This window comes from Leptothoe spongobia TAU-MAC 1115 (assembly GCF_018739885.1).
Taxonomy (GTDB): Bacteria; Cyanobacteriota; Cyanobacteriia; order Phormidesmidales; family Phormidesmidaceae; genus Leptothoe; species Leptothoe spongobia.
In genome coordinates, this window is record NZ_JADOES010000018.1 from 1 (window position 1) to 96,616 (window position 96,616).

Here is a 96,616-nt window from a genome sequence, read left to right on the forward strand (position 1 = left end):
GAAATTAATGACAACGATATTATTGGGTGGTTTACTCACTGCTGTTACTATAGTCAAGACAACTGAGAAACGCTATATTCAACATAAGAATTTTGCCTCCTAACGGCTTAAATCAGTGGCGACAGATAACCTTGAACTTAATCATAGTGGTTTTCAATTGGCTTTATGTGGACAAACTACTAATCGCCCAGCTTCTGGAAATAGAGCGAATTCACCAGCCCCGGATGCACAATTTCCAGAATCAGTTGTTGGAACGGCTTCTCTTTCTTTAGATGCTGGTGAATCCGCGTGTGAGCTTTACGCACCATGTGCCAGAACGGTAAATCCGACAGCAGTGACGGGACCATGTTGGTCTTAAAAGCACTGCCAGCTAGCAGCCTCAGTTTCTCGAAGAAGGTTTTTATACCGGCACGTCTGATATAGTCGCCATGAAGATCCGGAAGGCGAGGATTGTAATAATGCCAAATCACGTCTTCCGCTAAAGCGTCAACAGTTTCGGCTATGTTGGCAGGGTTAAATCACTTTAATACAGAGATGTTCGGGTGCTCTTCCGTCATCATCTTCGCTTCATTTTCCGTTCTCTAGGGACATAACTACGCGTTATCCAGACTTTGTCTGGATAAATACCCTCTAGTCGGAGTTATCCAGAAACTTTCTGGATAAACACCCTATAAGCAATTAACCCAGAAACTTTCTGGATAATACCCCTAGCCTCGGAGTTATCCAGAAAGCTTAAACGTCTCTTTACCAGTTCAAATAAACTATTGAGCCACATCTACCAACACCTATCATGGGTGCGATGTTTATTGGATCACTCAGAATGTCATGGCTCGATGGGTTCAATATCTGTCGTTTTTGACAGTTAAACCCGTGAAATAAGCATTTTCCAAGTTAGACATATCCCCTAAGTGCCTTGATAACAGAGTAATACAGCCCATTGCGCTGGCTTGACGAAAGCCTAACCCCCGGTCTACAGTGACTCAATGCTGCAAGTGCAGCTGTTCTACTAGAACCTAATAACTTGGCACCATCGGCAGGTGCTGACACACCTAACCGATGGCTAACCTGCGGATTCCGAAGCAATCCTTGGGCTGGGCTTATTATGCCTCAACCCCTGCGATCTGCCATGCATCATTGTGGGGGCTGAGTCATTGGGTTCTGGCTTTCCTTGTCGTATCTCTGGAGAACCAGAACCATGTTTCAAGACCCAAGCCAGGGCGCATCAGCGCTCATCTGTCAGCCTGCTCCATTGCCAGACTCCTCCTACGAAACCGGACGGCATCTGCTGCTGGGCAGTTTGACCTTTGTGCAGACCACCATCAAACTCCTGCATAAACTCAACTACACCGAGCCCAACGACTGGAGCCGCCCGCTGCCCACCGGGCGCCCCAATGAGGTAATGGCGATTTTGACCAAAAAAGTGAAGATTAGCTAGAGCTAAGCGATCGCATCTAAGCAGGTGCGATCGCTTAGACACCGCTCACCATCACCTATACTATCTTTCAACCATACAACTGCTTCAGTAGACTCTAACTGTTTCAGCAGTGATTCCCCTTGAGATAATGAGACGTTATTTCTCTTGATAAGAGATCGATTTCTCGACCATTGAAGCCGTCATAGCTCTTGGCGTTCAGCCCATTGGTACCCCAGGAGACATGATCGATATGACACTGTTTGCTACTTGTAGATTGTTGGTTGCCCTGGGTGGATATCGCATACTTGGATCTTATAAAATCCTTATCCCTAAGCGACCTTTCAGAACATATACAGCCAGCCACACTTACCCTAGTCTCTACTTGATTGCTTTCTACTGACTTTGGAATTTTATGCAATCCGTTTGAAAACAAACATTTCTAGAACTCTCTACAACAAGCGAGCTATATGGTCTAATATGAGCTGTCTTACAACGAATTGAGTTGCTTTAAGCTTGCCTACTATGAACAAAGGTGAATTGATTGATGCGATCGCAGCTTCTACTGAGCTACCTAAGAATGTGATCGATAACGTGGTATCAGCCACGATTGATACGGTGATGGAAACCGTTTCGGACGGGGAGAAGGTCACGCTGATCGGCTTTGGTAGTTTTGAACCACGGGACCGTAAAGCCCGAGATGGGCGTAATCCTAAAACGGGTGAGGTGATCAAGATTCCAGCGACGACTGTTCCTGCATTTTCTGCTGGGAAGGCGTTCAAAGAACGAGTTAAAGAGGCATAACGCTCTAGATATAGCCAACGTCCTGATGCATTAGGACGTTGGCGTGTCACATTAGCTTTGTACCTTAACGCCCCAATGGATAAGGTTTGTCCTAACCAATGGGACCAACGATATCGGTAACGATTCATGACTGGAGGTGCTCACCATGGGCACCTATCTTTCAAACTTAGTTCTAGCTAAGGGATCGTTAAGAAACAACTTTATGATTTGAGTATTATGCGCTAAATTCTCCGCAGAAATCGATCCAGAATACCTATAATCGACCCCGCCGTAACCCCAATTTAATGCCATTCGGAATGCCCCAGTACGCTGGGTTTTAGGGCGGCGTTCCGGCCCTAACCAGGGGGTTTGGGGAACTCGGAGGGACCCCAAGCAATATCTTGAAGCACTCCACCAATAGTCTACGCTACGTTTCCTAAACAGCTTCTCTTAAATATTTTGAATATAATTCCCTAGCTAAAATCATAAAACCATGAGCTTAATTTTTAACAAGCTCTAAATAGTTTTATTAGACAGCTAGGCGTTCAACTTAAAGCGGGAAATCTAGGCTGGGTAAGAATCCAGGAGTCAGAAGTCAGGAGCCAGAAAGGGACTGGATTCTGGCTCCTGGCTCCTGACTTCTACCCTTGAGAAATTTCCCGCTTTAAGTTTGTGCCCGCATTTCCTAACACTCTGTCAACCACAGGGCTACTGAGTTAGTCCAGAAACACCATGATACTCTTGTACCAGTATTGCAGCACCCCATGGCTAACTCTGATCCACAACCCACATTTATTGAGTTCCAAGATGGCAAGCCCCAGCTCAAAGGGCCTGTAGTGCCTCAGGCAACTAGTGAGCCTGATTGGATGGATCGGTTTCTTGAGGATCGGGAGTTAAGACCCAGTACAAAGAAAACTTACACTCGGCAGCTGCGTCAATTTCAGCGGTGGTTAGCCGGAAAGGGATGGCCCGATGTTACAGATCAGGATTTAACGAGATATAAGACTCATTTAAAAACAACACCTAAAGCCAACTCATTAGAGAAAACATTATCTCCCGCCAGTATCAACCAGGCACTGGCATCTATTCAGAGTTTCTTTAAGTGGCTGACGGCCAAACGACTCATTCAGTACAATCCGGCCTTAAGTCTTGAGAAAGTGACAGATGCGCCGAGCCAGGTAAAGGATTTGGAGGTATCCATCATCCAAAGATTAGAAGAGGTACTGCCGTTTCGGGGTGAACGGTACAACCGCGATCGGGCCATAGTTGAGCTGCTAAAGCATGGGCTGCGGGCGAACGAAGTGGCGGCTCGTAATGTGGATGACTACAGTGATCAATCCATCAAAATTCAAGGGGCTAAGTGGGGTAGTGATGGGGTTGTGCCGTTATCGGCGCAGGCCTGCGGGGCATTGGATAGCTACTTGGGATGGTGTCTAAGCGAGGGGTTTGATACGAGTGCTGATGCGCCTTTGTTTATTAGCCTGTCTAACCGAAACCGGGGGCAGCGGATGGGCTACAAGGGCATATACAACTGCATCAAGGATCTGGCTGAGTTAGCAGAACTGGATGAAAAGATTCACCCTCACCAGCTGCGTCATACCTTTGGAACTCAGCTGATTCTAGAAGGCATGAATCCTGAATTTGTGCGCAGGCTAATGCGCATCAAGTCCATGAATGTGTTTGGGCGATACACCAAACGTGCCCTGGAACTAAAGGCAAAAGAAAGTTTCTATGACACGTTACAAGCGTCAGAATCGGGGCTGTTTGGTTCAGTTTCGGAATAGCGATCTCAGCCGACAACAACCATTGACCGCCTAACAACCAAGATAACCGAGTGCTGACCAGTAACAAAACCTAACAACATTAACGTTTATGTCAGAGAAGAGGCATTGATCCACTCAAGGAATATGCTGAATACATGAGCTGCAAAGCTCGTAACCACAACAAAGGAGATCAACAATCGATATCTCAACAGAATCGTTTGACGGCTCAATACCAGCACCCAACCAGGTCACTGATATTTCTTCTTGCTTGCACTAGAGAGCATTGTTTTTAGTCAAGATTACTCTTCTAACAACAACTCTTGAGCGTCTTGTCTAATGTAGAAGAGTTCCTCAGGTAGATCGTTTTGGGTGCTGTTGTGCTTTAAAGCCTCACTAGACCAATCGCCCAACGCTACAACTCACTGGGCCAAGGCATCAGGCAGCCCCAGAATCCTTCAGTTAATATCAAAACAACTCATTACGCTGTGATCCCACACCTAACCTAAGAAGACATGATGGTTATGTAAGCAAACGATGGGATTATGCTGCCAAGGGGGTGGTCTACCACCTATCGGCATATAGTGGATTCACGGACAAAGCAACCTATGGCATAACTTCCTATCTCGAACCCTATATCGCCTAAGCGTTAGGTCAATAGACAGAGCACTGTATTACTTACCTAACGCTTAGACACCCCCTATATCTAAACCGAAGCCCTCTGTGAACCTTAGTGTTCATGGGGGCTTCTTATTTGAAGCAGGGCCGTAGTCTTGGGTGAGCAGAAAAAGGATGTCTGGAAAGTGAGCGATCGCACATCCCCCCTGTAACAACGATCACAAAAAGTCCATCGGAATTGATAGGTCAACCGCTGTTTCCCTATTCAGAACAAACAAAGCAACGGTCTACTCCTCGGAGTTCCAACGAACACCGAAATACTCACACACTTATCAGGACTTTATCTATGAAACTCACTCATCTTGGTGCATCCTACACTCCCGCTGCTCAGACTATCGCAACCATCGAAACCGATACGGAGCTGTCCTTTATGGGGCGCACCTTCAAAATGAGAGCCCCCAAGGCCATGCCTGCACAGCCCGCTAGCCGCAGCCTCACCTATCGTGGCGTTCGCTACAGCGCTTAAGCCTAACTTTCAACGTTAAATCGTGTTATCTCACAGCCTCTGACAGTCTTGTCAGGGGCTGTTTTATTGGCTTTTGATAGCTCTATTGTTTGTCCAACCTTAGATACTGAACTGTTGGCTAACTATTTTGCCCACCTAGTTCAAAGCGAACTTTTAACGGCACCACAGGTAGTTTGTTAACGGCGAACATAGGAGTAGCCGTTTGATACAGACGTGATCGACAAGCAAGGGGCTTCTGCCCGAATTGATTATGATATCGAGAGCAGATAGCCCTTAACAAATCCAGAGATGCTCAGTCTCATAAAATCCTCCACGCTGCTCTAACGAAAAGCCACCCAACAGCACCGCAATCCAAACCTCCACCAGCGGCATTTTCACTTGCCGCTGTAGATCAATTAATCGTTGAGGGACATCAGCTCTGTTGATCGACAACGTCTCAATCCAATCTGATACATTTTCTGAATGAGATACCGCCAATGCCTTTTCCTTAGCTTCCTCCATAGTCAGCTCATCCACTAACGCTAGGACAGCCTCTTTATTCACCTCTCCCACAACAGAGTCATCCTCTGCCACAGCCTCTTGCTCCTTAGCAGAATTATTTCCCGAACGCTGCACCAACTCCGAAAAATCAATCTCCTGGGTCTGCCGCGTCAATCCTCGCAACCAGTCCCCATCCACCACCGGGCCAGCACTATTATTCGCATCCTGCCAGTCCTCCCACAGTACCTCGGACTTCGCCTCACAAATCTCCGCCAGCTGCGCCAATACCTCCCCACCCATCCGCAGCTGATCCCGCCAGGTTAACTCCGTCATTACCACTTCAAACTGCTGCCATAACTCCAGAATATTCGCCTCTTCCGGCACATCTGCCGCATCTTCAAAGGCATCGCCTAAATCCAACTCTAGCTGACGGACATTAATCATCTGTCGCCCCACCAAACTCAAAACTCTCTTTCAAGGGGCAATCTTTAAGAGGACACTCAATAGGCTCTAATCGAATCTCATTGGAAAAGTGGGTAATGCCAAAACGCTCTTTCAAATAGGGCATTACTTTCTGCTCCATATAACGTTCTAGCTGACGCTTGCGGTATCCGGCGCAGTGAATCGGCTCTACTTCTAACACTTTTTGACCATCTTGAATGACCGTGGCTGAGATCGCATGCACCGGCGCATCCTTTCGTTTCTCTCGCCAAATATACAAATTCGCATAGGGCAACGTACTCTCGGCCACCTCTAACGAAACCCGTTCTACCCCATCATCCGGTTTAGCCACCTCCACCTGCTGACGATACTCCACCCGTCGCTTTTCATTCAACCCTTGCCGATTCCGATAGTGCGATCGCCGCCGATGACACCGTTTCTCCACCCAGCAACCATCGCCAGACTCCCCATGGAGTTGTCTTGCCTTGGCCACACTCAACTGAGCACAGGCCACACATTTTTGGTTAATCCGTCGTGCCACCTTTCGAATCCTCTCCCTAATCCGATTTAGAAGCAGGATTCTGCGGTATGAGAGACTCACTCATTTCTGGATAAAGTCCAACATCTGACGTTGATAAGCCTCAGGTAGAAGACTAACACTTTGAGATATTTGCTCAGATAGGGGCGACATTATTAATCCTCACAACCTCATCAGTACATTATAACTACCTTTAATCACACAAGCTTTAGAACATACCGAAATCATTTTGTTGTGTTCTACATAAGCAGTTAGTCCCACCCATGAGCGAATTCTAAAACGCCCTGGTTTCAATGCCTATGATAGCGCATATACAGCAGAACACCACTATAATTCTTACACTAAAAATACACTAAATATAACACTAAATATGGGCTATGATAGCCCTCGGAATCAGAGTATTTTGGCAATTACTCGATTTTTGCTAACGAATGGCGCGACGGATTAACCCAAAATGTCTGAGGGTAGCCTAAGCCTTAGCTTTTAGCTGTTGCCAGTGGTGGTGCGAGGTTTTTAAAATTGCGATCGCATCTTCATACCTATTTACACAATGAGGGATAGTAATATCTGCCGGATCAATCATCGGTGTTTTGCCATCCAGCATATGAGTTTCTGCCCAATCCATTAATCCTTGCCACATGGTCCCCACCAGAATAAACGGTGTTTGATCTAGTTTGCGAACCTGGAGTAGTTGCCAAATCATAAGAGCTTCTAGCGTTGTTCCAATGCCACCAGGCATAACGATAAAAGCATCTGACATGAGGACGAAATGATGCAGTCGAGAAAAAAACGTACGATGGCAGTAGGCTTCTTCCACAAATGGATTTGGTTCCTGTTCTTGTTTTAAATCAACACGAATTCCAATCGATTTTACTTGGTCATCAGGATCAGCTAATACACTCCCCTCATTGGCTGCCTGCATAAGACCCGGTCCACCTCCTGTGACAATATCGCAGCCCATCAAAGTTAGTTCGCCTGCTAACTGTTTGACAACTTCATACAGGTCACTGTCTGGTTCCATTCGAGCTGAGCCAAAAATAGTGACGCGATATCTGGCTCGTTTTGGCGGACGCAAAGCAGTTAAATTGTTAACGACTTCCCAAAGGCCTAAGATCGATTTTTCTACTACTTCGAAAACAGCATTGTTGTCTGTTTCTATGGCTGTTGGTAAACTCCTAAAATTTTTCGAGTCAGCCATCATATATCTCCATCGGTAATTCTGTTATTATGCCCAAACATCGTCCATTTCTGGTATCTCTTCTAATGAACTAAGCTTTTTACTATCAGATGTTCCATTGCTAAGTACGGTCTGTTTTAATGGCGGATGTTTGGCAAGGGATTCAACAGAATTTGTAGAAGTTGCTAGAGTATGAGCATCGGTTGAATGATGATTGCTCTTCTCATCAGCATCGCTATTCAGCACTGGATTACTTAACCTGGTTTTGGTGACTTTCCATGCAGTTTGTGCGCCTAGTTTTCCCACCTTCATGAAAGTCCATGTGCCACGTTGGTAGGTTTTGTCTTTGCTGTAGCATTTTGGTTTAACGCCAATCAACTGCTCGATTTCGTCCGTGGTCAGTAACCATTGGGCAGTTGCTGCTCGTTCTAGCACATCCATATACCAAAGCGGATTGGAGGATGTGGTATGAGTGTTCTGGTTACTAAGTGTTTGATTGAGTTGGTATAGCGCCTGGGACATCTCATGAATAGCATCAGCAAGTTGCTGGGGCAATGCGGTTGGGAGGCTAGAGGTATGCTGACCAGAGCTGCTTGTAGCGAGTTCAGCTTCAAAATCGTTGGTTGGAGGTGCCTCAACCTTAGGGGCAGCAGTACTGATATTTTCCTTTAAAGGTTTATTGGGAGCTTCCTTATTCAACTTAGGCTGGAAATCGTGAGCTTCGATCCATGCTTGATTTAGTTCGGTTGCCAGGTTCTCGAGGTAGGTTGCTGAATCATTGGAACCGTTCTGTCTAAGCTGCTGAGCCACTTGTTTCATCGTATGGACCAACCCTGGCCCGATCAAGTGACGATGCTCGGCTAATAGTTTTTCTTTGGTGTCCTCTGAACATTCTAGAAGAGACTGAATTAAAGACAGATATGCCTGGGATACATCATCATTCGACTGAGTTGGTTGCTTCTCTTTAACCAAAATATGATGCAGCTTTGCAGCCCAATTGTGTAAGAAAATGGCAGCCTGACGATTGCCCTCTTGCAAAAGTTGTGATGCAATCTGTTCCATGACCTGGATTAATTCGGCATCGACTAAATCTTCATGCTGCTTTAGACGGATCCATTCTTCACCGTTGGGACAAGCTAATAATTCTTGAATAAGTTTTAGATAGGAGTTGAGACGGCGTTGTTTCATATGGGATACCCTCCTGAGCTTGATTAGACAGCGATCCGCTTTCTGGTTCAGCCTTAGCTCTAGCGTAGACCGGAAAATTGAGGAAATTGTGGGGGAGTTGAGAAGCAACCTGCCATAGTTCAGGTGGTCAAGGTCAGAGAATAATCAACGCTCAGCATGAGATTACTGCCTGGTTTTTTCAGATTCTGGCAGGCGATTATTTTTGTGATTAGCCAACGTTGCCTCCAAGTCTTTTAAAAGCGTTAAATCATTGATACCATGGTTGACTTGTTGAAAAATACTAAAGGGAGGTGATAACTGTTAACGACTAGGACTTTAAGATCAAAGTTTGAGTTTCTTGTGAGGGAAATAAAAAACAGCTATCCCTAACTTAAAATTGAGATATTAGTTGATTGTATATTGCATTCATTTATGCGCCTATTGCTGGTTGATGATGACGAGGCCTTAATGGAGATGCTAGCAGAGCGTCTGATCAAGCAGCGCTATGCCGTTGACATTGCTAACAATGGTGAGATTGCTCAGGAGTTTCTAGATCTCTTTACCTATGATCTGATTGTTTTAGATATGTTACTGCCTGATATCGATGGGATTACCTTTTGCAAGACCTGTCGGCAAAAACATATCAGCTGCCCCATTCTGATGTTGACGGCTAAGGATGACAGCAAAGATAAGGTGAGGGCTTTGGATGCCGGGGCCGATGATTATGTCGTCAAACCGTTTGACTTTGAGGAGCTTTGCGCACGCATTCGGGCACTGCTGCGGCGAGATGGGCAGGACGCAACATCGACGCTCAAGTGGGGAGAGCTATCGATTGCACCAGATACCTTTGAGGTGCTTTATGGTAACCATCAGCTCCATATGACGCCAAAGGAATATGCGCTACTAGAGCTTTTTGTCCGTCATCCCAACCGCGTCTTTAGTTTGGATGCCATTATTGACAACCTGTGGGCATTTGAGGATCCACCGAGTGGGGATGCGGTTAGAACCCACATCAAGGGCGTCAGGCAAAAGTTAAAGGCTGGTGGAGCGCCCAAGAATTTTATTGAAACGGTATATGGTTTGGGATACCGCCTAAAGGCATTGGAGCCTACGGCACTGACTGAGGCAAAAACACCGGTGCCAGCCTCTGAATTACCGACCCAGGCAGATATGGAGGCAGCGATCGCAAAAGCCTGGGAAGTCCACCAAGACACGATGCAAGAGCGTTTGACTGTATTGGAGGCAGCTGTGGCAGCGCTGGATATTGGTCAGTTGAGCCCAGAGCTACAACATGCAGGACGTTCCCAAGCCCATAAACTAGCGGGTTCCTTAGGATGCTTTGGGTTTGCAGAAGGCTCGCGCTTGGCCCGTAAGCTAGAGCAGTTGCTACAGCTGGATGTTCCGCTTGATAACGAACAGGTATTTCAGATGACTAGTTTGGTAGAGGGGCTGAGGCAAAACCTGGCAAATGGTGGCAGTCAGCAAGCCGTTTCTACTGCCATGGCCAGTACGCCGCAGATTATACTTCTTGGGGCTGGAGCAGAGTTTAGTCAGGCTTTGATGAGCTTCGGTACAGCATCTGGACTGCGCATTGTGGCTGTTTGCGATCTGACTCAGGCAGAATCAAAAATTCGAGAACATCCTTCAGATGGCATCGTAATCTGGCTGCCCCCTCCTCGGGCAGCCAGAGCTATGGACCTTTTGGAGCGCTTGGGCAAAAAGATAGGAGAGAAGCCGCTGTTAGTGATTTCTGATGTGGTGGATTTTCGACAGCGGTTGATCTGGGTGCAGCAGGGAGTCGATCGTATTTTGCCCAGGTCTACATCGCCGCAACAGGTAATCCAGGACTTAAAGCAGTTACTTCAAGATGATCCTACAGCGTCCAAGGTGATGATTGTGGATGATGATATTCAGGTGCTGGACTTTTTGAAAACGATATTATCTCCTTGGGGATTTCAGCTAACCACCCTCAGTGATCCAACCCAGCTACTACAGACTCTAGAGACAGTGCAGCCACATTTGCTTGTTTTAGATGTGGAGATGCCAGAGGTAAATGGGTTAGACCTCTGCCAGGTATTACGGGCAGATGATCGGTGGCAACAGCTGCCCATTTTATTTTTAACTGTGCATGAGGATATCCCGACTAAACAGGATGCCTTTAAGGTGGGTGCTGATGATTTTATTAGTAAATCGGTGATGGTGACTGATCTGCCAATGAAAATTAAAAGTCGCCTACAACATATGCAGGCAAGAGAGTAATCTTACGATGCGATGCGATCAGGGTGGCTAAGGAATGAGGCTGAAATAAAATCCCAAATAACGTACGAGAATGGGATAACTTATCCCCTCCTGGGAGCGGCCACGGGGTGGGTTGACCGTTAGCACAAGTGATCGAAACCCACCCCGCCTTTCAGGCACCCCTCCCGAGAGGGGAGAGAAGAGAAATGAAGTATGAACCGCTATTAAGTCAATCTAGGTGTCATACTTCATTTTGATTTTTCTACATCAGTTATTAAGCTGATCTGAATAAAACAAACCGCGTATTTATATATAGTTCCTTTGGGCTAGAATTCTGATTATTAATAACAAGAATTTTCCGTGGCTAATAAATGCATTCTCGTCATTGATGACGAAGCCGATATTCATACTGTCGCCCAAATAGGCCTGACATTAGAGACTGGTTGGGAAGTGCTAACGGCATCATCAGGTGCTGAAGGAGTTGAGATTGCACTCCAGCAACAGCCAGATGCTATTTTGCTGGATGCCATGATGCCTCAACAAGGGGGGATAGAAACTCTAGAAATTTTACGAGCGTCTCCCAAGACAACAGATATTCCTGTGATTTTTTTCACCGCTAAAGTACAAGCAACTCACCGCCGCGAATTTTATCGGTTGGGAGCTCAAGGGATAATTAGTAAACCCTTTGATCCCACTACCTTAGCAAGTCAGATATCAGGTTTTTTAGGTTGGAAGTAATGATCGTTTAGCTTTATTTATTTGCCTTCCTCACAAGTTCATCATAATTACTTACTAAGCGACCAGACGGTCGTGTTTGTTAACGTGATTATCTCAATCAGGATCGACGATCGCTCACACAATCAGGATATATAAGCAGGTTGAGCTAATCATTTATAAGATATATGCCCCCCAACCCTCGAATTTGCCTACTTTAGAAGACTTAGGCATGAGGATTCAATTAGATTCTATCTTTTGATGTACAGGCACTCCATGGCAACCTCTTCAGACATTTTCCTCATAGTATCCCCAAACTTTCTCCGTACATTAAAAGTGTTCGACATGAGACTGATCGGAAGGAGCTTTACCATGAGTGCAGTACAAAAAAGACTTAATGCCATTGGCCAGTCTATCAAACAATCAATAATTTGGGTGCTAGATGCGGCTAAGCGAATCTTTTCTCCCAGTGATGATGACTATCCTAAGACAGGGGTACAACCCTTTGAAGGGGATATCCCAGAAACTAATCAGCAATGAGCTCTAGAGTGACTGGAGTAGTGTCGGGAAGAGTGATTGCTGTGCGAGGTAGTGTAGTCGATATAACTTCCTGAAACTATTGGTTTATACCAAAATTGGAAACGATAAAAATCGTTTCTAACTACTGTTTCTTGGATTGGATTTTTATGGTGCAAACAACACGTGTGAATGTGGCTCCTGTCAACACTCAAACTGAGTTTATCCTCGAATTTGAGCAGATTAACATCCATGATATTCCACGGGTAGGGGGTAAAAATGCATCCCTAGGAGAGATGATCCAACAGCTCACTCCCCAAGGTGTACTGGTACCTACGGGGTTTGCCACCACCTCCTATGCCTATCGCTACTTTATTCAGCAGGCTGGTTTAGAGAAGCAGTTGCGATCGCACTTCGCCTCCCTAGACATCGAAGACGTCACGGCACTGCGGCACTGTGGTCGCAACGTGCGAGCCTTAATCCTTGATACCCCGTTTCCCCCCGAGCTAGAAACCGCCATTGCCCAGGCCTACCTCAAGCTATGTACTGATCGTGGCAATGCCACCCTTGACGTGGCCGTGCGCTCTAGCGCCACCGCTGAAGACCTACCCGATGCTAGTTTTGCCGGACAACAAGAAACCTATCTTAATGTCCATGGCGTCAAAGGTGTCCTAGAGGCCTGCCATAAATGCTTTGCATCTCTGTTTACCGATCGGGCTATTTCATACCGTACTCTTAAGGGCTTTGACCACTTTACAGTCGCGCTCTCGGTAGGTGTGCAGTGGATGGTACGCTCAGATCTCGCCACCTCCGGTGTGATGTTCTCCATCGACACCGAAACCGGATTTAAAAATGCGGCCCTCGTCACGGCGGCCTATGGCCTTGGTGAGAATGTTGTTCAGGGAGCCGTAAACCCCGATGAGTATTTGGTATTTAAGCCCACGCTGCAGCAGGGTTACCGACCTATTCTGAAAAAACGCTTAGGCAGTAAAGAAATCAAAATGGTTTACGATGTGGGCGGTAGTAAGCTGACCAAGAATGTTCCAGTGTCTGAAGTTGACCGTCAGCACTATGCCATCACCGACGATGAGATTTTGACCCTAGCGCGTTGGGCCTGCATCATTGAAGACCACTACTCTCAGGTACGGGGAACTTATACCCCCATGGATATTGAATGGGCCAAAGATGGTCTCAGTGGCGAACTTTTTATCGTTCAAGCTCGACCAGAAACGGTTCAATCTCAAAAATCAGAGTCTGTGCTGCGTAGCTACGTACTGCAAGTTGATGCGACAACACTCACGTCTCTTGTCACCGGTCAATCCGTGGGAGAAATGATTGGCCAGGGACCGGCTCGGGTCATTCAGTCTGTACAAAATATTGCTGATTTTCAACCCGGAGATGTGTTGATTACCCAGCGCACCGACCCAGATTGGGAACCCATTATGAAACGGGCTAGCGCCATTGTTACCGATCAGGGTGGGCGCACCTGTCATGCGGCGATTATTGCCAGAGAGTTAGGCATTCCGGCCATTGTGGGCTGTGGTAATGCTACCCAGCGCTTAGCAACAGACCAGATGGTGACCGTCACCTGTGCCGCTGGAGAAGTAGGTAAAGTCTATGACGGGAAGATTCCTTTTGTCATTGAAGAAACTACCATTGACCAGATGCCCCGTACCCGCACCCAAATTTTGATGAATGTGGGTAATCCGGAAGAAGCATTTCGCCTAGCCAAAATTCCCTGTGATGGTGTGGGCCTGGCACGGATGGAGTTTATTATTGCTAACCACATCAAGGTGCATCCTTTGGCACTGCTGAACTTTGATCAGCTTGAGGTAGACCAAACCAAACATGAAATTGCCCAGCTTACAGCCCTCTATCCCCATAAACCTGACTACTTTATCGACAATCTAGCCCATGGTCTGGGCATGATTGCAGCGGCCTTTTATCCTAACCCTGTGGTGATTCGTTTGTCTGATTTCAAGAGTAACGAATACGCCAACTTATTGGGAGGGGCAACATTTGAGCCCCAGGAAGAGAATCCCATGATCGGCTGGCGTGGCGCATCGCGCTATACTGACCCGCGCTATCGAGAGGCATTTGCGCTTGAGTGCCAGGCTCTGCAGCGGGTCCGTCAGGAGATGGGATTAACCAATGTAATTCCCATGGTGCCCTTCTGTCGTACGCCTGAGGAGGGACAAAAGGTGCTCGATGAGATGGCCCGTCATGGATTACAGCGGGGTCAGGATGGGTTGCAGGTATATGTGATGTGTGAGATTCCCAATAATGTGATTTTGGCTGATGAGTTTAGCCAGATCTTTGATGGATTCTCCATTGGCTCTAACGATCTCACCCAGCTTACCCTGGGGTTAGACCGCGATTCTGCTCTAGTTTCTCACCTCTTTGACGAACGGAGTGCTGGAGTCAAGGCCATGGTGCGTCAGGTGATCACTAAAGCTAAAAAGAACCAGTGCAAAATCGGTATCTGTGGCCAGGCCCCCAGCGATTATCCCGAGTTTGCCCAGTTCTTAGTCCAACAAGGGATTGACTCCATTAGTCTTAATCCAGACTCTGTGGTGAAAACCACATTAGCTATTGCTGTGATGGAGGAAGGGAATGTGACCTAGGGTATGTTTGACAACTGTAGAACAAACATGACGCCTAATAACACAGTTGTTCAGGCTCCCCCCGCTAATGACAAGCGACTACGCCTGTTAGAAGCCACCATGAAACGACATCAGTATCGTCCGGATGCTCTGATTGAGGTGTTACATCGTGCTCAGGAGCTATTTGGTTATTTAGATATTAAGTTGCTATTGCACATTGCCCAGCGCCTGAAACTGCCCCCCAGTCAAGTGTATGGCGTGGCTACCTTTTATCACTTTTTCTCGTTAGCTCCCAAAGGTGTTCACAGCTGTGTGGTCTGTATGGGAACGGCTTGTTATGTCAAACAGGCCGCACAGCTGCTCAGTTTTTTGGAAAAAGAGACTGGTATCCAGGTGGGAGAAACAACATCGGATGGTCAGCTGTCGTTGATGACCGCTCGCTGTTTGGGTGCCTGCGGCATTGCCCCCACCGTGGTTTTTGATGATCAGCTTGAAGGACATCAAACTGTAGAGAGCGTAGGGGAACGTCTGAATACTTGTTTAGGAGTGGAAGCTTAATGCAGTGTTCAAAATGCGGCGTCGATATTGTTATTCCCTCCCAATCCCTACCGTGTACACACATCTTGGAAAAGAGCTCGAAATCCTGCATTACCCCCCTCAATCCCCCCTTCGTAAGGGGGGAAGATCCAGTTCTCCCCCTTACGAAGGGGAGTTAGAGGGGGTTAGGCAACCGCGAAAGCTAGTTTTCAGTACTTGTGTGTACACCGTAGCCCAAGAGGGGATTGAATCTCACAACTTCATCAAGTATTGGCCTCAGTTATGGATTTAACTCAATTAAAACAGTCTACATCAGCTGCTCAAAAAAAATATCACATTCGTTGTTGCACTGTTGGAGGCTGTCTTTCTGCCAATAGTGCTGCTGTGAAAGAACAGCTAAAAACAGCGATAGCTGCCAGTAATTTAACAGACCAGGTGCAAGTGTCAGGGGTGGGCTGTATGGGATTATGCAGTCAGGGACCTCTGGTACGCGTGGAAACTGAAAACGCCACTGAGGTGCTCTATCGACAGGTGCAGCCAGAACAGTCTGCTGCTATTGTGTCGTCGCTCACGCAATCGCCTCATCCTGAACCTGTCGACCTCAAAACTCAGCCTACTGACAGTCCATTTTTCACCCGGCAGCATCGGATTGTGTTAGAAAATAGCGGACGCATTGATCCAGAAAAGATTGAAGAGTATATTGCGGCATCGGGGTATGAAGCGCTGCATCATTGTTTACGAGAGATGTCATCCGCAGAAGTGGTGGATGAGATTACCCGCAGTGGCCTACGGGGGCGGGGCGGAGCAGGTTATCCAACCGGCCTGAAATGGGCCACAGTCGCAAAAATGCCGCCGGGACAAAAGTATGTGGTGTGCAATGCGGATGAAGGCGATCCAGGGGCCTATATGGATCGCAGTGTGTTGGAAAGTGATCCTCATCGGGTGTTGGAAGGGCTTGAGATCGCAGCCTACGCCGTCGGTGCTAACCAGGGCTATATCTACGTGCGAGGAGAGTATCCCCTGGCGATTAATCATTTGCAAACGGCTATCCGTCAAGCCAAACGCCATGGCCTGCTCGGTAGCCAAATTTTTGATTCTCCCTTTGACTTTCGAGTGGACCTACGCATTGGGGCCGGAGCCTTTGTCTGTGGAGAAGAAACCGCCTTAATGGCCTCTATTGAAGGTAAGCGAGGCATTCCTCGACCACGTCCCCCTTACCCCGCTGAGTCAGGATTGTGGGGCCGCCCGACATTAATCAACAATGTGGAAACCTATGCCAATATCGCCCCCATTATCCGTAAGGGAGCTGACTGGTTTGCCTCCATAGGGACCGAGCAGAGCAAGGGGACAAAAGTATTTTCTCTCACGGGCAAGGTGAAAAATGCAGGGCTGATTGAAGTGCCCATGGGAATTTCTCTCAAAGAGATTGTAGAGGGGATGGGGCAGGGTGCCCCTGATGGTGCTCAGGTCAAAGCTGTACAGACTGGCGGGCCTTCTGGTGGCTGTATTCCGGCAGACGCCTTTGACACATCTGTGGATTATGAATCGCTGAAAGCACTGGGGTCGATTATGGGCTCAGGCGGCATGATTGTGATGGATGAGCATACCCACATGGTGGATGTGGCTCAGTTTTTTATGCAGTTTTGCATGGATGAGTCCTGTGGGAAGTGCATTCCCTGTCGAGCTGGGACGGTGCAGCTCTATCAGTTGCTAACGAAGTTTAAGGAGCATCGGGCAACACCCGCAGATTTAGAGCAACTGGAGATGCTGTGTGATGTGGTGCAACATACGAGTTTGTGTGGTCTAGGTCAGTCGGCCCCGAATCCAGTGTTGAGTACATTGCGATATTTCCGAGATGAGTATTTGGTGGCCATGGTGGAGAAAACATAGGTTAACATTCAGCCGACTTCTCTATTCATCGTTGTCCGTAATCAAACAGTTACGCACAACATTTAGTTAAAGCCCAGTCGAATCCCATCAGATCGCCACTAAAATAGAGATACAAAAGAGGCGTTGCTGAGCCCCGGTATGATTTTATCTATCAAGTATCGGCACATTGCAAATCTTACAGCTCGATTCATACCCTAAATCAACAACGGCAAAAAAGACTATAGCAGATGAGTAGAGGAAAGGATTATGACAAACTCTACAAATATGTTTTCCTCAGAGATCAGCCCTACCTTTGTCGTAGTTGGCTATGGCAATCCTCATAAGGGCGATGATGCCATTGGTCAGAAAGTAGTTGCTCAACTTCAGGCATTACAAACACCTGGTCTTGAAGCTTACTCAGTCAATCAACTTACTCCAGAACTCTCCAGTAAACTTGCCAGGGCAAGTGTTGCCATCTTTGTTGATGCCTGTAAATTGAACAACACTGATAGGGTACAGGTTAAATCTTTAGATGCTTGTGGGACAGAAACCACTGGGTCTGCGGTGCCTGGATTTGGCCATTCCTGCAGCCCCTGTTCACTGTTAGCACTGACTCAGTCTGTCTATGGTCATTTTCCAAAAGCCTGGTGGGTTGAAGTCCCTGCCCATGATTTTACCATGGGTCATCCTCTATCAGACTTAGCAGAACGTGGGGTGGAGCAAGCATTACAAACAATTGCCTCATTGATTGGGTCAGCCACTTAGCTCCTACAGGAGCATATCCACAGTGCTCAGTCCCGATCAACAGTCGGGGAAGTGAACATAATGTCGCCTTCTGTATTCTTCACAAGTTTCTCAACTTTTGAAATTAACCTGAAACTAGAATTAAGGCGATTGCACATAAACAAAATCCCAGTCAAGCAATATGTCTACGAGAGTTTTTCCCTTAAGTAGGTTGGCCTAATCATTTATAAGATGGAGAATCAGGAGTTTGACTTCCTCGAATATGCCCCCAAACCCCCAATCTTGGGGGCTTTGAGTCTAGTCTCCCCCAGGATTGGGGGACGGAAGGGGGCCTCGGTGTCTGAAGCCTAATTTGGATAACCTACTTAGCACGGGGAGGGAACGTAGGCGAAGGGGTCCCGACAATAATGTCCGTTAAAACGCTGACCATTGATAATCAACTCATTAGTGCCCGTGAGGGAGAAACTGTCCTGGAGACGGCTAGGAATGCCAACATCGGAATTCCTACACTTTGTCATTTGGAAGGCTTATCTACTGTAGGTGCCTGCCGTCTTTGCCTGGTGGAGGTGGAAGGGGTATCTAAGCTTTTACCTGCCTGCGTGACAGTCGTTCAAGAAGGTATGATGATACAGACGCACACTGAGCGGCTCCAGCATTATCGGCGCATGATTGTCGAACTGTTGCTAGCTGAGGGAAATCACGTCTGTGCTGTCTGTGTGTCCAATGGTAATTGTGAACTACAGGATCTAGCAGTGGAAATGGGGATCGATCATGTCGATTTAACCTATCAGTTTCCAGATCGCAAAGTGGATATCTCCCATGCTCGTTTTGGTATTGATCATAATCGCTGTGTGCTTTGCACGCGCTGTATTCGAGTTTGCGATGAGGTCGAGGGCGCTCACACATGGGATATGGCTGGACGAGGGCATACGGCCCATGTGATTAGCGATCTCAATCAACCTTGGGGCGAAGCGAGTAGTTGTACGTCTTGTGGCAAGTGTGTGAATGCTTGTCCCACTGGAGCACTGTTTCATCGAGGTTCTACTGTCGGAGAAATGCAGCATGAGCGCGAGCAACTGAGCTTTATTATGACGGCTCGCCAACAACAACAGTGGGTCAGATGACACAGTGGCATTTTGATTAGGTTGGATGAAAAAAAATACTATGGTGAAAATAAAGCTGGCAACAGTATGGTTAGGGGGTTGTTCTGGCTGCCATATGTCGTTCCTCGACTTGGATGAATGGCTGTTTGAGTTGGCCAGTCAGGTGGATCTCGTATATAGTCCACTGGCGGATATTAAGACCTATCCAGCAGGGGTAGATGTAGCGTTGGTGGAGGGCGCGATCGCAAATCAAGAACACCTAGACATGATTCATCAGGTACGCGATCGCACCCAATTTCTGATCTCCTTTGGAGACTGTGCGGTCACCGGCAATGTCACCGCCATACGCAACGTGTTTGGGCCATCAAAGTCGGCTGAATCTGTTCTCAACCGTGCCTATTTAGAAGCAGACGTTCAGCCAAAACTCCCTCAAGGAGACCTGGTCCCCACATTGTTAGACCAGGTAATACCTGTGCACCAGGTGATACCGGTAGATTGTTATCTACCTGGCTGTCCGCCCAATGCAGAAAGAATTCGAGCCGTTTTAGAGCCTTTACTCCAGGGGAAGCAGCCCGAGTTGACAGGTCCCGAACTTATTAGATTTGGCTAGGTGGGGTAAAGCTGTGGCCCCAGCAGGTGGGTCAAACTTTACCAGGTGATAGGGGCTGTTAAAAAATGACTTCACGTTTTGAAACTGAAAGCCTCACTAAATAAATGCTTTAGCAGGTGGAACCATGAGCTTATTTTTTAACGAGCCCATAGTGATTCCTATTTCTCTAAAAAATCCCATTAATGGGGCAACTCCTCACAGGTTCCTCAAGCTTTCAACATACAACTAAAGTAGGTAGAACATCTGGTTACATGGGACTCAATGCTCAAGGAGGTCGGTTATGCTATTTGTCAAAGACATCATGACCAAGCCGGTTATTGTTATTCGTAGCTCGGCTACAGTAGAAAATGCTATTTGGTTGATGCGCACTAAGCGGGTGCGATCGCTAATCGTAGAAGAGTTTTACGATCAAGGCCCCTATGGCATTTTGACGGAACGAGATATTGTTTATAACGTAATTGCGAAAAGCAGGTCTCCTCATTTTGTTCGTGTCGATCAAATCATGCGACGCCCCTGCATCTGCATGCCACTGGAGGCGACTTTGCAAGAAGCTGCCAAAATCTTCTCTGAGACTGGAATTCATCGAGCTCCTGTGATTGAAAATGGACAGCTCTTAGGGATTGTTTCAATGACGGATATTTTGATGAAAGGGCATCCGGGAGCATCGTCTCGAGATGAACTATCTCAGCGAGTCAATGCTGCTCTACAGCACGCTCGTATTATTGATGATGAAGATGCTCAGATTGAACAAGATTGTGATATCGCCTGGCAGATGATTGAGGAAATGCGACGAGAGTCTGTACCCCAAGGTTAGGAGGAAGATTTTAGCAGGTTTAGCAATATCCTTGCAGAGGTGTTTCATGCAACGCCTGTACATCAGTCCTTAGGGAGATAGGATTGCTCTATCTCAGTTAGCAGTGAGTAAACGAATTGTGATTAATCCGGTTACCCGGATTGAGGGCCATGCCAAAATCTCTATCTACCTTGATGATCGTGGGGAAGTGTCAGATGCACGATTCCATGTAACTGAGTTTCGTGGATTTGAGAAATTTTGTGAGGGCCGTCCCTTTTGGGAAATGCCGGGGCTTACGGCTCGTATTTGTGGTATTTGCCCTATCAGTCATCTACTAGCATCGGCTAAAACAGGTGATCGCTTACTGGCGGTGCAAATTCCCCCTGCGGCAGAGAAGCTACGACGATTAATGAATTTGGGACAGATTATTCAGTCCCATGCTCTGAGCTTTTTTCACCTTAGCAGTCCCGATCTCTTGTTGGGGTGGGAGAGTAATCCGATTCAACGCAATGTATTTGGAGTGATGGCCGCTGAGCCTGAGTTGGCCCGAGGGGGGATTCAACTACGTCAGTTTGGCCAAGAAGTGATTAAACAACTGGGGGGATGCAAGATTCATCCAGCTTGGGCTGTGCCAGGAGGTGTCAGGGGTAGTCTGTCATTAGCCGGACGAGAGCAGATTCGTCAGCATTTACCTAAGGCTAAGAAAACGATCTTAGAAACGCTTACCTTATTTAAGCAACTGCTAGAAGACTTTCAAGAAGAGGCTCATATCTTTGGTAACTTTTCAAGTTTATTTATGGGTTTAGTCAGTACTGATGGTACCTGGGAGCATTATGATGGCTGTTTGCGCATGGTCGATAGCGGTGGCAATGTTATTGCAGATCGGCTGGACTCAAGTGATTACAGAGACTTTATTGGGGAAGCAGTACAGCCAGATTCCTATTTAAAGTCACCTTACTATAAGCCCTTGGGATATCCTGATCAGACACAACACTGTCGTTTAGAGAATGGTCTGTATCGGGTAGGGCCGTTGGCAAGGTTGAATGTTTGCGATCGCATCGGCACACCTCTAGCTGAAACTGAACTGCAACGTTTCCGTCAGTACGGTATGAGTAACAGTTCTTTTTTCTATCATTATGCGAGACTGATTGAGATTCTCACCTGTATTGAGCGCATTGAGATTGCCCTGGATGATCCAGACCTCCAGAGCGAACGTCTCAGAGCCAGCGCTGATGTCAATCAACTTGAAGCTGTAGGGGTGGGGGAAGCTCCACGGGGTACTCTCTTTCATCATTACAAAATTGATGAAACTGGCTTACTCACCTATGTCAACCTGATTATTGCCACTGGCCAGAACAATCTGGCCATGAATCGTACTGTTGCCCAGATTGCCCGTCACTATATCCACGGTTCTGAGATTCCAGAACCGATGTTGAACCGTGTGGAAGCAGGGATTCGTGCATTTGATCCCTGCCTGAGCTGTTCCACCCATGCAGCTGGAAAAATGCCACTACAGATACAGTTGCTTGATGCTGATGGGCAACTGCTTGATGAGTGCTATCGGTGAGACCTCATAAAATCCTCATATCGTTTGAATAACATTATTGAACAATTCCTAGTCACCTATCGGCACCCAGTTCTATGCATGAAATCGGCCTGATGCAGGCTGCTCTATCCGTAGCCTTAGACCATGCTCAAACAAAGGGCGCTCGGCAAATTCATCGTCTCCAGCTTCAAGTAGGAGAGTTGTCGGGAGTGGATCCCGATGCACTGGCATTTGCGTTTGATGTGGTAAGCAACGGCACTTTGGCAGAAAAGGCCAAGCTAGAACTTATACCGGTGCCAGTGAGCTGTTATTGCTCATCATGTCAACAAATGTTTCAACCCCTCGATTGGGTGTATGAATGTCCATGCTGTCATCAATTGAGTGCGGACATTCGCCAGGGGAAGGCCCTGGAGCTGTCATCCTTAGAGATTTCATAGGGAGGTATTTAGCTATGTGTGGGCATTGTGGGTGTAAAAATACTCGGCAGACGTTATCTCTGCATCAGAATGTATTAGACAAAAACGATCACTATGCAGAACATAATCGTGTGTTGTTTCAACATCTGCTAGTTTTGAACGTTTTGTCATCACCAGGCACTGGCAAAACAACCCTGATTCAGCGTATCCTGCGTGACTGTGATTTAATTGCTGGAGCAGATCCCCTAAATCGGTACCAGGGGGTCGTACGGCCTGGAGTGATTGTGGGCGATCTGGCCACCAATCGGGATGCTGAAAGATTGCGCCAAACAGAGCAACCGGTGATCCAGATTAATACAGGCAATCTCTGTCATCTAGAGGCTGAAAGTGTCGGCAAGGCTGCACAACAATTGACGTTGGACAGTCTCAATTTACTAATTATCGAAAATGTAGGCAATTTGGTATGTCCGGCAGTTTATGACTTGGGGGAAGATTTACGAATTGTGCTGATGTCCGTGACTGAAGGAGAGGACAAACCGCTAAAGTATCCCACCATGTTTAAGTCTGCCCATGCTGTTGTGATTACCAAAACTGATATTGCTGATGTGGTTGGGTTTAATCGCAAAGAAACTCTAGAATACTTGCGTTTAATTGCACCTCAGGCGCTTATTTTTGAACTATCAGCAACAACTGGTGAAGGGTTGACCAACTTTTATGCCTATCTAAACCAAGCGTTATCCCAGCGGATAGCACCAGCATTTGTGTGACGTTTAAAGTTTCACCAGGAGAACAACGATGTGTTTGGCTGTACCCGGAAAAATCATCAGCATCGAAGGGGAGGGACTGACTCGCATGGGCCGGGTTAGCTTTGAGGGAGTGGTGAGAGAGGTCAGCTTAGCCTGCGTACCTGAAGCCCAGCTAAGTGACTATGTCGTTGTCCATGTGGGCTTTGCCATTAGCAAACTTGATGTTCAAGCAGCAGAACAAACCCTTAACTATCTTCAACAACTTGAAGCCATTGCCAAATCTGATTAATCAAGAGAGAGTATGAGGCCTGGTGTAGTGGTTAGGTTTGAGTGGGGATATGGCTTGCTATATCGACAAAGATATTTCAAAATTATGTGTTAATCAAAATCCTGGTAAAAAGCAATACTCTGGGGTCTGGCCTTGATAGCCACAGTGCTCATCAGCCTGAATACCTTGAAGTTAAACGGTTTATAGAAAAAAAGAAGGCTCAATAGCTGTTTCAGGGAGGTGGACTAATGCAATGGCCTGTAAGCCTTACCCAAAGCATTTTCCAGAGGCTCTGCGCATCCTAGGCTAAAACCCTTGAATGACAAGGGCTAAAAGCGTTTTTCGATTCAGACCTCCCAGAAACCCATATAGAGCCAAAAAGAAATGTCAAATCCCTTTATACTAATGCTGCTTGTGCTGATGTCCGTGACCTTAAACACCACAGGTCAAAGTTTACTCAAGCTGGGGGCCGGTCAAAACCCCTTAAATCTTTATCTATTTAGTGGTCTCGTGGCCTATGGCATCAGCACAATTTTTTATGTGGCCATATTAGGCAAACTCAACGTATCGATAGTATATCCAGTGGTGATTGGCTTAACCATTATTTCGACGACATTTGCTGGCGTATTTCTCTTGAAAGAACAGGTATCGACTCTCCAATGGTTGGGAATCGGACTGATGTTGAGTGGCATCTCGGCGATTGCGTTGGGTAAGGTTGCTGCCCTTTAGCCCGCGAAAGATTGACATGATAGGAAATCACTAGCGGGCTTTTACCTGACGTCCAGCCTGGAGTTGCTCACTAGGGTGCAAGACAACGCGTTCTTCAGACTGTAGACCGTCTGTCACCTCAGCCGCCATAGTACTGCGATGATCAATAGCAATCTCACGAGGCTGGACGCGATCATCGTCCACCACAAATACACACCAACTCTCTCCACAGCGATACAGAGCACTAACGGGCACCTGCAGCACATCATCACCAGACCAGGTGACAATGCGAGCTTCAATTCGATAACGGTCTCCTAACGCATGAGCCCTTGATCCTGACAACGTGCCAATCACGTTTACCCGCTGCTCCTCCACGCCTAGGGCAGAAACTTCTGTAAATGCAGCTGGTTCGATATAGCTGACAGTCGCTGTTAATGGTTCTGGACCACCCCACTGGTCCACAATTATCGAATCCCCAGGCTCAATCTGTACCGCATCGGTAGACAGCACATCAATCATTAGTTCTAGCTCACCTGGATTGCCCAACTCTATCAACGGGTCTCCAGCCTGAACAAATCGCGCACTCTTATCCGGTACCCGCAGTACGGTTCCACTAATCGGTGCAGCAATCGTTGTTCGATCAGCTTCATCCACCAGGTTAGCTAATTCTGCCTCCACACCCCTGATTTGAGCCCGATAGGCATCCTCCAAGTAATCGGGATCGCGTTGTTCTTCCCTTAACAGGGCAAGTGCTTCCTGGGCAGCAGAAACGTTTGCGATCGCACTCCCCAATCGTTTCTCATCCGCCGCCAACTCCTGCACCAGACGGTCTTCCTCTAGTTCAGCGGCTTCTCTCGCCTGGCGCGAGATCGCCCCCCTGGGCTCTAGATTCTGAGCGCGGGTGCGATCGCGACGTGCCTGTTCCAGAGCGACACGAGTCTCTTCCACCTCAGCTGCCGTCGCTTGTTGTGTGGCCTGGGTTGACTGTAATCGGGCTGCGGCCTGGGCCAACGCTTCCGTTTTAGGCCGTTGGGTATCGACTCCAATCAGCTCAGCTCGCAACTCCTGCAACCGCGCTTGAGCCATACGCACCTTACTATCCAGTGGCAATGGATCCAACTGGGCCACAACCGCATTAGCCTCCACCTGATCCCCCGCTTCCAGATCAATCCGCTGCAGCCGACCATCTACGGTCGCTGACACCACATAGCGGTCTTTCACCCGAGTTTGTCCCTCAGCATCAATGGTCACCTGTAGTGGGCCTGTAGTCACCGTGCCAACATCCACTGGAATCGGTGTAGGGCGAAATGCTAAGACGACTAAGACAGCGATCCCTAGGCCAACAAGACCGTAGGGCAACCAGCGCGGTAAGCGAATACGTTGTCGAGTAACAGTAGCTGACGTCTCTTTTGGCCGTCGTCGAAAAAAGTTTCTTACGGTCTGTTTTTGTAACTGAGCCATGATGAAATCTCCTTCTCCTCACTCTCTTGTTTTCAACACAGCGATTAAATCCAAGCGATTCAACTGATGACGAATCATCAGGCCAGAAGCCAGTGCCGCCGCCATAATCACCACAAAGGCAAAGGCATAGGTCGACCGGGTAATGACCAGTGGGAAACGAAACAGCTCCCAGTCATAGATCTCGGTCATCAGTGCAGCCAGACCAAACCCCAGAGCAAATCCGATGGGAATTGCCAGGGTGAGTAGCACCGCCTGTTCTCCTAGGAGGATGAAGGCAATTTCACCTTTGGTAAAGCCAATAATGCGCAGGGTGGCCAACTCCCGCTCTCGTTCTGATAGGGCAATACGAGCCGCGTTGTACACCACTCCAAAGGCAATCACTGAAGCAAACCCCACCAGTACTATCGTAAAGCCCGCCATACTTTTGGTGAGAATTTCGTTAAATTGATCAATAGTTGTTTGTCGCATAGCAACGCTGGCAACAGCAGGCGTTTTCTTCAGCTGAGCATAGAGCGTCTGTTGCTCATGGGCATCCACCTGCAAATAGGCCCCGGAGAGCGTAAATCCTTCTCGCATCAGGCGATTGAGCGCGTGGATATCCATATAGGCGGAAATGCCCACCAGTTCGTCAAAGATACCGGTGACAGGTACAGCACGGGTGGGTCGCGCCCCTTCCAGGATTTCTACCGTGATTTGGTCTCCCAGATGGGCCTGCAAAATATCTGCCAACTTAGTGGATAAGACAATTCCTTCCGGCGGCAAGGTGACAGGACGCTGCGCACGATCCAATAGGCGACGTAGTTCGCCACCGGGCTCTACACCATTGATGCCACTCAATTTGTGGTAGTGGTCGAAGCGCAGCCGAGCGGGCACCACCCGAAACGGCTCAGCTCGCAATACCCCCGGTAAGTTATACAGGTCAAACTGGGCTCGATTGGACAAGGGATTGTTAAACACCAGGGTAATGTCCTCTCGCTGGATGGTGCGAAATTGGATATCCACCAGGGCACCCATGGCATCGGTAAAAAAGCGCCCCAAAACTAGGATAGCGATCGCAACCGCAATCCCCACTACCGACAACAGTGCCTGCACCGGACGCCGTTCCAAATTACGCAGAATAATGCGGCTGGGAGCTGCAAACCACCGCTGCAGACCTAATTTTTCCACCAGGGTGGGACGATAAGTGGTCGGCGGTTCAGGCCGCATCGCCTCAGCCGGTGGTAGAGATACTGCCCGCCGCACTGCCAGAAAAGCCCCCAGGGTCGCTGCCCCTGTACTCACCAACAGGGCCGTTAGTAATACCTGGGGACGCACCTCATATTGCAGTAGCGGAAAGTGATAGAAATCAGAGTAAAGACGGGTCATCCCCCGGCCCATCCACCAGCCCAGCCCTGCACCCAAAACTGCACCCAATAGCACCACGACCATCACCAGCTTCAGATAGTGTAGCCCCACCGTGAGATTGTCATAACCAAAGGCTTTCATCACTGCGATCTGATCTCGCTGGGTACTCACTAAGCGACTCAGTAACAGATTTAGCAAGAAGGCCGCGATACCCAGAAATATACTCGGCACAAAGACAGCGTGGGCCGACAGCTGACGAATCTCATCGGAAATAAACGTGTGGGAAATTTGGTCCTTTCGGCCAAATGCGCCCAGACCACCATAGGTTTCCAGCTGCTGGTCTAGTTGAAAGATCACCTCTGCTTCGCTGGCCCCCGGCATCAACTTCAGACTGACATCGTTAAATGCCCCCTCCATGTCAAAGGCCGTAGCCAGTGCCTTCTGCTGCATCCAGAGAATGCCAAACCGTTTGTTGTCGGGGACAATCTCGGTGCCTCGAATCTCATAGATATATTCTGGTGATAGTGCTATTCCAACAATCCGTAGGGTCTGCCAACGACCATTGAGAATTGCACCAACGGTATCGTTTAACTCTAGCTGGTTAGCCTTAACGAAGACTTCACTAGCCAGCACCTCGTCCCCTTGTTCGGGGTAACGTCCAGCCCGAATAAATAGGTCATTGAGCATGGGCGTAGGCTGCTCTGGAATAGCAATCAAACGCCCAGTGGCCGGTTCTGCTAAGCCTTCCACCGACAGGGTGACATCCTGTACCACCCGCGTTTGCACCGCTCCCACCCCCGGAATCTCTTCAAACCGAGACACCAAACTCTTGGGAGCCCGCTTCAACTGTACAAATACATCGGCAAATCGATACTGATCGTAGTAAGTCGCCTGGGTGAGCTGTAGCGATCCATGGGTACTCATCATAGTGACCAGATTAGCCATGCCACAGGTGACAATCAGCACAATGGCCAGTACCTGGCCCCGCATGCGGAGTAGATCGCGTAATAACTTACGATCCAGGGCTTTCATTCCCATACCCCTTACCACTCCAACTCCGCCGGAGATACTTTATGTTCATTCCGCTTAATATCGGCAATATTGCCACTACGCATATGTACTACACGATCGGCCATGGCAGCAATCCCGGCATTGTGGGTGATGACAGCCGTTGTCGTGCCGAACTCTTGGTTGACATGCTCCAGGGTCTCTAACACCCGTTTACCAGTCTCAAAGTCCAGGGCTCCAGTAGGTTCATCGCAGAGGAGAACTTCGGGACGTTTGGCAATAGCACGTGCGATCGCAACTCGCTGTTGTTCTCCCCCCGACAGCTGTGCCGGAAAGTGATCTAATCGCGCTCCCAACCCCACCAGTTCCAAAGCATCCTCCGGCGGCATGGGATAGTTCGCAATATCCGTAACCAGAGCCACATTCTCCCGTGCAGTCAAACTGGGAATCAGGTTATAAAACTGAAACACAAACCCCACCGACTGACGACGAAATCGGGTCAACGACTGCTCATCCGCTTTATTCATCGCCTGGTTACGAAAATAGACCTGCCCACCAGACGGCACATCTAATCCGCCCAAGATGTTTAATAAGGTAGATTTGCCACTGCCTGAGGGTCCCAGCAACACTACTAATTCCCCCTCATAAAGGTCCAAGTTCACAGCCCCCAGGGCATGCACCTTGACTTCCCCCATCACATACACTTTACTCACCTGCTCCATGTGAAATACAGCAGGTCCATTAGAAGATGAACTAACAAAGGGTTCAAGCATAGGCAAGGCATCGGGACAATGTAGCTAACGGTAAACTCTCACATGGCAAACACTAGCTTAAAAAAGTGAGGAAGTTATGAGCAAATGCCCCCTACTCCCCTACTCCCCTACTCCCCCTCCTCTCCTACTCCCCTGCCTTCCCCTCATGAATTCCTCAAACTATTCTTTTATGGTGTAAATGAGGGCTTAGCTCCAGCTTCTAAGTTCTCTTCATCCCCTAGCACCCCATAGGAGGAAATCATTATGTGGACCACATTCTTTACCGCTGCTGCCATCTTGCTCATAGCTTTAAGAATCTTTTTGACTGCTGATAAACGATTCGAAGTCATCTCTGCCGGGCTCACTGCTACAGCCTGTGTGATGATTATGATTGGAGTCTCTCCTCCGGCGCTTCAAATTGCTTTGTTAATAGCTATTTTCCTGATCGAAAACTGGATCTTGGATCACCAACCCAAACCCAGTTAGGGGTTCCAATAGCCCACCACCAACCAAACTTTTAGCTGCTGTAGCAGCTGTGTAAATACTATTACTCAATGCTATGCCAGAACGCTCCTCATCTTCTCGCTCAAATCCATCACAAAAGAATTCACCTGGATTCAAATCCAGCCTCATCAATCTAGGCTGGCTGGCGGTATGGTTGTTGATCATGACTTTCACAGTTTCCCGCATGCCACAACAGCCCGAGGAAATACCCTACAGTGAATTTCTCACCCAGGTTGAAAGTGGCCAGGTCGCTAAGGTAAACATTAGTGAGTATCAGATTCAATACACGCTCAAAACACCTGCTGCTCAAGAAACAGTAGACACTGAGACTGCACCGAAAACATCAGTGACCACCCCCCTACCCGATGACCCAGATCTATCCCGAATTCTACGCAAGCATGGTGTTGAAATCACCGCCACCGCTGCCAATGAACGGAACTGGTTAGTTGGGCTTTGGAGCTTTATCTTGCCCCTGTTGTTGTTATGGATGCTCTGGGGAGCCTTTGCCAATAAGATGCAAGGAGGGCCAGCTGCCCTCAATGTTGGCAAGAGTAAAGCTCGTATTTATGCCCAGGGTAGTACCCAAGTCACATTTGATGATGTAGCTGGTGTAGATGAAGCGAAGGAAGAATTACAAGAAATTGTTGAATTTCTCAAAGATGCCCAAAAATACACTCGATTGGGAGCAAAAATCCCTAAGGGAGTTTTGCTAGTTGGCCCACCGGGGACCGGCAAAACCTTATTAGCTCGAGCCATTGCTGGCGAAGCAGAGGTGCCCTTTTTTAGCATTTCAGCCTCAGAATTTATTGAAATGTTTGTAGGGGTGGGGGCCTCCCGAGTAAGAGATCTATTTGAACAAGCTAAAAAACAGGCCCCTTGCATTGTTTTCATCGACGAACTAGATGCATTAGGCAAATCACGCACCGCGAATAATCCTTTTGCTAGTAATGATGAACGGGAACAAACTCTGAACCAGCTTTTAGCAGAAATGGATGGGTTCGAGCCAAACACGGGGGTGATTTTATTAGCGGCAACTAACCGTCCAGAAGTATTAGATCCGGCACTGCTCAGGGCTGGTCGATTTGACCGACGGGTGGTGGTCGATCGGCCTGATCGTCGGGGTCGAGAAGCTATTTTGCAGGTCCATGCCAGAACAGTACACTTAGGGGATGACGTAAAACTATCCAAACTGGCAGCCCGCACTCCTGGCTTTGCTGGAGCCGACCTGGCCAACTTAATCAATGAAGCCGCACTGCTGGCTGCCAGGAAAAATCGAGAAGCAGTGATGATGGCTGACTTCAACGAAGCCATTGAACGAATGTTAACGGGGCTAGAAAAGAAATCACGCATCCTCAACGATTTAGAAAAACGCACCGTCGCCTACCATGAAGCAGGTCATGCCATTATTGGGGCATTGATGCCAGGCTCTGGTCATGTAGAGAAAATTTCCATCGTACCCAGAGGAGTCGCCGCATTAGGGTACACTCTCCAGTTACCAGAAGATGATCGATTCTTGATGATGGAAGATGAGATTCGGGGTCGGCTGATGACGTTGTTAGGGGGACGAGCTGCTGAAGAATTGATTTTTGACAGAGTATCCACTGGGGCCAGTGATGATATTCAAAAAGCAACCGATCTGGCAGAACGCTGTATTACCCTTTATGGCATGAGTAAAACTCTGGGACCGGTGGCGATAGAACGGAACCAGGCTCAGTTTTTAGACGGCCTTGCCCAACCTCGTCGTCCCATTAGTCCCCATCTATCAGAAACCATTGACCGAGAAATCAAAGAAATCATTGACCAAGCCTACCAAATGGCCCTTGAAATTTTAGTGAGAAATCAAGGTATTTTAGAACGCATTGCCCAAAAACTGTTGAAAACAGAAACTCTAGAGGGTGACACATTAAAAACACTGTTATCAGAGCTGCGGCCATCAACAGGGCTACAATCCTGGCTAACCCCAGGACATCAAAAACTACAGGCATTAGCCAATAACTCACGAGGAGATCGGCAGTATGAAACGCCCTATCAGCTCAGATCACCATCCTAGCTTTGCCCAAACTGTCACAAAGCTATTAGTTATCCTGGGACTCACCCTCTTGCTCATGCTCCTATGGTCTGCCCCTGTAGCCTTAGCAAGAGTACAGTTTTTGCAAGCAGCCGATCAATGGAGTTACCAATCACAGCAGACGCTCACTGATACGATAGGCAACCGTTGGGAAGTAACGGCGCTAAAACCCATGGCACAGGATGTAGAGACTTTATAATAGGAGTATAAATAACAAACGCGCATTAGGGGAGGGTTTCCAATGCAACGCTACATTACCCACATTACCCTCGCTGCTTTGGCTGGTGCTGGTTTAACCTATTTTGCCTTGACCATGACACCGCTGAAGGCACAAGTGATTAATCGGCCTATGTTCCGAGCCTAAACTACTGATTCTGACTGGGTCATGCCCAGATACGAACGACATGGTCGGGGAGGTCCAGGTAGACACTCTTGGTATGGTCCAGACGTCTGTCCAATGTATGACGGACTATATGACCCAAGTGCGTTAGAAACGGTTAGTGGTCAGGTGGCAGCCATTGAACAAGTTGGTCCAGCTGGTCAAGGCACATGGCTAGAAGTGCAGACCGAACAGGAAACAGTCTCAGTTCACCTTGGTCCAGCCTGGTATTTAGAAGATCAAGAGGTTGCCATTTCACCCAATGACACCATCGAAATAACAGGGATTCGTAACACGTGGAATGATACAACAACCGTAATCGCCTCCGAAATAAAGCTTACTGATCGCACTGTTGAACTGCGAGATGCTGATGGGTATCCCCTATGGATGAAATGGCAACGACGCATTCAATCTAACAATTAACAAACACTCATAACGTTATATTGACTCGGTCTCTTTAGTGTCTACCCAAAACTACAAGCCTACCTGTGGCCTCCGTTATATCGATCCAGTACTTATGTTAGAGTCAATTTTTACCCAGCACCCAGAAGCTGAAAAACCCGCCCCCTTAAGGCCTCGTAAAGGCGTGATTATTGGCGCAGGACAAGTCGGGCTTGCTTGCGCCTACTCAATTTTGATTCAAGACTGTTTCGATGAGTTAATCCTGCAAGACATTAATCAGGACAAGGTTGAAGGGGAAGTAATGGATTTAATCCATGGTATGCCCTTTATTACGCCGACAGCCCTCAAAGTAGGCACTGTGGCAGATGTCGGGCAAGGGGCCGATTTGGTGATTATTACCGCTGGAGCAGCTCAAAAGCCAGGAGAAAGCCGATTGAATCTGGTCGAGCGGAATATTGCTATTTTCAAAAGTATCTTGAGTGATGTGGTCAAGCACTGTCCCAATGCAATTTTGCTAATTGTTAGCAATCCTGTGGACATAATGACTTACGCCACCTTGAAAATCACCGGGTTCCCAAGTTCACGGGTGATTGGTTCCGGAACTGTGTTAGATACGGCCCGGTTTCGATATCAGCTGGCCCAGCGGATGCAGGTTGATCCCCGCAGTGTTCATGCCTACATTATCGGTGAACATGGCGATAGCGAAGTTGCCCTATGGAGCACTGCCAATGTTGGCGGCAGAAAGCTGATTGACCATAGCTGGGAATCCTTAAGCACCTCTGAACAGGACGAACTTGCAAGCATTTTTAATCAGGTAAAAAATGCGGCCTATGAGATTATTCAGCGGAAAGGTTACACTGCCTATGCCATTGGCTTAGTTGTTACTGACATTATTAAGGCCATCATGCGCAGCCAGGAGCGTATTCTAACGGTTAGTAGCCTGGTGAATGGGCCCTACGGCATCCATGATGTCTGTCTGGGATGGCCTACAGTTCTAAATGAGAAAGGAATTCTTAAAACAGTTAACCTGAAACTCAGTAAAGCGGAAGAAGAACAACTATGTCATTCTGCCCAGGTTCTGCAACAGGTTTTCCAACAGCTAAACTTCTAAAGCTAGCTTGGTGGTACAAAATCTCATCTTCTCAGTAAGAATAAATATGGATACAAAAGATATTGCTGACTTATGTATTATGGCAATAGAAAAACAGTAACTTCTGAGTTTCTAGACAAGCCGTATGGAATTTATTGAGTATCTAGAGGCAAAGTTAGGTCTGTTTGTTGCAGGTCTAACTTTAGTACTTGAATCTATCGCTGCTTTTTGTGTCCTGATTGGTTTAGTTAAGACTGGACAATTAGCGATCGCACTAAATCGCCATCATTTTCCACTCAATCGCCGCCATGCACGGAAGTTTTCTCTCGTGTTGCTCCGGTTACGTTTTGGTATCTGGTTAGCCGTAGCATTAGAATTCCAGCTAGGGGCTGACATTGTGGCAACCACGGTTGCCCCCTCCTTTGAGGCCTTGGGTAAGCTGGGGGCAATTGCCGCCATTCGGACCTTCCTCAACCATTTTCTCAACCAAGAATTGGCCGAAGAGCTTGAAGTACAACGTAAGGTCGAGCATGAGATCTCTGTCAGAGAGTTAGCAGAAGACTAGAAAGGAATAGAGTAGGTTTTCACATTAACGGTAAGTAGGTACTCCCAATTAGCTATCAGATATCGAGGCCCCTCCATGGAAATAATTCCATTCTTTCAATTAGGCATAATGGGGTTTCCCAAATTCTGGGGGGGGGGGAGACCAGACTCAAAGCCCCTAAATTTCGGTTTTGGGGACTTTGACGAGGAAGTCAAATACCTGATCTTCTATTTTATACCAAATCCGAATTCCTCAACCCCTATTCAAAATGGACAATTCTATAGGGACATCTCCTTGTGGGTGCCCTTCGATATCGGGGGCTATTAGTCAGGATTTCGTATTACAAAGATTAGGCTACCCCAATTAGTAGTGTTTGTCAGTTCTCTTCGCAAGGCTCATAGGAGGCCAGTACTCAATAGCAACGAGGCTCCTCCCCCCAACAACCCGGCAAAACAAACATAATAAAGGGTGGGTAAAAACCCTTTTCGAATCAAAATTCCTTCTTGGCCCACCAGCCCCACAGTGGCTTCAGCAGCAACAATGTTGGAAATGCAGATAATATTCCCAGCTGAGGCACCGACACATTGTAAGGCTAAAACCAGGGCCGTGGAAACATCAGTTTGAGCAGCTACACCAAACTGAAACATTGAAAACATCAGATTGCTCACCGTCACACTACCTGCAACAAAAGAGCCAATAGTACCGACCAAAGGGGCAAAAAATGGCCAGACCGCTCCTGCAAGCAAGGCCATACTATCAGCCAGGGTTAGCGGCATGCTCTCCAGCCCAGCCATATTGGCACCAGAATTGATGAAGACTCGGGCGACGAGGACTGCTGCCCCCAGAGCAAGTGCCGTTTTTCGCAATAAGGGCATCGTCTTTCTGAGCACAACTCCAAGGGATTGAAATGATAAGCCCTGGAGAAAAAAGGTAATCATCACCACCAGGATAAAGATTGTCGAAGGCAGATAGAGTGGCTGAATTGTTGCAGTAACATTCGTTCCCAGAATATTAGTCCATCGAATGGTCACAGATTGGAGCCAAGCTCGGAATGGTAGAAATTCTAGGCGCGACACCATCAGAAAAAAGCCCAGTAGCACATAGGGCAGCCAGGCTTTTTGGGGAGACAGGGGTTGGACTTGGGGAAGAATAGATCGAGAATTGATAGATAACTCGTTAGCCGGAACAATGGTCGGAACAACGGGGCTAAAATCCCCCCTTGAGCCAAGTTCCCCTTCAGGAAAATCCCAGGGATGTTCTGGCATCAAAAAACCAGAATGAGTAGCCGTAACCACCAGGCTCAAACCCACTAAACCACCAATAAGCGATGGGAACTCGGGGCCAATTAAAAGTGCAGTCAGCGTATAAGGGATGGTGAAGGCCAGTCCAGCAAAGAGGGCAAACTTCCAGATAGAAAGACCCTGTCGAAGACGCCGAACAACAGACTGACGGCGATCCCCAAATCCTAATGACAACACTCCCACGAGTACTAGGGGTAAGAAAGTTCCAATAATACCGTGAAAGACTCCAGCCCAGCGCCCAACCAAGGCCAAATAATCAGGTTGTGTCAGTCCCAGAGTCACCAGTTGCGCCTGAACGGACGGAACCCCATCCAGACCAGCATCAATGCCGATCATAATCGGTGTGCCAACTGCACCAAAGGTGGACGGGGTACTTTGGATAATCAGCGCTGAAATGACCGCTGCCATCGCCGGAAAACCAATTGCCACCAGCAATGGTACCGTAATCACAGCTGGAGTCCCAAAGCCCGACGCACCCTCGATAAAGCTACCAAACAACCAAGCGATGATAATGACCTGGACTCGACGATCCCGCGATATTCCGAGTAGACTTTGGCGGATGGTGGCCAGTGCTCCAGAGACTTGCAATGTATTCAGCAATAGCACTGCCCCAAAAATGATGTAAAGAATTTCAGTCGCTGCAAACAATCCTTGAATACTGGAAGCCGCAACTTCTACAAAGGGAACGCGCCAAATCAAGAGGGCACTGGCAATTGTAACAAAATAGGCCAATGGCATGACCTGGCTGGCAGGGCGACGAGTAATGACCAGTAAGACAAAGATCGTTGCGATCGGTAACAAGGCCACTAGGGAATACAAGGGGCTAACCATTAATTATAAATCCGTTGCGATAACCACATATAAGGCATCATAAACATGAAATCAGTAAGACTGCGACGAAGGTTCAGCAATAGCTTTGGACCATTGGGCCACTGCCACATTGTCCAAGGCACCCCGTTGTCTCCACACTGCTATCAGTTGTTCTTCCATTGTCAGCCAATCATCATGGCTTGCACTAAATAGTTCCAGCAAACACTACCTATTTCGGTATTCATCAACATACTTCATCAGCTATTACCAGTACGAGACAACACAAACAGCTTTGGCATAGCTACAGTCTCACCCAGATAAATGCCTAAATTCTGAGCAATATAGCGGTTCTCATTCGCACTGAATACACTCGGTTTTGAGGTTTCAGGGGTTGGCACTATCAAGGTGTGTTCAAAACAAGCCGGAACCGCTATATGTACCCAGGGACTATCTGGTGACACAGGTCTAGGACAACAATGAGCCTGATGACGCTGTTTAATTAAGGGAATGACCTGATCTAAAGGTTTACTGTCTGCCCTTCCCTGGGACCAGATTACTAGCTGCTGATACTGTTCGGCTGCAATTAACTCCACCGCCTTGCACCCAAAGGCTGTTGCAATCAGACAATCCATCGAAGACGGCGTACTACTGCGTTGAATATGTCCCAGTGTGGTCGCTCGGGTTTCAATGGTCCGTAAATAACCAAAGTCTGGTTCGTTTGTTTCACAGAGTCGTTTCCCATGGATTTGGATCTGTTGGGCTAAGGTGTCGCCAATATATTTCTCCTTGACACCATTTTGATTATGAACACCTTCCGCCATCACCACCAGGGCAAACTGCCGCTTGGTCTGGCGTAACTGTACAATTTTTTGGCAAATGCCATTGAGGATATTGTCATTAATCTGCGGTGTCTGCTCTGGAACCAGAATGACATCCGCCCCTCCTGCAATCCCCGCCCGCAATGCCAGATGTCCGGCATCTCGCCCCATCACCTGAACAACCATAATGCGATCATGGCTAGCTGCTGTAAAGGTGAGATCGTACAGAGCACGGGTCACCGTATCAACAGCGGTATCAAACCCTAGAGATTGTTCAGTAAAGGGCACATCGTTATCAATGGTTTTGGGAATCGCAATCCAATTCCAATTACCCTGCTTTGCCAGATCAGAAATAATATCCAGACTCCCGTCCCCTCCTAGGGCGATTAAGGCATCTAGCTCAAGCAAACGATACCCGTCTAAAATCTCACGGGCAATATGGGGATCGCTGGGATTGCCTTTATTTAAAGCACCGAGAATACTGCCGCTAAGAAATTGGAGAATATCGACACCGTGAAGCAGCCCTGGAATATCAAATCCGTGGTCTCGCAGCTGAAAATCTTCAACGTTACAGTTTCCTTGCTTTAGATTGATCAGACCCTGGGTACCGTAAGGAATACCATAAACTCGCCAGCCTCGTCCAGTTGCACATCTAACGACTGCTCGAATGACAGCATTGAGCCCAGGACAGTCACCACCACTTGTGAGAATACCAATCTTTTTAGTCACGGTTCAAACGAATATCAAAGAACAACATGAATCAGGGGGCCAGATGAATGGAGGGTGACTGAGGCCGATAGGTCTGGAGCGATTTAATATACTGCGCCCGCTCAAAGGCACTGGGGTCGGGGCAATTTATCTGGCTCATGCTACCCTTCAGCTGACTAAGAGAAACATACTCATGGTCCTGTAACCATCTATGTAGATCTTGCTCAACAGTACGCAGATGGTCAATGCCATGACGCAACAGGGCACTCACCATCATCGTGACATCAGCTTACTGAGAACTGTTTTTACAAAAGGAGGGGCTGCCTCTGCCACAGGAGATTTTAAGGAAGGAATCTTGCTCACCGGCACTTTGTCTGGCAGAGGAATCTTAAACAGATTTTGCAGCGTTTGATCCACAGCCTCCAGGTTCATCAATACGACTTTGTCACCTTTTTTGGCATAGGTTTTAGAAATAGAGGCCCGAATGGCGGCAATCACCTCTGATGGCGGCAAGATCTTGGATAGGGCAAAGAAACAAGTTTGCATCACCGTATTGATTCGCCCTCCCAGACCAACGGACCGAGCTACTTCATAGGCGTTAATGACATATACCTCAAGGTGTTTCTGCAGAATCTGAGACTGAATTCGTTCGGGTAGCTTATCCCACACTTGCCCTAGGGTGTAAGGAGAATTTAACAACAACGTAGCGCCTGGCATAGCAGGCCCTAAAATATCGAGCTGGTCTAAGAGCATCCATTGGTGGCAGGCGATAAAATTAGCCTGGGCAATCAAATAAGGGGCATGGATCGCATCTGGACCAAAGCGTAGGTGGGAAATGGTAACTGAACCCGATTTTTTCGAATCGTAGACAAAGTAGCCTTGGGCATGATTATCGGTAGTCTTACCAATTATCTTGATAGTATTTTTATTAGCGCCTACGGTACCATCTGAACCTAGACCGTAGAACACTGCACGGATAGTCTGCTCCGGCTCGATAGAGAATATCGCATCATAGGCCAAACTGGTATGGGTAACATCATCGTCAATGCCAATGGTAAAGTGATTTTTCGGCTCTTTTTGATTATGCTGAAATCCATCTAAGAGAAGATTATCAAAAACGGCTTTGACCATGGCTGGAGTAAATTCTTTAGACGAGAGTCCATAACGTCCACCCACAATCATTGGTAACTGATTGTCTAATGTGGTGAAATGTGATTCCACCAGGGCTGAGAGTACGTCTAAATAAAGGGGTTCACCCGCGCCTCCTGGTTCCTTAGTGCGATCTAATATAGAAATCGCCTTAACGGTTTTGGAAAGGCTTGCCGCAAACCTACGGGCATCAAAGGGACGGTAGAGTCGGACTTTGACCACACCGACATTTTCTCCCACCTCATTGAGGGTATCCACGGTCGATTGAGCTGTTTCACAGCCAGATCCCAGTAACACTATCACTCGTTCGGCATTGGGATCGCCATAATATTGAAGTTGAGTAATTAGTTCGTTATCAATCAGAGAGTTTAAACTCTCGTCGGCAAGGAGTTCTATCTTTTGAACCTCGTGGGAGGTGCGAAAACCATCGAAAAAGTGAATAAAGGGAACACGACTAGCGAGGGAGGCAATTGTTGCGATCGCAGCCATATCCTGAGCCTCTTGCACCGAAGCCGAGCACAGCATGCCAAACCCGGTACTGCGAACCGCCATCACATCACTATGATCCCCAAAAATAGACAGCGCCTGGGTCGCTACCGAACCATGAACCGCCCCTGCTACACCACCTTCACTTTGCATTTCCACAATGGCAGGCACCGTCCCCCAAAGATTAGGCTTGTTGCTAGCCGCCCAGGCATCCGCCCATTCCCCCATGGGTGACGCGGGTGTAATTGGGTAAATTGCAATCACTTCATTGAGGGCATAGGCCACCCGTGCGACTGCTTCATTGCCATCTAAGGTAGCAAATCGAGTTTGAACAGATACAGAGGTTTGCATGATTGTTCTCAACGTTGTGTTAGCTGTCCCAGCAAGATATGAACACCGTACCTACAGTATTCAGACTAAGGACATAATTTGAGGAACTTGTGAAGAGCAATTGTGGACTTAGAGAGTGCGATCACGTTGGGATAGTTGAGTGCAATTTTTCATGTCCAGCTATCCGACTTCTGAATGCGATCATGTCTAGCCAACGGTAGGATGAATGCGAGCAAACTGATATGAGTGAGCTCGCTCATTACGTGGCAAAATAGTGCCGCATTCTGTAAATACCTGACCCATATTCCGCAATACCATGACAGTATTTGGTGGCATTCTAGTAATCATTGGTATCATCCTATTTTTTGTATGGCGTAGCCAACGTAATCGCCTTGCCAGTATTCGCTCGGCCAGGCTTTCTACGGTTGCTGACATCCAGCAAATAGCTAATGCCGTTGCTCAGGAGATTGGCCCCGGTAGCTGGCAGGAGTATGTCAAGCTCCAAGGCAAGGTGCAATGTAATCAGCCTTTGCTATCTCAAATCCAGCAGACTGAATGCGTCCACTACCAAACCACGGTCGTTCGGGAATATGAGGAAGTGACGACTCAGCGTGATGATCAAGGCAATACAACTCAAGAAACACAACGCAAGTCTGAAACCGTTGCCAGCAATACCCAGTCTATTCCTTTTCAACTACTAGATTCAACCGGTCAAATTACAGTTGACCCCAGTGGCGCAGATATTGAAACTGTGCAAATTCTAGAGGAATTTCAACCTGATACTCAACAATCTGGCAGCAGGCTGAGCTATGGCAACTTCTCTTTAAACCTCAATACTCCTAATGTGGGGCGCACCATCGGTTATCGCTATAAGGAATCAATTCTTCCCATCGATCGGGATGTTTTAGTCTTAGGGATGGCGACCGATACCACCCAAGAACTGAGCATCCGAAAACCATCGGATCCTGCTCAAAAATTTATTCTTTCTTTGAAAATTGAAGAAGAGTTAGCCAGGGCAGCATCAAGGGGCACAAAACAAGCATTCTATGGCATGGTTATTTGCTTGATAGCAGGTGTGATCCTAATACTCGTTGGATTGATTTGATTGCACAGCCGTTGTTCTTCAACATGTTTTTATAAGTCACTTAGCACCTGTCTCAACGAGGAACTTATGAGGGGCTCAATAGCTCATGCATTCCTCACGTTTAATGTCTACTCTATAAGTACGTCTGGGGGCAAAACATCAGATCATATCGGACAACGATATCATTCTCACTTAAGCAATCAGCTATAGGAAAGGAGGAATGACAATGAGTGATCAAATACCCAGTGTGCAAATCTTCAAAGATATTCCTGAAGAAATCAGCGGCGTCAGCCTCAGACGAGATCCATCGACAGGAATCCATATTGCAGTGATACGCTTTGAAGCCTTAGCGTCTATAGAACATTTCTTGAGCTTTAGAAAAAGTTCAAGAAATGCGCTACACCTGATCGACACAGAGGGCGAAATCTTGATCATGCCCTCTGGCGTCAAGATGTTCTATGGAGACATAGAAGGAGAAGATCTCAAAGGCGTTGAATGCAAAATCGAAATCGATCAAGATGATCATTGGGAACGGTTCATTCGATTTATGCATCGCTATGCAGAAGCTAATGGGCTCGACTATAACGAAACTGAGTCGGAGTGAATCATAACGTACATCTACTGACGCTGAAAGAAATCATTTGAGTCCCGCCTGAGCTTTGCCAGTGAGTTTCATATTTTGAAATGTGGCAATGATCTTAGAACCGTCAGGGTTAAGCCATTCGTAAGTAATTAAAATCTCATCATTCGGTAAATTTTGCGTTTTGATCTCCGCACCAAAACCAAGCATATGCTCTACCGCCAGTAGATGCATACCAGGGGTCAACTGCTCGTATTGAGCCCACGTAACAACAGCATATTCCTGAGATAGAATCTGATGCACAACGCTAATGTGGAGAGCAACCAAACCAAACTCTGCCACCATAGGATGTAACCGCGATGGCTGTGGTGGCAACAGTAGCCTAGGGATAACGAATAGCAGCACCCCCAACAGCAAAGCCATGTCTATTAATGGTTCCCGAGGCTGTCTATGGGGACCCTCCAGAACTTTTGTCTCCAAGTGAGATTCGCGAGACCTATGTTTCAACCACAGCTCCCAAGGCTGCCTATGGTAACCTACCAGGACTTTTGTCTTAAAGTGGGATTTGTTATCTTTTCCGATAAAGTAGTGCCATTTTTCTTAGGTTACGCTCCTATAGCCACTCTCATTTTTTAAAGGTAGAACAACAAAATGAGGATATTGTGAGGAGCTAATTAGTCCATATACTCACAGGATCATCACAATTGGCTGCTAAGAATAAATATAGTTCAGGTTCTTGTGCTTTGGCAGGGCGTGAACCTACTTTATGCTTTGTCCCGAGCTTTCTACGGGAACTGATTTGGTGAGCCACTTGCATGACTGACCAGTCTTTTGGAAGATTTTCAATAAGACCGTTTGAAACGCTTACGATGCTTGTCGATTCGTTATTTCCAGACTTGCTACCTATAGGCAGTCGAGCCATTATCCCGACACCACTAACGGTAACGGCTGATATATCACTTGAGGATGCGATCTCACGGATGCATCAAGCCCAAAGCAGTTATATCCTAAGCACCGAACAACAGTGTCCCGTTGGCATTTTCACCGAGCGAGATCTGGTAAAACTCCTGGCCTCAGGGCAGTCGACCATAGGGATGACACTCGCCACAGTCATGACCCAAGAACTGCTTACCCTAACCGCTGAGGAGGTCAAAGACGCCTTTGAAATCTTGCACCTGATGCAAAAAACTCGGGTACGTCATCTACCCATAGTTGATGAACTCAATAACCTGACAGGCGTCATTACCCAACAAAGCCTGGAGCAAGCCTTCCCCCCCTCCAGCCTGCTAAAACTCAGATTAGTCAAAGAGGTCATGGAGCCCAACGTCATTTGCTCCCCCCAAACGGCATCGTTGCTGACTATAGTGCAACAGATGGCTGAGCACAGCGTCAGCTGTGTGGTGATTGCAGACTCCAAACATCGCCCCATCGGCATCATCACCGAGCGAGACATTGTACAGTTTCAAATCATGGGCCTGGATTTTAGGCAGACCCAGACCCAGACTGTAATCAGCACTCCTCTGCGGCCTATCCAGCCCCAAGATTCACTCTGGATAGCCCACCAACAGATGAATCAAAACCATGTGCGGCCTTTGGTAGTCTGCATACCTGACGGCACAATAGCCGGTCTGATTACCCAAAGCAGCCGATGGCAGGCCCTTGCCCCCAATGCAATCCAGCAGACGGTTGAACTATTACAACAAAAAGTAGAACAGCTACGCTCAGAAAACCAGGCCCTGAGGGAAGATCGTACCTGTGAGCTAGAAAACCAACGTCGTCTAAGCCAGCAACTAGAGCAAAGCCACAGACGCCTGACAGCGACCAATGTTACCTTAACAACTACCCTCCAAGCCCTCCAAATAACTCAAAAAGACCTACAACGGGCAAATGCCAACCTGGCAAACCAGGTCGAAGTGCGTACCGCAGACCTACATCAGGCCGAATATCGCTGGCGTACCCTGCTGGAAAATGTGCCGCTGGTGGTAGTTGGCATTAGTAATAACGGCAAAGTCAACTATGCCAATCCCTTTCTTTTAGAGTTAACAGACTATACCGCTGCAGAAGTACTCGGAAAAGACTGGTTTGAGCAGTTTGTGCCCTTATCTGAGCAACCTCAGCTCATACAATACTTCCAACAGTTGCTCACCCAGCCAGATACTCCCAGGCAATATCAAAACGTCATCCTGACCCGATCCGGTGAAAAGCGCATGATTGCCTGGAACAATACTCTGCTGCGTGATGGAAACGATACTATCCTCGGCTCCATGAGCATTGGCGAAGATATTACCGAACGTCTTGTCATTGATCGGATGAAAAGCGAGTTTATTGACATCGTTGGTCACGAGCTACGTACCCCACTGACCTCAATTGATGGTGGGCTAAAGCTGATAACCGAGGGCCTCGTAGCCAGTGATTCTGAGCAAGGACATTTACTGCTTCAGACCGTAGCAAAAAGTTCTCAGCGGCTGGTCAAGCTGGTAGACGAAATTTTAGACTTTGAATGTCTGGAGTCGGGGAAAAGCTCACTGAAAAAGCAACGCCTCAATACACAAGACCTGACTAGCCAAGCAACCGATGCAGTGCAGCCCATGGCAGAACAGGCAGATATCACCCTGGAAGTTTCTGACCCTGGTTTTGAACTTGTCGCCGACCTCCAGCATATTCAACAGGTGCTGACCAACTTACTTGACAATGCCATTAAGTTTTCTCCTGACGGAACTACCATCTGGCTAACGGTTGACACATCCTTGTTAAGCCAACCTGATCAGATAGAATCCATGGTGCGTTTTCAAGTTCGTGACCAAGGACCAGGGATTCCAGCTGAAAAGTGCGAAACAATCTTTGACCGTTTTATGCAGCTGGACTCCTCTGATACTCGATCAAGCGGGGGGACTGGATTGGGCCTCGCCATCTGTCGCAAAATCATTGAGCAACACAGCGGCAACATCTGGGTCGAGAGCACCTTAGGTCAAGGCAGCTGCTTTTATTTCACGCTGCCATTAAGCTAAGTTGAAACTCTAGGCTACTTTTTAACGCGTTGTCACCTCAATGATCTTGTCAAACTGATAATTTTCGGCCAGTTCTTTCAAATACCGAGCAAGAGCAGCGTTCTCTCCTGGCACTTGCTCAATCAACTGCAACACCCGTTTCCCCTTTAACTGACCTGCGGCATGATGGAGTTCGCTCACCCACTCAGGTGACATATCATCTAACATCTCCTCAAGTGCATCCGTGACAACGGACGATGCTCCTCCTCCCTCGGTTGGAGATTCTTCTCTATTTTTATTTTGCTGTTCCTGCCAATTTTGTAGATCTTCAGTAGCATGTTCTACAGTCGCTTCTGTAGACAGATCCAACTTTGAACATTGGTAAACAGGAATATGAAATTCGAACTTGGAGCCTACTCCAACCTGACTGTTGACCATCAATTGACCTCCCATCAGTTGGATAAATTGCTGACTGATCGATAATCCTAATCCAGTTCCTTGGTGAGTATTACGACCTACTTCAGTTTGCTCAAAGGGTGCAAAGATGACGTTGAGGTCAGTCTCGGCAATCCCAGGGCCAGAGTCTTCAACTTCGCAGTACAAAGTGCACGCTGTTTTAGCAGGGACATCCCCTTGCTGCTCAACCGTTAACAGCTCAGACCTAACCTTAAGACATACCTGACCACTCTCTGTAAACTTAATGGCGTTATCTAATAAATTGATTAAGACTTGTTTTAATTTTCCGGCATCTGTCTCTATATATTGAGGTAGCTCGGGAGAGTGACTGAGAATTAGTTGTAGCCCTTTGGCATCTGCTTTGAGACCAAATATGGCTTGTAAATCATGCAAAAGTATTTGCAAATTAATGATGCTCGGATCAACAGTGACCTTACCGGCTTCAAGCTTAGACATTTCTAAAATGTCATTGATCAAAGTCAGCAAATGCTCTCCACTTCGATTGATGATCGCCAGTTGTTCTCGTTGTTGAGAATTTAGAGACTGAGTATTTTCTAACAGTTGGCTAAACCCTAAAATTGCATTCAAGGGCGTTCGTAACTCATGACTCATCCTAGCTATAAACGTACTTTTAGATTGGTTTGCCGCCTCAGCAGCAACTTTAGCAGTACGCAGTTGATCCGTAATGTAATCAGAATGTTCCAGAGTAGTTTCAAGCAGAATTTCTAAATCTATTTTTTCGTGTTCAAGCTCATTTATTGTTTTTTGAAGTTGCATAAGAACGTTGTTCTCAGCCTGCTGATCGTCGGACGCAATAGTAGGCTCCTTGGCAAGGAGGGATTGAGGCGTTCCCAATGTCAATAAGTAAGATTGAATAACGGTGGATGAATCCAGGCCAGACTGATCGCAATAGGCTACTAAATTTTGCAATGCCTGCTCGCTAAGTTCTATGGTTAAACGTTTTGTATCCATGGGCAAACCTGAGCATAGGCCCGATCAAGTTCTAACTATTCTTGCACATATAGCCTATATCTAGACGTTTGTAACATATGTCACTACGTAATTACTTCAACAGAATAAATTGATAACAATATTTTGGAAACCAAGGGCCCTTTTGTGAGGATCTCATAGTCATATATTGAAAACCTTTAAATCACTTCATAGCTCTATGGAATCAAAATCAATTAATTTCCACATTCTGGATGTACAGACGTTCCATGGAACGTCTCTCCAACATTCTGGATATACAGACGTTCCATGGAACGTCTCTCCAACATCTATTTTTGGAACTTATTAATGGCTTGCTCCTATGAGAAAATTCTGTTACTTTCCATCGCAATCCCATCTTTACTTCATACTATGATCCGACCTTGATTTCGGGGCATAGTTTCGAACGATTTGAGACGATGTAAACTTTGGTTGCAGCTAGCATCACTATCTTCGGGAGACGATTGATTGATTTATAGAACCTGGAACAGGATTTGTAACCAGATAGCAGTTTTACAAGTTGGGCTGCTACCCGGTTTGCTGTTTCTGGGATTAATTACAGCTAGCCGATTGGCAGGGGCATTCCAACCCTTAGAGTGGAAAGCTTTGGATGCATTTTTGCGATCGCACCCCCAAGAACCCACCGACGAGCGCATCTTACTGGTCAGCATCAACGAGGAAACCATCCAATCCATCGGGACCTATCCCATCCCCGATCGTCCCCTTGCCAAAGTGCTCCGTACGCTCCATAGTCACGAGCCACAGGTTATTGGTTTAGATTTATTTAGAGACCTGCCGGTAGAACCGGGTCATGATGAATTGCAAGCAACGCTTCAGGACATCCCCAATATTATTGGTATCAATAAAGTCCTGATCCCTCCCCTGCCAGCTACCCACACCTTACCACCAGAAAAGATCGGATTTGTCGATGCAATTTACGATCAAGATGGTTGGCAACGTCGCATGATTTTGGGAACCCAAACTGAAGAGGGCTTCCGTTTTTCTTTAGCCTTATTGTTGGCTCAGAGTTATCTAGAACAAGAACAGATTTTTCTGGAAAATGGCCAACAAGATCCCGACGCCATGAGATTTGGCAACGCTGAACTGCATCGAGTTCACCCCAATTTCGGGGGCTATGTGAATGCAGGCGCTGAGCCAGGGATGGTTCAAACGTTACTCAATTTTCGCCAAAGTGATCGCCCCTTTAGGGTCGTGACATTTCAGGATGTATTAGCAGGCAATGTGAATCCTGATTGGGTTCGCGATCGCATTGTCCTCATTGGTGTGACTACACCTAGCATCAAAGACTATACCAACGCAGCAACCCAATCTGTCATTAGTCCAGAGCTAGACTTTGTCTATGGCGTCGAAATTCAGGCCCATGCAGTTAGCCAAATTATTAGCGCAGTTCTTGAGCAACGTCCCTTGTTGAGAAGCTGGTCAGATCCAGAAGAATATCTCTGGATCATCGGCTGGGGTTTAGTCGGTATTGCCTTTGCAGGATATATTCGTCAGCCTCTCCACGGCTTACTGTGGGTATCCCTTAGCACTGTCACTATCACTGGCATTAGCTATATCATGCTGCTCACAGGTTGGTGGATTCCCTGGGTACCGGCAGTTGCCAGCCTATTGCTAAACAGTGCTGGACTGGCAGCCTTTTACCAATACGATCGAGTCATTCAAACAAAAATTAAAGCCCAGCAACAGACCGTTGCCATTCTAGAAAATGCAAAATCTGATCTGGAAGTAACCGTCGCTGAACGCACCGCTGAATTACGGCAGTCCAACGTAGAACTCAACCAAGCCAAAGAAGTGTCAGAAGCCGCCAGTCGTGCCAAAAGCAACTTTCTTGCCCACATGAGTCACGAACTTAAAACACCCCTCAACGCCATTTTAGGGTTTAGTCAACTTGTTGCCAAAGATACCAACATCTCTGAAATGAGTCAGAAGCGGGTGCAGATGATCAGCCAGAGTGGAGAACATTTGCTTGAATTGATCAATGACATCTTATCTATGGCCAAGCTGGAGTCTAACAAACAAATTTTGCATCAGGCTCCCTTTGCTTTGGATGATCTAATCACCACGATTGAGTCTTTATTCCGACTGCGTATAGAACAAAAAGGCCTGCAATTTTTAATTAAAATTGCACCCACTATACCAAACGAACTGATGGGAGATGCCTCAAAACTTCGACAAGTGTTGATTAATTTATTGGGAAATGCCTTAAAGTTTACCCAAACTGGTCACATAGCCCTGCATGTCGCCTATACAGCGCATCAACAAGATGTACTATCGCTACAGTTTGAAATTAAAGATACAGGCGAAGGAATTTCCGAATCTGAGTTACACAAACTGTTTATTCCCTTTGAACAAACTAAAAGTGGCGAAAACTCAAAGATAGGAACTGGCTTAGGGTTACCCATTAGTCAACAGCTAGCCCAGCTAATGGGTGGGGATATCCAGGTTATTAGCCAACGTGGCCAAGGAAGCACCTTTACCTTTACAGCTCAAGTACTGATCTCTTTATCTCCCCAGTCAGGCAAAACAGAGAGGAGTGTACCTTCTACTGATGCTGATCAACAGCCCAACGACACGACACTCGTAGGAAAAGATACGACTCCTTTAAATGGGACAAGGAACAATACTATCGTTACAGCATTGGCTACCATGCCTCCAGACTGGCTGACCAAGCTACATCAGGCAGCTCAGCGGCTCAACGGCAAGCAAGTAAACGTATTATTGAAAGACATCCCTCCGTCTCAGATATCGCTTACCAAGCAGCTCATGGCTTTTGCCAAAGACTATGAGTATACAAAAATCGCTGAACTAGTAGATATGTGTTTACTAAAACAGGATGATTAAATCTCCGATTATTCTCCCAAAGGATTAGGTATCCTATTTCTGTTTAAACTCCCAGATCCCCTGCCAATTATCAGGCAAGTCCTGCTGCTGGAGAAGCTGTAAACGTTCTAGATAAAGCTGCACAGCTTTATCAGTGGGATTTGCCTGAAGAACCTTATGAAAACAAGCCTGGGCTTTGAGCAACTGCCCCTGCTGATAAAAATCTAGAGCCTGCAAATACTCTGGCAGTGTTTTGAGCTTGTTGGTCCGCACCGTCTCTTCTTCCGCATCGAGCACCTCGTAAATAGTGATAGGAGTGTGACGACCTTTGACAATGACCCGATCAATGAGTCGCACTGAGTAACGAGCAACATCTGTTAGTTTCTGGAGGACGTCTTCTGAAATCAGCAGTTGCACCCCATAGTATTTAGTCAATCCCTCCAAGCGGGCTGTCAGGTTCACGTTGTCAGCCATGGCATCCAACTGCATGCGATGGTTCTCACCCACAATACCTACCATCATCTGTCCCACATGGATCCCCGTGCCCACATTTAGCGGCATATGGCCTTTGGACTCGCGCTGTTGGTTATAGTCTCGTAACCGTTGAGCCTGAACAATACTGGCTTGTAGAGCATCATCTACTCCATCGGGAAAGACAGCCATGATGCCATCCCCCATATATTTCATAATCAAGCCATTATGGTTGGCGATTTCTGGGCTAATGTACCCTAAGTAACTATTGATAAAGTTAAAGTTTTCCTGCGGAGTCATGGTCTCGGCCAGGGTCGTAAAGTCACGAATATCAGAAAACAAGATAGCCATTTCTTTACTTACATGATCCCCCAGATGTAAGTCGATCACGCTCTCTTTTTGCAAAAAATGGAGAAACTCCTGGGGCACAAACCGACTATAGGCTTGCAGGAGTTGTTCTAAATGTTGATTGTTTTTGATTAATGTTTGCTCATGAGCTTTGACAGCCAACACAGTTTCTGTAAATACCTGGGCCAGGGTGCCCAACTCGTCAGTACGACCGATAACTGTTTCTAAGTGCTCAGGGGTAAACGCATCACACTGAACAGCCGCAGCTGCTGACGTAACAATTTTCACCTGCTGAATGTAACTAGCCATTTCCCGCTTTTGCTGATTGAGTGAGTTCTCCAGCACAGTGGAATGTTCTGTCACAATATTGATTAATGTCTCTAGGCTTTCGCGTTCGCTCTGGGCCACTAATAGTGCCTGACGCAAGCGTTCATTCTCTGCAGCCAGGTCATTCGGCGAAAGGTCATTCAGTTTAGAGGACACAGAGTTCATAGAGGAGAGATGATGCGATCGACAGTTACTTCCAATCGATTTAACCTTGAGTCTGGCAGGTGAAGCTTGACTGCCAAGGGTTATGAGGTGTGACAGACGTCGCCTCTGCCGTCAGCACAATTTCACCATTGTCGTCTACAACCCACCCCTGAAACTCAATAATTTGCCTGGGCTCTATAGACTGATGTTTGACCGTTGAGGAAGCAGAGCCCTGGGTTACCGTCGTTGGGGTATTGGGAGCATCATCTAGGGTTTCCCAAACTGCCAGGTCGCTTTGAGGATTGAGCTGCTCAGGTGATGGTGGCAGCCCGCCCCGACCGGTCACAGTAAACTCACCCAAGGCCGTCGCTATATCGCTAGCCCCTGCACCACAACCTTGGGCAACTAGTCGGGAGGCATCTACTAGCCCTGTGGGCAGTTGCACTAAATCATCACTAGGATCAATATCCGGTGTTTCAATGGTGACACTTCCCTGGAGGCCAAAGTCAGAACTAGCTGTAATATCGCTCAAGGGAGTTAAGGCTGGCCGAAACTCAATGCCAAACAACCCCTGTGTATTGACGGTAACATTCCCACCGTTGCCCAGGAAAGCATTGGCCGTAATGTCACTATTTTCGGTATCCACCGCCACCACAAAGCCATCGACAGTCGTAATGGCAACGTTCCCACCATTGCCAAAGCCCTGATCGCGCCCCGCAGTTGCAGAGACGTTACTGCCATTACGCAAAAGTAAAATAGGACCCAGATTAAGGGTAATGTTGCCACCATCGGCACTGTCAGCTTCAGCTGAGATCAGACCTTGATCCAGGCGTAGTTGCTCAGAGGTAATAACAATATTGCCACTTTCACCAGCCCCCTGACTATCCACCGCAATCCGGCCGCCGTTTTGCACTAGCACTAGCCGAGGATCAATAATCACATCTCCGCCAATACCAGTAGAATCAGGTGTCGTGTTAGCCTCGATAGCACTGTCAACACCATCCACCAAAACAGTATCACTAACGTTCAGTTTGATATCGCCAGCCGCCCCTACACCGGCAGTCGTTGCTTCCAGCTGAGCGCCATTGATCACAGCCAGATTAGGTGTGGTAATCTCCAGTAGGCCGCCATCTCCAGTGGCTTGTTCTAAGGTTTCGACACTAGCACCACTATGGCGAGCATCTTCACCCACCGCTGCAAACGAAACCAAGCCGTCAAAGCTGGCGGACTCAGTCGCTGTAATCGTAACGCTGCCAGCATCACCCGATTGGGTACTGGCACTAATGGTGCCACCGTTGGTCACCGCTAATGTGGTGGTGGTAATGTCGATAGGGCCGCCTTGACCATCTGACCCTGGACGCATTTCGCTCAGGATTGCACTGGGTAAAGTCGGTATTGCATTGGGTATTGCTAAAATTTCTGGAATAAAAACAGCACCATCTATGGTGATATCTTCTGCTCGGATAACAACACTCCCAGCATTGCCCATGGCGTCTGAACTAGTTCTGATTTGAGCTGCATTTTGCAGAGATAGTGAGTTGGTGGTGATATCAATGTTGCCTCCCATACCCACTGCACCGGGTTCAACGGTACTAAAAATGCCAGTGGCTTCGAAAATAGCTGGAGGTAGCACTCTAAAACCTGATAGTGATATGGAATCAGCCACTACATTCACATTTCCCGCATTGCCATTACCAGCAGTTAAAGAGCCAATCAGAGTGCCATTAATAGCAACTAGCGAATCAGTATTGATAGTGACATCACCTGAATTTCCTGAAGCCCCAGGTTGTACAACTCCACTGAGCAACTGGACTTCATCTAAGAAAATTGAATCACTGTTAATATTGACATTGCCAGCTTGTCCACCATTACCGGGGCCAACCAATATAGCGCCTATACTAGAAAAGTCAGACTGAAATGAGTCTGCTTCTACATTAAAGTCCCCCCCTTGACCAGGACCAAATGCTCCGACAAATACCGTCGAAGCATTGCCACCCAAGTTGATAATGGGGGCCACCAGAGTAATATCTCCTCCGGTTCCAGCTAAAGAAACGCTTTGTATAAGTGCATTATCTTCAGGCTGCCGAATAGCAGTTTCGCTTCTTAGGGTGATACTTCCTCCTGGAGCACCCACCGAGGAGATAGGGGCAGGGGCAGGGAGAGAAATATCACCCCGAGCATCAATAACAATATTACTGCCAGCACCAGCAGGAGGGGGAAACTGACCTGTAATCGAAATTACTTCGATCGTCCCAGCGGGTAAATTTGCATTGGGCTGATACTGATTAGTCAGCAATACCAATCCACCGGGTTGTCCAATACCGATATTACCTACAGTAATGTCAGAGCCAGGGGTGCCACCTGGATCATTTATAGTGACTGCACCAGCGGGATCAACAGTGGGTGCTCCGATCCCAGGCTCCCTGGTAAACGGAGCCTGAGTCCAGTCAACACCTGCCCTCACATCAAGCGTAGCCTGAGTGTTACCACTAATCTCTAATGTTGTTGTACCGTCGGATAATGTGACGTTACTGAGGGCACTGTAAGGAGTTGTTGTCCCAGGAATAAGTGTATTGTTATTGGGGTTAATAGTGGTAGTTCCCGTATCAGGGCCAGTAATCAAGACATTACCCATTTGGACATTGCCCCCTGCCAATACATGCAGGGAAGGCCCTACGTAGTCCGCCAGGGTAACGTTACCCACCGCCAAAACAATCGGGTCTTCTAGACTGAATACATTCGCTGGACTACCATCAAGGTCTTGGGCTTGAAATTCTCCCCCTGTTGTAAAGTGAGCATCGGCTCGAATGGAATTGGGTGAAATCAACGTTATATCATTGCCAGAGATCAGACCACTGCCTGGATGCTGAAGAATATATAGGTCAATGGTTTCACCTTGCAGAGTTAGGTTTTTACCCGCTGAAGCGATCAATGGCTGACTGTCACTATCCCTGACCGTCAGGTTATCTGTAGCTACTAGTGTTAAATTTTCTCCTGCTTCTAGTTGACTGTGCAGATTCAGACTCAATCCTTGCAGGGTAAGATCTTGCCCCACAGTTAAATTGCCCTCGTTCGTAATATTTCCCATAGCAGGCAGCCAACTGCTTAGCCCCATCGGTGAGTTAATTGCTAGCAGAGGGGGAACATCCGGATTTAGGGCACTAAAAATATAGCCGTTGTCAAAGGTAACTCCGTTAGCTGTGGTACCCACAAATGAGCCACGCACATCCAGCTGGGCATTAGGGCCAAAGAGAATACCGTTGGGGTTAACCAGATATAAGTTAGCTGGCCCCAAGGTGCCAAGGGTGCCTAAGATACTGGATGAGTTGACTCCAGTCACTCGGCTAAAGATATTTTCGATAGCAGTTGGATTGGCAAAATGCACCTGTTGTCCATTTTGCACATTAAATTCTAAAAAGCTGTGAAAGAGATTCCCAGATCGAATAGCTCCTCCATCAATTCGATCCGTGAACCCATTACCGAAGGGAACAGCAGGGGTAATAACAGAACTTTCAATGCCTAGAGAATGATCTGGAATTAGCTGGGCATAGGCGGGAGCAGCGATACCTAAACTACCTACAGCCAAGTGACTAACAGCTACAATGCCCATGAATGCAAATTTCGTTCCTTGCTGCATGGCTGTAACCCTTAGTGTAGATTTGGAGTGACTTTGCGGATAAGTGTACCGTGAAAAACCTGGGGAATAGGGTCTTTGCTTAGTAAGTATTTATGAAGTTGTAGGGTTTAGTAACCATGGAGCGATCGCACTGAGCTAAAACCAGTCTGATGTTTGTGGACTCCCCCTGCCCTCTAAATACCAATGCCCCATTCTCAATAGACAAGCACATTGAGAATGGGGCTAATGGTAGCTTCTGCCTATCTGGTAGTTATCAACCTGTGACTTAGATGTCCAAAGCAGTATGAAATGGCAAATCAGGCGTTACAGAAACACTACGCTCAAAACTATGACGGTTTCGTATCGTAGTGTGTTCTAGGGTCAAAATCAACTTACCGGGATCACTGGTATCACTTCCGAGTCTGATTTCTAAATCCCCTGCATTATGGGAGTAAACAAAGTCATCAATAGTGAACTCTGTTGTTTGCAAGAAGATTTTATCTTGCCGTTTGTTAAAGTCTTTGACCGTAGATGCTAATTCGTCACCTGTAGATACGACTGAGTCAGGCGGATTAAGCAAAAAATCTACTGAGACATAGACCTGATCTTTTCCTGCCCCCGTATGGGCATGGACACCACTAAATAGGATTAACGTATCGTTACCCTTGCCAGTGCTGAGCTTTTCTCCAACACTAAGACCAAAGTCTGTCACTTTATCCTTACCATTACCGGTTTTAACGGTGACCTCTATATTGCTGCTAAATTTATTGGCTGAGGCATCAAAGAAATCCTTGGCAGAGCGTTTTTTAGACCTAGATAGATCAACTTTCACCTTCAGGGTCTCTTCAGGATCATTAGAACTGGCGATCAGATCGGCAAACGGGCTAAATGTCGTGGAGCCACTCTGGTTAGAACCGTAAGATCTATACGCTTTGTAATGTTTGGGTTCATTAATAGTAACTTTGTCACCATTTTCCCAATTATTAAAGATTAACGTACTAATCCCGTCCTCATCGTTTTCACTCCACGTTAAGGCGGAAACCATTGATGTATCAACCGTGACAGGGCCAGAAAGGCCATCTAAATTACCGTCCGCAGATACCGCTGTCGTATTGGCTAATTCACCAAATACTAAGTCTATGGTTTCAGATATCTCGGGAACGGTTTCATCTCCAACCACTCTAAGACTGCCATTCTCTAATTGTTCGATGCCGTCGACAAACTGTTGGAAGAACGCAGCAGCCCCTTCTGTTTCTAGTAAATTAAAATTTGGATCTTCGACAAACTTTAAAAACAGCTCACCATTAGGAAGAGTTCCAGCCTCAGATGTATTGACACCATCCCATCCCCAAGGTCCCCAGTTGGTTGACCCCGTCCCAATACTGCCATCTACAATAAAGAAATTACCAACATCTGTGACATCAACTTCCCCAAATGCTAGATGAACGGTTTCCTCATCTTGTACGGTGATTCCTGTTTCAGCTTCAGTCACCACAACCGTATTGGTATATTTTTCTGCCTCTAAAACAATCTGATCAATTTGGTGATCATTATCAGTATCAAGTCGGTCTGCGATCAACGATTCATAGAGCAAGAACGAACCGTCTAAGACCCTGCCGCCGTAAGTTGCGATGTCATTGGCGATGCCTGTCAGGGCTGAAACCGGAACTTCTACCAGCGGTTCGTCAGGCAACAATGCTTGGACCTCAACGAAAAAAGTCCCAGTTGAATTACCAGCCAATGTTGCTGTTAACTCTAGTTCATCGCGATCAAACTTATTGACATGAACAGAGGTGATATCCGGATCAGACGTCTCTAGTGTGCCTGGGTTAAACTCTAAACCCGAACCAATAATACTGTCAGCTAAGTCAAAGGAGACAGCATGATCAGAACTGTTTTCTACTTCAAATCTTAGTAGGCGGTTTTGACCTAAAGCTATGGTACTGAAAGGTAGCAGTTCATTGTCAGCCCCTTCAATCACAAAGTCCTTTGTAATCGATAATGACGATTTTCTGAATTCAAAATCTAAAATTTCATGGGTAGCATAGGCAGCTCCAGTGGCCGCGCCAAATCCAATCCAATTGGCTCCTGTACCAAAACTAGAGTCCAAATCAATCCGATCAGATTCATCGCCATCGCCATCAGGATCATCAAAATCGATCGTTATACTCGGACTCCCTGGTCGTGATGGATCGTCATTGCCATCAGCAGCACTGACATAAACATTCAGCTCACGCTCGGCCCCATCATAATTGACCCAGGCATTGACAGGCATTTCATCGGCATTTTCGAAGATCACCCCCGGTAGGCTTTGGGTCTTGATCGACTGAACAGATCCATTTACATTAATGCCAAGATGATTACTATTCGGATCTAATCTGTTGGGATTTGTCCAGGTATCGAACTCAACGGCAAAGCTATCGTCAATACCCAAATAGCCTAACCCTTCTCCTGATGCTCCAAGGGAGTGGGGGCCAATGCTTTGGAGCATAAACACAAGACCGTCGGCTCCAGCCTCCACGCCGACATCTTGAGCTGGGCCAGTGATACCACCTGAATCACTCACTTGAAAAGTAAAGAAAGCTTCCCAAGATTCTGTCTGCGCTACATCAACTTGTAAGAACGCAGTACCTTGCTGATAAATGGGATTAGTATGAGGATTTGATGCATCTGTTAAAAGCAGTCTGCCTCCATTCAAAACGGCATCACCGTTCGTTACCAAAAGAGTATCTGAGAGGAGGCTATCGACAGGTGAATTCATACTGAGGCTCATTGCTAAAAATCCTCAAAAATAGATGATTAAAACGAGGAGGTTATCCACAACTTAGTTTGAAGATATAGTGCTTTTAATTTGATGAAGTGCGTATAAGGTTGAGCTAGCAAGCCTAAAAAGTTGACCTATACTTCCTTAGTTCTAAAAACACTGTATCAAGTTGATAAATGCCAATATTCTCGCGCATTGACTCAAGGGTTATCGATCCAGACCAAACTCGGTGGAATTTACCGGAAAAGATCAGCCTTAATTTTTTTCCGGTATACGAAATCTAATTCAAGCCTTGGCAACCGAAGCAACTCAATCAAAATGAGTCATGTGACATCAACTCATTGAGCATCAAAATCATTGAGTTTTGCGCTTCTCGTGCTATAGCTAAATCACTAAAGTCAAAGCTAACTTGTCCCCTTAAATAAGCCGTTTACAGATAACGAACCACAGTCTCTTCAAGAAAAGACCAGGGATTTAACTGAGACACGGTACAAGGCTATGAATAATATCACCTAGAATATCGAAACAGTGTATAAATTTTCATTGAACATTTGCAGTCATCCATGAAGAGATCACCGCAAGATTAAAGGTCTAGAAAACAATATTTATTGTTTTCTAGACCTCTTTAAAAACTTCAAAATGTTAATGATTCAAGCTCATTCAAAGAGCATGTCCCAAAATTAAGGCAGCAGAGATTCATCCACCAAATCCACCAGCCCCACTGATTGCAAGAGGTCCTTGAGATTTTGCTCAGCAGTCGCTCGATTACCCTGACTAGCTTCTAACACACTAGTCAGAGTTTCTGGCCATAGACTTGCGGCAGCATAAATAAACGGCTGCTGACCAACAGACACCCCTTGCAGCTGCTGATTTATATTTCCGCTACTAACTCGCTCAAAGCTACCCTGCACAATCATATCGCTAGCGCGATCTCGAATATTGCAAATTAACGAAAGGGACCAATCATAGCGCTGGCCTACCCGCAATGGCGACACCGTAGCCCGATCAGGCACAGCAATCGCAACTAAACCTGAGTTGCCAGTGACATTAAACAGCGTTCCGTACAGTAGCTCCCCCGATCCCTCTTCGTAGAGAGCAAACTCTGCAAACTGCGCCGTACTTTCCGGAAAGTAAGCATACATGACTGGATGGGATGCCGTCGTTTGCGCCAAATTATTGTCCGGCATCAGCGCAACCAAACCTTGTTCGGTGCGAGTACAGGCTCCGCTGCGATTTGCCCCTGACTCACGATTCCCTGGAGCCCCCGTTGACGTAGGTTTAAAATCCAGACGTCCTTGGGCCAAAGTAGGCCCCATGATGCTACCCACAGTGGCCAGTCCAACAGTTAATACCGTCAGACAAGTGCCCATATTAATCGGCCACAGCATACGCTTCATATCGGTAGGTTTAAGTAGTTACAGTCAAGAGATTGACAATCTTTGGCAAAATAGTAACAGGGATGCTGATCCCACCTGACTTAAAACAATTTTTTGTAACCTCTCTGACATCAAATTTTGGCAATTGGCAAGAATGGTCTAAAAATCTTAGTATTCTTCTAGAGAGTAGGATCTTCTACAAATCAATTAATATTGATTTCAGGTTCGTCTCATGATCGTTTGCTAACCCACAAACGTCATAATACTTCAAATAAGCTTTCGGCTAAGGTTGTCAAGTCTTGGAGGAATGGCTGTATAAAATGCCCAGCCATGACAGATAAAATTAGCCTAAATTCAAGCACGACACAGCTCCAATACACCGATTAGGAGGATGCAAAATTAAACCAGGTAGCCTTAAAAATCCGATTCAGGTTCTGAAAAAAACACTTGTTCGCCTGCCGTTAATTCAGAAAGTACGTGATCTTCCACGGCCCCATCGTTTGATCCAATTGGGGCAACCTGTTGTGCTGACTAGTTTAATTGTTGCCTCGTCCGTACTTGCCATTCGTCACCTGGGGGGATTAGAAAAGTTAGAGCTAGCGGCTTACGACCATTTCATTAGCCTACGCCCTGAGGAAAGCATAGATCCTCGATTACTCATCGTCGGGGTGACCGAAAATGATATCCAAAAGCTCAACCAGTGGCCCCTCAACGATCAAGCGGTCGACCAGCTTTTAGACAAACTAGAACAATACTCTCCTCGGGTGATTAGTCTGGACATTATGCGCGATGTCCCTCTGGAACCAGGCCGAGACTCACTGCTTAAGAGGTTGACCGCGAGTGAGAACATTATCACCGTTTGTAAAGCCAGTAGCCAGGACTCTTTGGGGGTGCCGCCGCCGCCTGGGGTAACCAGTAACTTTGTTGGGTTTGCCGACTTGGTCATTGACTCGGGTGGGGTGCTACGTCGGGTCTTGTTCTGGATGGATCCGCCAACTCCGGCTGGAGGACTGGCCAATCAACCAGGGCATCTTTGCAGTGGTCCCGATTCCATTTTCTCCCTAAGTTTACAAACTGCTTTTTACTATTTGGCCGGTGAAGATATCCATCCAGAACTCACTAACCAAGGGGATTTACGCCTGGGTAATACAACGCTGCCTCAGCTGACGTCCAAGTTTAGCGGTTATCAAACGACTGATACAGCGGGCTATCAGATCATGCTCAATTATCGATCGGCTCGGCAGGCGGCTCAGTTAGTCACCCTGGAGGATGTTTTGTCAGACCGGGTTGATCCTGACTGGATTCGCGATCGCATTGTTTTCATTGGCTACCTCACCCCCCAAGCAGGGGATGACTTTTATACCCCTTATAGTCAGGCCCTCAGCGATGCCCAAAAGATGCCAGGGGTGGAAATTCATGCCCAATCCACCAGCCAAATTTTGAGTGCCGTTTTAGATAACCGATCACTCATTTGGGTTTGGCCTACTCCCTTTGAAGCCCTTTGGGTAATCGCCTGGGCCGGCATTGGTAGCATACTGGCCTGGTACATCCGTCATCCCTGGCGACTAAGTCTAGCGGTCTTGGGCGTAGCCGTTGGTCTCTATGTTTTTTGTTTTTTGCTCATGCTCAGGGGAGGATGGATTCCTCTAGTGCCACCGGTTATAGCCTTGGGGGTGGCAGCCTCTACCACCATAACGATTCTCAATCAAAAGCTTAAGACAGAAAACCTGCGCATTAAAACTGAACTCGATATCACCCGTCGTCTGCAGAAAATGATCTTACCGCCAGAGCATGAACTCCAGGTGATTGAAGATTTAGATATCGCTGGTTACATGGACCCATGTGATGATGTAGGAGGGGACTACTACGATGTTGTATCAGGTCACAACGGACATCTCAAAATTGGCATTGGCGATGTCACCGGCCATGGCTTAGAAAGCGGATTAATCATGATCATGGTACAGACCGCTGTTAGAACCCTGTTAGAAAGTGATACAACCAAACCTGAAGAGTTTCTAAGTGCACTCAACCGCTCTATCTATCACAATGTGCAGCGGATCAATTCCGATAAAACCATGACCCTTAGTTTATTAGACTATAAACAAGGCACCTTATATCTAAGCGGTCAACATGAAGATGTACTAATTGTTCGTGCCAATGGTTCCCTAGAACAAATTGACACCGTTAATTTAGGCTTTCCCATTGCCCTCGAAGAAGACATCGATGATTTCCTGGCACATACTCAAATTCATCTAGAGACCGACGACGTGGTTGTACTCTACACTGACGGGATTACCGAATCGAGAAATATGGAGCGAGAGATGTATGGCTTAAACCGGCTGTGCGATGTCATTATGAACACCTATCAGCGAACGGCACAAGAAATTAGAGCAGCTGTTATTCAAGATGTGGCCAATCATATTGGTCAGCAGAAAATCTTAGATGACATTACTCTACTCGTTCTCAAACAAAGATAGATGGGAGAGACCGGAAACCATGGCTTCACCCACATCATCAACGTCTGAATCATTTGGCCAGTTCGCTAGCGATCTGCAGAAAGAGAACCTATGCGTTAAAATCGACTTTCCAGTAGAGTTAGTAAAACAGCGAAAGTTTTGGCCCAATAGCAATCTATCTGCCAAGTTCGTTTCAGAATACATATCAATCTTCTTCCCAGCTGACAACAATCGATCTGATCAACTACGACAACGTACAGAAATAACCGACGCAGCTCGATATATTACTAATGAGCTATTAGAGAATGCATTTAAATTCTCCTGTACTAGAGCAAAACAACCTGTACAGATGTGCTTATATCACTATTCCAATCGGTTGGTCATCACGGTCACCAATACTGCGCATACCAACAATATCAAATCGTTTAGATCGCTAATTCATGATCTAACAACATTAGATCTGACCGAACTCTACGTAGAACGTTTGGAAAAAAACTTAGACCACAAAAATGCCTACAGTTCTGGTCTCGGGTTCATTACTATTTTGATTAATTACAATACAAAACTGGGTTGGAAAATTGAGCAAAGCTCACCAGAATCAGACTGCTTTCTGGTAACTACTATGGTCCAGCTACTCTATGACTAGACTGTCTAACAAAACAAGCACCTAAGGTAAAAGTCCAGGTAAAAGTTTTGCAGAAGTAAAACAAGACATGGAAGCAAAGCTATATACTCATCCTGAACAACCCACGGAGACTTGTTAATCAGCACTGTCATGATAGCTCAGTTAACTCTCTATCAGAAAGATATCTTTTATATTGCTCTTAGCCTAGGTATTACTGTCTTTGGCGCAGTCGGTTTATATGTGGTCTTGTTTCATCTGCTACGCTCTTATTTTCGCAAATTTGAGCAAGACATCGCATTGGTAACGCTCAATGTATCTGCCTATCCGGGTTTAACATTATTTGTATTGCTCGGTCTGGCAATTATCGCCAAAACCTCTCATAGTTTAGCGACTGTCGAATGGTTACAGCGCCTGCTGTTAGGCGGCATCATTGTCATCATCAGCTATTGGTGTTTGCGCCTGTTCAAACAAGTCTTGATCTATTACCTCAAAGATTATGCTGAAACCACTGAGGTAATGTGGGATGAAGTGCTTCTACCCCTGCTAGAAGCAATTGTTCCAGTCATGATTATCTTGATGAGTGGAGCCCTGATCATGCAACTTTGCTTGGGGTTAAACTTAACTGGTGCTTGGGTAACCCTGGGTGGTAGCGCCTTTATCATTGGCTTTGCAGTAAAAGACATTCTAGCCAACTTTTTTAGTGGTATTGCCCTATTAATAGATAGTCCCTTCCGATTCGGGGATGTACTCCGCATAGAAATCGGTAATGAAGAGTCCAGCCATTTGGGCATTCTGCGAAAAATTGGAGTGCGCGTTACCCACATCTACATATTTGAACTTCACACAGAAGTCTATATTCCCAATAGTGTGATGCAAAGCCACAAAATCACCAATTTGAGCCGCCCCATTGAACCCGTTTTTTTCTCAACACCGATTGAATTCGATCCACAGTGTAACCTAGAGCGTGCCAAAAAGATTATGCAGGAGATTCTCTTGGCCCACCCGGATACTGTAGGAAACATTGAGTCTAAACTAACCTGTCTCAAGAACTACTACAGCTGGGAAAATGAATTCGTCCACAAGAAGGAAAATGGCATACAGCGACTCTTAGCTGAATACGCAGTCAACAACAAATTAGAAGAGGTTGAAGATGCATTAAGAGCTATGATGATCACGTTACAATTTGTAGAACAAGGTGGGTTAACTCAGGAAGAAATTGACACGGTACAAACTGAGTATGATGACATTCTAACGTTGATGGGTCTTACAGTCGTTAAACAAAAAACGCGTAAACAGTCATTGTTCAATTTGCAGCATATTCAGCCTACGTTTGTACTCAGAGAAACGAAAGATCCTGACTCCCTGATCAATCTAGTGCGAAAGTGGTATCGCATTTGGCTAAGCGACCCGAACATGGCTGATGAGGATGAATATGTACTGCTAGAAATTTGGGAGCGCAAAATTGAGCTGCTAAAACGGCGCACACGTAAGCTACATCAAAAGATTCTAAATCCACTTCAAGAAGAAACTCGACTAGATGATTATGTCAAAGAGCTAGTCCGATGGTTACGAGATCGATTTAAACAAGCCCGTAGCTCATGGCACGAACCAGAGGTACGAATGGAACGGGTAGTGAAGGACGAAGGGCACACCTATATCCGATTTACCCTCAACTATTACGTTGATGATATCCGTCTAGAGGATGGGGAGCGGGGTGCTCGTGTTAACAGCGATATCCATCGCGAGATTATGCATCATCTAAAAGATGATTGTCGTAGCCAGGTTTAACCTAACTCCACAATCATCCCAGGCATCAGGCGCTTCAGATTCACTAAAGACTTTGCCTGCCAGGGAATCGTATCAGATCCCCTAATCGTCATAGCAATCTTAGCTGATCTACGAACTTTGATAACAAACTTCGAAATAACGTTAATACCAGAACTATTCAGAAATTTAAGCTCCCGCAGATCAAGCGTTAGTTGCCTGGGTTCTTGGCTAGTCGCATCTTCTAGACACTGCTCTAACAAGTTTGCAATCGGTGGATATTCCCCCATGCCCATCAGAGCTAGTTCACCTTTGAATGTCACGGTTGAAACCGCTTGCTCATAGACAACCTCATACTCTTTACCCTTTATTTCCATGTTCGCTCTCCACAACTTTGCCTTTCGGGTAGATATCCAACCTATCAATCATAGCTGAGCAATTGAGCCATCGCAGCAAACAGCTACTAACAGCGTCTATAACCAGTTACCGACCAAAACATAGGGAGCCCAGAAAAAGGGATGCTGTCGAAAGCGAGGAATTTCTAAAATTGAGAGCTGAGCACGACGTAATGCCTCTGCTTTGGTCACATCACCAGAAGTCAGCTCGTCATAAAATCGGCTGATCAGCAAAGCAGTTGCTTCATCACTGACTTGCCATAAAGAACCTAAGGTACTCCTTGCACCGGAACGGACCGCAGTACCAGCCAACCCTAATGCCGCTTGCTGATCACCAATAGCAGTCTCACAGGCACTCAACACCAGTAGCTCCACAACATCATCTGAGGTTGTTTGGTCTAAGCCAGTGGTCAGCAAGAGATCTCGAAGTTGGTGCACACTCAGTCGATCATTCCAGGTCAAGATAAAGGTTTCATCAAAACTGGAGCTAAATTGACCGTGGGTAGCTAAATGGACCACCGGTGCGTTGGCTGTCCGAATGGCCTGAGCAAATGTTTCACGGGTAAAGTCTTGATTGAGCAGGGTCCTCTGGGCAGAGAGCTTGGCTTCAACTTCAGCAATTTCAGGAGCCACATTAGGCAGGGAAGGAAATCCCTGACGCGCTTCTGTCAAACCAGCGGCTAATACACCCAGATTCTGAGGCTCAACTGAGGTAGGCTCTAATAATTGCAGCCCTGGCGTTAAAGCAATGGCATAACGTTCCATCAAATACCGTTGGCCATCATAGAGTGCCGCCATCGGTACATTTCGTAGGACACCGTCAGAAACAAATACCAACGTATTGACATCGCTATTTTCTAAATCCGTGATCAAGGGCTGCACTAACCAGTCATATACCTGTTGAGAAAGCTCCAAATAGCGCTGACTAGTCCGTTGCACTAGAGCTGTTCGTAGGTCTAACACGGTCGCCTCCAATTGAGGCTTAGAGACAGCACTGCTGTAGTGGCGAAGAGGCTGTCCTGGTAACCGGACAATTATATCCAGTCGATCCGGCAAAATAATCGGATAAACAACCGCCGCTTGCCGATCTATTTGATCAATCAGCACTGGATTAGCTGATAGACAAGCTTCCCTAAAGAAATTATCGAGTTCTGCCAGCTGTAGAGACTCTATGACAGTCCTCGCCTTTTCAAGATTCTCCGGTGGGACTGTTGTGTCCACCAACAGTAGACTAACAAGCTCGCGATGGATCGGTTCCACACCAGCTTGAAAAGCGGCTTGCACCTCAGGATTGATCGAGGCCAGGTCGCTACGTAGCAGTTGCAGAGTTTTGACCGATTCACTATAAGCCTTAATGGCTTTAGTGTAGTTAGGGTTTTGGTCGTTTTTAGAGCTGCTTTGAGAAATATTTGCTTTGAAAATCCGACCTAATTGCCACTGCCAACGATAGGAAATTTCTGGGGCATCCAGGCTTTGGGAAATCAGAAGAGCCTTTTGGGTAAAAACTTCAGCCTCTTGCCATTGTTGTGCCTGTTCATGCAGATATCCTAAACTACCCAGTACATAGGACTCTGAGCGTAGATCGCCTAATACCTTAGCATCCTCTTGAGCCAGCTGTAGCAATTGAATAATATCTGCCTGCGCGTTTACTGACGGCGTCCGCTTTGGCACTTCTAATGCAGGTGCTGTCTGGGGTATACTCCCATTCCCTCCTAAAAATTGTTCGACCAGATTGAGATTATTACGGGTGTAGGTATCAGCATCGATAGCCATTGCTGGTCCACGAACTGTTGTGACTGATGAGCGTCCTCCTAAAAACTGTTCGACTAAATTGAGATTGTTGCGGGAGTAGGTTGATGCGTCTGAGATGGTCCTACTCTCGATCATATTACCTGAGCCTGCAGTAGTCTCTGTAATAGATCCGATGGAGCGATCAATAAATAGACCAACCAAATCGAGACTATCGCGGGTATAAGTACTGGGTAAGGTTGTTGGGTTGGTTGCTCCCGAGTATCTTGGAGCTTTTTCTAAACGAGCATTACGTTGGCTGATTTTGAGACGACTCTCTGCCAGATTAATTTTAGCGTAGACAACGGCTTGGTTGGGGGGCAACTGTTCCAGTGATGGCTGAATTTGTCGAGCCAGTGCTTCTGCTCGCTGCCATTGTTGAGTATTGATCAAAACCGCCAGTTCACTCAGCTGGGCCTGAATAGTGGTAATGGGTTTTGCCGATTGGCTAACAACCTGTTGATAATATTGTTGTGCCGTTTCTAGCTGTCCTAGGGCTTCAACTGTATTACCCAAGCTCAACTGAATTGTTACAGTCAATTGCGATAGGCCCAATCGTTGGGCCATTTTTAAACTAGTTTGCAATGCGGTCTCAGCTCGCTCCAAATCACCAGCCACCCGTAAGGCTTCACCCAACATCTGCAGTCCTGTTGCTTTAATTTCAGAATCAGGCTGGTCGGCGAGGGCATCTGTCAAATCACTCAGGATGACAATGGCACGTCGATAGTGGCCCATAGCCTGCAATGCCTGGGCCTGGGTAAGGATAGAACGCAGCCTTCGATTTTCATCGCCCAGTTGGTCGTAGATTTCAGTGGCCGATTGCCATACTTGTAGAGCATCTAATGCCTTACCCTGATTGAGATACAGATGGCCCTGTATATCTAACATCCGAGCTAAGATTGATGATCGTTCCGCTATTGGCAACTGATCAACCACCTCTAACCCCTTGGCAATCGTCTGCCTGGCCTCAGACCAACGCCCCAACTGTTGATAAACAAAGGCTAGATTCCTAAGTGCCAGGGCCTGATTGAGGTTGTCACCATTACTTTGATACAACTCAATTACTTGTTGTAGCTGTGCAATTGCCTCACTGTAGGCACCGGCTTCAAACAAGGCACGACTTTGTTGCAAGTTCACATTCACCCACAACGGCTCTTCTAGTTCTCGAAAACCTGCCCTGACTAATCCTACTGGCAGAAATACAGCACATAGCAACGCAGTCATAAAACCTAAAAACAGACGTCGCCAACGGTGCTGCCAGGGGGCTAAAAATAGTCGCTTCAGGGGCCGAAAACTCAGTGGAACCATGGTATTAAACCCAGCATGAATCTAGCAATAATGTCAAGAACAAAGGTTAAAAAAGGCGATAGTTAATGGCAAAGTAAAGGCCGTTTTCTTGCAAAGACGATGTTCGTTTGTCAATGTCCACTAGGGGAATACCCCAATCCAGACGAGCCGTTAGTCGATCCCCCTGTCGCCAAAGTAGGCCTATGCCAGTTGAGACCAATACGTTGGGATCTGGGTTAGGACCATTATGATTCCAACCACTTCCCACATCCACAAAGGGCGCAAGCTGAAGCAGCCCATCAATATTACGGGCACGATACACTGGCAGACGGACTTCCCCTGACAGAGAAAGTCCATTATCGGTTAGCAACACATTTTGGCGATACCCACGCACTGTTTGCTGTCCACCAAGGCCGAATTCTTCTAGCGGTAGCAGATCATCACCACTCAGTTGTAGACTGCCCTTGAGCAATAACAGAGTTTCTGGAGCCAATAGCTTTACCCACTGGGCCTGCCCACGCCAGGCGAAAAACTGACTATCGGGAGCATTGTCATTAACAGTGGCATCTAACAGATCCAGACCTAGACTAAATTCAGAAAACAGCGCTAATACCTCACGATTGCCTGTTTGGGTCCATTCCTGAGAAAAACGCAGGGCTGACAGTCGGGTACGTCCGCCCGCATCAGCTCCAGGTGAGGGAAAGCCGACAGACTCGCCAATTACGTCGCCTAAAAAATCTGTCTTGCTACGCTGGTGTGTCAGCCTCAGTCCCAAAGCCAATTCCTCATTGGGAGTCTGTACCAGCGGTTGACGAAACGATACCCCATAGGTTTGTGATTCTGATTGAATATCCAAGAACGTAAACGGGTCTTCTATCACTGAGCTATCAGACAGGCTTACTTGCCAGCCGATGGTGCCGTTGCGAGCATTAATGGGAAATGCATAGTCCAAACTGATTTCATCACTGCCGCTGGTGTTGAGGTATTCCAGCTCAAGGGGATCTCCCTGGCCCAGCAAGTTATCTTCAGTTAGGGCAATTCCTCGTCGCCAGCTACCGACACTGGGAGAACGATTGTTGTCTGTGCGTAGCTCGACGTCAAACGTATCCGCTACCGTCACCTCTACATCTAAAATACTTGTGCCCGGCTCAGTCCCAGTAGCGAGTTCAGCCGTAATATTTTGAATCAGAGGATCGAGCTGTAGCAATCGGAGCCCCTCTAACAAACGCTCTGAGTTCAGCGGTGTAGACCCAGCCAAGGCTAGTCGACTACGGACATAGTTGGGGGATAGTCTCCCATCAATCGTGACATTGATATCTGTTAGCTGACCTTCCAGCACTTGAATTTGCAAAATGCCATCGGTCAACGTTTGGGGTGGAATATAAGCACCGGAATTGACATAGCCTTGATCTACATAGCGCTGCGTAATCGCTGAACGCACCTCAAACAAATCGGCTGGGGTTAGAGGACGATTGAGATAAGGGGCTGTAATCTTTGCTAAGTCTGACTCACTAAAGACCGTACTACCTATAACTTCAAAGGCACTGACTACAATACTTTCTGGCACCGTATCTGGAAGAGCAGGGGGGGGTGCGATCTCAGTCGGAGTGTCAAGGATGCTCTCGGACGGCAATGGCTGTATATCAACCGCTTCTGGAAACTCACTCTGAGCATATCGGGTTTGGGCCAGCGTTGACTCAGCAATCAGACTACTACAGGCAGCACACGTCCAAATCGATAGGCAAAACCGTAGACAATAAGAAACAGGAACACGCAGCAGGGTCATTTTATAGGATTGCTTTTATCTAGAGTCTTTATAAAAAGTCTAGGTAGGACAGTACGCGGTCTTAAGACGTGGCCGGTGTAATTTTACCGCGAAGACTTTTTTGAGGGGCATCTTGAATCATCTCTTTGCAAGCTTTACCTTTTGATACACTCTTTTGATCCTAAATCTTGTGAGCACTTGTGAGCAGTGTATGTATTGGTTGCATCGCAACGAGCGATTTTTAATATGCCTATGCCAAAACCTGTGAAATTCTAGGAATGGCCTTGAGGTTGCTGACCAAGGGATGGCTTAGGGGCCGTTTGTCAGCCAATCTCAAAGGATATCAGCACTAATATCTTATTTTGCAATGCGTTGCTCGGTGCAATGTCACACCGAGATTGCGGAAACACTAGCTAGTTATGGTTGATCCAGTATCTGAACGATTATATTTACTGATCTAGAGAGACTCTGCACTGAATCAACAACAATTACCATTGGCTCAACAGTGATATCTACATTGCAATAATTTTGACTACTAGTCAGCCTTTACAGACGCTGATAACTGGTGAGCTTTATAGCTGTAAGAGACTGTTGTGCCTTCTACTTGATTTAGGTTTTCTTAAGATAACGTCAAATCGATTCAACCGGCGTTAGGCTTTAGTGGTTAGAGCTCTTACCCGTCTATGTCTTCAACAGTTTTACCGCCGCCTGATGCGTCTGAACTAACCTCATCAGCCGTTGCTGTACTGAATGTAGATGGGATGATGTGTGCTGGCTGTGTGCAAACAGTTGAAACCCAGCTGCAGCAGTGTGATGGTGTGGCGACGGCAGCTGTGAACTTAGTGACTAAAGCAGCTGCGGTGCATTATCAGGCAGGGCAAGTTGAGCCTGAACAGTTAGCTACAATCTTGACCGATGCAGGATTTCCTAGCCGGGTACGTCAAGGTAACGATCCTGGGAATTGGTCTGAGCAGCAAGAGGCTGATCAGCAGGGACAAGTGTGGCGTCTTGCGATCGCACTCACCCTCTTAACCTTCTCGATTATTGGCCACTTAAACCACGTTGGCAATTTCCACAACAGATTTGCGTTCCCTGTTATCAATACCCTGGGTTTTCATTTTGCTTTAGCCTCGTTAACCCTGGTGGGGCCTGCCCGAGGCATTTTGCAAGATGGGTGGCATGGAGCTAGACAAGCACGCCCCAATATGAATACCCTGGTGAGCATTGGGGCCTTGAGTGCTTACCTGACCAGCGTAGTGGCCTTAATTTTTCCTCAGCTGGGGTGGGAGTGCTTTTTTGATGAGCCGGTGATGCTACTCAGCTTTATTTTGTTGGGTCGGACTCTAGAAGAACGCGCCCGATTTCGTGCGACTGAAGCGCTACGCAGCTTGATTGCTCTACAGCCTAATGATGCTCGTTTGGTGACTAGTAGCGAGCTGTCTCAAACCATAGAGATTCCCATTAGCCAGGTACAAGTGGAGGATAGGTTACGGGTATTACCTGGGGATAAAATCCCGGTGGATGGCCAGATTGAACAAGGTCAAACCACGATAAATGAATCTATGGTGACGGGAGAAGCCTTACCTGTTACCAAGCGGATAGGCGATCAGGTAATCGGCGGCACCTTAAATCAATCCGGGAGCATTACCATCAAGGTCTGTCGGACCGGAGCTGATAGTATTCTCGCCCAAATGATTGCTTTAGTGGAGTCTGCCCAAACCCGCAAAGCTCCGATTCAGGGGTTAGCTGATCGAGTGTCAGGCTACTTTACCTATGGCATTCTCAGCCTGGCTCTGCTTACATTTCTCTTCTGGTACGGCGCTGGCTTAGTCCTCTGGCCAGAAGCGGCTCAAGCGGCTCTGGATCCTCACCACATGCACCACGGGCATCAGCTACTAGAAACCTCCAGGTTATTGGTGAGTTTAAAGCTTGCGATCGCAGTTGTTGTGATCGCCTGTCCTTGTGCCCTAGGGCTGGCCACCCCCATGGCAATTTTGGTAGGGTCAGGCATTGGAGCCCAGCGAGGTTTGCTGGTGCGGGGTGGGGACGTACTAGAAACAGCCCACCGTTTGGACACTGTTATTTTTGACAAAACCGGTACCCTGACCACTGGACACCCCTGGGTCACCGACTGCATCAGTTATGCCGACAATCTGTCTCAGGATGATGTCATTCGGTTAGCGGCCAGCGTTGAGCAAGAAACCCGACATCCCCTAGCAGCCGCAATTCTGGCAGCAGCAAAGCAACGACAACTTACACTAGTTGAAATCACTGACAGCGTGACAACTCCAGGGTTAGGCGTCACTGCAAAATTGCAAGAACAAACCGTATACCTTGGCAATCAGGCGTTGTTAGCTAAAGCGGATATCGCTACTAATGCGGCTGATAATGACGCCAACTCCTTAAATGATCAAAGTAGTACCCTCGTTTATATTGCTGTTGATGGTCAGTTAGTAGGCTTAATTGCCGTGGCTGATTGCCCCCGTGACGATGCGAGCACTGTCATCGATCAACTTAAGCGTAGGCACCTGCAAGTGCAGCTTCTCAGCGGAGATCGTTCTGATGTTGTACATCGTTTAGCCCGTGATTTAGCCATTCCTATGGCAAAGGGGGAAATGACCCCAGCCGCTAAAGTTAAAGAGATTGAAAAACTGCAGCAGGCGGGGCATTATGTCGGCTTTGTTGGAGACGGCATCAACGATGCTCCAGCCCTGGCCCAGGCAGACTTGGGTATCGCCATGCATTCAGGCACTGATGTGGCCATAGAAACTGCTGATATTGTGCTAATGCGAGATCAGCTGACAGATGTATTAGCCGCCTTGGACCTTAGTCGTAGTACCTTTAATAAAATCCGTCAGAACTTGGCCTGGGCCTTTGGTTATAACCTGGTGTGTATTCCTTTAGCGGCGGGTATATTATTACCAAAATTTGGCATTGCCCTCAGTCCTGGTTTTGCAGGCGGCTTTATGGCCTTTAGCTCCATTGGCGTAGTGTTAAATTCGCTGCTCCTACGCTGGCAATTGAGAGAGCAATCTTGATGGTTAATATTGTGTGGTGCGTTCTTAGCTTACGTATTGGTCAGATATCTTTAACGCTTGCGCGAAGACTGCTTAAACCATGAGAGCACTAACCAATCAACGATGAGATCGCTTAACAGCCTCTGCAAAAACTTTAGAATCTTGGCATCTACTGTAGTGCAGTAAACGGTTTTGGGGCATTTAACCATGGCGGCTGCCACCATAGCCTTTACTGTACTATCTACCCCAGGAGCCTGATCATAGCTCCTAGCCATAGAACGTCTAAATCCATCGACTAAAGGCAAATAATCGGCAGGATGGTCCACTCGATCCAATAAACCAAACGCAACACCAGCAAACTCTGTTTTGACAACTCCAGGTTCAATAATAATTACCTCAATACCCATATCTCTAACCTCTTGGCGTAAAGCCTTGGCAATACCTACTAAGGCATGTTTGGTTGATGCATACCAACCTGTGCATGCTATTGAGAGATGACTTGCGAGGGAAGCGGTGAAAATAATTCGACCACTTTTCTGCTGGCGCAGAGTGGGGAGTACAGCCTTGAGCACTCTTGCCACACCAAAAACATTGACGTCATATTGTTTTTGGATTTCTTCTGTAGCGATACTTTCAATTGTTCCATAAGCTCCATAACCAGCATTCACAAAAACAACGTCGATCCTTTCTTGCTCAGCGAGTATCTGTTCTACACCGGCTATGATCGAGGCATCATCTGTCACATCCATCCCTAAGAGATGTGCCCCTTTAATAAGCAGCTCTTGCATTTTCTCAACACTTCGAGAAGTTGCATAGACAATACAATCCAGTTCTAACAGCCTTTCTGCGGTGGCTTTTCCAAATCCTGACGATGCCCCAACAATCAGCACTACTTTGGAGTTGATTGACACTGCTACTAACTCTCCTTAGAAATCAGCTCAAATACTGATAGGCTCGACGCATACAATGGATACTCGTTTGGAAAACACTTCCTAATTCACGGACAAACTCCAAGAGTCTTGTTTCGTCCTCTGAATCAAAGGACATGTCACCCATTTTGTTAATGATCTCTATAACGGCAATCACTTCACTATTTTGGGGATCCAAAATAGGTAGAGCCAGTATATTTCGAGTAATAAAACCGGCATCTTTATCAATTTGTGGATTAAAGCGATGGTCATCATAGGGGGATGGAATATTGAGGGTTTTTCCTGTTACCGCAACATACCCTGCAATCCCAGTATCAAGCGGCATCTCAATTGCAAAAAGATTATTGTTGTCGTCTATGGCTGTATTAGTCCGTAGCACCTGATTTGTGAGATCCACTAAGAACACGGCAACTCTCTCTACTTGAAGGGTCTGACCAATCTTGAGAAAAATAACCTGAAGCAGCACTTGAAGCTTTTGCTTTAAAACTGATTTGTCAGGAGATGTACCAGAATCTAAAAAAGATTGAAGTTCCTGGTTAAGTTGATCGAGAAAAGCAATAAATTTATCTGTGGATAGAGATTCTACTCGTCGCCTTAACTCACGGGCATTTTGAATCAATGATTGATGCCGAGAAACGTTGGTTTCTCGCGCATATAAAATACTGGTTTCCAGAACATTTCCTAGAAATTGGGTCAATTCATAAAACCTGGCCTCATCTGCCTGGCCAAAAGCTGCATCACCAATTTTATTGAGGGCTTGGATAACGGCACACACTTCATTACTGGAGTTAAAAATCGGCATACAAAGGATACTTCTTGTCCTAAATCCAGTATCCTTATCAACTTGAGGATTAAATCTAGAATCGTTATAAGGGTTAGGAATATTTAGGCTTTCTCCCGTCGTAGCAACATGACCGGCAATACCAGAATTTAAGGAAATTTCAATATTAATCGGTTCTCCAGAGGTACTGCGTGCGCTTTGCGACCAGAGCTTATACCGATCTCTATCTACCACAAAAAAGGTTACTTGTTCGGCAGCTAGCAGCTGAGAAATTTTGATAGAGACAGTCTGTATAATTAAGTTTAGTTTTTGATTAACAGAACGGTTTTTGAGCAGATTCATCGTACTTAGAATCTGCTCGAATTCTTTATTAAGCTGCTTCAAGAATGTGGAAAATTGCTCAATGGATAATGGATCAATCAACGTTCTAATTTGGCTGGTTTCCATTTGAAAAATTTCCGACATCAAGTTATTGATGTTCAGCAAAAGTTCACCCTTAGCCTGGGATAAACGACCATCTTCTAAACTGATAATGCGATCAGCAATATCAAGAATTCGATTGTCATGGGTCACTAACACAATGGTGCAGCCTTGCTGTTTGGTGAGCTGTTGCATCAGTTCAACCACATCACGCCCACTGCTTTTGTCTAAGGACGCAGTCGGTTCATCAGCTAGTAGAATTTTGGGTTGATTGACCAGGGCACGGGCAATGGCGACCCGCTGTTTTTGCCCTCCTGACATTTGGTGGGGATAGCTTGTTATCTGGGGCTTTAAACCCACGGATTCTAGCATCGCTTCTGCCCGCGTCTGGGACCGCTTTCTTGATAGGCCAGCGTTTAGCTTTAGTGCCATCTCAACATTTTGTCTGGCAGTAAAGAAGGGGACCAAATTATGATGCTGAAAAATGTACCCTAATTGATGACGCAGTTCTAGCCGTTCGCGATCGCTTGCATTAGAAAAATCTCGATTGAGAACCTTTAAACAGCCTTCTTGAACTGATCGTAAACCGGCAATTAATGTAAGTAGCGTGGTTTTACCAGACCCTGACGGACCCGTTAGAATCACAATCTCTCCAGATTCAATGGAAAGGTTAATGTCATATAAAACCTGTTGACGTAATGTCCGTCGACCATAGTAATGATTGAGGTTTTCAACCTCTATAATGATTTGCTTATACACATTCATGGGCTCTTACCTAAAGAGATCAACAAGCTCTACATCCTTGAGTTTTACAATTGCCACTACACTAACGACTGAACGACCGAACAGGTAATAAACGTTAGCACAAACAATGTTTTCCATAGTAGAATCACCCAGATAACTCTATTCGGTGAAATGTCACACCGAATAGATTGACATTCCAGTCTTAAGAAAACGCCTAAAGGGCAAATACAAAGCCAATCGTTTACCGTAAGGCCAGTCCATAGATCACTTTGAAGGTCAATAGTGAGCCTCCAACCCACGCACGGTTCAAAACCGAACGCTAATTGAGTGCTGTCGCTAAAGCGATAAAGTCGGCTGAAAGCCTATATCTCTAGCTTTTAACGATTTCTTAAACCCTACTCTGCGAGAAGTCTTGCGCCTATAGTGGGTTTTGCCCTGTCACTTTGAGTGCAGGGCGAGATAACGCCACCCTGCCAGGTACAGGATCTGAGTTCCCTGCCTTTTGAGTATTTTTTCGCGTTACAAACACCTCATCACTCAGCCATAACGTCAGACTTACTCACTTCACCAAGGCAGCATTATACTTAGACCAGTTGCGGTGTTTGTAGGTGCGCTTCATCGGTACCGTGTTTGTGTGGCAACTACACTTTAGCGACTTCTATGGCTCCGCAGCTGCTTTATTCACGCAACAAAGCCGTTTAGTAGGTGAACTTAAAGCCTCAAATCAAAATAAACTCGGCCACGTCCCTCATTATAGTTTGCTATTTGTCCAAGATGAATTCTGACACCTTTATTCCAGATCCCAGTGCACATCCTCCCCTGGAATCAGAGATCATACGCTTACGTAAAATAGTTGAAGACTTAACACTAAAAAATAGCGAGATGGAAACCCTCGTCGAGATTATTACAGAACACTCAACGACTCTGGAAAATAATCTCAAAGAACAGAATCAAATCATGGCGGATTATATTGAACAAGTCAACACAATTACGGCAGCGGCTATCACAGTTCAAAACAATACCTTTAATCCTAATAGTCTGACATCTATCTCTGCTCGAACGGATGAGCTAGGCAACCTGGCCCAGGTTTTTTCAGAAACAGTGCAGTCTGTCAAACACCATGAGCAACAGCTAATTGAGGCCAATAAACACCTTTCCGATCTTTTAACGGCCTACAGTCGATTTGTCCCCCATGAATACCTAACATTTCTCAAGCAGGAGAGCATTATTAATATCCAACTGGGGGATCACGTTAGTAAAGAGATGGCGGTTATGTTTTCGGACATCCGATCATTTACAACCCTGTCAGAACACATGAGTCCCCAGGAAAACTTTAACTTCATTAACGCTTACCTACGACGAATTAGCCCAGAAATTCGCAATCACAATGGCTTCATTGTCAAATATCTAGGTGATGGCATGATGGCGGTCTTTCCCGAAAGCGTTGATGATGCATTACGTGCGGGGATTGCCAAAGCTAAGCGAGTGCAAGAATATAATCAGCATCGTCTGTCTGCCGGGTACGAACCATTGGAAGTGGGCATTGGTATCCATGTAGGGCATATGATGGTAGGCATGGTTGGGGAAGCCAACCGGATGCAGGGGGATGCTTTCTCAGATAATGTTAATTTAACGGCTCGGCTAGAAGGGCTAACCAAATACTATGGTGCTTCGCTACTTATTTCAGAAGAAGTTCTGCTGCAGTTAAGTCAACCTGAACAGTACACGGTTCGATTATTAGATCGTGTTATTGTCAAAGGGCGTCGAGAGCCCATTACCATTTATGAAGTATTGGAAGCCGACGTTGAAGCCTCTCGCTTGCTCAAAAAGAAGACGCTATCTGTCTATCAACAGGCAAGGAAATTCTATCAACAGAGTGATTGGGGTCAGGCAAAGAAGTGTTTTGAACAGGTTCTAAAAACCAATCCAATTGATAGAACAGTCCAATTTTATTTGGAACGGATTCAGCAGTTAAGCCAACGGAACTTCTCTGAGGACTGGCATGGCATTTGGAGCTTCACACAGAAATAACGTTTAAAGAGATTGAAGTTATTTATTCATCCACAACGTTCTAATCGCATTGTCAATGTTCAAGCTAAACGTTTCATCATGCTCCCCAATACGTTCTCAGAAACTGTTGCTCTAACTAAACAGTTTGCACTAACAGAGTTTGACCAGGCAATAAAAACGCAACAGCTTTATTATCACAATCGCTGGCATATTGAGGCTGTCCAGAGACGAGCGAATCAACTTTTTGCTATCATTGCACCTTACTGGCAAGAGTCTAATAAGGATAATCAGGAGCCAAACGATCTGACTCGAACACAAAGCTTACTCGATCTATGTGTAGTAACCCACGACATGGTGCAAGTCTTTTTACCCCAAAGGCACCCCCATATAACGCGTCGACGAGCCAGTGGAGAAAGTGAGCAAGCAACCTGCGATAAATTGTTGAACTATATTCATCAACTCAATCAGGATTTGAAATTGGCTAAAAATTTTCAGGCGCAGTTCTCTGAAAAAGATATTGCGTTACTCCAGTTAGCAATTTTAGGTACAATTTGTGCCTATAGTCCTGTGGAAGAAGCTATTTACCAACCTGCTCTATATAATGCCGAACGCTCCCCTCATATTATTACTCGTATCCTTGCCCTAGCTGACATCTCATCTTTAGGAATGGATGGTATTACGACTTATAATCAGGAGGGAAGTTTACTCTTTCTAGAAGAGAATCCAGATATCATTCCTTTTATTCAAGGACAGAAAATAGAACGGTTATCAACAGAACAACCCAAGCTCGCTGAAAATTTTAGACAACGCCTACTCAAACGGGCGCGATGGCAAATCAGCTTTGCTCGTTCTCGCTTGACCAGAACGTTCCATGAATTGATAGGTTTTCCTAATGAAGTCATTGCCACTTTGGCCGCAGAAGCATTTCCCTATTTAAATGCAGGTACTCTCAGGATAGTTGAAAAAACTACGCCTACAAACTCATCGACATCTTTGCAAGAATTACTTAGTTTTTTTCAACTAGACCAATATCTAATCAAAGAACAGCTATAAACTTTACCAAGGCTTGAAGCATAGCAACTTTATTCGGCTCCTTTACCAAATACATATGCCCACCAGAAAACAGTTGTAGTTGAAATGCCTGATCGGTCTGATCTTGCCATCGCATCAAGTCCTGAGAACTCACCCCTTTATCCACCTCACCCCCCAAAGCTAAAATAGGACAAGGCAACGGTCCTCTAGAAAGATAGTCATAGGTCCTGTTCAGATGTAAATCCGCCCGATAAATCCGCAGCAGCAGAGCCATCATCTTCGTATCTTGTAAAACCACCTCTGGTGTCCCCCCATCGGCCCTTAACTCAGCAATTAATGTCGCGGCATCTCGCTGGCCATCGCGTTGAACTGCAAGGATATGAGGTGGCTGACGTGCCGAAACCACTAGAGCTAAAGGAGTATAGCCTAAACAAGCCCGCAGCTGATGGGCTACTTCAAAACTCACTAAAGCTCCAAAACTATGGCCAAAAAAAGCAAATGGTCGATCACAATGGGGAGCGAGCACCTGTACCAAGGGTTCAATTAGTTCTGACCACTGAGTCAATAGTGGCTCACAAAACCGAGTTTCGCGTCCCGGCAATCGTAATGCCCAAAGATTTATCCACTCAGGCATAGCTGCTGACCAATGGCGAAAAAACAAACTTCCAGACCCAGCCGGAGGAAAACAAAATAAGCTCAGTCTAGCTTGAGATCGATGCTCACCTATCGGTATCAGCCAGTTAGAAAGAGTCTCTGACATGAGTTTCATGATGCTAAATTTAGCTTGCGGTAGTGGATTATTAATATCATGCCGTAATCAATATCTCACCAACAGGATTAGAAAATGTATGGGAGGCTCGCAAGTCACCAACGTTAAAGCTCTAGATGAGGAACGTGAAGAATACGGAGCAGACATCGACATGTGATTACAGTTTTATTATTCATAATTCTCGCAATTTTGTTAACGAAATTGCCCCACCACACAACAGAATGTACAGAGATCCACTGATCGCTACCATTGCAAATGAAATTCCCCAATCATAGAGCTGTCCTCCTAGCAACAGACCTATATTAGTCGCTAGATTTGCAACGGAAACCATGAGGGCATAGGTAAACCCTTCAGCTCCCTGGGGGCAGATCTGCACCACTAACCCAAACAATCCTAGGGTTCTTAATGTGGTTGTAAACCCACGCACAATATAAACACCATAGGCGCTGTACACATCTTGCATAAAGGCAAAACTCAAAAGGGAAATTGCTCCACTGATGATGACTAATTTCAAAAGGGGAAATTTTGGAAAGCGTTGCGTTAGCACTCCAAATGAGATCGCACCCATCCCTAAACCCAAACATTCCACTGCCTTAAGATGGCCGATTAGCGTGTTGCTAAAGTCCAAGACTTGTCGCTGGTAGACATAGTCCACTGGGGTTGGACTAATTGCCAGCAAAAGGATAAGGCCAAGCATCAACCTTAGTTTGGGTTGCTTGGCCGCCTGCCAAAATTGTTGCCAACTGCGGCCTAGAGTAAACGATTTATTGGGCTGTTCGCGAAAGAAACTTAGAACAACGATAAAGCCAATGCCTGGCAAAACTGTGCTCAGCAAGAATACATTCGAAAGAGGGATATGCTCGGCCAACCACCCACCCAGACCATACATTGCGATCGCAGTAAACCCTAAGCCTGCCCACTGAGAAGCCTGCAAGATATTGGCATTCCCGCGTTTCTGGCCTTCTACCACCATCAGTTTATCTGCGACCACATCAGAAAACGCTACCCCAGTAGAAATCACCAGAGCCGAGACAAATAACCCCATTGCTGAAGGTTCATCCCAACTCCCCATAATGACAAAGCTCGCAATAATGACGCCATAGCAAATGAGCAAATAACTTTTGAAGGTATGGCCAAACAGGGGTACTCCATCGACCAACAAGCCCCACAGCGGTTTGATGAACCAGGGGAACAGGGCTACTAGCTGAAAGCTGGCAAGCTGAGTGGCGGAGAACCCCAGCGTATCGGTCATATAGGTTACAAGGGGTAGAAAAGCTAGCCCTGGATTGCTGCAAGCAGCTTGAATGCCATAGAGTAATACCATGAAACCAATGAGCTGAACCATACTCTCCCCTTACCGAAGTTATTGAGTGGCCTGACAATAGCTCATGCAATATTACAATTTTGAAGCTCTTGATCTACGAATACATTGTCCTTAAATTATATTGCCTCTGAATCTTGCTCTTGAATCAGCAACTTGGTTGATCTAAAACTCATCTAAATAAATCGGCTGGATCAGCATCCTTAAGTTTTACCAGGGCAATAATGCTAGCTAAAGAACAGGTGATAACACTCAAGATAAAAATCAAGCAGATTCTTTCTATCCCCATATCCATGGGCAGTCGAGTTTGGGATTGAATAAACCTGAATAAATATAGACAAATAATAACGCCAGGAATAAATCCTAGAATCGCCATCATCAAACTTTCTTGAAGAACCGTATTCATTAAATATCGATTCGTATATCCAATTGCTTTGAAAGTAGCGTACACCGAAAGATATTCAGAGATTTGGGTAAATAGGATTTGATAAATAATAACTCCTCCAAACAAGGAGCTAATCATGGCAACCATATTGAAAATAAAGCCAATGGGTGAGCCTGTATTCCAATATTGTTTCTCATTTACCATCACTTCTTCCTTAGTCAATACCTCTATTCCTTTAGGTAAATTTGATTGGATATCTTTTTTGATGGATTGAGAGTCAGTACCCTCCTCTAGGGTAACCAAGCCCAAATTGGTTTGGACAAGGGAATGATCAAGCAATCTAGAAAAATTTAGATCGCTGGTTACTAATATTCCATTAGCAGATAAAATACCACCACCCAGGGAGAAGAGGCCGGTAATTCTGACTTCCCTATCCGCTAATTCCGTTGTAAAGACACCCTGATGATTTAAGTTTTCTATAATCGGTCCATATCCAGCCTGAGAAAGTTGATCATACAGATAGGTATCAGCTTGGGTGATAACATCTATTTGTTGATTAATTTCAGGTAGATTAAAGGTTGGTTGATCAGGATCAAATGCAAATACAACAATTCGTTTTTTAGCTAATGTCTCTGGGTTTTTCAGGCTAGCTCCCCCTATATAAAATGGACTGGCAGAAGCGACCCCCTTGATCGCAGCAACCTGAGCAAGTAATCGCCGGGAAAAACCATCCGACCTAAGAGCCCAAAAATATTCTGTCTGAGTCGGTTGAATAAATAGATCTGCCTGAAGTGTTTTATGGACAGTGATAGCGTCCTCAAAAATACCATCCCTTAAGGCTGTGGCTACAAACATTAGGATGACGGAGAGCGTGACACTGAGCAGACTGATGAACAGACGAGATTTTTTGTAAGTTAGCTGCAGCCATGCCTCTGAGGTAAAGACGTTTCTCATGGATTTGAATCGATCAAATGCTAGAGGAAGAGGATTCAGGTGGGGATTGGATGGTAACGTCAGCTTCCATATGAATAAACTGTTCTACTTTCTGACTATCAGATGGGGCAAGGCGAATCTTCACTTCGAAAACTCTGGCGTCAATGCCTAAGGCTGGATCATTATTAAAGATTTCCCTTTGGTCAATTTGAGGTGAAATTTGTTCCACCGTTCCCTGTAGGAATTCAACCAGGGCGCTAATTTTGACAGTCGCGGCTTGTCCAGGCCTTAACCTGGCAATATCGGTCTCGTAAACCTCCGCCAGAACATACATTGCTTGGGTTTGCCCCAAATCCAAAATACCATCGTCAAATTTCACCCGCTCACCGGCCTGGGTGTGGATCTTCAAAACGCGGCCAGCGACTGGAGCGCGGACTCTAGCAAGCTCCAAATTGGCTTCTGCTTCCGCCACTGCTGCTGTCGCTTCCTCCAGTTCGGCCTGAGCTACGGCCACATCAACGGGGCGAACCTCGGCCAATTTGTCTAAGGTAGCGCTTTCACGGCGAATTTGTTGGGCAAGGGTAGATTGGATATTTTCTAGTTGAGCTTCGACTTCATTGAGTTGGGCCTGGGCAATTTCGAATTCTTCTTGTTTATCCTCCAGATCAGCAATGCTGATGGCCCCATCGTTGTAGAGAGTTTGAAAACGTTGATAGGAGCTTTCTGCATTCACCAACTCAGCTTGCATGCGATTAATCAGTGCCTGTTTCTCAGTCACTTCGGTGCGCACTTGGGCCTCCAGATTGGCAATCTGAGCTTCCTGGGCAGCCAGGTCCCCCAATTTAGCATCTCCCGCTAATGTTTGTTCTAGCTGGGACTGGGCCACAGCCATTCTCTTTTGAGCCCGAGTCAGCCTGGCCTGTTGCGAATAGAAGGGGTCAAGTAGGGCTAGCACTTGGCCTTGGGTAACATCGTCTCCAGCTTGGACCTTTAGCTCAATCACTCGAACATCGGCTAACTGACCTGCACCAGAAATGCTAATGACGCCATCTTTAGGGATGATACGTCCTAAGGCGGCAATGGTTGGAGCGGGAGCGGCAGGAGTTTCAGGAGTCTCCACCTCCGGCTTCTGCAGTTTAGAGGATCGAGATATTACTTGACTATAAATGGGCCAGGCAAGCAATGCTAGAACGATGAGTGCGAGGGTCCATTTATATTTTCGTGATATCACCAGTGGATTGAGCTGCATAATTTTAGGAGATTTACGTAAATCTGAATACCTAATAGGATCTACGCTACCAACTGAAGGGAAAATCTAGTCTGTTATTTATGGACTTTCTTTAACGTTACCAATTTTGACAGAAGCATCAGCTTACTTAGATTAACCTGAAACAGCAGGTGAAAATAGTTACTAACTTGATGGCACTTGGTTATGTAGGCAATGCGACATTACGACTTTGACTGGATCAAAAGCATCATCATCATTAACCTCATACCCCTACATGTGACCTGGTTGATGGTATTCATCCCAGATTTTTCTCAAGTCCCGACTACTAGCATGACTGCTTTGCTATTGAAGGGACACCTTGCTTTTGTTTCATCTTGGCATATGCCTTTACTCTTTCTCCTAGCAGGGTATAGTGCATCAGCCTCCCTCTCAAAGCGTTCAATTCGCCAATATTATGCCGAAAGGGTACAGCGGCTACTGGTCCCCTTACTGGCATTTATGGTAACCCTTGGACCAGTACAGCAGTATTTTTGGCCAACCCATACTGGGCAACGCAGCTTAACAGATTTCGCAGTCAACCACTTACCCATGCATTTTGGGACGATTTTAAATGGCTCTTGTGGTGCTTATCGATGGGGACCTAGATGGGACCACCTATGGTTTATAGCCTATCTCTTAGTCATGAACATAACTGCTCTGGCCATCCTAATTCGGATAAATAGAGCAAAAATCATGGCGATAGCAACTGGCCTCCGTCAACATATTGTCTTGCTACCAATGATCGGTTTCGGGGGCATCATGGCCACGCTAGGGTATGTATGGCCTCTATTCAATTGCAATACGCTCTTTCAGGACTGGGGACATTTTGCCTATAACCTATGGGCTTTTGTAATCGGCTATTTGATGTATGCAGACCCCAATCTCAGCAAGGCTATCAAGGATAAATCTCACTTGTGGTATACCCTATTCATTTTAAGTTCAATAATTCGATTCGTTTTATTGAACGAATATCAAGAGGGATTCTATGAAGATACGTCTAATCTAGTTCGATACTTACTTTGTTCGGTTATAACAGGGGTTCATACTTGGGCAGCAATCGCAACAGTGTTGACTCTGTCTCATCGTTACTTGGCGAAGAGACGTAATGCCTGTCTAGATTATCTGAGTAAGGCGTCGCTCCCCATCTACATTTTGCACTATCCCATTAGTACCGTTCTGGGTACCTATATCACAAAATTAGGTCTATATGTCATCCCTGAATTTTTAGTATTGAACGTATTCACAGTGTTGTTCATAGTTTTGATCTACGAGCTCCTGGTTAAGCCTTGGCCCTTGTTTCAAGTACTGTTTGGGATGAAAATCAGACCCCAAAAAACCTGAACAGAGTTTTTGTCATTACCTGAATAAACCTGAATTTTTTCTGCTGAGAATTCTCGCGATAGTAGGGACACTGGCATTAATAATGCGGGTACCATCAGTCTCACTTCAGGAACTACAGGTGATGATCTAGGGTAGATAAGGATCGACGCTGTGGGATTATGCCAGGGAAATAGGTGCGGATCCAGCAGGTAGATTATGAGACTCAGGGTTGGCGGTTTAGTAAGCGATCGCAGAGTTGCGATCGCTTACTGATTGATCCATAAGGTTGCCGCAATTCTATTCATTATTTACGACTAAACCTAGACTTGGTTTTTAACTTAGACAGCAAAATCAATTAAACTCCAACTTTTGGATGTACAAACGTTCCCTGAAAAGTCTTTTCAGCATCTATACCCCGGAATTTATTAATAGCTTGCTTCTTAATGTTTTATGGATTCATTGTACTAGTTGGTATTGCCCAACCATTGCGTATAGTATACCCAGCTTTTTTCAATTGCTTTAACTCTCTCCTATAAACTGTGTACTTAAATCCACTCTCATCATCGGGTGGATTTTTCAATGTTGTTTTTTTAATTGGACTTGCAAGCTGAAATGGTCTCCTTGCATCAATTACACCTTGAAGCCACGCATCATTTACTTCAGGCGTCCAGCCCTGCTTTTGTTTAATATTGAGCCTATGAAATGTCTGCGCAGGGGCAACTTTCTCTATATCCTTGAGACGTCCAATAACAGAAGTCCTATTACTTGTTGCTGATTCTTGGTACCATTCCCAAGCAATAATTGCCTTATTGGGAATTTTTTTGAAGTCTTCATGATATCTGTCGCGAAATTCACCGAAGGAGTTTATCAATTGTTTTGATGTACCAATCTTATTGGCTACGACTGGTTCTGGCTGAAAAGAACGACTGAGGTTATTACGAGCACCGAGTACTCCTAATCCAGACAAACCAGTCTGAATTAGTTCTCCCCAGGGGATTTCACCGTTACAGCTGTCTCGCCAACTTCGATACGCCCGCAGGCCCGATTCTCCTGTCTGATAAATATTGGCTCCCAGATTCGTTAATTGGGCAACACGAATACTATTCTTCGCCCACCGATTAAACTTAACAAAATCAGTCCCACGCTTTAACGATTGAGACCGATTGACCAAGGTTGCAACTTGGCCAACCTTATCTGCATTTCTAACAGCGCCTACTCCTCCAGGGACTGGCAGCAATAATGCCCCCACATCAGCAGTAATCCCTACCCCATCAATCGCTGCATTTTTCCAGTCTCTCTTGCGTAAATTCATACCTAATGAAGCCACACCAACTCCGAGAGAGAGGAGATCCCATCCTGATTCAATATAATTTCCAGTAGGATCAACATAATTCGGAGAACTATTGAAAACATACCGATAGAGATTCGCATCTCCAGCATCAAACCCAACCGAATCTTCACTGATAAAGCGTCCTACTCCAGGATCATAGTAGCGTGCCCGATAGAAATACTGACCACTCTCCTGATCAAGCTCACGCCCTGTATATCCAAACCTAAAGTAAGCCGTAGGATTACTCTGATTTGTAACCTGTCCAAAGGAATCATAGGTAATGTGATTAAGCACCGTACCCTGGTTATCAATCACATCCCACACACTGCCCTGGTGGTCTGTCAGTGCCCAGCGGGTTTCGCCATCGGTAGTTTCTTCCGCCAGCACCTGGTCTACCTGTGGTCCATGCAAGTAACGATGGGTTTGAATCCTCTCCCCGTCAAAGACTAAGGTAATGTGGTCACCATCGTAAACAAAGCGCTCTTCGGTGGGTGCATCTGCCCCATCGCCATCCGCATCGAGCACCTTAGCAATGCGTCGGTCATACACGTCATAGACGTAATCCACATCCTTGATAAGGGTGCCATCCCTGTTCTTGGTCACCACATCCGTTAAGCGATTGCGGTGGTCCCAGGTATACTCAGTCACATCGCCTGTGGCCTTGTCTACGCGACGGGTTCTGTTGCCCTCGTTGTCATACTCGTAGGTATACGTGCCATCATCCAGAATGCGGTTATGATCACCCGTGACATAATTGGTCCGATTGCCCGTAGCATCATAGTTATAGGCCTCATCTGCCTGATAGCTATGGTCCGTGGTGGTCAGTTCATCCCGGCTGTTATAGTGATACTCGCTGGTGCCCTCTGGTGTCACCAACTGCATTAACCGATTCGCCGCATCATAGCTCAAGTCATACTCAGCAATGATACTGTTATCTTGCTGGTGGGTGAGATTGGTGCGACGACCTGCTGCATCATAATCGTACCCCGTCTCAGCAACAGATTGAGCGCCTACCAAATTACTGTAACGGCTAAGTCCCGTTATCTGACTCGCGGCATCGTAGGCCATGTCCACCCGCTTATCCGCCACGCCATTGCCGCTCTGAGTAATACGAGTCACCCGGTCAAGGGCATCGTAGGTAAAGGCTTCTATGCCAGCTTGATCCCCATTGATAGCATCTTCTACCAAGGTCAGATTATTGACGGCATCATAGCCATAGGTCAGAGTAACGTCAGGCACATCTGGCGTTCCGTCATTGGTCACGCTCATTAGCCGCCCCGCCGCATCATAGCTATAGCCATAGATAGAATCAGGATCGCTAACAGCGATGAGCTGACTGGTCGCATCGTAGTTGTAGTCAATGGATCGCAGCAGATTGTTGTTGTCATCGAGCCACTGTTCCTGGGTTTGTCGGTTCAGTGTATCGTAAGCAAACATGGTCTCTCGTCCATTGCGGTCCACCTGACGAATAAGATTACTAGCCGCATCATAGCCATAGGTGCGGTTCAGGTCGGTGCCATCCACCGTAATAATCTCATTGATCAAGCGATTGAGTGCATCGTACTCATAAGTAGTAACATTCTCCGATGCATCCGTCAGGCTCAACAGATTGCCTTCCTCATCATAACTCATCCGCGTCTGTGCCCCGATCGCATCGGTTCCGCTCGTGCGGCGATAGAGACCGTCATAACCATAGGTGGTGGCATTGCCCAGGGCATCGGTCAGGGCCGTCAGATTACCCACCGCATCATAGACTCGCGTAATGACATGGCCCAGTGGGTCAGCTACCTGGCTCAGCAAGTTGCGCTCATCGTAGCCATAGGTCGTCATGCGCCCCAGCTCATCGGTAGTAGCAATCACATTCCCCACCGCATCGTAAGTGGTGGTGCTAGTACCTCCCAGCGCATTCACCCGACTCACCTGGCGGTTCAACTCGTCATAGCCGTAAGTGGTCACCCGTCCCAAGGCATCGGTCAAGTGGGCCAGATTGCCCATCGCATCATAGCCAAAGGTAGTACTGTGACTTAGCGGATCGCTAACCTGGGTCAGACGGTTGAGACCATCGTAGGTGTAGGTGGTAGTGCGGCCTAGCTCATCAGTTTCGCTGAGCTGATTTCCCACCGCATCATAGGTATAGCCCATGGTGCCACCCAGGACATTGGTCACTTGGGTTAAGCGATTGCGGGCATCGTACTTATAGGCCGTAGTATGTTGTCGCTCATTCGTGGAACTGAGCAGATTCCCCAGCTTGTCATAACCGTAAGTAGTGGTGCTACCCAAAGCATCGCTCACTTGGGTCAGCCGATTCAGAGCATCATAGCCATAGTTCGTGGCATAGCCTCGTCGATCCGTTAGCTCAAGCAGATTGTTAGCGACATCATAGGCATAGGTAGTCGCATTACCCAACGTATCCACCTCTCTCACCAGTCGGTTCCGTGCATCATAGGCATAGACCGTGCGATTATTGAGCGGGTCAATCACTGCGGTGAGATTGTTATCCAGGTCGTATCGGAAACGAGTCTTATAGCCCGCTGCATCAATCACTGCTGTGCGTCGATTCCGGCTGTCATACTCAAACTGAGTTTCCTCACCCCGCGCATCCAACGTACTCACCAGATTACCTGCATGGTCATAGGCATACTGGGTAGCATTGCCATCAGCATCGGTGAGTTGGATCAACCGGTCTCGTTCATCATAGGCATATTGCGTCAGGTTCCCCAAGGCATCGGTCGTACTGCTCAGATTACCTGCCGCATCATAGATGAAACTCGTAACCGGTGCTGCTAAAGAACCAGCCCCATCCGGGTCCGCCCCAGTTACCTGAACAATGCGATTGAGCGTATCGTAGACATACTCAATGCGATTACCATTTTCATCAATAAACGCTGTCAGATTCCCCGCTGCATCATATTCAAACTGCTGGCTAGCCTCATCGGTTGTTCCCACCGCAAAGGTGGTCTGAGTCAAACGGCCCAAGGCATCATAGTCATAATCTGTCGTCCATCCCAGGGCATCGGTAAGGGTATCCAGTAGCCCTTGTTGGGTGTAGGTATAGGTTGTTGTTACATCGTCAGTTTCACCATTAGCAAGAGAATCAATCTCACCAACAACACGGGTGGCTGAAAGGCGATCACCCGTCGTCGGATCAATCTCAAAGCGAGTCTGTCGGCCCAGCTCATCAACCATACTGGTCAGCTGACCAAAGCCATCATCATAGGTAAAGGTGCGCTGGGTTCCTGGACCTGCAATAAACGACCGAGTCACACTGACATTATCAAGTCCCCACGATTCATTGTCTAACTCCTCTAACCCTTCACCTGTAAACTGAATGGTTGTCATTGTCTCCGTTGCTGTGAAGGATATCGAAACATCTCGGTAGATAGAATCCTCGAAAGCTTGAAGTCCGCCAAAGTGCCCTCTCTCATCATCAGGTCTAAAGGACTGGAATAACTGCCCTGAGTTATACCCAATGGTTTCTCTAAAGACTTCAGTCTCATCAATGGCAATCGTTAGATAATCAGGTTCAACCGAGATCTCATCGGTTCTGATGCCGGTCGTATCACCATCCCACAAATCCAGCGCATATAAATCAAACTCAAGGTTATAGGTTTCTCCTAGAGTTGTCTCTAATGTGAGTGTCTGTGTTTGATTGCCAAAGTTACCTGAAAACGCAGAGAATGTTTCTAAATACTGAGTATTAACGGTGGTATTCGCCCATTCTGGCTGAGGCTCCTCTTCAAAGTTATCAAAGAAGACAATTTCTTCAGTACGACCCACAGGAGATCCAGTGCTGGCCCAAGTGGGAGCATCGATAAATGTTCCATCGTAGTCAAACATTGTGAGGTCACTGACTCGATTGCCCTCACCCTCGTCAAATTTCCAATAAGCTAATAGTCCAGGGTCATCGCTATCAACGGTATTATACCTATTCGCTCGAATTACTTCATCAGCACGGGCAATTGTCCAAATTCGTACATCGTCAATCATCCCCTGATAGTCTTCACGAGAGTCATGGGACGTCTCTGTACACGGCCCATCTCCGATCAACAATTCGGCATCGTTACTAAATCTGGGTAGGCTATCGTTGTAGGCTGTTGCTTCTAACAACCCATCCACAAAGAGTGCGAGCTGTTTATCTTCTCGACGCATAGCCACATGATGCCATTGACCATCGTTAATAATAGATTGACTGTTTAGCCACTGTCGCTTGGGGGTTATCCAAAACTCGGAACCTGGTAACGTCTCGATATAGAAAGTGCCATCACTGTTGACCCCCATTGACCAAGCTCCATCATTTGGATGACCGCAGAAAGGCTTTTTACTCATAAGAACACCAGCATCAGAAGACTCTGTATTCATCCAGAGTTCAACGGTAAAGTCCCCATAACCAACGTTTCCGAGTGATTTACCAAACGAGACAGCATCATCGACACCATCAAAGATCAGAGCACTATCGGACTGGGTTTCGCCACTAGCAGCAACATGATCTTGAAACTGGATGAGATTACCTTGAGTATCGTACTCATAGGTGGTAACAAGTCCTCTGTTATTAGTCGTTTGGGCAACCAGATTGCGTTCGTTGCGAACCACCTGAGCTAAGGGACCTGCGGCATCGGTTCCATTGACCCATTGCCCAGCACTATCCAACTGGGTTTGGGTCACATTACCATTGCCATCAACATAGGTCGCGGCTGGACGTTGTCTGCTAAATGCGGTGGGGGCATCCTCCAGATTTGCGGTTAGATCAGGGCGGTGTAAATTCTGAGTCTGTAATGCCTGTAACTCAACAGTCGATCCATCTTTTCGGTCTACATAGGTGACTCGTCCAAACTCATCGTAATGGGCGCGTTCTTGGTGGCCACGCTTATCCACCTCACCCATCATATGGTGGTCAGCATCATACTCAAATGTTCGCTGCGAGGCATCAGGCTCAATAATTCTCAACAGATTTCCAGCATTGTCATACACTAACTCTGTCACGCGGTTAGCTGGATCGGTAATGCGACTGACAGTGCCCTGAGTGTTGTAAGTAAAGGTGATCGCAAGTCCCGCTGGGTCAATGATGGCCGTCAGCTGTCCTAACTCATTGTAATCATGCTGCGTTTCATTACCATTGCGGTCTGTTATTAAAACCAGCCGATTATTGTCATCAAACTGATAGACAGCTTTATCTTTAGTTGTTCGTCGAAAAGTACCATCAGCTAATCGCTCTAGTGTGGAGAAATCACCTAATGGTGCATCATAGGGAGCACCTGTCGTCTCTGGGACATCAAACAACAGCTCGCTGCCATCGCCATCAATTAATAACAGAGACCCATCATCTCCTTCTCTAATCTCTTGGACTCCCGCAATGCCCCAACCACTGCCAAAAACACTATTCAATGTATTGACATGGACTACTCGTCGAGGACTACCCGTTGCTTGAGAGGTAGTTCCAATTAATCGCTGAACCGATTCACCACTCACTTGCCGATCAATCAGTAGTTGGATGCCAGCACGGACATCAAGTGCATACACACCCGATTCAATCCCTCTTAAGTCCGCCTGAAGACCAGCATTAATAGGACTTGCTTCATCTGGTAGTTTCCAAAAATGTTTGCCCTCAGCCCCTAGCACATCAGTTCCCGACGTGCCTGGTAGTTGGCGCTGCACACCATCGACCATCAGACTTACCTCAGCAGCAAGTCGTAATCTATCTTCAGAGCCGGGCGCTAACACACCGGCATTGACCTCGCCAAAGCCCATGTGAATGATAGGCCTAGCATCGGCCCGTAGAGAATCATAGACCAGTTGTACTCCACGGTCCTGTCCGAGAGATTGATAGGTGGTGAGTGCATGGGTCTCTGTTAGGCCTCCCGTATAGAAGGCAACGTCAGAATTAAATTTGCTGTTAGGCTCGCTAACCTGATCTTGCTTCACTTCACAGGCAACACACTGGGAATCTAACAACTCTAGAAGCCATTGCCAGGGCGGTAAACTGAAAAAGTGCCAGGAGCTATTGCGAATGCCCCCTTCAATAGTCTCAATAGATTGACCATCATCCGTAACCTGACCTTTACCCACAATCTCAAACTCACCCGTGGTGGGATTAATGGACCACAAGTCCATTTCCATACCCGGTGCCCAGCCCTCAGTATTAGGCAAGGTCAATTGGGCAGGTGTATCAAACGCCATTTCTCCTGGCTGAATGGTGACTACTAAATCAGGGGAAAGCCCTTCTGGTAAGGCAGCGGGCGTGAGTTCAGGTGGCACCTCAGAAATGGTGAGCTGTCCGTCAAAGGGGTTACCTTGTCGGTCACTGAGAGAATCAGCCGCTACAAAGACTTCAGCCCCCAGACTGTCATTGGTAACCGTGATATTACCCTGAGAATCTGTGATCTGTTCATTGCTAACAATATCCAGCGCAGGCAAGTAAATCGGCCGCTCAATGACATTGTTTACCCCTGCATAGAGACTGTGCCCCAGCACCAGGTCAATCTTCTCTGCAACATAGGGAAACTCTTCTCCTGTCAGACTCTCATACTCAGTGCCATAAAACTTGAGGGTATCCGCTGCCCCAGCCGGACTAAAGGAGAGATCATGCCCCATAAACTGACTCCAGGCCAGCATAAAGCCCGTCGCGCCCTGGGCATCGGGGATCGAGTCTGTTTGGGCAAAGAGCGTATTGCTGATATCACGGGTATTAGGTCGATTTGCCCCGGCTACTGAGCGAATACCATCCCCATACTCCTGGGTATAGTTGACACCCATCAGGTCTCCCGGCGTCCCCTGATCCGGCTGACCATGATTACTCCCATCAATGGCTCCATACTCAGTCACAGTTTCACTCGCCACCGTCCCTGCAGAACTTGGAGCGGCGGGTGCGCCCTGGTTGGAGAAGACATAGTCTGGCAACGTCGTAATATCCGTATTGCGCTGAATCAAACTGGCCAGCGTCGTCCCTTGAATGTCGTCCAGTTCTACCTGAGTAAACTGCCCATTCTCATACCAGAATCGGTCCCCATCCCGTAGTCGCATAAACTGGTCCGCAATGACCGTCTGGAACAATTCACCCACCATGGCCCCCGGCTCATGATCTTCCGCTAGCCCGCCGACAATGACATCAATGTCATCGACAGTTCCATAGAGCTGCTCCAACACTGCTTGTACCGCTGTATCGCTCGTAATCTCCGCAAAGCTGGTGACCGGAGCCAGTCCCATATCCACACGAGCCTGGTTGTAGTCCGGTAGTCCCACATCCCGACCCCGTTCAATATCCACAGCCGCTAGGTCAATACCGCCTGCTCCCGGTGGTCCAAACAATGTGTTACGCAGTTCATCAATCACCTTGGTATCAATGGTCTCAGCCGACTGAGTATAGAGACCGCGCAAAATGGCATCAATGCCGTACTGGTGAATAATCTCTGGGTTAAAGGTACTTTCTCTTAGAGAGACTGAGGGTAATGCATCCCCATCGTCATCCACCAACAGAAACTCACTAAAACTCTGGGTATGGCCCATGCGGAAGGCCGCCGCTGAGAACAGATGACTAATAGCCGGATCCACCGTCTCGTCATAGCCGGTGTAAGTCTCCAGGGCGTCACTGCCAATCAAAAGCGGTAGATACTCACTGTAGGTAATGTACTGAATCTGAGCCGCCACCTGCTTTCTGGACCGGTTATAAATCTCATCACCAGATAATTCAGGATTCGCCGTTTGAATTTCCGTGGCCAGCCGATTGTGTTCGCGCACAAAGACGGTGTGCATGGCGGTGAGGCCCATATTCTCATTGGCCCGTACATCGCCTGTAGCAAAGAGTGTGGAGGGATCGTTTAGGCTACGGTTACTATTAGGCAATGGTCCATCGGGGAAAAAGTCGGTGTTGTTAAGGGGTAAGAGATTGTCGTCCGACACTTTGAGCTGCCCGGTACCGTCTAGCATGCGCAGAGCATTGGCCGTAATGGTGTCATTGCCATAGACCATACTGGCATTCATGTAGGCACTGACCAGGTTGGGATGGCGCAGGGGATTGCTGATATCAGTACCGGTAGTACCATCAAAGGTGGTGCGGCGCAGGTCAATGACTTGAGTGCCCGTAAAGAATGGATCAAAGGCGCGGTCCCCAAACGGCACCGTAATGTCTAGCTCATCGGTAGGGAAGCTCGTGTCTGGAAGGGTGAGGATAAAGTAGCCGTCACTGTCAGTGACCGTTTGAAGTCGGCCCAGCTCAATGGGCAAATTGGCCAGGGGAGCACCGTTAGTATCCAAAACACGACCGCTGATGCGGGTGGTAGTGATGGGGTCTGGCACTACATTGAGTGTGATCTTCTGCTCAACCGTTTCAGCGCCATCGGTTGCAATCACCGTAAAGCTGTAGGTGCCGATATCGTTGGGTGTGGGCGCAAAGGAAAGGCTGCCGGTGCCATCGAGAAGACCGTTGGGTAAGTCTGTGTCGGTGCGTAGCGAATAGGTGACCCGGTCGCCATTGGGATCGACGGCATTTAAGGAAATCTCAATCCGCTGCCCCGGCATTACCTCAATCGGAGCAATGGGGTCAAACACCGGAGCCTGGTTAGGCCCACCGACGAGCACCTGGGGTGTCAGGATCAGCTGCAGCTGATCCAGGTTGCTAACAGTAATTTCAACCGCGTCTGATAGCTCCCCAGCGGCAAGCCCGCCGGGACGAATGGCATGGTACAAGTTGACATAGGAATTACCCGCACTATCAATGCCTGATACCGTTTCCAGACTTACCCCATCGGGCAGTGAATCAAAGACCACCGCCGCCTGACGGCTGATGGAGGTGTCTCCTGTATTCCGCAACTGCACATTAGCCGTATACTCCCCGGTCTCAGCATTAAAACGAATCTGACTAAAGATCGGTTCAATGGCAGTGCTGGCTGACAGATTCTCCAGGACCAACTCACCGCCTAGCGTGACCACCGTATCCGTTTCTTCAAATCGCAGGGCTTCAGCGCCTTCTGGGTCCACCGTATTGGTCAGCTGGCTGATGTGAATCCGACTGCCCGTATCCTCATCCTGGTTGAGCAGTTGGAAGACCAAGGTGCCCTCAGTCTCTACGGCCAGGGACGTGAGGTCAATTTCAACAAACTGCCCATCGTAAGTAACCAGCCCCGGAGTAAAGTCAGCGGTATCTCCCGTTAACGAGAATACCGGAGTGCCAAGAGTACCATTATCTAGCAGTATTTGACTTGAATCTGTGTTGGAGACCAGATAAACCGCCAGCGTCTCGCCACTGGCCGCTGTCTCATCGGTAACGTCAAAGTCAGCATCCACTGCAAAGCGCAGCGTCCGACTCCCTTCACTTTGCCCCAAGGAGACTGGTACCTGAGCCTGGGTGATAAAACTGTTGCCCTCAGCTAAGAAAATCTCATCGTCTGTTGTTGCAGTCCAACCCGTGGTATCGGGTGCCCCAATCACAAAGGCAGTATCGTCCACTTCAAAATCAATTACCTGCTCAGTGACATTGCCTGCCACATCGCTAAAGCGCACCATTAGCTGATGGGCTCCATCACTTAGAGGGACTGTCTGAATTGCCTGGTCCAAGGTATCGATCACCTGTACCTCAACAGCTGTGCCATCATTCAGGGTAGTGCTAAGGGTACCGGCTTCACTGGTGCTGCCCAGCAGATGAACTCCATTACTGTGGGTGCCATCAACCAGCGGACTTAGTAACAGTATCTCAGCCGCTGTACGGTCAAGGGTCATCCTCACCTGCACTGGCTCGGCTATGTTTCCGAACGAATCTTCTGCAGTCACAGAAATCTCATAGGTGCCATCCACCAGAGCACTGCCCACCAAAGTTTCCAGGAATGCTTCACCCAGAATAAAGCGGCCATCAGGCTGCACTTGATCCGTAATATCCAAACTGGTCTCACCAAAACTGACCGTGACACGGGCCAGGTCACTCTCATCACTAACGGTTCCCATCAGCGTTGGCGTCTGAGTAATACCATCGGCGGGATCTCGTCCGGTATCTGCTTGCAGTGTCAGAGTTAAGACAGGAGCCACACTATCGGTTTGTATCTTCTCCGGTGTCAGATAGCGATCATCATCAGCAGGTTTAATGTGCTGACCATTTACCTGCTGATGAGCCCCAAATTCAGTTGCCGCAATGCGAGAGTCATCACTGAGAGTGCGAATATCCACTCGGCCAATGGTGCTATCCGCAATCAGTCGTTCATTGCCATTGAGCGTCTCATCATCCACCGGATCTAATCCGGCAGCAATGGCGGAATGACTCACAGTCCCATTGACATCAATACGCTTAAGCGTCCCGGCCTCGAAGGTATCATCGCCACCACCTAAGCGACCATCAGGCCCTAAATCAGCCCCGGCTAGAATGGAACTATCGGTAACATCGCCCTTAATCTGAATGCGGTTAATGTTCTCAGCGGCAATGGTTCCTGAAAGGTCTCCTTTGAGGTCAACTTTGTTAAGATCTCCCTCCACATCCAGGAACCAATCTACCGCATCGTCACTAAATCTGAGCTTATCCGCTGATGCTGCCTGCCAGGTACCGGTGACATTGCCATATATCTCTGCCTCACCCAAATGTCCGGCTATTGAGACATCTACATCGCTATCGCCTCGTACCCGTAAGTAGCGCAGTGAGGGAGCCACAATCTCATCGGTCTGACCATCCGTATCGGTCCAGCCATCTAACTTGAGAAAGTCCAACGGCGTTTGAGACGACAGACTGACATCGCTGACTTCATCCAAATCAATATGGCGTACAGAGCCAATAGCATCATCCTGGCCAATCTCAACCGTCTGGGGACCGATCCAGTCGTCCATCTTGACTTCCCGCAAACTACCGCTCACTAACAGTCCACCATAGAGATCCACGGACGTGGCTCGAAGACGTTTTAGACTGCCATTAACGCGAATTTGACCGACATGGGTATTCAATGTGCCATGAATGGAAAAATCGGTCGAGGCATCAGTCCCATAAAGAACAATCTCACTAAAGTCGGATCCACCGATAATCTCACCATAGCCAGGGCCATTGAGACTAAAGAGCGTTTCCTTACCTCGGATATCGGGCACCCGTAGCGGAACGTTGTATCCATAGCCCGGAATGTTGCCAAACTGCCATACCACCTGTTTGGAGGCAGCATCTACTGCAATATTGTTAAGAGGATTGGCATCCAACAGTCCATGGTTTGCATTGGCCACCACAAACACTTGATAGTCACCTGCTCCCATATCCTGAGGCAGTTGTATATTTAGGGAAAGCTCATGAGACTGATTTTCCTTAAGGGTAAGTTTTTCCAGCGTTGTCTGACCAATCTCAATGGCAGCATCTGGATTATCGATAGAAGCTGCATAGGCGGTCAGGGTGACCTTGTCTTGAAGTTTAGAGTCTCCCTGATTGGATAGAGTAACATTTAGTTTACCGTTAGCCCCTGGAATGAGATGGTCCTTTAGCTCCACCGATTGAATTGTTGCAACCAGATCGGGAAGTCCATCTTCCGACAACGCTTGAACCGATGAAAAAAAGTCTTGTAATTCAGAGGATTGCCCTGTTATTGGATCAATTTCCGGAGAAGAAACCTGACTATTTCTCGACAGAAGAGAAGACAATGACAATGAGGACAACGATGTGCTGGCTTCTCTTAACAGGGCACCATCACCATTTAGTTCACTAAGCAACAATGATTCACTGATGTCTAGCCCCGACCACTGACCAACATTGCCAACAGCAGCAATACTGCTAATGCTGGCAAATGGATTTAATAGATTGGCTAGCCAATCTTCTGACCAAATCGCAGCGCCTCCTGTAATGGACTCCACGTTAAAATCAGAGATTGCAAACAGATTAGACATAGTGATAACACTGACACAGCAAACCGTGCCCCATTGAAATCAATGGGCTCACCGGAGGAAAAGGAATTAAGAAAAATCTATAGGGATATCTGAATTTCGCGTACTACAGAACGACTTCAGACCCACGGACATAATAGGGTTACATTTACTACTTTCCGATGAGGAAATGTACGTAGATTTGGATGATTTAAGTCATCTTTACAGGAGATTTATAGTTGGACTGAATATGCAATTTGATATGTAAGAATTGAGTTAAGATGAGCGTATATCAAAATCTTTTGATGCTTTGAAATAGAACAAGATTTTAGGACCATGTATGGCATCTCAATAGAATAGAGGCTGGTTGACTGGGCATAGTAAAGAGGTATCGTGTCTGATCAGCAATTCCAAATTCCAACTTAAGGACAGAGAATGTATACTGTCGCAATCGAGTCGTTTAAATAGTGACACTATCCGGTAGAGTCAACTCATTCGAATGGGTCTTGCCGTTGGCAAGATAGTCGTCATGATCTCAAGTGTTCTCGGATTCGACAGGTTGCTAGGAGGGCTGACCTCGTGCATAGGAACGATGAAGGATGGGCGTCAGCCCAGTAACGCGACTCGTTATAGTCTTCAAGATGCGGTCCTGGGAGCGTTTAGTGCGTTTTTCATGCAAAGCCCGTCATTCTTAGAGTATCAACGCCTCATTGGGGATGGCTTCACTAGCCCACCTCACTTCTGACCAACGACAACAGTGGCTTTCTTATTTGCGAGTTTCTCCAGAGAGGCTTCGCCCTAGCGAAACCATCCCCTTCGAGCTATACGCACCCTGACACAGGACAAAGAAATAGATTTATTCTGATACACCATCGCTAATGAGCAGCCAATATGGATTTCTATTATATTTTCTCTGCACAAAAAATATTGGGCAATGAGTATTTAGAGTATCGAGACTAATTCAGGCCATCTATCATAGGACTTACGCATTGACAAGATAGCAAAGACATGAAGTGATACGAATGG

At 46.9% G+C, this 96,616-nt stretch carries 65 protein-coding genes and 3 pseudogenes; 37 read left to right on the forward strand and 31 right to left on the reverse strand.

All coding sequences use genetic code 11. The annotated features are described in order from the left end of the window. Positions 1 to 179: 179 nt before the first annotated feature. Positions 180 to 470 carry a hypothetical protein gene (locus IXB50_RS10715; protein ID WP_215608963.1) on the reverse strand — a complete coding sequence of 97 codons (291 nt, stop codon included), beginning with the start codon at positions 468 to 470 and terminating at the stop codon, positions 180 to 182. Positions 471 to 1,195: 725 nt separating this feature from the next. On the opposite strand from IXB50_RS10715, the gene IXB50_RS10720 reads away from it, so the two are divergent. The 4 genes from IXB50_RS10720 (at position 1,196) to IXB50_RS10735 (ending at position 5,098) form a co-directional block, all read left to right on the forward strand. Beyond that, complete coding sequence (locus IXB50_RS10720) at positions 1,196 to 1,435, forward strand: hypothetical protein (protein ID WP_215608964.1); 240 nt, start codon at positions 1,196 to 1,198, stop codon at positions 1,433 to 1,435. 501 nt (positions 1,436 to 1,936) lie between these two features. Then, positions 1,937 to 2,215: an HU family DNA-binding protein gene (locus IXB50_RS10725; protein WP_215608965.1), complete on the forward strand. Its 279-nt coding sequence runs from the start codon at positions 1,937 to 1,939 to the stop codon at positions 2,213 to 2,215. A gap of 743 nt (positions 2,216 to 2,958) precedes the next feature. Further along, positions 2,959 to 3,978 (forward strand): tyrosine-type recombinase/integrase, encoded by a 1,020-nt coding sequence (locus tag IXB50_RS10730; protein WP_215608966.1) that lies wholly within the window; start codon positions 2,959 to 2,961, stop codon positions 3,976 to 3,978. A 940-nt stretch (positions 3,979 to 4,918) separates the two neighbouring features. After that, complete coding sequence (locus IXB50_RS10735; protein WP_215608967.1) at positions 4,919 to 5,098, forward strand: DUF4278 domain-containing protein; 180 nt, start codon at positions 4,919 to 4,921, stop codon at positions 5,096 to 5,098. Positions 5,099 to 5,371: 273 nt separating this feature from the next. On the opposite strand, the gene IXB50_RS10740 is transcribed toward IXB50_RS10735, so the two are convergent. The 4 genes from IXB50_RS10740 to IXB50_RS10755 all read right to left on the reverse strand — a co-directional run bounded on the left by IXB50_RS10740 (position 5,372) and on the right by IXB50_RS10755 (position 8,922). Then, a complete protein-coding gene (locus tag IXB50_RS10740) occupies positions 5,372 to 6,022 on the reverse strand; it encodes a hypothetical protein (RefSeq protein ID WP_215608968.1) in 651 nt (216 codons plus the stop codon). Then, positions 6,015 to 6,560 (reverse strand): hypothetical protein, encoded by a 546-nt coding sequence (locus IXB50_RS10745; protein ID WP_215608969.1) that lies wholly within the window; start codon positions 6,558 to 6,560, stop codon positions 6,015 to 6,017. The genes IXB50_RS10740 and IXB50_RS10745 overlap by 8 nt, the downstream gene beginning before the upstream one ends. Positions 6,561 to 7,026: 466 nt before the next feature. Beyond that, positions 7,027 to 7,755, reverse strand: coding sequence for an LOG family protein (locus IXB50_RS10750; protein WP_215608970.1), 729 nt, complete (start codon positions 7,753 to 7,755; stop codon positions 7,027 to 7,029). A 27-nt stretch (positions 7,756 to 7,782) separates the two neighbouring features. Next, positions 7,783 to 8,922, reverse strand: a complete 1,140-nt coding sequence (locus IXB50_RS10755) for a hypothetical protein (protein WP_215608971.1) — start codon at positions 8,920 to 8,922, stop codon at positions 7,783 to 7,785. Positions 8,923 to 9,333: 411 nt separating this feature from the next. Between IXB50_RS10755 and IXB50_RS10760 the strand changes: the two genes are divergently transcribed. The 15 genes from IXB50_RS10760 (at position 9,334) to IXB50_RS10830 (ending at position 24,333) form a co-directional block, all read left to right on the forward strand. After that, positions 9,334 to 11,160, forward strand: a complete 1,827-nt coding sequence (locus tag IXB50_RS10760; RefSeq protein WP_215608972.1) for a response regulator — start codon at positions 9,334 to 9,336, stop codon at positions 11,158 to 11,160. Positions 11,161 to 11,499: 339 nt separating this feature from the next. Beyond that, on the forward strand, positions 11,500 to 11,877 hold the full coding sequence (locus IXB50_RS10765) for a response regulator (protein WP_215608973.1): 378 nt from the start codon (positions 11,500 to 11,502) through the stop codon (positions 11,875 to 11,877). A 348-nt stretch (positions 11,878 to 12,225) separates the two neighbouring features. Then, positions 12,226 to 12,393 (forward strand): hypothetical protein, encoded by a 168-nt coding sequence (locus tag IXB50_RS10770; protein WP_215608974.1) that lies wholly within the window; start codon positions 12,226 to 12,228, stop codon positions 12,391 to 12,393. Between the two features lie 146 nt (positions 12,394 to 12,539). Further along, entirely contained in the window at positions 12,540 to 14,993 is a 2,454-nt protein-coding gene (gene ppsA, locus IXB50_RS10775; protein WP_215608975.1) for a phosphoenolpyruvate synthase, read from the forward strand. Positions 14,994 to 15,020: 27 nt separating this feature from the next. Then, positions 15,021 to 15,530 carry a bidirectional hydrogenase complex protein HoxE gene (gene hoxE, locus IXB50_RS10780; RefSeq protein ID WP_215608976.1) on the forward strand — a complete coding sequence of 170 codons (510 nt, stop codon included), beginning with the start codon at positions 15,021 to 15,023 and terminating at the stop codon, positions 15,528 to 15,530. A 261-nt stretch (positions 15,531 to 15,791) separates the two neighbouring features. Continuing rightward, positions 15,792 to 17,399, forward strand: coding sequence for a NuoF family protein (locus IXB50_RS10785; protein ID WP_215608977.1), 1,608 nt, complete (start codon positions 15,792 to 15,794; stop codon positions 17,397 to 17,399). A gap of 246 nt (positions 17,400 to 17,645) precedes the next feature. Continuing rightward, positions 17,646 to 18,143, forward strand: coding sequence for a hydrogenase maturation protease (locus IXB50_RS10790; protein ID WP_215608978.1), 498 nt, complete (start codon positions 17,646 to 17,648; stop codon positions 18,141 to 18,143). A gap of 386 nt (positions 18,144 to 18,529) precedes the next feature. Then, positions 18,530 to 19,246 carry a bidirectional hydrogenase complex protein HoxU gene (gene hoxU, locus IXB50_RS10795; protein WP_215608979.1) on the forward strand — a complete coding sequence of 239 codons (717 nt, stop codon included), beginning with the start codon at positions 18,530 to 18,532 and terminating at the stop codon, positions 19,244 to 19,246. A gap of 40 nt (positions 19,247 to 19,286) precedes the next feature. Beyond that, on the forward strand, positions 19,287 to 19,835 hold the full coding sequence (locus IXB50_RS10800; protein WP_215609022.1) for an NADH-quinone oxidoreductase subunit B family protein: 549 nt from the start codon (positions 19,287 to 19,289) through the stop codon (positions 19,833 to 19,835). A 280-nt stretch (positions 19,836 to 20,115) separates the two neighbouring features. Beyond that, positions 20,116 to 20,649, forward strand: coding sequence for a CBS domain-containing protein (locus IXB50_RS10805; protein WP_215608980.1), 534 nt, complete (start codon positions 20,116 to 20,118; stop codon positions 20,647 to 20,649). 103 nt (positions 20,650 to 20,752) lie between these two features. Then, complete coding sequence (locus tag IXB50_RS22625) at positions 20,753 to 22,195, forward strand: Ni/Fe hydrogenase subunit alpha (protein WP_215608981.1); 1,443 nt, start codon at positions 20,753 to 20,755, stop codon at positions 22,193 to 22,195. A gap of 74 nt (positions 22,196 to 22,269) precedes the next feature. Then, positions 22,270 to 22,611, forward strand: a complete 342-nt coding sequence (hypA, locus tag IXB50_RS10815; RefSeq protein WP_215608982.1) for a hydrogenase maturation nickel metallochaperone HypA — start codon at positions 22,270 to 22,272, stop codon at positions 22,609 to 22,611. A gap of 14 nt (positions 22,612 to 22,625) precedes the next feature. After that, positions 22,626 to 23,357 (forward strand): hydrogenase nickel incorporation protein HypB, encoded by a 732-nt coding sequence (gene hypB / locus IXB50_RS10820; RefSeq protein WP_215608983.1) that lies wholly within the window; start codon positions 22,626 to 22,628, stop codon positions 23,355 to 23,357. Between the two features lie 28 nt (positions 23,358 to 23,385). Continuing rightward, positions 23,386 to 23,625, forward strand: coding sequence for a HypC/HybG/HupF family hydrogenase formation chaperone (locus IXB50_RS10825; protein WP_215608984.1), 240 nt, complete (start codon positions 23,386 to 23,388; stop codon positions 23,623 to 23,625). 399 nt (positions 23,626 to 24,024) lie between these two features. Then, complete coding sequence (locus tag IXB50_RS10830) at positions 24,025 to 24,333, forward strand: SMR family transporter (RefSeq protein WP_246564375.1); 309 nt, start codon at positions 24,025 to 24,027, stop codon at positions 24,331 to 24,333. A 30-nt stretch (positions 24,334 to 24,363) separates the two neighbouring features. Here the strand turns inward: IXB50_RS10830 and IXB50_RS10835 are convergent, their stop codons facing one another. Genes IXB50_RS10835 through IXB50_RS10845 form a run of 3 tightly spaced genes read right to left on the reverse strand, consistent with a single transcriptional unit; the run spans position 24,364 to position 28,898 of the window. Next, positions 24,364 to 25,773: an efflux RND transporter periplasmic adaptor subunit gene (locus tag IXB50_RS10835; protein WP_215608986.1), complete on the reverse strand. Its 1,410-nt coding sequence runs from the start codon at positions 25,771 to 25,773 to the stop codon at positions 24,364 to 24,366. 18 nt (positions 25,774 to 25,791) lie between these two features. Continuing rightward, positions 25,792 to 28,149: an ABC transporter permease gene (locus IXB50_RS10840; RefSeq protein ID WP_215609023.1), complete on the reverse strand. Its 2,358-nt coding sequence runs from the start codon at positions 28,147 to 28,149 to the stop codon at positions 25,792 to 25,794. Positions 28,150 to 28,160: 11 nt separating this feature from the next. Further along, the gene (locus tag IXB50_RS10845; protein WP_215608987.1) at positions 28,161 to 28,898 is read right to left on the reverse strand and encodes an ABC transporter ATP-binding protein; all 738 of its coding nucleotides are present in this window, start codon (positions 28,896 to 28,898) and stop codon (positions 28,161 to 28,163) included. 243 nt (positions 28,899 to 29,141) lie between these two features. Here IXB50_RS10845 and IXB50_RS22770 point away from each other — a divergent pair, with 243 nt between their 5' ends. Continuing rightward, entirely contained in the window at positions 29,142 to 29,363 is a 222-nt protein-coding gene (locus IXB50_RS22770; RefSeq protein ID WP_215608988.1) for a hypothetical protein, read from the forward strand. Here IXB50_RS22770 and IXB50_RS10855 read toward each other — a convergent pair. Continuing rightward, positions 29,304 to 29,546, reverse strand: a complete 243-nt coding sequence (locus IXB50_RS10855; protein WP_215609025.1) for a hypothetical protein — start codon at positions 29,544 to 29,546, stop codon at positions 29,304 to 29,306. The genes IXB50_RS22770 and IXB50_RS10855 overlap by 60 nt on opposite strands. On the opposite strand from IXB50_RS10855, the gene ftsH reads away from it, so the two are divergent. The 6 genes from ftsH to IXB50_RS10880 all read left to right on the forward strand — a co-directional run bounded on the left by ftsH (position 29,437) and on the right by IXB50_RS10880 (position 33,885). After that, on the forward strand, positions 29,437 to 31,431 hold the full coding sequence (gene ftsH, locus IXB50_RS10860; RefSeq protein WP_215608989.1) for an ATP-dependent zinc metalloprotease FtsH: 1,995 nt from the start codon (positions 29,437 to 29,439) through the stop codon (positions 31,429 to 31,431). The two genes, IXB50_RS10855 and ftsH, sit on opposite strands and share 110 nt — an antisense overlap. Beyond that, positions 31,397 to 31,648, forward strand: a complete 252-nt coding sequence (locus IXB50_RS10865; protein WP_215608990.1) for a DUF3122 domain-containing protein — start codon at positions 31,397 to 31,399, stop codon at positions 31,646 to 31,648. The genes ftsH and IXB50_RS10865 overlap by 35 nt, the downstream gene beginning before the upstream one ends. A gap of 42 nt (positions 31,649 to 31,690) precedes the next feature. Beyond that, positions 31,691 to 31,813, forward strand: coding sequence for a hypothetical protein (locus IXB50_RS22460; protein WP_281413269.1), 123 nt, complete (start codon positions 31,691 to 31,693; stop codon positions 31,811 to 31,813). Positions 31,814 to 31,906: 93 nt separating this feature from the next. Next, positions 31,907 to 32,251, forward strand: coding sequence for a hypothetical protein (locus IXB50_RS10870; RefSeq protein ID WP_215608991.1), 345 nt, complete (start codon positions 31,907 to 31,909; stop codon positions 32,249 to 32,251). Between the two features lie 94 nt (positions 32,252 to 32,345). Beyond that, a complete protein-coding gene (locus IXB50_RS10875) occupies positions 32,346 to 33,341 on the forward strand; it encodes an L-lactate dehydrogenase (RefSeq protein WP_215609024.1) in 996 nt (331 codons plus the stop codon). Positions 33,342 to 33,465: 124 nt separating this feature from the next. Continuing rightward, positions 33,466 to 33,885 carry a DUF1622 domain-containing protein gene (locus IXB50_RS10880; RefSeq protein ID WP_215608992.1) on the forward strand — a complete coding sequence of 140 codons (420 nt, stop codon included), beginning with the start codon at positions 33,466 to 33,468 and terminating at the stop codon, positions 33,883 to 33,885. Between the two features lie 374 nt (positions 33,886 to 34,259). On the opposite strand, the gene IXB50_RS10885 is transcribed toward IXB50_RS10880, so the two are convergent. The 4 genes and pseudogenes from IXB50_RS10885 to IXB50_RS10900 all read right to left on the reverse strand — a co-directional run bounded on the left by IXB50_RS10885 (position 34,260) and on the right by IXB50_RS10900 (position 39,487). Next, positions 34,260 to 35,996, reverse strand: a complete 1,737-nt coding sequence (locus tag IXB50_RS10885; protein ID WP_215608993.1) for an L-lactate permease — start codon at positions 35,994 to 35,996, stop codon at positions 34,260 to 34,262. A 236-nt stretch (positions 35,997 to 36,232) separates the two neighbouring features. Further along, a complete protein-coding gene (locus tag IXB50_RS10890; RefSeq protein WP_215608994.1) occupies positions 36,233 to 37,522 on the reverse strand; it encodes an ATP-dependent 6-phosphofructokinase in 1,290 nt (429 codons plus the stop codon). 31 nt (positions 37,523 to 37,553) lie between these two features. Continuing rightward, positions 37,554 to 37,790 (reverse strand): annotated as a pseudogene (locus tag IXB50_RS10895) (dihydroorotate dehydrogenase-like protein); the annotation flags it as partial. Then, complete coding sequence (locus tag IXB50_RS10900; RefSeq protein ID WP_246564388.1) at positions 37,775 to 39,487, reverse strand: 2-oxoacid:acceptor oxidoreductase family protein; 1,713 nt, start codon at positions 39,485 to 39,487, stop codon at positions 37,775 to 37,777. The pseudogene IXB50_RS10895 and the gene IXB50_RS10900, both read right to left, overlap by 16 nt. A gap of 295 nt (positions 39,488 to 39,782) precedes the next feature. On the opposite strand from IXB50_RS10900, the gene IXB50_RS10905 reads away from it, so the two are divergent. Together IXB50_RS10905 and psb28 are read left to right on the forward strand one after the other, a co-directional pair. Beyond that, complete coding sequence (locus IXB50_RS10905; protein WP_215608995.1) at positions 39,783 to 40,571, forward strand: E3 ubiquitin ligase family protein; 789 nt, start codon at positions 39,783 to 39,785, stop codon at positions 40,569 to 40,571. A 205-nt stretch (positions 40,572 to 40,776) separates the two neighbouring features. After that, a complete protein-coding gene (psb28, locus tag IXB50_RS10910) occupies positions 40,777 to 41,154 on the forward strand; it encodes a photosystem II reaction center protein Psb28 (RefSeq protein WP_215608996.1) in 378 nt (125 codons plus the stop codon). A 33-nt stretch (positions 41,155 to 41,187) separates the two neighbouring features. Here the strand turns inward: psb28 and IXB50_RS10915 are convergent, their stop codons facing one another. Beyond that, positions 41,188 to 41,553, reverse strand: a complete 366-nt coding sequence (locus IXB50_RS10915; RefSeq protein WP_215608997.1) for a hypothetical protein — start codon at positions 41,551 to 41,553, stop codon at positions 41,188 to 41,190. Positions 41,554 to 41,999: 446 nt separating this feature from the next. Here IXB50_RS10915 and IXB50_RS10920 point away from each other — a divergent pair, with 446 nt between their 5' ends. After that, positions 42,000 to 44,138, forward strand: a complete 2,139-nt coding sequence (locus tag IXB50_RS10920) for an ATP-binding protein (protein WP_215608998.1) — start codon at positions 42,000 to 42,002, stop codon at positions 44,136 to 44,138. A 21-nt stretch (positions 44,139 to 44,159) separates the two neighbouring features. Here the strand turns inward: IXB50_RS10920 and IXB50_RS10925 are convergent, their stop codons facing one another. Continuing rightward, on the reverse strand, positions 44,160 to 45,545 hold the full coding sequence (locus IXB50_RS10925) for a sensor histidine kinase (RefSeq protein WP_215608999.1): 1,386 nt from the start codon (positions 45,543 to 45,545) through the stop codon (positions 44,160 to 44,162). 552 nt (positions 45,546 to 46,097) lie between these two features. Here IXB50_RS10925 and IXB50_RS10930 point away from each other — a divergent pair. Beyond that, a complete protein-coding gene (locus IXB50_RS10930) occupies positions 46,098 to 48,422 on the forward strand; it encodes a CHASE2 domain-containing protein (protein ID WP_246564390.1) in 2,325 nt (774 codons plus the stop codon). Positions 48,423 to 48,455: 33 nt separating this feature from the next. On the opposite strand, the gene IXB50_RS10935 is transcribed toward IXB50_RS10930, so the two are convergent. The 4 genes from IXB50_RS10935 to IXB50_RS10950 form a co-directional block, all read right to left on the reverse strand. Then, positions 48,456 to 49,712, reverse strand: coding sequence for an adenylate/guanylate cyclase domain-containing protein (locus tag IXB50_RS10935; RefSeq protein WP_215609001.1), 1,257 nt, complete (start codon positions 49,710 to 49,712; stop codon positions 48,456 to 48,458). A gap of 40 nt (positions 49,713 to 49,752) precedes the next feature. Next, positions 49,753 to 53,328 (reverse strand): two-partner secretion domain-containing protein, encoded by a 3,576-nt coding sequence (locus IXB50_RS10940; protein ID WP_215609002.1) that lies wholly within the window; start codon positions 53,326 to 53,328, stop codon positions 49,753 to 49,755. Between the two features lie 265 nt (positions 53,329 to 53,593). Continuing rightward, positions 53,594 to 56,080, reverse strand: coding sequence for an L-type lectin-domain containing protein (locus IXB50_RS10945; RefSeq protein WP_215609003.1), 2,487 nt, complete (start codon positions 56,078 to 56,080; stop codon positions 53,594 to 53,596). Positions 56,081 to 56,751: 671 nt separating this feature from the next. Continuing rightward, positions 56,752 to 57,468 carry a DUF928 domain-containing protein gene (locus tag IXB50_RS10950; protein WP_215609004.1) on the reverse strand — a complete coding sequence of 239 codons (717 nt, stop codon included), beginning with the start codon at positions 57,466 to 57,468 and terminating at the stop codon, positions 56,752 to 56,754. Between the two features lie 503 nt (positions 57,469 to 57,971). Between IXB50_RS10950 and IXB50_RS10955 the strand changes: the two genes are divergently transcribed. The 3 genes from IXB50_RS10955 (at position 57,972) to IXB50_RS10965 (ending at position 62,316) form a co-directional block, all read left to right on the forward strand. Then, positions 57,972 to 59,924, forward strand: a complete 1,953-nt coding sequence (locus IXB50_RS10955) for a CHASE2 domain-containing protein (protein WP_215609005.1) — start codon at positions 57,972 to 57,974, stop codon at positions 59,922 to 59,924. Positions 59,925 to 59,943: 19 nt separating this feature from the next. After that, positions 59,944 to 60,549: a slr1658 superfamily regulator gene (locus IXB50_RS10960; RefSeq protein ID WP_215609006.1), complete on the forward strand. Its 606-nt coding sequence runs from the start codon at positions 59,944 to 59,946 to the stop codon at positions 60,547 to 60,549. Between the two features lie 129 nt (positions 60,550 to 60,678). Continuing rightward, entirely contained in the window at positions 60,679 to 62,316 is a 1,638-nt protein-coding gene (locus IXB50_RS10965) for a mechanosensitive ion channel family protein (RefSeq protein ID WP_215609007.1), read from the forward strand. On the opposite strand, the gene IXB50_RS10970 is transcribed toward IXB50_RS10965, so the two are convergent. The 3 genes from IXB50_RS10970 to IXB50_RS10980 form a co-directional block, all read right to left on the reverse strand. Next, a complete protein-coding gene (locus tag IXB50_RS10970; RefSeq protein ID WP_215609008.1) occupies positions 62,313 to 62,669 on the reverse strand; it encodes a slr1659 superfamily regulator in 357 nt (118 codons plus the stop codon). The genes IXB50_RS10965 and IXB50_RS10970 overlap by 4 nt on opposite strands. A 96-nt stretch (positions 62,670 to 62,765) precedes the next feature. After that, positions 62,766 to 65,783 carry a CHAT domain-containing protein gene (locus tag IXB50_RS10975; RefSeq protein WP_215609009.1) on the reverse strand — a complete coding sequence of 1,006 codons (3,018 nt, stop codon included), beginning with the start codon at positions 65,781 to 65,783 and terminating at the stop codon, positions 62,766 to 62,768. A 46-nt stretch (positions 65,784 to 65,829) separates the two neighbouring features. Continuing rightward, positions 65,830 to 67,548: a ShlB/FhaC/HecB family hemolysin secretion/activation protein gene (locus IXB50_RS10980; protein WP_215609010.1), complete on the reverse strand. Its 1,719-nt coding sequence runs from the start codon at positions 67,546 to 67,548 to the stop codon at positions 65,830 to 65,832. 662 nt (positions 67,549 to 68,210) lie between these two features. On the opposite strand from IXB50_RS10980, the gene IXB50_RS10985 reads away from it, so the two are divergent. Beyond that, positions 68,211 to 70,565 carry a heavy metal translocating P-type ATPase gene (locus IXB50_RS10985; protein WP_215609011.1) on the forward strand — a complete coding sequence of 785 codons (2,355 nt, stop codon included), beginning with the start codon at positions 68,211 to 68,213 and terminating at the stop codon, positions 70,563 to 70,565. Between the two features lie 50 nt (positions 70,566 to 70,615). Here the strand turns inward: IXB50_RS10985 and IXB50_RS10990 are convergent, their stop codons facing one another. The 4 genes and pseudogenes from IXB50_RS10990 to IXB50_RS11000 form a co-directional block, all read right to left on the reverse strand. Then, positions 70,616 to 71,455 (reverse strand): SDR family NAD(P)-dependent oxidoreductase, encoded by an 840-nt coding sequence (locus tag IXB50_RS10990; protein WP_215609012.1) that lies wholly within the window; start codon positions 71,453 to 71,455, stop codon positions 70,616 to 70,618. A gap of 22 nt (positions 71,456 to 71,477) precedes the next feature. Beyond that, positions 71,478 to 72,719 (reverse strand): GAF domain-containing protein, encoded by a 1,242-nt coding sequence (locus tag IXB50_RS22775; RefSeq protein WP_407658805.1) that lies wholly within the window; start codon positions 72,717 to 72,719, stop codon positions 71,478 to 71,480. A gap of 42 nt (positions 72,720 to 72,761) precedes the next feature. Continuing rightward, positions 72,762 to 73,439: pseudogene (locus tag IXB50_RS22780) on the reverse strand (DevA family ABC transporter ATP-binding protein); the annotation flags it as partial. 469 nt (positions 73,440 to 73,908) lie between these two features. Further along, positions 73,909 to 74,037: pseudogene (locus IXB50_RS11000) on the reverse strand (IS5-like element ISLesp5 family transposase); the annotation flags it as partial. A gap of 155 nt (positions 74,038 to 74,192) precedes the next feature. Between IXB50_RS11000 and IXB50_RS11005 the strand changes: the two are divergent. Both IXB50_RS11005 and IXB50_RS11010 read left to right on the forward strand, forming a co-directional pair. Next, positions 74,193 to 75,449 (forward strand): adenylate/guanylate cyclase domain-containing protein, encoded by a 1,257-nt coding sequence (locus IXB50_RS11005; RefSeq protein WP_215609014.1) that lies wholly within the window; start codon positions 74,193 to 74,195, stop codon positions 75,447 to 75,449. Positions 75,450 to 75,461: 12 nt separating this feature from the next. Beyond that, positions 75,462 to 76,481, forward strand: coding sequence for a hypothetical protein (locus IXB50_RS11010; RefSeq protein ID WP_215609015.1), 1,020 nt, complete (start codon positions 75,462 to 75,464; stop codon positions 76,479 to 76,481). Here the strand turns inward: IXB50_RS11010 and IXB50_RS11015 are convergent. The 4 genes from IXB50_RS11015 to IXB50_RS11030 form a co-directional block, all read right to left on the reverse strand. Next, entirely contained in the window at positions 76,465 to 77,229 is a 765-nt protein-coding gene (locus IXB50_RS11015; protein WP_215609016.1) for a thioesterase II family protein, read from the reverse strand. The genes IXB50_RS11010 and IXB50_RS11015 overlap by 17 nt on opposite strands. A 172-nt stretch (positions 77,230 to 77,401) precedes the next feature. Beyond that, on the reverse strand, positions 77,402 to 78,574 hold the full coding sequence (locus IXB50_RS11020) for an MFS transporter (RefSeq protein ID WP_215609017.1): 1,173 nt from the start codon (positions 78,572 to 78,574) through the stop codon (positions 77,402 to 77,404). A 148-nt stretch (positions 78,575 to 78,722) separates the two neighbouring features. Further along, a complete protein-coding gene (gene devC, locus IXB50_RS11025) occupies positions 78,723 to 79,889 on the reverse strand; it encodes an ABC transporter permease DevC (RefSeq protein ID WP_215609018.1) in 1,167 nt (388 codons plus the stop codon). Positions 79,890 to 79,902: 13 nt separating this feature from the next. After that, positions 79,903 to 81,117 (reverse strand): efflux RND transporter periplasmic adaptor subunit, encoded by a 1,215-nt coding sequence (locus tag IXB50_RS11030; protein WP_215609019.1) that lies wholly within the window; start codon positions 81,115 to 81,117, stop codon positions 79,903 to 79,905. 192 nt (positions 81,118 to 81,309) lie between these two features. Between IXB50_RS11030 and IXB50_RS22785 the strand changes: the two genes are divergently transcribed. After that, entirely contained in the window at positions 81,310 to 82,476 is a 1,167-nt protein-coding gene (locus tag IXB50_RS22785) for an acyltransferase family protein (protein ID WP_215609020.1), read from the forward strand. Between the two features lie 427 nt (positions 82,477 to 82,903). Here IXB50_RS22785 and IXB50_RS11040 read toward each other — a convergent pair whose 3' ends face one another. Then, on the reverse strand, positions 82,904 to 95,614 hold the full coding sequence (locus tag IXB50_RS11040) for a peroxidase family protein (protein WP_215609021.1): 12,711 nt from the start codon (positions 95,612 to 95,614) through the stop codon (positions 82,904 to 82,906). Positions 95,615 to 96,616: the final 1,002 nt, after the last annotated feature.

Excerpts from the sequence above, each read along its gene's own strand:
- IXB50_RS10720 (WP_215608964.1), top strand. The coding sequence starts at position 1,196 with ATGTTTCAAGACCCAAGCCAGGGCGCATCAGCGCTCATCTGTCAGCCT.
- IXB50_RS10725 (WP_215608965.1), top strand. The coding sequence starts at position 1,937 with ATGAACAAAGGTGAATTGATTGATGCGATCGCAGCTTCTACTGAGCTA.
- IXB50_RS10730 (WP_215608966.1), top strand. The coding sequence starts at position 2,959 with ATGGCTAACTCTGATCCACAACCCACATTTATTGAGTTCCAAGATGGC.
- IXB50_RS10735 (WP_215608967.1), top strand. The coding sequence starts at position 4,919 with ATGAAACTCACTCATCTTGGTGCATCCTACACTCCCGCTGCTCAGACT.
- IXB50_RS10740 (WP_215608968.1), bottom strand. The coding sequence starts at position 6,022 with ATGATTAATGTCCGTCAGCTAGAGTTGGATTTAGGCGATGCCTTTGAA.
- IXB50_RS10750 (WP_215608970.1), bottom strand. The coding sequence starts at position 7,755 with ATGGCTGACTCGAAAAATTTTAGGAGTTTACCAACAGCCATAGAAACA.
- IXB50_RS10755 (WP_215608971.1), bottom strand. The coding sequence starts at position 8,922 with ATGAAACAACGCCGTCTCAACTCCTATCTAAAACTTATTCAAGAATTA.
- IXB50_RS10760 (WP_215608972.1), top strand. The coding sequence starts at position 9,334 with ATGCGCCTATTGCTGGTTGATGATGACGAGGCCTTAATGGAGATGCTA.
- IXB50_RS10770 (WP_215608974.1), top strand. The coding sequence starts at position 12,226 with ATGAGTGCAGTACAAAAAAGACTTAATGCCATTGGCCAGTCTATCAAA.
- ppsA (WP_215608975.1), top strand. The coding sequence starts at position 12,540 with ATGGTGCAAACAACACGTGTGAATGTGGCTCCTGTCAACACTCAAACT.
- hoxE (WP_215608976.1), top strand. The coding sequence starts at position 15,021 with ATGACGCCTAATAACACAGTTGTTCAGGCTCCCCCCGCTAATGACAAG.
- IXB50_RS10785 (WP_215608977.1), top strand. The coding sequence starts at position 15,792 with ATGGATTTAACTCAATTAAAACAGTCTACATCAGCTGCTCAAAAAAAA.
- IXB50_RS10790 (WP_215608978.1), top strand. The coding sequence starts at position 17,646 with ATGACAAACTCTACAAATATGTTTTCCTCAGAGATCAGCCCTACCTTT.
- hoxU (WP_215608979.1), top strand. The coding sequence starts at position 18,530 with ATGTCCGTTAAAACGCTGACCATTGATAATCAACTCATTAGTGCCCGT.
- IXB50_RS10800 (WP_215609022.1), top strand. The coding sequence starts at position 19,287 with ATGGTGAAAATAAAGCTGGCAACAGTATGGTTAGGGGGTTGTTCTGGC.
- IXB50_RS10805 (WP_215608980.1), top strand. The coding sequence starts at position 20,116 with ATGCTATTTGTCAAAGACATCATGACCAAGCCGGTTATTGTTATTCGT.
- hypA (WP_215608982.1), top strand. The coding sequence starts at position 22,270 with ATGCATGAAATCGGCCTGATGCAGGCTGCTCTATCCGTAGCCTTAGAC.
- hypB (WP_215608983.1), top strand. The coding sequence starts at position 22,626 with ATGTGTGGGCATTGTGGGTGTAAAAATACTCGGCAGACGTTATCTCTG.
- IXB50_RS10825 (WP_215608984.1), top strand. The coding sequence starts at position 23,386 with ATGTGTTTGGCTGTACCCGGAAAAATCATCAGCATCGAAGGGGAGGGA.
- IXB50_RS10830 (WP_246564375.1), top strand. The coding sequence starts at position 24,025 with ATGTCCGTGACCTTAAACACCACAGGTCAAAGTTTACTCAAGCTGGGG.
- IXB50_RS10835 (WP_215608986.1), bottom strand. The coding sequence starts at position 25,773 with ATGGCTCAGTTACAAAAACAGACCGTAAGAAACTTTTTTCGACGACGG.
- IXB50_RS10840 (WP_215609023.1), bottom strand. The coding sequence starts at position 28,149 with ATGAAAGCCCTGGATCGTAAGTTATTACGCGATCTACTCCGCATGCGG.
- IXB50_RS10845 (WP_215608987.1), bottom strand. The coding sequence starts at position 28,898 with ATGCTTGAACCCTTTGTTAGTTCATCTTCTAATGGACCTGCTGTATTT.
- IXB50_RS22770 (WP_215608988.1), top strand. The coding sequence starts at position 29,142 with ATGTGGACCACATTCTTTACCGCTGCTGCCATCTTGCTCATAGCTTTA.
- ftsH (WP_215608989.1), top strand. The coding sequence starts at position 29,437 with ATGCCAGAACGCTCCTCATCTTCTCGCTCAAATCCATCACAAAAGAAT.
- IXB50_RS10855 (WP_215609025.1), bottom strand. The coding sequence starts at position 29,546 with ATGATCAACAACCATACCGCCAGCCAGCCTAGATTGATGAGGCTGGAT.
- IXB50_RS10865 (WP_215608990.1), top strand. The coding sequence starts at position 31,397 with ATGAAACGCCCTATCAGCTCAGATCACCATCCTAGCTTTGCCCAAACT.
- IXB50_RS22460 (WP_281413269.1), top strand. The coding sequence starts at position 31,691 with ATGCAACGCTACATTACCCACATTACCCTCGCTGCTTTGGCTGGTGCT.
- IXB50_RS10870 (WP_215608991.1), top strand. The coding sequence starts at position 31,907 with ATGTATGACGGACTATATGACCCAAGTGCGTTAGAAACGGTTAGTGGT.
- IXB50_RS10875 (WP_215609024.1), top strand. The coding sequence starts at position 32,346 with ATGTTAGAGTCAATTTTTACCCAGCACCCAGAAGCTGAAAAACCCGCC.
- IXB50_RS10880 (WP_215608992.1), top strand. The coding sequence starts at position 33,466 with ATGGAATTTATTGAGTATCTAGAGGCAAAGTTAGGTCTGTTTGTTGCA.
- IXB50_RS10885 (WP_215608993.1), bottom strand. The coding sequence starts at position 35,996 with ATGGTTAGCCCCTTGTATTCCCTAGTGGCCTTGTTACCGATCGCAACG.
- IXB50_RS10900 (WP_246564388.1), bottom strand. The coding sequence starts at position 39,487 with ATGCAAACCTCTGTATCTGTTCAAACTCGATTTGCTACCTTAGATGGC.
- IXB50_RS10905 (WP_215608995.1), top strand. The coding sequence starts at position 39,783 with ATGACAGTATTTGGTGGCATTCTAGTAATCATTGGTATCATCCTATTT.
- psb28 (WP_215608996.1), top strand. The coding sequence starts at position 40,777 with ATGAGTGATCAAATACCCAGTGTGCAAATCTTCAAAGATATTCCTGAA.
- IXB50_RS10915 (WP_215608997.1), bottom strand. The coding sequence starts at position 41,553 with ATGGCTTTGCTGTTGGGGGTGCTGCTATTCGTTATCCCTAGGCTACTG.
- IXB50_RS10920 (WP_215608998.1), top strand. The coding sequence starts at position 42,000 with ATGCTTGTCGATTCGTTATTTCCAGACTTGCTACCTATAGGCAGTCGA.
- IXB50_RS10925 (WP_215608999.1), bottom strand. The coding sequence starts at position 45,545 with ATGGATACAAAACGTTTAACCATAGAACTTAGCGAGCAGGCATTGCAA.
- IXB50_RS10935 (WP_215609001.1), bottom strand. The coding sequence starts at position 49,712 with ATGAACTCTGTGTCCTCTAAACTGAATGACCTTTCGCCGAATGACCTG.
- IXB50_RS10940 (WP_215609002.1), bottom strand. The coding sequence starts at position 53,328 with ATGCAGCAAGGAACGAAATTTGCATTCATGGGCATTGTAGCTGTTAGT.
- IXB50_RS10945 (WP_215609003.1), bottom strand. The coding sequence starts at position 56,080 with ATGAGCCTCAGTATGAATTCACCTGTCGATAGCCTCCTCTCAGATACT.
- IXB50_RS10950 (WP_215609004.1), bottom strand. The coding sequence starts at position 57,468 with ATGAAGCGTATGCTGTGGCCGATTAATATGGGCACTTGTCTGACGGTA.
- IXB50_RS10960 (WP_215609006.1), top strand. The coding sequence starts at position 59,944 with ATGGCTTCACCCACATCATCAACGTCTGAATCATTTGGCCAGTTCGCT.
- IXB50_RS10965 (WP_215609007.1), top strand. The coding sequence starts at position 60,679 with ATGATAGCTCAGTTAACTCTCTATCAGAAAGATATCTTTTATATTGCT.
- IXB50_RS10970 (WP_215609008.1), bottom strand. The coding sequence starts at position 62,669 with ATGGAAATAAAGGGTAAAGAGTATGAGGTTGTCTATGAGCAAGCGGTT.
- IXB50_RS10975 (WP_215609009.1), bottom strand. The coding sequence starts at position 65,783 with ATGGTTCCACTGAGTTTTCGGCCCCTGAAGCGACTATTTTTAGCCCCC.
- IXB50_RS10980 (WP_215609010.1), bottom strand. The coding sequence starts at position 67,548 with ATGACCCTGCTGCGTGTTCCTGTTTCTTATTGTCTACGGTTTTGCCTA.
- IXB50_RS10985 (WP_215609011.1), top strand. The coding sequence starts at position 68,211 with ATGTCTTCAACAGTTTTACCGCCGCCTGATGCGTCTGAACTAACCTCA.
- IXB50_RS22775 (WP_407658805.1), bottom strand. The coding sequence starts at position 72,719 with ATGTCGGAAATTTTTCAAATGGAAACCAGCCAAATTAGAACGTTGATT.
- IXB50_RS11005 (WP_215609014.1), top strand. The coding sequence starts at position 74,193 with ATGAATTCTGACACCTTTATTCCAGATCCCAGTGCACATCCTCCCCTG.
- IXB50_RS11015 (WP_215609016.1), bottom strand. The coding sequence starts at position 77,229 with ATGAAACTCATGTCAGAGACTCTTTCTAACTGGCTGATACCGATAGGT.
- IXB50_RS11020 (WP_215609017.1), bottom strand. The coding sequence starts at position 78,574 with ATGGTTCAGCTCATTGGTTTCATGGTATTACTCTATGGCATTCAAGCT.
- devC (WP_215609018.1), bottom strand. The coding sequence starts at position 79,889 with ATGAGAAACGTCTTTACCTCAGAGGCATGGCTGCAGCTAACTTACAAA.
- IXB50_RS11030 (WP_215609019.1), bottom strand. The coding sequence starts at position 81,117 with ATGCAGCTCAATCCACTGGTGATATCACGAAAATATAAATGGACCCTC.
- IXB50_RS22785 (WP_215609020.1), top strand. The coding sequence starts at position 81,310 with ATGCGACATTACGACTTTGACTGGATCAAAAGCATCATCATCATTAAC.
- IXB50_RS11040 (WP_215609021.1), bottom strand. The coding sequence starts at position 95,614 with ATGTCTAATCTGTTTGCAATCTCTGATTTTAACGTGGAGTCCATTACA.